109 protein-coding genes, 2 tRNA genes and 1 riboswitch (1 of these 112 cut by a window edge) are annotated in these 111667 nt (G+C 67.8%); of the genes, 49 read left to right on the forward strand and 62 right to left on the reverse strand.

Annotation, left to right across the window (positions count from 1 at the left end):
* The 3 genes from H536_RS0118235 to H536_RS0118245 form a co-directional block, all read right to left on the reverse strand.
* A tRNA-Ser gene (locus tag H536_RS0118235) sits at nt 1-90 on the reverse strand.
* 428 nt (nt 91-518) lie between these two features.
* Entirely contained in the window at nt 519-1598 is a 1080-nt protein-coding gene (locus H536_RS23400) for a polysaccharide deacetylase family protein (RefSeq protein WP_024351817.1), read from the reverse strand.
* On the reverse strand, nt 1595-2818 hold the full coding sequence (locus H536_RS0118245) for a glycosyltransferase family 4 protein (protein WP_024351818.1): 1224 nt from the start codon (nt 2816-2818) through the stop codon (nt 1595-1597). The genes H536_RS23400 and H536_RS0118245 overlap by 4 nt, the downstream gene beginning before the upstream one ends.
* A gap of 311 nt (nt 2819-3129) precedes the next feature.
* Between H536_RS0118245 and H536_RS0118250 the strand changes: the two genes are divergently transcribed.
* The 3 genes from H536_RS0118250 to H536_RS0118260 are packed head-to-tail and all read left to right on the forward strand — an operon-like array spanning nt 3130 to nt 7225.
* Nucleotides 3130-5073: an ABC transporter substrate-binding protein gene (locus H536_RS0118250; protein ID WP_024351819.1), complete on the forward strand. Its 1944-nt coding sequence runs from the start codon at nt 3130-3132 to the stop codon at nt 5071-5073.
* On the forward strand, nt 5070-6068 hold the full coding sequence (locus tag H536_RS0118255; protein WP_024351820.1) for an ABC transporter permease: 999 nt from the start codon (nt 5070-5072) through the stop codon (nt 6066-6068). The genes H536_RS0118250 and H536_RS0118255 overlap by 4 nt, the downstream gene beginning before the upstream one ends.
* Nucleotides 6065-7225 carry an ABC transporter permease gene (locus tag H536_RS0118260; RefSeq protein ID WP_024351821.1) on the forward strand — a complete coding sequence of 387 codons (1161 nt, stop codon included), beginning with the start codon at nt 6065-6067 and terminating at the stop codon, nt 7223-7225. The genes H536_RS0118255 and H536_RS0118260 overlap by 4 nt, the downstream gene beginning before the upstream one ends.
* Before the next feature lie 33 nt (nt 7226-7258).
* Here the strand turns inward: H536_RS0118260 and H536_RS0118265 are convergent, their stop codons facing one another.
* The 8 genes from H536_RS0118265 to H536_RS0118300 form a co-directional block, all read right to left on the reverse strand.
* Nucleotides 7259-8497: an adenylate/guanylate cyclase domain-containing protein gene (locus H536_RS0118265; protein WP_024351822.1), complete on the reverse strand. Its 1239-nt coding sequence runs from the start codon at nt 8495-8497 to the stop codon at nt 7259-7261.
* Nucleotides 8475-9353 (reverse strand): MBL fold metallo-hydrolase, encoded by an 879-nt coding sequence (locus tag H536_RS0118270; protein ID WP_024351823.1) that lies wholly within the window; start codon nt 9351-9353, stop codon nt 8475-8477. The genes H536_RS0118265 and H536_RS0118270 overlap by 23 nt, the downstream gene beginning before the upstream one ends.
* The gene (locus tag H536_RS0118275) at nt 9350-9805 is read right to left on the reverse strand and encodes a cyclic nucleotide-binding domain-containing protein (protein WP_029703611.1); all 456 of its coding nucleotides are present in this window, start codon (nt 9803-9805) and stop codon (nt 9350-9352) included. The genes H536_RS0118270 and H536_RS0118275 overlap by 4 nt, the downstream gene beginning before the upstream one ends.
* 34 nt (nt 9806-9839) lie before the next feature.
* Nucleotides 9840-12581, reverse strand: a complete 2742-nt coding sequence (locus H536_RS0118280; RefSeq protein ID WP_024351825.1) for an ABC transporter ATP-binding protein — start codon at nt 12579-12581, stop codon at nt 9840-9842.
* A 1-nt stretch (nt 12582) separates the two neighbouring features.
* Entirely contained in the window at nt 12583-14553 is a 1971-nt protein-coding gene (locus H536_RS0118285; RefSeq protein WP_244495490.1) for an ABC transporter ATP-binding protein, read from the reverse strand.
* A gap of 117 nt (nt 14554-14670) precedes the next feature.
* On the reverse strand, nt 14671-15813 hold the full coding sequence (locus H536_RS25380) for a glycosyltransferase family protein (RefSeq protein WP_029703615.1): 1143 nt from the start codon (nt 15811-15813) through the stop codon (nt 14671-14673).
* Complete coding sequence (locus H536_RS0118295) at nt 15813-16973, reverse strand: glycosyltransferase family 4 protein (RefSeq protein ID WP_024351828.1); 1161 nt, start codon at nt 16971-16973, stop codon at nt 15813-15815. The genes H536_RS25380 and H536_RS0118295 overlap by 1 nt, the downstream gene beginning before the upstream one ends.
* On the reverse strand, nt 16970-18235 hold the full coding sequence (locus tag H536_RS0118300) for a glycosyltransferase family protein (protein WP_024351829.1): 1266 nt from the start codon (nt 18233-18235) through the stop codon (nt 16970-16972). Before H536_RS0118300 ends, H536_RS0118295 begins: the two co-directional genes overlap by 4 nt.
* A gap of 179 nt (nt 18236-18414) precedes the next feature.
* On the opposite strand from H536_RS0118300, the gene H536_RS0118305 reads away from it, so the two are divergent.
* Nucleotides 18415-19770 carry an adenylate/guanylate cyclase domain-containing protein gene (locus H536_RS0118305; RefSeq protein ID WP_024351830.1) on the forward strand — a complete coding sequence of 452 codons (1356 nt, stop codon included), beginning with the start codon at nt 18415-18417 and terminating at the stop codon, nt 19768-19770.
* Between the two features lie 4 nt (nt 19771-19774).
* On the opposite strand, the gene H536_RS0118310 is transcribed toward H536_RS0118305, so the two are convergent.
* The 11 genes from H536_RS0118310 to H536_RS0118360 all read right to left on the reverse strand — a co-directional run bounded on the left by H536_RS0118310 (nt 19775) and on the right by H536_RS0118360 (nt 31280).
* On the reverse strand, nt 19775-20620 hold the full coding sequence (locus tag H536_RS0118310; protein ID WP_024351831.1) for a GNAT family N-acetyltransferase: 846 nt from the start codon (nt 20618-20620) through the stop codon (nt 19775-19777).
* Nucleotides 20617-21399, reverse strand: coding sequence for a polysaccharide deacetylase family protein (locus H536_RS0118315; RefSeq protein ID WP_024351832.1), 783 nt, complete (start codon nt 21397-21399; stop codon nt 20617-20619). The genes H536_RS0118310 and H536_RS0118315 overlap by 4 nt, the downstream gene beginning before the upstream one ends.
* A gap of 75 nt (nt 21400-21474) precedes the next feature.
* On the reverse strand, nt 21475-21651 hold the full coding sequence (locus H536_RS24500) for a hypothetical protein (RefSeq protein ID WP_155898546.1): 177 nt from the start codon (nt 21649-21651) through the stop codon (nt 21475-21477).
* A gap of 107 nt (nt 21652-21758) precedes the next feature.
* Nucleotides 21759-23567 (reverse strand): phosphomethylpyrimidine synthase ThiC, encoded by a 1809-nt coding sequence (gene thiC, locus H536_RS0118325; protein WP_024351833.1) that lies wholly within the window; start codon nt 23565-23567, stop codon nt 21759-21761.
* 121 nt (nt 23568-23688) lie between these two features.
* Nucleotides 23689-23816, reverse strand: a riboswitch (TPP riboswitch).
* Nucleotides 23817-24127: 311 nt separating this feature from the next.
* On the reverse strand, nt 24128-24517 hold the full coding sequence (locus H536_RS0118330) for a septal ring lytic transglycosylase RlpA family protein (protein WP_024351834.1): 390 nt from the start codon (nt 24515-24517) through the stop codon (nt 24128-24130).
* A 221-nt stretch (nt 24518-24738) separates the two neighbouring features.
* A complete protein-coding gene (locus H536_RS0118335; protein WP_024351835.1) occupies nt 24739-26196 on the reverse strand; it encodes an alkaline phosphatase D family protein in 1458 nt (485 codons plus the stop codon).
* 177 nt (nt 26197-26373) lie between these two features.
* Nucleotides 26374-27219, reverse strand: coding sequence for a cell wall hydrolase (locus tag H536_RS23405; protein WP_024351836.1), 846 nt, complete (start codon nt 27217-27219; stop codon nt 26374-26376).
* Nucleotides 27220-27331: 112 nt separating this feature from the next.
* A complete protein-coding gene (locus tag H536_RS0118345) occupies nt 27332-28111 on the reverse strand; it encodes a succinate dehydrogenase iron-sulfur subunit (protein WP_009207956.1) in 780 nt (259 codons plus the stop codon).
* A 162-nt stretch (nt 28112-28273) separates the two neighbouring features.
* On the reverse strand, nt 28274-29554 hold the full coding sequence (locus H536_RS0118350; RefSeq protein WP_024351837.1) for a TRAP transporter large permease: 1281 nt from the start codon (nt 29552-29554) through the stop codon (nt 28274-28276).
* Nucleotides 29555-29648: 94 nt separating this feature from the next.
* Nucleotides 29649-30230 (reverse strand): TRAP transporter small permease, encoded by a 582-nt coding sequence (locus tag H536_RS0118355; RefSeq protein WP_024351838.1) that lies wholly within the window; start codon nt 30228-30230, stop codon nt 29649-29651.
* Nucleotides 30231-30302: 72 nt separating this feature from the next.
* The gene (locus H536_RS0118360) at nt 30303-31280 is read right to left on the reverse strand and encodes a sialic acid TRAP transporter substrate-binding protein SiaP (protein WP_024351839.1); all 978 of its coding nucleotides are present in this window, start codon (nt 31278-31280) and stop codon (nt 30303-30305) included.
* Nucleotides 31281-31464: 184 nt separating this feature from the next.
* Here H536_RS0118360 and H536_RS0118365 point away from each other — a divergent pair, with 184 nt between their 5' ends.
* Nucleotides 31465-32979 carry a UxaA family hydrolase gene (locus H536_RS0118365; RefSeq protein ID WP_024351840.1) on the forward strand — a complete coding sequence of 505 codons (1515 nt, stop codon included), beginning with the start codon at nt 31465-31467 and terminating at the stop codon, nt 32977-32979.
* A 93-nt stretch (nt 32980-33072) separates the two neighbouring features.
* Here the strand turns inward: H536_RS0118365 and H536_RS0118370 are convergent, their stop codons facing one another.
* From H536_RS0118370 to H536_RS0118385, 4 genes are all read right to left on the reverse strand, one after another.
* Nucleotides 33073-34704 carry a serine hydrolase gene (locus tag H536_RS0118370; RefSeq protein WP_024351841.1) on the reverse strand — a complete coding sequence of 544 codons (1632 nt, stop codon included), beginning with the start codon at nt 34702-34704 and terminating at the stop codon, nt 33073-33075.
* A 105-nt stretch (nt 34705-34809) separates the two neighbouring features.
* Complete coding sequence (locus tag H536_RS0118375; RefSeq protein WP_009207950.1) at nt 34810-35715, reverse strand: sugar kinase; 906 nt, start codon at nt 35713-35715, stop codon at nt 34810-34812.
* Nucleotides 35712-36926 carry a mannonate dehydratase gene (uxuA, locus tag H536_RS0118380; RefSeq protein WP_024351842.1) on the reverse strand — a complete coding sequence of 405 codons (1215 nt, stop codon included), beginning with the start codon at nt 36924-36926 and terminating at the stop codon, nt 35712-35714. The genes H536_RS0118375 and uxuA overlap by 4 nt, the downstream gene beginning before the upstream one ends.
* A gap of 70 nt (nt 36927-36996) precedes the next feature.
* Complete coding sequence (locus H536_RS0118385; protein ID WP_029703623.1) at nt 36997-37701, reverse strand: GntR family transcriptional regulator; 705 nt, start codon at nt 37699-37701, stop codon at nt 36997-36999.
* A 79-nt stretch (nt 37702-37780) separates the two neighbouring features.
* Here H536_RS0118385 and uxaC point away from each other — a divergent pair, with 79 nt between their 5' ends.
* From uxaC to kduD, 8 genes are all read left to right on the forward strand, one after another.
* Entirely contained in the window at nt 37781-39187 is a 1407-nt protein-coding gene (gene uxaC, locus H536_RS0118390; protein ID WP_024351844.1) for a glucuronate isomerase, read from the forward strand.
* A gap of 38 nt (nt 39188-39225) precedes the next feature.
* On the forward strand, nt 39226-40215 hold the full coding sequence (locus tag H536_RS0118395; protein WP_024351845.1) for a TRAP transporter substrate-binding protein: 990 nt from the start codon (nt 39226-39228) through the stop codon (nt 40213-40215).
* A gap of 135 nt (nt 40216-40350) precedes the next feature.
* Complete coding sequence (locus H536_RS0118400) at nt 40351-40866, forward strand: TRAP transporter small permease (RefSeq protein ID WP_024351846.1); 516 nt, start codon at nt 40351-40353, stop codon at nt 40864-40866.
* An 8-nt stretch (nt 40867-40874) separates the two neighbouring features.
* Nucleotides 40875-42155, forward strand: coding sequence for a TRAP transporter large permease (locus H536_RS0118405; RefSeq protein ID WP_024351847.1), 1281 nt, complete (start codon nt 40875-40877; stop codon nt 42153-42155).
* A 2-nt stretch (nt 42156-42157) separates the two neighbouring features.
* Nucleotides 42158-43639 carry a mannitol dehydrogenase family protein gene (locus H536_RS0118410; protein ID WP_169513642.1) on the forward strand — a complete coding sequence of 494 codons (1482 nt, stop codon included), beginning with the start codon at nt 42158-42160 and terminating at the stop codon, nt 43637-43639.
* A 35-nt stretch (nt 43640-43674) separates the two neighbouring features.
* The gene (locus tag H536_RS0118415) at nt 43675-43998 is read left to right on the forward strand and encodes a cupin domain-containing protein (protein ID WP_024351849.1); all 324 of its coding nucleotides are present in this window, start codon (nt 43675-43677) and stop codon (nt 43996-43998) included.
* Nucleotides 43999-44083: 85 nt separating this feature from the next.
* Nucleotides 44084-44908, forward strand: coding sequence for a 5-dehydro-4-deoxy-D-glucuronate isomerase (gene kduI, locus H536_RS0118420; RefSeq protein WP_024351850.1), 825 nt, complete (start codon nt 44084-44086; stop codon nt 44906-44908).
* Nucleotides 44905-45663 carry a 2-dehydro-3-deoxy-D-gluconate 5-dehydrogenase KduD gene (kduD, locus tag H536_RS0118425; RefSeq protein ID WP_024351851.1) on the forward strand — a complete coding sequence of 253 codons (759 nt, stop codon included), beginning with the start codon at nt 44905-44907 and terminating at the stop codon, nt 45661-45663. The genes kduI and kduD overlap by 4 nt, the downstream gene beginning before the upstream one ends.
* Nucleotides 45664-45741: 78 nt before the next feature.
* Here the strand turns inward: kduD and H536_RS0118430 are convergent, their stop codons facing one another.
* On the reverse strand, nt 45742-46416 hold the full coding sequence (locus H536_RS0118430; RefSeq protein WP_024351852.1) for a hypothetical protein: 675 nt from the start codon (nt 46414-46416) through the stop codon (nt 45742-45744).
* A 128-nt stretch (nt 46417-46544) separates the two neighbouring features.
* Nucleotides 46545-47300: a sulfite exporter TauE/SafE family protein gene (locus H536_RS0118435; protein ID WP_024351853.1), complete on the reverse strand. Its 756-nt coding sequence runs from the start codon at nt 47298-47300 to the stop codon at nt 46545-46547.
* Between the two features lie 316 nt (nt 47301-47616).
* On the opposite strand from H536_RS0118435, the gene rplS reads away from it, so the two are divergent.
* Nucleotides 47617-48078: a 50S ribosomal protein L19 gene (rplS, locus tag H536_RS0118440; protein WP_024351854.1), complete on the forward strand. Its 462-nt coding sequence runs from the start codon at nt 47617-47619 to the stop codon at nt 48076-48078.
* A 94-nt stretch (nt 48079-48172) separates the two neighbouring features.
* Here the strand turns inward: rplS and H536_RS0118445 are convergent, their stop codons facing one another.
* The gene (locus tag H536_RS0118445; RefSeq protein ID WP_024351855.1) at nt 48173-48418 is read right to left on the reverse strand and encodes a DUF2061 domain-containing protein; all 246 of its coding nucleotides are present in this window, start codon (nt 48416-48418) and stop codon (nt 48173-48175) included.
* A gap of 210 nt (nt 48419-48628) precedes the next feature.
* On the opposite strand from H536_RS0118445, the gene H536_RS22790 reads away from it, so the two are divergent.
* Nucleotides 48629-49180, forward strand: coding sequence for a hypothetical protein (locus H536_RS22790; RefSeq protein ID WP_202814824.1), 552 nt, complete (start codon nt 48629-48631; stop codon nt 49178-49180).
* Between the two features lie 105 nt (nt 49181-49285).
* On the forward strand, nt 49286-49477 hold the full coding sequence (locus H536_RS25035) for a hypothetical protein (RefSeq protein ID WP_202814825.1): 192 nt from the start codon (nt 49286-49288) through the stop codon (nt 49475-49477).
* Between the two features lie 6 nt (nt 49478-49483).
* Here the strand turns inward: H536_RS25035 and H536_RS0118455 are convergent, their stop codons facing one another.
* Nucleotides 49484-50020, reverse strand: coding sequence for a DUF421 domain-containing protein (locus H536_RS0118455; RefSeq protein ID WP_024351856.1), 537 nt, complete (start codon nt 50018-50020; stop codon nt 49484-49486).
* Between the two features lie 403 nt (nt 50021-50423).
* Between H536_RS0118455 and leuC the strand changes: the two genes are divergently transcribed.
* The 5 genes from leuC to sdhA all read left to right on the forward strand — a co-directional run bounded on the left by leuC (nt 50424) and on the right by sdhA (nt 55327).
* A complete protein-coding gene (gene leuC, locus H536_RS0118465) occupies nt 50424-51839 on the forward strand; it encodes a 3-isopropylmalate dehydratase large subunit (protein WP_024351857.1) in 1416 nt (471 codons plus the stop codon).
* A 151-nt stretch (nt 51840-51990) separates the two neighbouring features.
* Nucleotides 51991-52470: a GNAT family N-acetyltransferase gene (locus H536_RS0118470; RefSeq protein ID WP_024351858.1), complete on the forward strand. Its 480-nt coding sequence runs from the start codon at nt 51991-51993 to the stop codon at nt 52468-52470.
* 216 nt (nt 52471-52686) lie between these two features.
* On the forward strand, nt 52687-53079 hold the full coding sequence (sdhC, locus tag H536_RS0118475) for a succinate dehydrogenase, cytochrome b556 subunit (RefSeq protein WP_024351859.1): 393 nt from the start codon (nt 52687-52689) through the stop codon (nt 53077-53079).
* 11 nt (nt 53080-53090) lie between these two features.
* Entirely contained in the window at nt 53091-53471 is a 381-nt protein-coding gene (gene sdhD, locus H536_RS0118480) for a succinate dehydrogenase, hydrophobic membrane anchor protein (protein ID WP_024351860.1), read from the forward strand.
* 2 nt (nt 53472-53473) lie between these two features.
* A complete protein-coding gene (sdhA, locus tag H536_RS0118485; RefSeq protein WP_024351861.1) occupies nt 53474-55327 on the forward strand; it encodes a succinate dehydrogenase flavoprotein subunit in 1854 nt (617 codons plus the stop codon).
* 40 nt (nt 55328-55367) lie between these two features.
* Here the strand turns inward: sdhA and trmD are convergent, their stop codons facing one another.
* From trmD to ffh, 6 genes are all read right to left on the reverse strand, one after another.
* Entirely contained in the window at nt 55368-56060 is a 693-nt protein-coding gene (gene trmD / locus H536_RS0118490) for a tRNA (guanosine(37)-N1)-methyltransferase TrmD (protein ID WP_024351862.1), read from the reverse strand.
* 7 nt (nt 56061-56067) lie between these two features.
* Nucleotides 56068-56370: a putative quinol monooxygenase gene (locus H536_RS0118495; protein WP_024351863.1), complete on the reverse strand. Its 303-nt coding sequence runs from the start codon at nt 56368-56370 to the stop codon at nt 56068-56070.
* 108 nt (nt 56371-56478) lie between these two features.
* On the reverse strand, nt 56479-57063 hold the full coding sequence (rimM, locus tag H536_RS0118500; RefSeq protein WP_024351864.1) for a ribosome maturation factor RimM: 585 nt from the start codon (nt 57061-57063) through the stop codon (nt 56479-56481).
* Between the two features lie 156 nt (nt 57064-57219).
* The gene (locus H536_RS0118505; protein ID WP_024351865.1) at nt 57220-58731 is read right to left on the reverse strand and encodes a sensor domain-containing diguanylate cyclase; all 1512 of its coding nucleotides are present in this window, start codon (nt 58729-58731) and stop codon (nt 57220-57222) included.
* 121 nt (nt 58732-58852) lie between these two features.
* Nucleotides 58853-59275 carry a 30S ribosomal protein S16 gene (gene rpsP / locus H536_RS0118510; protein WP_009207926.1) on the reverse strand — a complete coding sequence of 141 codons (423 nt, stop codon included), beginning with the start codon at nt 59273-59275 and terminating at the stop codon, nt 58853-58855.
* An 86-nt stretch (nt 59276-59361) separates the two neighbouring features.
* A complete protein-coding gene (gene ffh, locus H536_RS0118515; protein ID WP_009207925.1) occupies nt 59362-60915 on the reverse strand; it encodes a signal recognition particle protein in 1554 nt (517 codons plus the stop codon).
* Between the two features lie 528 nt (nt 60916-61443).
* On the opposite strand from ffh, the gene H536_RS0118520 reads away from it, so the two are divergent.
* The 8 genes from H536_RS0118520 to H536_RS22800 all read left to right on the forward strand — a co-directional run bounded on the left by H536_RS0118520 (nt 61444) and on the right by H536_RS22800 (nt 68693).
* A complete protein-coding gene (locus H536_RS0118520) occupies nt 61444-61713 on the forward strand; it encodes a hypothetical protein (protein ID WP_024351866.1) in 270 nt (89 codons plus the stop codon).
* Nucleotides 61714-61898: 185 nt separating this feature from the next.
* Entirely contained in the window at nt 61899-63053 is a 1155-nt protein-coding gene (locus H536_RS0118525; protein ID WP_024351867.1) for an NADH:flavin oxidoreductase/NADH oxidase, read from the forward strand.
* A gap of 46 nt (nt 63054-63099) precedes the next feature.
* Nucleotides 63100-64014 (forward strand): diaminopimelate epimerase, encoded by a 915-nt coding sequence (dapF, locus tag H536_RS0118530; RefSeq protein WP_051141652.1) that lies wholly within the window; start codon nt 63100-63102, stop codon nt 64012-64014.
* Nucleotides 64014-65336 (forward strand): tRNA (N(6)-L-threonylcarbamoyladenosine(37)-C(2))-methylthiotransferase MtaB, encoded by a 1323-nt coding sequence (mtaB, locus tag H536_RS0118535; RefSeq protein ID WP_024351869.1) that lies wholly within the window; start codon nt 64014-64016, stop codon nt 65334-65336. Before dapF ends, mtaB begins: the two co-directional genes overlap by 1 nt.
* A gap of 3 nt (nt 65337-65339) precedes the next feature.
* Entirely contained in the window at nt 65340-65630 is a 291-nt protein-coding gene (locus H536_RS0118540) for a hypothetical protein (protein ID WP_024351870.1), read from the forward strand.
* A gap of 152 nt (nt 65631-65782) precedes the next feature.
* The gene (gene ftsY / locus H536_RS22795; RefSeq protein ID WP_421461443.1) at nt 65783-67099 is read left to right on the forward strand and encodes a signal recognition particle-docking protein FtsY; all 1317 of its coding nucleotides are present in this window, start codon (nt 65783-65785) and stop codon (nt 67097-67099) included.
* Nucleotides 67100-67183: 84 nt separating this feature from the next.
* A complete protein-coding gene (locus H536_RS0118550; RefSeq protein ID WP_024351872.1) occupies nt 67184-67846 on the forward strand; it encodes a septation protein A in 663 nt (220 codons plus the stop codon).
* 43 nt (nt 67847-67889) lie between these two features.
* The gene (locus H536_RS22800; RefSeq protein ID WP_024351873.1) at nt 67890-68693 is read left to right on the forward strand and encodes a tellurite resistance TerB family protein; all 804 of its coding nucleotides are present in this window, start codon (nt 67890-67892) and stop codon (nt 68691-68693) included.
* Between the two features lie 41 nt (nt 68694-68734).
* Here the strand turns inward: H536_RS22800 and H536_RS0118560 are convergent, their stop codons facing one another.
* From H536_RS0118560 to ccmA, 6 genes are all read right to left on the reverse strand, one after another.
* On the reverse strand, nt 68735-69298 hold the full coding sequence (locus tag H536_RS0118560; protein WP_024351874.1) for an NUDIX hydrolase: 564 nt from the start codon (nt 69296-69298) through the stop codon (nt 68735-68737).
* An 83-nt stretch (nt 69299-69381) separates the two neighbouring features.
* Complete coding sequence (locus H536_RS0118565; protein ID WP_024351875.1) at nt 69382-70041, reverse strand: DsbE family thiol:disulfide interchange protein; 660 nt, start codon at nt 70039-70041, stop codon at nt 69382-69384.
* Nucleotides 70038-70229 carry a heme exporter protein CcmD gene (gene ccmD / locus H536_RS0118570; protein WP_024351876.1) on the reverse strand — a complete coding sequence of 64 codons (192 nt, stop codon included), beginning with the start codon at nt 70227-70229 and terminating at the stop codon, nt 70038-70040. Before ccmD ends, H536_RS0118565 begins: the two co-directional genes overlap by 4 nt.
* Nucleotides 70230-70239: 10 nt before the next feature.
* Nucleotides 70240-70998, reverse strand: coding sequence for a heme ABC transporter permease (locus H536_RS0118575; protein ID WP_024351877.1), 759 nt, complete (start codon nt 70996-70998; stop codon nt 70240-70242).
* Nucleotides 70999-71086: 88 nt separating this feature from the next.
* Nucleotides 71087-71746 (reverse strand): heme exporter protein CcmB, encoded by a 660-nt coding sequence (ccmB, locus tag H536_RS0118580; protein WP_024351878.1) that lies wholly within the window; start codon nt 71744-71746, stop codon nt 71087-71089.
* Nucleotides 71743-72486 carry a heme ABC exporter ATP-binding protein CcmA gene (gene ccmA, locus H536_RS0118585; RefSeq protein ID WP_244495478.1) on the reverse strand — a complete coding sequence of 248 codons (744 nt, stop codon included), beginning with the start codon at nt 72484-72486 and terminating at the stop codon, nt 71743-71745. The genes ccmB and ccmA overlap by 4 nt, the downstream gene beginning before the upstream one ends.
* 346 nt (nt 72487-72832) lie before the next feature.
* Between ccmA and acnA the strand changes: the two genes are divergently transcribed.
* The 3 genes from acnA to H536_RS0118600 all read left to right on the forward strand — a co-directional run bounded on the left by acnA (nt 72833) and on the right by H536_RS0118600 (nt 77121).
* A complete protein-coding gene (gene acnA / locus H536_RS0118590; protein ID WP_024351880.1) occupies nt 72833-75592 on the forward strand; it encodes an aconitate hydratase AcnA in 2760 nt (919 codons plus the stop codon).
* 239 nt (nt 75593-75831) lie between these two features.
* Complete coding sequence (locus H536_RS0118595) at nt 75832-76599, forward strand: DUF1223 domain-containing protein (protein ID WP_051141653.1); 768 nt, start codon at nt 75832-75834, stop codon at nt 76597-76599.
* A 57-nt stretch (nt 76600-76656) separates the two neighbouring features.
* Nucleotides 76657-77121 carry a DUF2794 domain-containing protein gene (locus tag H536_RS0118600; protein WP_029703640.1) on the forward strand — a complete coding sequence of 155 codons (465 nt, stop codon included), beginning with the start codon at nt 76657-76659 and terminating at the stop codon, nt 77119-77121.
* A 10-nt stretch (nt 77122-77131) separates the two neighbouring features.
* Here the strand turns inward: H536_RS0118600 and H536_RS0118605 are convergent, their stop codons facing one another.
* The 4 genes from H536_RS0118605 to H536_RS0118620 all read right to left on the reverse strand — a co-directional run bounded on the left by H536_RS0118605 (nt 77132) and on the right by H536_RS0118620 (nt 82205).
* Nucleotides 77132-77680 (reverse strand): GNAT family N-acetyltransferase, encoded by a 549-nt coding sequence (locus H536_RS0118605; RefSeq protein WP_024351883.1) that lies wholly within the window; start codon nt 77678-77680, stop codon nt 77132-77134.
* Between the two features lie 199 nt (nt 77681-77879).
* Nucleotides 77880-78638 (reverse strand): Bax inhibitor-1/YccA family protein, encoded by a 759-nt coding sequence (locus tag H536_RS0118610; protein ID WP_024351884.1) that lies wholly within the window; start codon nt 78636-78638, stop codon nt 77880-77882.
* A gap of 247 nt (nt 78639-78885) precedes the next feature.
* Entirely contained in the window at nt 78886-81483 is a 2598-nt protein-coding gene (locus H536_RS0118615; RefSeq protein WP_024351885.1) for an ABC transporter permease, read from the reverse strand.
* Nucleotides 81480-82205, reverse strand: a complete 726-nt coding sequence (locus H536_RS0118620; protein WP_024351886.1) for an ABC transporter ATP-binding protein — start codon at nt 82203-82205, stop codon at nt 81480-81482. Before H536_RS0118620 ends, H536_RS0118615 begins: the two co-directional genes overlap by 4 nt.
* Nucleotides 82206-82269: 64 nt before the next feature.
* On the opposite strand from H536_RS0118620, the gene H536_RS0118625 reads away from it, so the two are divergent.
* Nucleotides 82270-82950, forward strand: coding sequence for an arylesterase (locus H536_RS0118625; protein WP_244495479.1), 681 nt, complete (start codon nt 82270-82272; stop codon nt 82948-82950).
* Here the strand turns inward: H536_RS0118625 and H536_RS22805 are convergent.
* A complete protein-coding gene (locus H536_RS22805) occupies nt 82925-83614 on the reverse strand; it encodes a GNAT family N-acetyltransferase (RefSeq protein ID WP_024351888.1) in 690 nt (229 codons plus the stop codon). The genes H536_RS0118625 and H536_RS22805 overlap by 26 nt on opposite strands.
* Nucleotides 83615-83792: 178 nt before the next feature.
* Here H536_RS22805 and thpR point away from each other — a divergent pair, with 178 nt between their 5' ends.
* From thpR to H536_RS0118665, 7 genes are all read left to right on the forward strand, one after another.
* Nucleotides 83793-84386: an RNA 2',3'-cyclic phosphodiesterase gene (thpR, locus tag H536_RS0118635; RefSeq protein ID WP_024351889.1), complete on the forward strand. Its 594-nt coding sequence runs from the start codon at nt 83793-83795 to the stop codon at nt 84384-84386.
* A gap of 83 nt (nt 84387-84469) precedes the next feature.
* Nucleotides 84470-84850: a YkvA family protein gene (locus H536_RS0118640; RefSeq protein WP_029703649.1), complete on the forward strand. Its 381-nt coding sequence runs from the start codon at nt 84470-84472 to the stop codon at nt 84848-84850.
* Between the two features lie 360 nt (nt 84851-85210).
* Nucleotides 85211-85717, forward strand: coding sequence for an invasion associated locus B family protein (locus H536_RS0118645; protein WP_024351891.1), 507 nt, complete (start codon nt 85211-85213; stop codon nt 85715-85717).
* A 187-nt stretch (nt 85718-85904) separates the two neighbouring features.
* Nucleotides 85905-87146, forward strand: a complete 1242-nt coding sequence (gene rlmN, locus H536_RS0118650; protein WP_024351892.1) for a dual-specificity RNA methyltransferase RlmN — start codon at nt 85905-85907, stop codon at nt 87144-87146.
* 95 nt (nt 87147-87241) lie between these two features.
* Nucleotides 87242-87697, forward strand: coding sequence for a hypothetical protein (locus H536_RS0118655; protein WP_024351893.1), 456 nt, complete (start codon nt 87242-87244; stop codon nt 87695-87697).
* A 5-nt stretch (nt 87698-87702) separates the two neighbouring features.
* Complete coding sequence (locus H536_RS0118660; protein ID WP_024351894.1) at nt 87703-87924, forward strand: BrnA antitoxin family protein; 222 nt, start codon at nt 87703-87705, stop codon at nt 87922-87924.
* An 81-nt stretch (nt 87925-88005) separates the two neighbouring features.
* A complete protein-coding gene (locus H536_RS0118665) occupies nt 88006-88665 on the forward strand; it encodes a glutathione S-transferase family protein (protein ID WP_024351895.1) in 660 nt (219 codons plus the stop codon).
* Nucleotides 88666-88678: 13 nt separating this feature from the next.
* Here the strand turns inward: H536_RS0118665 and H536_RS0118670 are convergent, their stop codons facing one another.
* Nucleotides 88679-89323, reverse strand: coding sequence for a LysE family translocator (locus H536_RS0118670; RefSeq protein WP_024351896.1), 645 nt, complete (start codon nt 89321-89323; stop codon nt 88679-88681).
* A 188-nt stretch (nt 89324-89511) separates the two neighbouring features.
* Between H536_RS0118670 and H536_RS0118675 the strand changes: the two genes are divergently transcribed.
* Nucleotides 89512-90732 carry an argininosuccinate synthase gene (locus tag H536_RS0118675; RefSeq protein WP_024351897.1) on the forward strand — a complete coding sequence of 407 codons (1221 nt, stop codon included), beginning with the start codon at nt 89512-89514 and terminating at the stop codon, nt 90730-90732.
* Between the two features lie 95 nt (nt 90733-90827).
* On the opposite strand, the gene H536_RS0118680 is transcribed toward H536_RS0118675, so the two are convergent.
* Nucleotides 90828-92621, reverse strand: a complete 1794-nt coding sequence (locus H536_RS0118680; RefSeq protein WP_024351898.1) for an L-lactate permease — start codon at nt 92619-92621, stop codon at nt 90828-90830.
* A gap of 167 nt (nt 92622-92788) precedes the next feature.
* Here H536_RS0118680 and H536_RS0118685 point away from each other — a divergent pair, with 167 nt between their 5' ends.
* Nucleotides 92789-93799: an LLM class flavin-dependent oxidoreductase gene (locus H536_RS0118685; protein WP_024351899.1), complete on the forward strand. Its 1011-nt coding sequence runs from the start codon at nt 92789-92791 to the stop codon at nt 93797-93799.
* 100 nt (nt 93800-93899) lie between these two features.
* Entirely contained in the window at nt 93900-94598 is a 699-nt protein-coding gene (locus H536_RS0118690) for an HAD family hydrolase (RefSeq protein ID WP_029703651.1), read from the forward strand.
* Nucleotides 94599-94616: 18 nt separating this feature from the next.
* On the opposite strand, the gene H536_RS0118695 is transcribed toward H536_RS0118690, so the two are convergent.
* Both H536_RS0118695 and H536_RS0118700 read right to left on the reverse strand, forming a co-directional pair.
* Nucleotides 94617-95840, reverse strand: a complete 1224-nt coding sequence (locus H536_RS0118695) for an MFS transporter (RefSeq protein WP_029703653.1) — start codon at nt 95838-95840, stop codon at nt 94617-94619.
* Nucleotides 95841-95979: 139 nt separating this feature from the next.
* Nucleotides 95980-96055: transfer RNA gene (locus tag H536_RS0118700), tRNA-Ala, on the reverse strand.
* 176 nt (nt 96056-96231) lie between these two features.
* On the opposite strand from H536_RS0118700, the gene H536_RS0118705 reads away from it, so the two are divergent.
* Nucleotides 96232-96534, forward strand: a complete 303-nt coding sequence (locus H536_RS0118705; protein ID WP_009207892.1) for a YggT family protein — start codon at nt 96232-96234, stop codon at nt 96532-96534.
* A 21-nt stretch (nt 96535-96555) separates the two neighbouring features.
* Entirely contained in the window at nt 96556-96873 is a 318-nt protein-coding gene (locus H536_RS0118710; RefSeq protein ID WP_024351902.1) for a DUF167 family protein, read from the forward strand.
* Between the two features lie 114 nt (nt 96874-96987).
* Here the strand turns inward: H536_RS0118710 and H536_RS24505 are convergent, their stop codons facing one another.
* From H536_RS24505 to H536_RS24510, 5 genes are all read right to left on the reverse strand, one after another.
* Nucleotides 96988-97137, reverse strand: coding sequence for a DUF1127 domain-containing protein (locus H536_RS24505; RefSeq protein WP_155898549.1), 150 nt, complete (start codon nt 97135-97137; stop codon nt 96988-96990).
* Nucleotides 97138-97380: 243 nt separating this feature from the next.
* Nucleotides 97381-97917, reverse strand: a complete 537-nt coding sequence (gene ppa / locus H536_RS0118720; RefSeq protein ID WP_024351903.1) for an inorganic diphosphatase — start codon at nt 97915-97917, stop codon at nt 97381-97383.
* Nucleotides 97918-98129: 212 nt separating this feature from the next.
* The gene (locus H536_RS0118725) at nt 98130-98636 is read right to left on the reverse strand and encodes a GNAT family N-acetyltransferase (protein WP_024351904.1); all 507 of its coding nucleotides are present in this window, start codon (nt 98634-98636) and stop codon (nt 98130-98132) included.
* A 154-nt stretch (nt 98637-98790) separates the two neighbouring features.
* A complete protein-coding gene (locus tag H536_RS0118730; RefSeq protein WP_024351905.1) occupies nt 98791-99171 on the reverse strand; it encodes a PH domain-containing protein in 381 nt (126 codons plus the stop codon).
* 4 nt (nt 99172-99175) lie between these two features.
* The gene (locus H536_RS24510; RefSeq protein ID WP_155898550.1) at nt 99176-99397 is read right to left on the reverse strand and encodes a hypothetical protein; all 222 of its coding nucleotides are present in this window, start codon (nt 99395-99397) and stop codon (nt 99176-99178) included.
* On the opposite strand from H536_RS24510, the gene H536_RS0118735 reads away from it, so the two are divergent.
* The gene (locus H536_RS0118735; protein WP_024351906.1) at nt 99377-100588 is read left to right on the forward strand and encodes an aminotransferase class V-fold PLP-dependent enzyme; all 1212 of its coding nucleotides are present in this window, start codon (nt 99377-99379) and stop codon (nt 100586-100588) included. The two genes, H536_RS24510 and H536_RS0118735, sit on opposite strands and share 21 nt — an antisense overlap.
* Nucleotides 100589-100683: 95 nt before the next feature.
* Here H536_RS0118735 and typA read toward each other — a convergent pair whose 3' ends face one another.
* Nucleotides 100684-102510, reverse strand: coding sequence for a translational GTPase TypA (typA, locus tag H536_RS0118740; protein ID WP_024351907.1), 1827 nt, complete (start codon nt 102508-102510; stop codon nt 100684-100686).
* Nucleotides 102511-102821: 311 nt separating this feature from the next.
* Here typA and H536_RS0118745 point away from each other — a divergent pair, with 311 nt between their 5' ends.
* A complete protein-coding gene (locus H536_RS0118745) occupies nt 102822-103031 on the forward strand; it encodes a hypothetical protein (protein ID WP_024351908.1) in 210 nt (69 codons plus the stop codon).
* 92 nt (nt 103032-103123) lie between these two features.
* On the opposite strand, the gene H536_RS0118750 is transcribed toward H536_RS0118745, so the two are convergent.
* On the reverse strand, nt 103124-104707 hold the full coding sequence (locus H536_RS0118750; protein WP_024351909.1) for an alkaline phosphatase D family protein: 1584 nt from the start codon (nt 104705-104707) through the stop codon (nt 103124-103126).
* A 145-nt stretch (nt 104708-104852) separates the two neighbouring features.
* A complete protein-coding gene (locus H536_RS0118755) occupies nt 104853-106910 on the reverse strand; it encodes a M3 family metallopeptidase (RefSeq protein ID WP_024351910.1) in 2058 nt (685 codons plus the stop codon).
* A gap of 291 nt (nt 106911-107201) precedes the next feature.
* On the opposite strand from H536_RS0118755, the gene H536_RS22810 reads away from it, so the two are divergent.
* Nucleotides 107202-107621 carry a MarR family winged helix-turn-helix transcriptional regulator gene (locus H536_RS22810; RefSeq protein WP_230788167.1) on the forward strand — a complete coding sequence of 140 codons (420 nt, stop codon included), beginning with the start codon at nt 107202-107204 and terminating at the stop codon, nt 107619-107621.
* Between the two features lie 153 nt (nt 107622-107774).
* Nucleotides 107775-109007, forward strand: coding sequence for a multidrug effflux MFS transporter (locus H536_RS0118765; RefSeq protein ID WP_024351912.1), 1233 nt, complete (start codon nt 107775-107777; stop codon nt 109005-109007).
* A gap of 42 nt (nt 109008-109049) precedes the next feature.
* Here the strand turns inward: H536_RS0118765 and H536_RS0118770 are convergent, their stop codons facing one another.
* The 3 genes from H536_RS0118770 to H536_RS0118780 form a co-directional block, all read right to left on the reverse strand.
* The gene (locus H536_RS0118770; RefSeq protein ID WP_024351913.1) at nt 109050-109637 is read right to left on the reverse strand and encodes a protein-S-isoprenylcysteine O-methyltransferase; all 588 of its coding nucleotides are present in this window, start codon (nt 109635-109637) and stop codon (nt 109050-109052) included.
* Nucleotides 109634-110833 carry a lipase family protein gene (locus H536_RS0118775; protein ID WP_024351914.1) on the reverse strand — a complete coding sequence of 400 codons (1200 nt, stop codon included), beginning with the start codon at nt 110831-110833 and terminating at the stop codon, nt 109634-109636. Before H536_RS0118775 ends, H536_RS0118770 begins: the two co-directional genes overlap by 4 nt.
* Nucleotides 110834-111017: 184 nt before the next feature.
* Nucleotides 111018-111667, reverse strand: the 3' portion of a protein-coding gene (locus tag H536_RS0118780; RefSeq protein WP_155898552.1) for a glutamine amidotransferase. Its footprint extends 139 nt past the window's final position; 650 of the gene's 789 nt are visible here — the last part of the coding sequence; its start codon lies off the right edge, out of view — the gene reads right to left on this strand; it ends in the stop codon at nt 111018-111020.

Here is a 111667-nt window from a genome sequence, read left to right on the forward strand (position 1 = left end):
TGGCGGAGAGGGGGGGATTCGAACCCCCGATACGCTTGCACGTATGCCGCATTTCGAGTGCGGTGCATTCGACCACTCTGCCACCTCTCCGGCCGTTGCCCCGTCGGTCGGGACCATCCTGTTCGAAGGTGTCGCGCCGGGTGGGGACGACGGGCGTCCGGACGGTGCGGCTTCAAATCAACCGAGGCATTGGTCGGCGCCTTGCGAGCGCGCCGGTCTCTTATCAAAGCCGGGGCCGCGTGCACAAGGGCCCCGCGACACGATTTTCGCCGCGGGGCCGCATTCGGGGCGCGTGAAGAGCCTCGCGGTCCTTCGCTGCGACTGCGCGCGACGGAATGCCGTCGTTCCTCGTGCTGCTGCGAGATGGCCGGTCGCGCTCGCCGGCTCGCGCCCTGCCAGGTCTCCAAGGACGCCGCGCATTCCCGCTTCCAGGGGACATCCTGCGGCATCCGCTGCCGGACGACACGTCGGCCACTCCGGAACGGCGCCACGGGTGAGCCGCGCTCGGCCCTCAGCCGTCAGGTGCGGGGTCTTGTCACCGGTTGCAGGGCGAACAGGTCGGGCAGCTTTGGCCAGACGACGCCCGGGCGTGGCGCGAGCAGCGTGAGCAGCGCCGTGAGACGCTCCCACGCGGCCGCGTCATGCTGCAGGTGATGGGTCAGGAGGCCGATCGGCTGCGTCTCTGAGGGCGGCCACCCAACGGGCCCAGGACCACCGGCAAGCGTACCGATCGCCGCCGCGGCAGGCGTGTCCCGGCGTTTTGGGGCAGAGGGACTAGCGGCAGATGTTCCACCCGCCATGGGGTCAGCACCGCCGGCAGGTGTGTGCGCCGGCGTCTCCGCTGGCATGCCCCGGCGCATCCGCGCCGCGGACGCGATATTTGCCGATGTTTCACCCGTCACGGGGTCAGCGCCACTGGCAGGCGTGCGGGCCGGCGCCTCCATTGGCGTGTCCGGGCACATCGGCGCGGCGGACGGATTACTGGCCGATGCTCCCCCCTCGCCCATCAACCGTGCGGCGATCTGCGCGGCCAGCAGCCTGTCGAGGGTTGCGGCGTCCTGCGCCCGGCCCGCACGCCAGTCCATCAGGTCGAGATGGGTGTGGACGCGATGCCGGGATGCCGGCTTGGCGAAAACGGAGAGGCCCGGCAGGCCGGCGTCGCCCAGCCGGGCGGCCATGCCGGGGCCGATGCGGTTCCAGGGCGGCACGAAGACCGGCAGGAACCGCTCGTCGGCGAGCGCGGCAAGCCGGTCGCGGCCCCGCCGGATCTCCTCCAGCATGGCCGCCGCCGGGCGATGATCGCCGAATTCGGCGCGCTTCTCGCCGGCCGGCGCGTGGTTGGCATGGCCCCAGCCGTGCAGGAACAGACAAATGTCGTCGTCCGGCGTCATGCCATCCAGAAGATCCGGCCGGGCCCCGTCGGGGATCACCGCCAGCGCCAGCGGCACGCCGATCTCTTCGCGCTGCGCCAGAAGGCGCGCAAGCTCCGGCGTCGCGCCCCGGGCGTCGTCGTCGCGCCACCAGAAGGCGAGCTCGACACCGGCAGCGGCGGCGGCGTCCAGCTGCCGGCGCGTCAGTGGGAAGTCGGCAGGGCTCACGCGGCGTTCCGGGCGGGCGTCGCTTTCAGGAGCGCAGCCACCCGGTCGATGCCGGGCTTCGGCGAGAAGCGTTCGCGCACCCGGCGCTCGCCGGCCGCCGCCAGCCGTGCCGCCAGATCCGGATCGTCCATCAGCCGCGCCATCGCCTCGGCCAGCGCCCGGGGGTCGCGCGGCTCAACGAGCAGGCCGGTGCGTTCGTCCTCGACCAGTTCCGGGATCGCCGAGACCTTCGTTGAGACCACCGGCAGGCGATGCGCCTGCGCCTCCATCAGGACGTTCGGCAGGCCGTCGCGGTCGCCGCTGCGGGCAATGCGCGAGGGCAGGACGAACAGGTCCGAACGCGCCAGCAGTCCGAAGACATGCTCGCGCTCGCGGCTGCCATGCCAGGTGATGCGGTCGCCGATCCCGGCCTTGTCGGCCTGTTGCTGCAGCCTGGCGGTCATCGCGCCGCCGCCGACATGATCGAAAGTCCAGTCGCGATCCTTCAGCCGGGCAAGCGCGCGGATCAGATCGCCGAACCCCTTCTTCTCCACCGTGCGGCCGACCGACACGATGCGGAACGGGCGCTCGCCGCGCGCGGCCCGCTCCGGCGGCGCGATGCCGGACAGGTCGAGGCCGTGATAGACCAGCTCGACCCGCCCGGGTTCGGGGGCCAGCGACTGCAGATAGTCGAGATTGACCTGCGTGCAGGTCACGCCGAAGGCGGCCGAGCCCAGCTTCTCGGTCAGCTCCCAGGCCTGCGAGGTCCAGATGTCCTTGGCGTGGGCGGAGAACGACCAGCCAATCCCGCGGATCGTCGCGGCATAGCGCGTCACCGAGGCCGGCGTGTGCAGATAATGGGTGTGCAGCCAGCCGATGTCGTCGGGCAGTTCATGGGCGAGGACGCAGGCCTGGCCGAAGCGCCGGTGGCGGTTGGCGGTGGGGTCGCGCGTCAGATCGGCCTCGAACATCGCTCGCGCCGCCTGATAGCCCGGCTGGCGCTCGGCAAAGGCGCGGCCGGCCCGCACCCGCGCCGGATCGTCCTTCAGATATTCCGGCAGATAGAGGATCTCGGCATTGATCCGCCGGTGCACCGGATGCACCCGCTTCTCGGCCGGCTGGCGCAGCGACACGATCAGCTGCGCGACGCCGCGATCCTCGAGCCCGGCGATCTCCTGGGCGATGAAGGTCTCCGACAGCCGCGGATACCCCTTGACGATCGTGGCGATGCGTCCTGCCATGGTGGTCGGTCCTTGCGACAGCGTCCGGCACTGGCCGAGGATGACCGGCAGGTGCCCGTTCCCCGCCGGAAGGCGGGCCGGATGCCGGCCATCTAGTCACATGGCCGGCGGCTCGCAACCCGCGACAGGCCGGGCCAGGTCGCGGCATCCCCGCGATGCCGTGGGGGCGCGGTGAGATGCCCACGCTTTCCCGCCGCCAGCGGTTTGACAAGCCGGCGGGCGCAAAGCTTACTGACGCGGCAGACAAGGGCCCGTCCATGCATCGATCCACACGGCAGCAGCGAGCATTTCGGCAGGGAGCGCTCGCCGGCATGGCCCTCCTCTGGACGGCGATCCTCTGGGCGCCGGCTTCGGCCGGACAGGCCGTCGCGGACACATCCCACGCGCCCTTCGGCGAGCCCGCCGCGCTGCAGGCGGCGGTGAGTGCCGGGGACCTGCCCCCGGTGTCTCAGCGCCTGCCCGAGCGCCCGCTGGTCATGCCCGTCGATGCCGTCTGCTCGGCCGACCGGCTCGGCGGCACGCTGCGGATGATCGGCGGCAGCGCCAAGGACACGCGCACCCTGTCGGTCTTCGGCTATGCCCGCCTCGTCGGCTATGACGAGGACTACGCCTTCGTGCCCGACATCGCCGAGCGCTTCGAGGTCGAGGACGGGCGCATCTTCACCTTCCATCTGCGGCCCGGCATGAAATGGTCCGACGGTGCGCCGTTCACCGCCGAGGATTTCCGCTATTTCTGGGAGGACATGGCGCAGAACCCGCAGATCGCGCGGTTCGGCATTCCCGGCGAGTTGCTGGTGGAGGGCAAGCCGCCCCGCGTCACCTTCCCCGGGCCCTACGAAATTCGCTACGAATGGGCCAAGCCGAACCCGAACTTCCTGGCGACCCAGGCCGCCGCCCTGCCCTTCGAGCTCTACCGCCCGGCCCATTACCTGAAGCAGTTCCACGAGACCTATGCCGACCCGGAAACACTCGCGGCGCGGGTCGAGGCGGAAGGCCAGCGCAACTGGGCGGCGCTGCATTTCAAGATGGACCGCGGCCACCGCAACGACAATCCGGACCTGCCGACGCTGCAGCCGTGGAAGCTCGCCACCGAGCCGCCCTCCGAACGGCTGATGTTCACCCGCAACCCCTATTTCCACCGTGTCGACGCGCAGGGGCGCCAGCTGCCCTATATCGACACCGTCGCCCTGACGATCGCCAATGCCGACCTGATCCCGGCCAAGGTGGCCAATGGCGAGGCCGATCTCCAGGCCGCCTATCTCAGCTTTCCCAATTATCCGTTCCTGAAGCGGGCCGAAGCGCGCGGCGGCTTCGAGGTCCGCCGCTGGGAATCCGGCCGCGGTTCCCACGTCACGCTCTATCCCAATCTGAACGTCAAGGACCCGGCCTGGCGCCGGCTGGTCCAGGACGCCAATTTCCGGCGGGCGCTGTCCCTGGCGATCAACCGCGACGACATCAACAAGGCGATCTTCTACGGCCTTGCGGTGCCCGGCGGAAACACCGTCCTGCCCCGCTCGACCCTGTTCGACCCGGAGCTGCCGACGATGTGGGCCGGCTACGACCCGGATGCGGCCAATGCGCTACTCGACGAGCTCGGACTGGAGCGCGAGAGCCGCAATGGCCTGCGCCTGTTGCCCGACGGGCGCCAGATGCGCATCGTCGTCGAGACCGCCGGTGAAAGCCGCGAGCAGAGCGACGTCCTGCAACTGATCCACGACGACTGGCGCCGGCTCGGCATCGATCTCCTGATCCGCGAATCCCAGCGCGAGGTCTTCCGCAACCGCATCAAGGCGGGCTCGACGCTGATGTCGGTCTGGACCGGTCTCGACAATGGCGTGCCGACCCCTGCCACCGACCCGGCCGAGCTCGCCCCCTCGACGGCCGAGCAGCTGCAATGGCCGTCCTTCGGCATGCAGACCGAGACCGGCGGCGAAGGCGGCGAGGCGATCGGCGGCAGCGAGGCGCTGGCGCCGCTGCGCGAACTCGCCGAGCTGCGCAAGCGCTGGATGCGAACCGACGACGACGCCGAGCGCGCCGACATCTGGGGCCGGATGCTGCGGATTTCCGCCGATCAGGTCTATACGATCGGCATCGTTGCCGGCGTCGACCAGATCGTCGCCGTGGCGGACACGCTCAACAACGTGCCCGAGCGCGGCGTCTACAATTACGAGCCCGGCGCCTATTTCGGCATCTACCATCCGGACGGGTTCTGGTTCGATTGCGGCGCGTCCGCCCTGGCAGGAAAACACGGATGATCCGCTATCTCGCCGGCCGCCTCGTCACCATGGCCTGGACGCTGCTGGCGATCAGCGTGCTGGTCTTCGTCATCATCCAGCTGCCGCCCGGCGACTACCTGACCAGCTATATCGCCGAGATCCGCGCCCAGGGCGAGAACGTCACCGTCGACAAGATCGCCTTCCTGCGCGAGCAATACGGCTTGGACAAGCCCTTGTGGGAGCAGTATCTCGTCTGGGTGACCGGGCTGATGCAGGGCGATCTCGGCTATTCCTTCGAGTACAACCAGCCCGTCGCCGACATCGTCGGCGAGCGCATGCCGCTGACGCTGCTGCTCAACGTGGCGACGGTCATCTTCGTCTATCTGGTCGCCTTCCCGATCGGCATCTATTCCGCCACCCACCAATACAGCTGGGGCGACCATGGCTTGAGCTTCCTCGGCTTTCTCGGCCTCGCCACGCCGAACTTTCTGCTGGCGCTGATCCTGCTCTATCTCGCCAATGTCTGGTTCGGCACCTCGATCGGCGGGCTGATGGACCCCCGCTTCATCGACGCGCCCTGGTCGCTGGAGAAGGCCGGCTCGGTGCTGTCGCATCTGTGGGTGCCGGTGCTGGTCATCGGCACGGCCGGCACCGCGGGCATGATCCGCCGCCTGCGCGCCAATCTCCTCGACGAATTGAACCGGCAATATGTCGTCACCGCCCGCGCGAAGGGGCTGCCGGAACACCGGGTGCTGCTGAAATACCCGCTGCGGATGGCGCTCAATCCGTTCATCGCCGACCTCGGCAGCCTGCTGCCGCAGATCGTCTCCGGTTCGGTGATCATCTCGGCGGTCATGTCGCTGCCCACCACCGGGCCGATGCTCCTGTCCTCGCTGCGCAGCCAGGACATGTTCCTCGCCGGCTCCTTCCTGATGTTCCTGGCCCTTTTGACGGTGGTCGGCATGTTCGTCTCCGACGTGCTGCTGGCCATTCTCGATCCGCGTATCCGGCTCGGAAAGACCACCATCCGATGAGCGAGACGCCGCATTTCGTCTCGCGCGAACCCTTCGATTCCGAAGCCACGGTCGCGGCCGGCTCGACCGTGTCGCTCGCCTATATGGAGGCCTCCCAGTCGCGGCTGATCTGGTGGCGTTTCCTGCGCCACCGCGTTGCGGTGGTGTCGCTGGCGTTCCTCGTCGTCAGCTATCTCTCGATCCTCGTGGTCGAGTTCCTGGCGCCCTACGACATGCAGAGCCGGCACACCGACTTCATCTTCGCCCCGCCCCAGGCCGTGCATCTGTTCCACGAGGGCAGCTTCGTCGGACCCTTCGTCTATCCGCTCGACTTCCACCTCGACCTCGACACCCTGCAGCGCGAATACACGCCCGACACCAGCCGGCCGCTGCCCCTGCGCTTCTTCTGCCAGGGCGACCCCTACGAATTCTGGGGGCTGGTCTCCGGCGACCGGCACCTGGTCTGCCCGCCGGAGGGCGGCAGCCTGTTCCTCTTGGGCACCGACCGGCTCGGCCGCGACATGCTCTCGCGCATTCTCAGCGGCGCCCGCATCTCGCTCACCGTCGGCCTCGTCGGGGTGACCCTCAGCTTCATCCTCGGCATCACAATCGGCGGCCTCGCCGGCTATTTCGGCGGCTGGATCGATTCCGTCGTGCAGCGGGTCACCGAGATCCTGCGCTCGCTGCCCGAACTGCCGCTATGGCTGGCCCTGTCCGCCGCCCTGCCGGTCACCTGGAGCCCGCTGCTGATCTATTTCGGCATCACGCTGATCCTCGCCCTGCTCGACTGGCCGGGCCTTGCCCGCGCCGTGCGCTCCAAGCTCTTCGCCCTGCGCGAGGAGGATTTCGTCGTCGCGGCCGAAATGCTCGGCGCCCGTCCGCGCCGGATCATCTTCCGCCATCTGCTGCCGAACTTCATGAGCCATCTCATCGCCTCGGCCTCGCTGTCGATCCCGACGATGATCCTGGCGGAGACGGCTTTGTCGTTCCTCGGGCTCGGCCTCAGGCCGCCGATCACCAGTTGGGGCGTCCTGTTGTCGGAAGCCCAGAACATCGAGGCGGTGGCGCTCTATCCGTGGCTGCTCCTGCCGATGGTGCCGGTCATCCTGACGGTGCTGGCCTTCAGCTTCGTCGGCGACGGGCTGCGCGACGCCGTCGATCCGCACCACCACCACTGACCGCTAGCGCACCCGACGCGGCTCCGGCAGCGCTCAGGAGACGGTGCGCACCGGCGCGTCGGCGGCTGCGGCAGCGTTCCGGCGCGGCGTGAACAGCTCCATCCGGCGCTCCACGCCGTTCAGCGCATGGGCCCCGACCGAGACCCAGTCGTCAGGCGACAGGGCCGCGACCTCGGCGCTGGCGAGCACGTTGGTCTCGACCGTCTTGGTCAGCTTCTCGATGCGCTCGACCTCGGTCACCGTCGAGCCGATCACCGTGAAGGCCAGCCGTTCGGGCACGCCGATATTGCCGAAGACGACGCTGCCGACATTCAGGCCGACGCCGAACTCGATGAGATCGAGGCCGCGCTCGCGGCGCACCGCGTTGGTCGCGTCGCGCAGCACAAAGGATTCGGCCACTGCCTGCTGCACCTCGGTCGTGATGCCCGGCCCGTCGATCGGCCCGTCGCCGAGCGGAAAGATCACCAGCACCGCATCGCCGATGAAGGCCAGCACCTCGCCGCCCGCCTCAAGGGCCGGCCGGGTCGCGCATTCGAAATAGTCGTTGAGGAGCTTCAGGAAGGCATCGCTGTCGAGCGTACCGGTCAGCCGTGTGGAATCGCGCAAATCCGAATACCAGACCAGCGCCTTCGTCCTAGCGCCGTCGCCGAGCCGGATATTGCCGTCGAGAACGCTGCGACCGGCCTTTCGTCCCAGATAGGTCTCGACGATGTTGGTCATGATCTGGGACTGGATGATCGTCTTGCAGACCAGCGCGAAGGTGAGCTGGATTTCCTGCAGGATGTCGAGATCCTCGTCGGTGAAGCCGCTCGCCCGGTCGCTCGCCCAGATCACGATGATGCCCCGCGCCTGCAGCTCGCTGTAGGCGCCCGGTTGCGAGAATTCGGTCTTCAGGGCGATGTAGTCGGTGTAGCCAGCCGCCGCCAGCTCCTCCAGAATGGCGAAATCCAGGAGCTTGCCGGGGCCCGACAGGCGACGCCGCAGCACCGGAATGTCGGCCTCCACCATGTAGCGCAGCGGACTGCGCTGCCACGCGTCGGTATTGGCGTCCTGGTGGTGGAAATGCTCGATCCCGACATCCTCGTCGCGATGCCATTTGACCATTTCGGCGCGAAACAGCGGATGCAGGGTCGGCCAGTTCAGCCGCGCCCGCGCGATGGGCACGCCGATGCCGGTCAGCCGCAGACAGAGATCGCGAAAGATCGTCTGGATGTCGCTCTTGCCCAGCGACTGCTTCAGCAGCCAGTCGTCAACCTGCTTGGCCAGTCCCATCGTCGTGACTTTCCGTTACCGTTCCGTCCTCTCCGATCGCCAGCGTCAGGCCGGTCGCCCCGATGCGCGCGCCGGTGAAACGCGCCTGCGCCTCCTCCGCCAGCTTTGCCAGCGAAGCATCGGTCCGCAGGACGTCGTGGTGGAAGATGACCAGCCTGTCGATCCCGCCGGCCTGGCACAGGCGCACCCCCTCCTGCCAGGTGGAGTGGCCGAAGCCGCGGTACTTCGCCATGTCCTCGTCGCTATAGGTGGAATCGTAGATCATCACCTCGGCCCCGGCGACGAAGGCGGCGACCGCCTCGTCGCGCGTGCCCGGCTCGTGCTCGGTATCGGTGATGTAGCAGATCGAGCGGCCCTCGAAGTCGACCCGGTAGCCGACCGCTCCGTTCGGATGGTTGAGGCGGACCGTGCGCACGATGATGCCGTCGCCGAGGTCGAGGATCGCGGGCGGGCGGAAGTCGCGATAGTCGATATGGGCGGCGAACTGCTTCGGCGTCACCGGGAAATAGGGCGGCCGCATGAACCGCTCGACCATGTCCCGGCAGGTCGTGTCGTCGAGGAAATGGCCGGCATGGATGCGCACCGCCGCGTGGTCCTTGTAGAGCGGGATCACGAAGGGCAGGCCGATGATGTGGTCGAAATGGCAATGGGTGAGCAGGATGTCGATCTCGCCGACCTGCTCCTCGTAGAGCTTGCGCCCGCAGCCCACGATGCCCGTGCCCGCGTCGAAGACCAGCACCCGGTCGCCGCAGCGCACCTCGACGCAGCTGGTGTCGCTGCCGTAGCGGGTATTGGCCGCCGCCGGGGCCGGTATGCTGCCGCGTGCGCCCCAGACGGTGAGCTCGAACCGGCTCAATCTGCGGCGTCCGGAGCGATGGCGGCCCGGTTGCGCGCCGCCACCAGTTCCTGGTTCATGTGGGTCAGGCGCTCGGCCAGTCCGCGCATCACCTCGGCGGCGATCTCCGGGAACTGCCGCAGCAATTGCAGGAAGCACTCCTTGCGCACCCGCAAGGCCGAGACGTCGCTCTTCGCCGTGACGGTCGCGGTGCGCGGCGTGTCGCACAGGATGGCGATCTCGCCGACCACGTCGCCGGGGCCGAGGGTCGCGACCACGAAGTCGCCGTCTTCCGTCTCGATCGAGACATCGGCCTCGCCGGCCACGAGCACATAGGCGGAATCGCCACGCTCGCCCTGCCGGCACATGACCTGCCCCTGGCGATAGGCGATCGAGTCCGAGGTGAAGGCGATGAGCTTCAGCCGGCTGGGCTCCATGCCGGCAAAGATCGGGACCGAACGAAGCAGGTCCATTTCAGATTTGAGCAGTGTCACGTCGTCCTCTCGGTCATCCGGCCACTTCGGCGTCGTCGCGCGCCGCATCGGACTCGTGCGGACGCGTTTCGGCCCCCGTCGAGTTCGTGATCATGCGCCCGTCCTTGAATTCCAGTCTCCGGTCGAAGAGCTCCGCATGTTCGGCGTGGCTCAGGACCCAGAAGATCGTCTGCCGTTCGATGCCGAGTGCCGCACGCGATGCGAGGACACGCACAATAGTCTCCCGCTGGCTCTCCCCGTCAAGTGACGACAGCGGCCGGTTGAGAACCAGGAGATCGGCGCGCTTGAGCAGTGCCCGGGCAAGCGCCAGCTTCTGCTGCTGGCCCGACGACAGCCGCTTGGCGCCGCTGCCCACGTCGAAATCCAATCCGATCTCGAACACCGTCTGCGACAGGCCGGTCTCGCGCAGGGTCTCCACCAGCACCTCGTTGATGCGGGCCGAGGCTTCGGCGTAGCGGTCGACGACGCGGCCGAAGAGGATGTTGTCCTGGAAGCTGGCGGCCGGGTTGATCGCCCCCGGCACGTGCATCGACACAGCCTGCGCAAGCTCGGGGTCCATGCGCTCCAGGAGCCGCGCACGGGCCGACAGGACCGCGGCCTTGATGTCGTCGTCGAGCAGTCCGAGCCGATGCCGGGGCTCGATATAGCCGAAGGCCAGCTCCTGGAAGGCGCGCCGGTCGCGTCGGCGTTCGCTGGTGCTGCCGTCGGTCGCGGCGCGCCGCAGCGCCGCCTTGTAGCCGTCGACCTCTTCCGGCGTCATCAGGTCGACATTGTCCATCAGCGGACTGTCCGGCGCCAGGTCGCCGAAGATCTCGATCACCGTCTCGGCGATCTGCCGGCCCATCTCGTGCAGGAGGTCGTCGAGCCTCGCCTCCTCCAGGACGGCGACCATCTGCGGCCGGGCGGCCAGCGGCATCTCCTCGGCGGCTTCCGGCAGGGCGATGCCGAAGACAATGTTCTCCAGGACCGTCGCATAGTCGGAATAGCGGGCCGGATCGAAGGATTCGAAATAGACTTCGTCGCCGCCTTCCGCGAGCCGTTCGCGGAAGCGCCCGCGGGCCTTCAGGACATGCGCGCAGGTCTCCTCGGGCAGGTCCGCCGGCACGCGGTTGCGCAGCCCGAGCCGGGCGATGTCGATGCGGAAATCGGCGACGTCCAGCACCTGCGCGAGGCGGCCGTGCAGTTCGTGCGGTCCGGTGATGCCGGCCGCCGCGTAGTCGATCCAGTCGCCGTCGACGTCGAGGTCGCTGTTGCCCGACGCCCGGGCTGCGAGCTGGCGCGCCTCGCTGGCGGCGCGGTCTCCGCCCGCCGGCACCAGCGGCGCATGGCGCAGCCCGTAGACCAGCGCGTCGCGGATCGACATCTGGGGGAAATACAGCCCCGAGGTGGCATAGGCGATGCGGCGCCCGACAAAGGCGTCGGGCAACCCGTCCAGCGCATGGCCGTCGATGCTGATGCGCCCCGACGCGGCCTCGGACAGACGCACCAGGGCCTCGGCCAGATATTCGGCCCCGCCGCCGATCGGCCCCGACGCGGCGATCGCTTCGCCCGGCCCCAGCCGCAGGCTGGTCGGCTCGAGAAGGTCGTTGCCGGAATCGTCGGCAATGCGCAGGCCCGAAATGGCGATCTCCCGCTCGATCCGCGGCGGCGTCTCGTAGGACAGCTTCTGGACGTCGGGAGAGATCAGGTTGCCCATCACGAACTGCTCGCGGATCTGGGCGTATTTCGACTGCACGTCGACCCGGAACTGGTCCCAGGCGATGAGCTCCTTCAGCGGCCCCGGCAGCTCCTTGTAGGCGGCGATCACCGCAACGAGCTGGCCGATGTCGAGCCGCCCGGCGATCACCAGATAGCCGCCGGCCAGATAGAAGATGAAGGGAGTGATCTGCGCCAGCAGGTTGTTGATGAAATTGACGAAGAACTTCCAGCGGAAGAAGTCGTAGCGGATCGACAGGATGCGGCCGAGCCGGCTGCCGAGCTCGGCGCGCTCCCAGTTGGAGGTGTCGTTGGTGCGGATCGAGGGGATGCTCTCGACGATCTCGCCGATCCGGCCCGACAGGAGCCGGGCGGTGATCTGCCGGGCCCGGGCGAGCCTGACCAGCCGCCGGCGCATCTGCGGGATCAGGATGAGCTGCAGGAGCACGACGCCGCCGGCCACCGCGCCGAGCCAGACATTCTGCAGGAAGATGAAGAAGAGACCGGTGCCGGCCTGGCTGAGCAGCAGGGCCGGGTCGGCGAAGGCACTGCCGCCGAAGCCGCCCACCGGCTCGGTCTCGTCCTTGATCATCGAGGAGATCTCGGGACCGCGCACCTGCTTGAAGCGGGCGGTCGGGAACCGCAGCACCAGGTCGACGAGCTGGAACCGCAGCCGCCGCAGCAGCTGTTCGCCGAGCCGGCCCTTGTAGTTCGACAGATAGAATTTGAAGAGCCCGTTGACGATCACGAAGAACAGGAAGGTCAGGCTCAGCCACAGGAGCACGCCGAGCCGGTCGAGTTCGACGCCATCGAACAGCGCCAGTTCGCCGCCGCCCAGGAAGCCCGGCAGCGGCAGCGAGACCGCGAACAGCGTCTCGGTCTGTCCCGGCGCCCAGTCGCCCTGGATCGGCCCGTTGACGATCCGTTTCGGCAGGTCGAGCGTCAGATACAGGAATGGCAGCGAGACCAGGAGGACGGCGAACAGCCAGATCTGCTGGGGCCGCGAATGGCGCCAGACATAGCGGAAGATGCTCTCGTCGAGTTCGTCCGCTGCCGCCATGTCAGCGCCGCTCCGTCGCCGGCGATGGCGCGGGCCGTCCGGCGAGGAAGTCGAGATTGGCGGCCCGCACGAAATGCCCCGGCCGGGCCTCCAGCAGCGGCCGGGCGACGCCGGGCTCGGCCGTGAACGGCGCCGGCCAGTTGCGCTGGCCGATCTCGCCCACCGGCGGCAGATGGGCGAAATCCAGCGGCCGCTGCGGATCGGCGTGCGGCACCGCCTGCATCAGCATCTGCGTATAGGGATGCAGGGCGTCCTCGAAGAACGCCGCGCGCGGCGCCAGTTCGACGATCTCGCCGTCGCACATCACCGCGATGCGGTCGGCGACATAATTCACCACCGCCAGATTGTGCGAGATGAACAGATAGGTCAGGCCGCACAGGCGCTGCAGATCCTTGAGCAGATTGAGGATCTGCGCCTGCACCGACACGTCGAGCGCCGCCACCGGCTCGTCGCAGATCAGGAATTCCGGCTCCAGCGCCAGGGCGCGGGCAATGCCGATCCGCTGGCGCTGGCCACCGGAAAAGCTGTGCGGATAGCGGCCGGCATGCTGCGGCTCCAGCCCGACCGCCGCCAGCAGCCGCTCGATGCGCACGCGGCGCTCCGCCCGGTCGCAGACCGCGTGGATCTCGAACGGTTCGGCGAGGATCGCCCCGACCGTCATGCGCGGATCGAGGGACGAGAACGGGTCCTGGAAGACATATTGCAGCCGGTTGCGGACGGCAAAGAGCTGGCTGCGGTCGGCCGTGACCAGGTCGAGAGGCCCGTCGGGCGTGTCGAACAGCATGGCGCCCCTGTCGACCTGCACCGCCTGCATGATCGCGCGGGCGAGCGTCGTCTTGCCGGAGCCGGATTCGCCGACAAGCCCGAGGCACTCGCCGCGGCGGATGGTCAGCGAGACGTCCTTCAGCGCATGGATGCTGGGCGCCGGCGCGCTGGAAAACAGCCGCCGGTCGCCGCGCCGGGAAAAGCTCTTGGCGACCCCCTTCAGTTCCAGCAACGGCGCGCCGACAGCGCCCGATGGCTCGCGCCGCATCAGCGCGCCGGCATCGACCTTGATCTCGCGGATCGGCTTCAGCCGGGGCGATTCCGCCTGGTCGAGATCGGGCACCGCCTTCATCAGCGAGATCAGATAAGGGTGCTGCGGATCGGCGAAGATCGTCCCGGACGACCCGGACTCCACCACCTTGCCGTGGTGCATCACCACGACGTCCTCGGCCAGGTTGGCGACGACGCCGAGATCGTGGGTGATCAGCAGGACGGCCATGCCGAGTTCGCCCTGCATCTCGCGCAGCAGCTTGATGATCTGCGCCTGCAGCGTCACGTCGAGCGCCGTCGTCGGCTCGTCGGCGATCAGCAGCGCCGGCTTGCAGATCAGCGCCATGGCGATCATCGCCCGCTGGCGCAGCCCGCCCGACAGCTCGAACGGATAGGATTTCAGCGCCCGCTCGGGCTCGGGAAACCTGACCAGCCGCAAGGTCTCGATGGTCCGCTCGCGCGCCTCGGCGCCGGAGGCGCGGCCGTGCACCTCCAGCACCTCGCCGATCTGGTCGCCGAGCGTATGCAGCGGCGAGAAGGAGGTCATCGGCTCCTGAAAGACGATCGAGATCGACTGCCCGCGCACCGCCCGGAAGCGCGGGCTGCGCGGCGACAGGGCGGCGAGGTCGACCGGGCCCTGCAACGGATCGTCGAAATGGATGCTGCCGCCGGTGATCACCGCGCTCTTCGGCAGCAGGCCGAGAATGGCCTGGGACGTCACGGTCTTGCCGGAGCCCGATTCCCCGACCAGCGCCACGGTGCGGCCTGCGCCGACGCTGAGCGACAGGCCGCTGACGGCCTTCACCGTCCCGGCCATCGACTGGAACTCGACGGACAGGTTCTCGATCGCAAGCAATGGCCGCGCGGCGACCGATGCGGGCCGGTCCGGCGTGTCTATCGGCCGGTCCAGCACCGAGGCACCGCTTCCCCCTGGCATCCGCTCATTCCACCTCTTCGGCTCCGCGGCATGGTCCTTCGCGCACGGGCGTTGCGATTGCAGCACGGAACCGCGCGGCAAGTCATGCAGATTTTGCGATCCATTGCCCGCCGCGGCTCACTCGCCCGCACCGCCTGCCATGGCGGCGATCGTCGCCGCGGCGTTGGCTGCGCCCTCCAGATCGATCGCGGGACGCGCCCCCGCCTCGCGCTGCCAGGCCTCGGCCACCGCCGCCGCCATGGTCTCGGCCGACAGGCGCGAGGTCGGCACCACCGACAGGAGCCCCATCTTCCCCATGCGCTCGGAGCGGAACCATTGCTCGGTCTCCTCGCCCTCGTCATAGGGCACGACAACGGCCCGCGCTTCGGCGCGCAGGAGGTTCATCACCGTGTTGTAGCCGGCCTGCGAGATCGACAGGGCGCAGCCGTCGAGCCGCTCCTGGAAGTTCGTCTCGAAGCGCTTCACGATGGTCGTCTCGTCGGCCAGCGCTGCCAGCGCCTGGAACTCGTCCTCGGCCATGCGCGGTCCGGTCAGGAAGCGCCAGACCCGGTCGGCCAGCGGCGTATGCGGCCGCGCCGCCATGACCGTGCGCATCAAAGCGCCGGCGGCCGCGCCGCCCCCGGCCGACACGATCACCTCGCCGTTGCCCGGCGCTGCGCCGCGCTCGGCCGGCTCGGTGACATAGCCGGTATAGCGAATGAGATCGTCGATCTCGCCGGCATGGGGATAGGTCTCGGCGAAGGTGAAGAGCGACGGATCGGAATGGACGAGCACGGCGTCCAGATGCTCGCGCGCCAGCGCGGCGCCCCTGGCGGCCCGCTCGGCATGCTTGGTCTCCACCAGGATGTCGCGCACCGAGGTCACGCATTTGACCCGCGGCTTGTCGCGCGACGCCCGTTCGAGGAGCGGCACCAGCTCGAAATTGAAGCGCCAGCGTCCGAAGGGGAACATCTCCAGGAGCACGACGTCCGGCTGGACCTTCTCATAGAGCGCCAGCAGCGCGTCGCGCCGAGCCGCACGCCATGCGTCGGTGATCGGCTCGCCCTCGGCATCGTAGAGCGTCTTGAAATTGGCGCCGTCGATATGGGTCGGCGGCAATTGCACCACCTCGGCGTTGGCGAAGGGCATTTCCGCGACCGGCATGCCGCCGAGCGCCACCGTCACCTCCATGCCGCGCCGGGCCATGGCATTGGTGAGGAGTTCGCCGCGCCGCAGATGGCCGACGCCCAGCAGATGCTGGACATGAAAGAGAACGCGCATCAGGCCGTCTCCGCCTTTCCTGTTGGTGTGGGCCGTCCGAGCGTGTCGGACAGCGCGGCGTCGAGTGCCGCGGAGGCTGCTTCCAGCGAATGATGCCGCTCCGCCCGCCTGGATGCCGCTGTGCCCATGCGGGTCCGCAGCCCCGGATCGAGCAGCCGGCGCACCGCGGCGGCGAAGGCCTCCGCATCGCCCTCCGGCGTGAGCAGTCCCGTGATTCCATCCTCGACGATGCCGGAGACACCGCCGCTGTTGCCCGCCACCGCCGGAAGCCCCGCCGCCTGCGCCTCGAGCAGTGCCATGCTCCAGGATTCCTTGATCGCCGGCCAGACGGCGAGATCGGCCGCGGCGAAAAGGTCGGGCATCTCCTCTGGCGCCGCGGCACCATGGAACGCCACCCGGCAGGACAGGCCGGCGAAGGCAGCGCGCACCTGCGGCTCGGCCGGGCCGGCTCCGACGATGAGGACGTCGAAGGCCGCGCCGTCGAGCCTACCCAGAGCCTCCGCCAGCAGGCGATAGGAGGCGAGCTTCTGGTCCTCGCGCATCATCGCCGCGGCGATCAGCCAGGGCTGGTCCGGCGCCAGGCCGTGGCGTGCGGCCAGCGCCGCCCGTATGTCGGTGCGCCGCCCGGCCGCCGCCCGCCAGGGCTGCGTATCGACGAAGGGCAGCAGCGCCCGATAGGCGGTCTCGTCCCCGAGCCAGGGCATGACGCCTGCCTTGTCCGCCGGGTTGAGCCCGATGACGAGGTCGGCGCGGGACAGGGCCGCAAGGCTGGCCTCGAACCCTTGCGCCCAGCGCCCGCCGCGCTGCTTGCCGGCGACCGAGGCTTCGGCGACGACATAGGGAACGCCGAGCGCCGTGGCGACGCGCAGTCCCAGCCAGTCCGGCGCCTTGTGGTAGAGATGGTAGGTGAACCAGAGGTCGATCCGGGGCTTCGCCACCCTGCCCTGCCGCAACAGCCGCTCGGCCAGCCGTCCGCCGACCGTCTGCAGCCGCGCCTGACGCGCCGGGTCGCCGCGGTCATGGCTGCGAAAGTGCGACGGCACCACCACCCCGTGGCCGGCCAGCCGCAGGGCGTCGATCAGGCCACGCGCCACGGTGCGGTCGCCGGATGGCCGCGGATCATCGGGAGATTTCATCGGCGCGTAGAACGCGATGTTCATGCAGTGCCGGTCTTGGGCAGGGTCCGGGCAGGCGCCCACTCGTCGTCGCCGGCGGCGCCGCGGCTGGCGCTGCCCGAATGGCGCCCGGCGGCGATGTAGCCGTCGGCCAGTTCGCAGATCGTCTTCAGGCCGTCGAGAATGCCGTCCACCGCCACCGAGCGCGGTCGCGCCTGGCCCGGCAGCGCGCGGATGGCATCGGCCATGGCGGCGGGATTGTCGATCTCGTCATCCAGCAGCATGGCGATCAGGCCGAGCTCCTGGGCCTGCGAGGCACGGATATACTGCTCCAGCCGGGGCTGGCGGCGCGGCACGACCACGGCCGGCTTGTCGAAGGACAGGATCTCGCAGAACGTGTTGTAGCCGCCCATCGCGACCATGCCGGCCGCCCGCTCGATCAACGGCTCGATACTGGCGGCGAAGGTGATCAGGTCGACGCTGTCGAGCCGGGCCGCGCGCCGCTGGAAATCCGTCTGGTAGCCGGTCTCCATGAAGGGGCCGAGAACGATCTTGGCCCGTACGCCGATCGACGGATCGGTCTCGTAGGCCCGCAGCACCCAGTCCACCAGCTGGGCGCCGTCGCCGCCGCCGCCGGTGGTGACCAGCACATAGGGTCGCTCGCCGATCCGGATGCGATCCGGCAGCGCGCCCGAGGGCTCGTCCGCGCGCTGCAGATAGCCGGTGAAGGTCGCCTTGCGCCGCACCGCGTCCGAGACGCCGATATCGGCCAGCGGATCGCAGATTTCCGGCAGCCCGTAGATCCAGATGTCGTCGTAATAATTCTCGACCGCGCCGAAGGCCTCCTTGCGGGTCCATTCCTCGATCAGCCGCGACGGCTCGTCCATGATGTCGCGCAGCCCCAGCACCAGCCGGGCGCCGGTGGTCTTGAGGTGATGCAGCGTCGCCTCGACCTCGCCGCGCATGCCGAGCGGCTCCTTGTCGACGATGAAGATGTCGGGATCGAAGATTTCGGCGGTCGAGCGGATGATCGCGCTGCGGATCTTGGTCAGATCCTCCAGCGACAGGCCCGGATTGGACGGGGCATAGGTGTCGGCGCCGAGCTTGACGACGCCCGGCACGCGAATGAAATCCACCTGGGGCGGAAAACTGAACGAGCCGACGACAGGCGAGCCTGCTACGATGAGGATCGAGATGTCGGGCCGGTGCGCCACCAGGGCCTGCGCGATCACGCGGCAGCGGCGCAGATGGCCGAGACCGTAGGTGTCGTGACTGTAGATGAGAACGCGCGGAGGCCGGGCTTTCATCAGATACTCCTGCCGCTCCGACCCTGCTCGACCGGGACACACTGGCCATTTTCCGGCCCTGACGCAAGCGCGCGTGTCCCCGGGGAAACCGCGCCCGTCTACCGCCGCGACGGATCGACCGCAATGACCACAGCCGGGGACGGAGCGTTCATGAGGGCCAGTTACCGGGCGAATCCGACGTGAGCAACCGAAACAAGCTGCTGGCGCCCTTCGCCCGGCGCGAATCCAGCCGCGCCATTCCCGAGCGCGTGCGCGAGGTCGTGGATCGCTTCGAAATCCGCAGCGAACGGTTGATCGGCTGGGTCCAGCTCGGCATCGGCCTGTTCATCACCGTGCTCTATCTGGTCTCGCCGCGTCCGGTCGACAGCGAGATGCAGCACCCGGTGCCGATCAGCCTCGCGGTCTATCTCTGCTTCACCGCCCTCCGCCTGTTCCTGTCCTACCGGATCCGCCTGCCGGCCTGGTTTCTCGGCCTGTCGGTCCTCGTCGACATCGCGCTGCTCTACGGTCTCGTCTGGTATTTTCACGTCCAGTACGGCCAGGGCGCCAGCTTTTCCCTGAAGGCGCCGACGGTGATGTATGTCTTCGTCTTCATCGCCATTCGCGCCTTCCGCTTCGATCCCGCCTGGGTGCTGACCACCGGCGCCGTAGCGGCGCTCGGCTGGGTCGGCCTGACGCTCTATGCCATCGACGCCGAGGGCACCGACGCCATCACCCGTAGCTTCGTTGCCTATATCCATGGCGACGGCATTCTGGTCGGCGCCGAGATCGACAAGATCGTCGCGATCCTCGTCCTCACCACCGTCCTGGCGCTTGCCCTCGTGCGGGCCAAGCGGCTCCTGGCGGCGGCGACGCTGGAGCATATCGAGCGCGAGGAAATCCGCCGCTTCCTGCCGGCCGATGTGGAGCGCGCCATCGTCACGTCGCCGGAATCGGTGGTGGCCGGCGACGCCGAGGAGCGCGAGGCGGCCATCGTCATCCTCGACATTCGCGGCTTCACCGGCTTCATGGCCCGGCACGACGCGCGGCAGGTGGTCGAGGTGCTGGTCGGCCTGCATGCCCGCATCGTGCCGGTGATCGAGCGCCATGGCGGCATCGTCGACAAATATCTGGGCGACGGCCTGCTGGCGACCTTCGGCGCGACGAGGCCGTCGCGGACAGCCGCGGCCGAGGCCCTCGCGGCCCTCTGCGAAATCCTCGCTCTGTCCCGGGAGTGGGCGGCGGAGATGGAGACACGCTTCGGCCCGATCGGCCTGCGCGTCAACGGTGCGGCGACCGCCGGAACCGTGGTCTTCACCGCGCTCGGCGACGAGCACCGGCTCGAATACACTGTGATCGGCGATCCGGTGAACCTCGCCGCCAAGCTGGAAAAGCACAACAAGGTCGAGCAGACCCTTGCCCTGACCACCCAGGCCAGCCTCGACATGGCGCAGGCGCAGGGGTTTCGCCCGCCCGCTGCCTCCAGCCTGACCCGCCTCGACCGCCGGCAGGTGCAGGGTGTGGACGCCCCGCTCGACCTCGTCGCCTTCGCCTGAGCGCTCAGGGCAGCTTCTGGTCGAGGAGGATCACCTCCGAATGCAGATGGTCGACGTCGCGGGGCGCGACATCCGCCGGGCGGTACCAGCGCGGCAGCCTGATCGTTTCCACCGTGCCTTGATCGTCGCCCGGCGTCATGAAGCGCGTGTCGATGGCGAGAACGCCGCGCTCGCCGGTCACGATGACATCGGCAATACCCTGCGCATGCGCCGACAGGAACGCCGGATCGCTGGCATGCAGGATCTCGTGATAGGCGATTGCCTCACCCTTCAGCTTGCGCTGCCAGACCAGCCAGCTGTCGCCGACGAAGGCATGGTGCAGGTCGAAGCCGGCATGGGCGTCGAGGACAACCCGCTGCGCCGGATCGAGCCGCTCGCGGATCGCCGCCGCATCCCGCAGCACCGGCAGGCGCCCCGGCGCCCCGCTCGGCCGGAACAGGCTGCGGCTGTCGTCGAGCACCGAAAAGCCCAGTGCCCGGATCTTGCGGCCGGTGGCCCGGCGGGCGGTCATGGTCTGGTAGGTGACGCCGGGCTGCGCCGTGCCCGAGCGCAGCAGATCGTCGCCGGTCCCGTCGCCGCGATAATCGGCGAGGAGATACCAGGAGGACAGATCGCAGAAGCGCCGCAACTGGCCGCCGATCACGCGGTCGCTGTAGATCGTGCCCATGAAGCCGACGACATGCTCGCCATCCTCCACCAGCCAGCCGCGCTCGACACCCTCCGGTCGCCAGGGATAGTCGAGCAGCCGGGCCCAGCGCTCGCGGGGGATCCTGGCGTTCATGTGGGTGTGCAGGAGTTCGACCACCGCAGCGATGTCGCCGGCTCGCGCCGGTCGCACGATCGCGCTCATCGGACGAGTTCGTCCGTCATGGCGCCGGCGAACAGTGCCCCCGCGTCGCGCCATCGGACCGCCGGATGGGCGGCGAAAAGGGCCAGCAATTCGTCGAGAAAGGCCCAGGTCTCGGCGTCGTGGTCGAGATGGTGGGTAAGGATGCCGAAGGGCTCGGCCGGATCGCTGTGCCCGAGCCGCCGGTCGGCAAGGCGCTCGGCGGCCAGCCGGACCAGCTTGTCGTGCCCGGCGAAACGGGCACCGCCCTTCCAGGTGAGAAGATCGAGATGGGCGTTCACATGGCGGCAATCCGCCTGCGGCGAGGCGGTCTGGCGCGGCCCGAATACCGAGATGCCGGCATAGCCCATGGCCGGCAATGCCTCGGCCACCGCCGGCTCGATGCGGTTCCAGGGCGGCACCATCACCGGCACGAGCCGGTCGCCGAATGCCGCCGCCAAGCGGCTGCGCCCCTCGTCGAACTCACCCAGCACCTCCGCCAAAGGCCGGTCGCCGCCGCATTCCACGGCGCGTCCGCCGGGCGCGGCGTGGTTCCTGTGGGCGTGGCCATGCTGGAGGACGGTCAGGAGCGGATCGCCCCGATGGGCGACCAGGCTGTCCGTCAGCCCCGCGGGAATGACCGCCAGCGCCAGCGGTGCGGCATGGCGGTGCGCGGCGGCGACCAGCGCCTCGAGCGCCGGCGTCGCGGCAATCGCATCGTCGTCCCGCCACCACATGTCGATCCGCCGGCCGGCATCGTGCCAAACGTCGAGTTCGCTCAGAAGGTCGTCAGCGTTCCGCATGGCGCGGCTTTAGCGGCGATCGGGCGTCCGGGCAATTGCTGCGCGGCGCGACCGATCGGCCAGAGCAAGAGACGGTCAGTCTCTTTCTTCGTCTTCCTCGGCGTCCTGTTCGTCGTCCGGAACATCGGTGCCGATCAGCCGCTCGTCGGGCTCTTTGCCGGCAAAGGAATTGTCGGTGCGCTGCAGCGCATTGTCGAGGACGCCGCCATCGGCGGGCTTTTGGTCGTGTCTGGGGGCCTTCGGATCGGCCATCGTGCGTTCTCCTGATGCAGTCGAACGCCTAACCACCAGCGTGCCCGCCCCGTTCCACTGGGGACACGGGAGGCGGCAGCACACCGCCGCCTCCGCTTCGCTGCGCCCTACTCGGCCGGCACGTCGCCGGCAGGCATGTAGAGATCGCCGCCCTCGCGATATTTCTGCGCCATCTTCTCCATGCCCTCCTTCTGCGCCTCGGCGCGGATGTCGTGGGAGATCTTCATGGAGCAGAATTTCGGGCCGCACATGGAGCAGAAATGCGCCACCTTGTGCGCCTCCTTGGGCAGCGTCTGGTCGTGGAAGGAGCGCGCCGTCTCCGGGTCGAGGGAGAGGTTGAACTGGTCCTCCCAGCGAAACTCGAAGCGCGCCCGGCTCAGCGCGTCGTCGCGCAGCTGCGCAGCCGGGTGGCCCTTGGCGAGATCTGCGGCATGGGCCGCGATCTTGTAGGTGACGACGCCGACCTTCACGTCGTCGCGGTCCGGCAGGCCCAGATGCTCTTTCGGCGTGACGTAGCAGAGCATCGCCGTGCCGAACCAGCCGATCATCGCCGCGCCGATGCCCGAGGTGATGTGGTCGTAGCCCGGCGCGATATCGGTGACCAAGGGTCCGAGCGTGTAGAACGGCGCTTCGCCGCAGACCCGCATCTGGCGATCGACATTCTCCTTCACCTTGTGCATCGGCACATGGCCCGGCCCCTCGATCATCACCTGGCAGCCCTTGGCCCAGGCGATCTTCGTGAGCTTGCCCAGCGTGTCGAGCTCGGCGAACTGTGCCGCGTCGTTGGCATCGGCGATCGAGCCGGGGCGCAGGCCGTCCCCCATGGAGAAGGACACGTCATAGGCCCGGCAGATATCGGCGATCTCCTCGAAATGCTCGTAGAGAAAGCTCTCTCGGTGGTGATGCAGGCACCACTTCGCCATGATCGAGCCGCCGCGCGACACGATGCCCGTCGTGCGGTCCACCGTCAGCGGAATATGGGACAGCCGCACCCCGGCATGGATGGTAAAATAGTCGACGCCCTGCTCGGCCTGCTCGATCAGCGTGTCGCGGAAGACCTCCCAGGTGAGGTCCTCGGCGATGCCGTTCACCTTTTCCAGCGCCTGGTAGATCGGCACCGTGCCGATCGGCACCGGCGCGTTGCGGATGATCCAGTCGCGGATGTTGTGGATGTTGCGGCCGGTGGACAGGTCCATCACCGTGTCGGCGCCCCAGCGGATCGCCCAGACCATCTTCTCCACCTCCTCGGCCATCGAGGAGGTGACGGCGGAATTGCCGATATTGGCGTTGATCTTGACCAGGAAGTTGCGGCCGATCGCCATCGGCTCGACTTCCGGATGGTTGATGTTGGCCGGGATGATGGCGCGGCCGGAGGCGACCTCGTCGCGCACCCATTCCGGGGTAATGAAATCCGGGATCGCCGCCGAATACGGCTCGCCGTCGCGCTCCAGGGCCCGCTTTGCCTCGGCCCGGCCGAGATTCTCGCGGATCGCGACGAACTCCATCTCGGCGGTGACGATGCCGGCGCGGGCATATTCGTACTGGGTCACGGCGCGCCCGCCCGTCGCCCGGCGCGGTGCGTTGCGAACCGGAAATTCCGGCGTCAGCTTCTCGGCCGGCAGATTGCCGTTGTCCTCGGGCTGCACCGCGCGGCCCTCGTAGAATTCGGTGTCGCCGCGGGCCGCGATCCAGCTCTCGCGGATGCGCGGCAGTCCCTTGGCAATGTCGGTCTCGACCTGGCTGTCGGTATAGGGGCCGGACGGATCGTAGACGATGACGTCGGGCTCGCCCGCGGTCGGATGCACGGTGATTGCGCGCATCGGCACGCGGATGTCGGGAAAGGCCGTTCCGGCCAGGTAGATCTTGCGGGATGCCGGCAGCGGGCCGGCGGTGACGGTGGGTGTCACGGCATTCATCTTGGTTCTCCAGTCGCGCTCGCGTCGGAGATCCAGTTCTGCTTTCGGTGATCGAAAACTCTCGTCGGCCTGTCGGATCGCCCCTGTCGTTGAGGGCATGGCCCGCATTGCGGGCCGGAGAGGTCGGCGGCTTTCCCATCCCTACGCCAGTATGAACTGGATCAGGTTCGTAGGGTCGCCGCGCGCTTCGCCGATGATCGGCGGCCGTCGGCCTCTCAGTTCCTTGCCGGAACTCCCCTTGGACGAGCGGACGGTAGCAGTCCCCGTGGGGGTGTCAACAGCGGTTGCAGCGGTCGTTACCGAAGATCGGCACGTCACAGGAAGAGGCAGGGAACGGGAAGACAGGAAGCAGGACCGGCAGCGGCCGATCGGGACATCGCGGCGGCGACGCAGGCGATGCGCCGCGGGCCGGGACGACCGGGAGGCGGTCAGGGGCAAAGCCCGAGCCAGACCCGCGATGCGTGTCGCGGGCGGTCCGCGGCGCAAGCGGCGCCGTCGGACGAGATGGTGTCACATGCGGGCGGCCAGCGCCCCGTCATGCGGTCGGCAAAGCCGAGACCCTAGAGGATGTCGAGGCTGACCTTGGCGGTGCCCGAATGGATCATGCCGATCTTCGAGGCCGCGGCGCGCGACAGGTCGATGATCCGGCCGCCATGATACGGGCCGCGGTCGTTGATGCGCACGACGACGGACTTGCCGTTGCGACGGTTGGTGACGCGCACCTTGGTGCCGAAGGGCAGCGTCTTGTGAGCCGCCGTCATGGAGTTCATGTTGAAGCTTTCGCCGTTCGCCGTGCGGCGACCATGAAAGCGCTTTCCGTAATAAGAGGCGGAACCCGAGGCCGCGGACTTCGTTTCGGCTACGACCGGAGTGATTGCGACGGAGTACGAACCGACCATCGTTCCGGCGAAAAGCGCAGCCGCGAGAGCGGCCTTCGGCAGAAACTTCATTCTTGGCATGTCCTTGAGATGCGACGTTTGCGACGCCGCCTCCTTCGTCAATTCCTGTGACGAGAAAAAGGACGGACTCTGGCAGCAATAGGGTCTTTCTACGACAGCGGAACTTTTCGGGCCCTGGCGTATCGTCCTGAGCCCAAACGAAGAATTTCCGTCCGAGCCCTGTACTGAATGCGACAGCCATGTCGCATTCGCGCCGGTGACGCCTTAACCGGTCAGACCGCCAGCTTCGGGGTCCGGCCGCTGTCTTCGAGTTCCCATTCGGCCTGCCAGTCCATGCCGTCCTGCGACAGGACGAGGTAGTTGCGCTCGCTCGTATAGGTCGCGCGGCGCGACGGCAGCGGCCGCAAGCGGATCTTCCGGCCGCGCAGTGGGCTCTCGCCGACACGGGCGAGAAGGCCGAGCGCAAACGGATAGGCCGGCCCGGGCGCGGGGTGGGAAATGCCGGACGCGACGAGCTGGTGCATCACACTCCCGTTCAGAAGCCGCATCTCGCCGCGCGTCGCCAGATGGATTTCGCCGGAGACGACCACGAGCCCGCCGACGGCCCGCTCGGCGCGATCGGCCAGGCATTGCAGGCAGCGGATCCATTCGCGCCGATGCGCCCGGCTCTGCCACTGGTCGCGCAGATCGTCGGACAGCTTGGCGACCCGCGGTACGATGCCGGCGACGAGCTCGGCCCAGCTCAGCCGCGGCCCGAGCACCGGCACGCTGGACATCAGCACGATCCGGTCCGGCTCCGGCGTCGTCTCCAAGGCCGTTTCGAAGCTCTTCCATCCGACCGGCCCCATCACCCGGTCGGGGCGGCGTTCACTGCGCAGGTCCGGCGCGAGGATCGTCAGGCCCGGATAGCGCACCGCGACGCCCAGGCTGCGCGCCTGCCGGTCCAGCGCGATCGCCGGCAGGTCGGCCTCATCCGCCGCCAGCTGGAAGATCAGGAACATCTCGCGCGCCGCCTCGAACAGGCCGCGCCCGACGGGACTGTCCAGGAGCGCCGCCGGATGGCTGCCCCAGCCGTCGATGATGTCGTGGTCGTCCCACATCGACACGGACGGCACATGGGCCGACATCGCCCCCATGGCGGGCCGGGCGAAGCTGATCAGATAGCGCTCGAAATAGAAGCGCCGGATCGCCGCGCGGGCCTCCTCGGTCAGCGGTACGGTCCCGCGCTCGTCGGGCTTCAGGCTGGTCCAGCGCTGTACATCCGGATGACAGGCGAGGACGTCGTCGGCATAGAGCTGGTCGCCGCCCTGCAGCATCAGGGAGAACGGAGCGCGGTCGTGCTCGGCGGTGAGCCGGGTCCACATGGCGTCGCGCTCGGCGATGTCGCGCGTAAGATCCCCGTTCTCCTGGCCGTTGCAGGAGACATAGGCGATGCGCGCCGCGCCGCCGTCGGGGCTGACGACGGCATAGTCCGTCTCGTCGATGCGGTAGGAACTGGTGGTGCCGGCCGGCAGCGAGAAATCGTAGCGCCAGACCGTGCGGCCGAACCTCGTGGCCAGCGCAATCGGCTGCATCGCCTCGCCCGCGGCAAACAGGTCGGGCGCCGCGGCCGCCTCGTCCAGGACGAGGATCGCAGCGAGATGGTCGCGCCGGCCATCGCCGCCGCGTGCATAGAGGATCGGGCCGATCCGGTCCGGAAGCGGATTGGCGGCGGAAACGGTCTCGGTCATCGGCTCCTGCCGGCTTGGCTGTGACCGATGCCCGTCCCGGCTTCGGTCTCGCCCCGCCATATAGGAAGCCATGGCTGCCATGCCGACCGCAATGCCGCCATCACGCGGGCCGGACGATCGGACGCCGGCAGAACCAACGGGGATTGCGGCTTTCGCGGAGCCCCGCGCCGGCCGAACTCAGTCGGCGGTGGTGGTCTGGACGCCAGGCAAGGCCTGCATGCGGGCGTCGAGCGTGGCCGTATCGGCGACATCCGGGGTCGGCGCGGCGGCCTCCGCCGCACGAACGCGTCCGCCCTTGCCGCTGTCGGCGCGGGCCGGCTGTTCGGTCAGGCCCTGCCAGAGCGTCAGGAAGGGATTGGCCTCGTCACCGGTAGTCTTGCGCGGCGCCATGGCGGTGGCCGTCGCCAGCCCGGCCGGGGCCGACGTGTCCCGTTCGGGGCTCGGCGCAACGGCGGCGGTGCGAACCTCGTCGATGGCCGCGGCGGCGCCATTCTTGCGGACCTCCGCCTGGGACGCCATGCGGAAGCCGGCACTGCGCTGGTCGCGCGAGATCTTCTGGTAGAAGGCGTTGCCGCCGGCAATGACCTTGTAGTGCATGTTGCCGTAGCCGAAGCTCAGGCCCGCCGTGTGGAAGAACTTGGCATCGCCGACGGCGGCGTGGCGCTTGCCCGACAGGACCTCATGGGCGGTCTGCATCGCCAGTTCCTTGCCGGCCCCCATGTCGCGGGTCATCACGCCGGGCGCGAACTGCTTGGGCTGGGCGACCACGTCGCAGACGGAATCGGGATAGCTCGGCGAGCCGACGCGGTTCATCACCACGGTGCCGACGGCGAGCATGCCCTCGCGGCTGGAGCGATTGGATTCGAAGAACATCGCCCGGGCGAGGCATTCCTGGCTCGGACCGTAGCTGAGGGGTGACACCACCTCCTCGATCTCCGGTGCGCCGACACAGCCGGACAGGACGGCAGCGGACAGAAGGGTGGCAAGGGCCGGCAGACGGCCGCGGATCGACAACGTGCTCATGGCGCTGTCGTGGTCACGAAATGTGTCGGCAAACGGGGCGGCGTGTGCGGGAATCACACCGGCAGGCGATTCCGCCAGCCGGTGTTGCCGAATCGCCGCGCCTGCCGCCGGGTCAGACCCGGCGTTCGATCATCATCTTGCGGATCTCGGCGATCGCCTTGGCCGGGTTCAGTCCCTTCGGGCAGGACTGGGTGCAGTTCATGATGGTGTGGCAGCGATAGAGCTTGAACGGATCTTCCAGATCGTCGAGCCGCTCGCCGGTCGCCTCGTCGCGGGAATCGATCAGCCAGCGATAGGCCTGCAACAGGACGGCCGGGCCGAGATAGCGGTCGCCATTCCACCAGTAGGACGGGCACGAGGTCTGGCAGCAGAAGCACAGGATGCACTCGTAGAGGCCGTCGAGCTTCTCGCGGTCCTCATGGCTCTGGCGCCATTCGCGCTCGGGCTCGGGCGTATCGGTCTTCAGCCACGGCTCGATCGAGCGCAGCTGGGTGTAGGGCACCGTCAGATCGGGGATCAGGTCCTTGATCACCGGCATGTGCGGCAGCGGATAGACCTTCACGGCGCCGCGGATCTCGTCCATGCCCTTGGTGCAGGCCAGCGTGTTGGAGCCGTCGATGTTCATGGCGCAGGAGCCGCAAATGCCCTCGCGGCAGGAGCGGCGCAGCGACAGGGTCGAGTCGACCTTGTTCTTGATCCACAACAGCGCATCGAGAACCATCGGGCCGCAATCGTCGGTGTCGACGTAATAGGTGTCGGTCCGCGGGTTTTCCTCGTCGTCCGGCGACCAGCGATAGATCTTGAACTCGCGCACATTCGTCGCGCCCGCCGGCTTGTCCCACACCTTGCCGGGATTGATGGTGGAGTTCTTCGGGAGGGCAAGTTCGACCATGAGGATGTATCCGGTGCCTTTCTGGAATCGTTCGCAACATAAAGCGTGCGCTGCAAAACACCAGAGACGAAACCGCGCGGAAAGGCTTCAAATCGTTTGAAGTCCGGCCGTTTTCCGGTGTCTGCGACGTTGTCTCGCGGCCGTTGCCGGGTGACGCCTGCCTCAGCGATAGATCAGCGTCGGCAGCCACATGGTCAGGGCCGGGATGAAGGTGATCAGGAACAGCACCACGAAGAGCGGCACCAGGAAGGGCGCCGTCGCCGACATGCAGCGCTCGAACGGAATGCCCGATACCCGCGACAGGACGTAGAGCACCATGCCGATCGGCGGGGTCAACAGGCCGATCATCAGGTTGAGCACCATGATCACCCCAAAATGCACCGGATCGACGCCCATCTGCATGGCGATCGGCAGCAGCACCGGCGTCAGGATGGTGATCGCCGCCACGGTCTCCATGAAGCAGCCGACGATCAGCAGGATCAGGTTGATCAAAAGCAGGACGACCCACGGATTGTCGGAGATCGTCAGGATCAGCGCGGCGAACTGCTCCGGCGCCCGGTTGGAGGTCAGGATCCAGGCGAAGATCGACGCCGCGGCGACGATGAACAGGACGACGGCGGTGGTCTCGATCGTGTCGAAGGAGACCCGCAGGAACCGCTTCAGCGTCAGCGTGCGATAGACCACGAGGCCGAGGATCAGCGCCCAGGCACAGGCCGCGATCGCCGCTTCCGTCGGCGTGAAGGCGCCGGTCAGGATGCCGCCGACGATGATCACCGGCGTCATCAGCGACAGGAAGGCGCGCTTGAAGGTGAAGCCGAGGATCGACAGCTTGAACGGCTGGTCGACCGGATAATTGCGGCGGCGGGCATAGATCGCGATCATCGCCATCAGCGAGACGGCCATCAGCAGGCCCGGAATGAAGCCCGCGGCGAAGAGTTGGCCGATCGAGGCGCCGGCGACGACGCCGTAGATCACCATCGGCAGGGACGGCGGAATGATCGGCCCGATGGTCGAGGACGCCGCCGTGATGCCGACCGCGAAGCCCGGCTCGTAATTGGCGTCGCGCATCGCCTTGATCTCGATGGCGCCGAGGCCGCCGGCATCGGCCACCGCCGCGCCCGACATGCCGGCGAAGATCACCGAGGCGCCGACATTCACATGGCCGAGACCGCCGCGCATCCAGCCGAAGATCGCCTTGGCGAAGTCGAAGATCCGCTCGGTGATGCCGGCGGCGTTCATCAGGTTGCCGGCGAGGATGAAGAAGGGGATCGCCAGCAGCGGGAAGGAATCGACGCCGTTGATCATGCGATGGATGACCACGACGTCGGGCACCCGGCCCTCGACCAGGATGAAGATCGCCGAGGAGCCCGCCAGAGCGATGGCGACCGGCACGCCGAGGATGATCATCCCCAGAAGCAGCACGAACAGCATCGTCAGCAGCATGGAAACCCCGAACAACAGGTAAGGCCGCGACCGGCCGGGCGCACCGGCCCGGCGTCGCATGCGAAGGAATGGGAGGCAGCGGCGCGCCTGGGCATCAAAGGCCGGTGCCCGTCAGCGCGAAGCGTTCCGGGTCGATCAGCCGGCTGGTGCCGCTGCGCCAATGGCGGATCAGGGCGATGAGCGCGTAGACGGTCATCAGCGCGAAGCAGACCGAAACGCCCCAGTAGACGGAGGATTTCGGCACGTCGATCGAGACCATCTTCTGATGCGTGCGGCCGGCGAGCTGGACGCAGAACCAGCCCATGGCGCCGTAAAAGACCAGCGTGATGACATCGACGGTGATCTGCGCCACGAAGCGTCCCCGCCGCGGCAGATAGCGGTAGAACAGCTCGACCGCGATGTGGCTTTCCTTGCGGGCCGCCATGATCGCGCCGATGAAGGTGACCGCGATCAGCAGGAAGCGCGCGATCTCCTCGGTCCAGCCGAGGGAATTGTTGAGCACGTAGCGCGTGAAGAACTGCAGGAAGACCACGAAGGCCAAAAGCCAGAAGACGCCGAAGACCACGCCGTCGCTCCAGCGCAGATCGGACAGATCGACGGGCTGGTCGGCGAAGGGGTTCGGCTCCAGCGGCTGTACGCCCGCTTCCGGGCCGGGTTCGATTTCAGGTGACGCCATGACCGCATCCGGAACGAGGAGACAGGCCGGGCGCGCTGAGCGCGCCCGGCGAGACTTCCGAAGAGAAGGAGACTATTCGATCGCCTGGAGGCGGTCGTAGGTCTCCTGGTCCCAGGTGGCGTCGGGACCGTTATGCAGCTTCATCGTCGCCTCGCGGAACGGCGTGATGTCGACCTCGTGAACGTTGACGCCCTGCTCGCGGAACCACTCGGCGAGCTTGGCCTCGTTCTCGCGCACCTGCGTGGTGGCGCAGTCGGCGGTTTCCTTCAGAACATCGGAGAGCGCCGTCCGGTCGGCCTCCTCCATCTGGTCCCAGGTCGGGCCGCCGACGATGGTCAGGAGCGCATCGTTGATATGGGCGGTCAGCGAGATGTCCGTCTGCACCTCGTAGAACTTCTTGGCCTGGATGGTCGGCAGCGGGTTCTCCTGGCCGTCCACCGTGCCCTGCTGCAGCGCCAGATAGACCTCGGCGAAGGCGATCGGCGTCGGATTGGCGTTCACCGCCTTCGGGAACATCATGTAGAGCGGGGCATTCGGCACCCGGATCTTCATGCCCTCCATGTCGGCCGGCGTGTTGATCGGCTTGTTCGCCGTCACGTGCCGCTGGCCGTAATAGGTGGTGGCGACGACGTGGTTGCCGGTCGCCTCGTTGTAGCCGGCCGCCAGTTCCTTGAAGAGATCGGAGTTGCGGAACGCGTCCCAGTGGTCGTAGCCACGGAACATGAAGGGCGCGCCGCCGATGGCGATCGGGCCGTAGGCGCGGCCGGCGAAAAGCTGGCCCGTATAGATCACGTCGACGGTGCCGAGGCCGAGGCCTTCGTTGATGTCGACTTCCTTGCCGAGCGAGGACGCCGGGAACACCTCGAAGGAATAGCGATCCTCCGTCGCCGCCTTCAGCTTGTCCGACGCCTCCACCGCGCAGGTATGATACGGCTCGCTGGACTCGTAGACATGGGCGAATTTCAGCGCCGTCTGGGCGAAGGCCGGCTGCGCGGTGAGCGCAATGGCAGTCGCGGCCGAAAGGGCCAGTACATGCTGTGTGTATTTCATCTTGTTCCTCCCCAATGTATACACTGTTTTCAGGCGATCATATTGATTGCATCCCACAGCGCAATGGCCCCATCGTCGTTCTTGACGATCGCTGCCGCAAGGGCGGCGACGCAAAATGAGGCGGGCAGCGGCGCGGCGAGGTATCCGGTCGATGCGATCGGTCGAGACAGAGGATAGTTCAGACATGTCGACGAATACGGTGCGCCTCGACCCTTCGGACAACGTGGTCACGGCGCTGAAGGCGCTGGAAACCGGCGCCGCGGTCGAGGAGACGACGACGCTCGGACTGGTCCCGCGCGGCCACAAGATCGCCACCCGGGCCATTCCCGCCGGAACGCCGGTGATCAAATATGCGCAGATCATCGGCTACGCCGCCGAGGACATCGCGCCCGGCAGCCACGTCCACACCCAGAATGTCGAGTTCCGCGGCACGGCCCACAATTACGATTTCTCCACCGACCTGCGGCCGGTCGCCATGGTCCCCGAGGACCAGCGCGACACCTTCATGGGCTATCGCCGCAAGGACGGCCGCGTCGGCACCCGCAACACCATCGCGGTGATCACCTCCGTCAACTGCTCGGCGACGGCGGCCCGCAAGATCGCCGAGGCCTTCGGGCCGGAGGAGCTGGCGGCCTATCCCAATGTCGACGGCGTCACCGCCTTCGTCCACGGCACCGGCTGCGGCATGGGCGGCGATGGCGAGGGCTTCGAGGCGCTGCAGCGGATCATGTGGGGCTATGCCCGCCATCCCAACGTCGCAGGGGTGCTGATGGTCGGCCTCGGCTGCGAGGTGAACCAGATCGACTGGCTGCTGGAAGCCTTCGGGATCGAGAAGGGCCCGATGTTCCACGCCATGAACATCCAGGACGTGGCGGGCCTGCGCCGCACGGTCGAGATCGGCGTCGAGCGGGTTCGCGCCATGCTGCCGATCGCCAACGAGGCGCGCCGCGAGCCCTGCCCCGCTTCCGAGCTGATGGTCGCGCTCCAGTGCGGCGGCTCCGACGCCTGGTCGGGCATCACCGCCAATCCGGCGCTCGGCTATGCCTGCGACCTGCTGGTCGCCCAGGGCGGCACCGGCGTCCTCGCCGAAACGCCGGAGATCTACGGCGCCGAACATCTTCTGACCCGCCGCGCCAAGGACGAGAAGACCGGCCGCAAGCTGGTCAAGCTGATCGAGTGGTGGGAGGATTATACCGCGCGCAACAAGGGCTCGATGGACAACAACCCGTCGCCCGGCAACAAGAAGGGCGGTCTGACCACCATCCTGGAGAAGTCGCTGGGCGCCGCGGCCAAGGGCGGCACGACGCCGCTCAACGGGGTCTTTCGTTACGGGGAACCGGTCAATACGCGCGGCTTCGTCTTCATGGATTCGCCCGGCTACGATCCGGCCTCGGTGACCGGCCAGATCGCCTCGGGCTGCAACCTCGTCGCCTTCACCACCGGTCGCGGTTCGGCCGCCGGCTTCAAGCCGTCGCCGTCCATCAAGATCGCCACCAACACCGAGATGTATCGCAAATTGTCCGAGGACATGGACGTCGATTGCGGCCGGATCGTCTCCGAGGGGCTGTCGATCGAGGCCGCCGGCCGCGAGATCTACGAATTGCTGCTGCGCGTCGCGTCGGGCGAAATGTCGAAATCCGAGGCACAGGGTCTCGGCGACTACGAATTCGTGCCCTGGCAGATCGGCGCGACCATGTAGGCAGGACCGTTTGCGGGCGGCCGCTACGGCGGCGCCGCCCGTGCGCGATCCTCGGTGAGCGGCGCAGATCATGTGCGCCGCGCATCCACCGGCTCAGTCCCGGACGAAAATCCCCAGACCCGCCCGGTCGTAATAGTCCAGCGTGACGTCCGCGACCCGGCCATCGTTGTCCGTGCGGAACCGCGCGAGCGATGGCCCGATGGCGTTCTCGCCGATCGTCTCGAAGGTGAAGACGTCGCCGTCATATGCGGTGAGGGCAAAGCGCGTCGGCGCTGGCGCCGGACCGAGGATCATCGACAGGGCGCCATCCTCCGCCTCGACGCGGAGCGGGCCGTAATAGCTGTTTTCGTAGCGGCCGGCATAGGTCTCGAGATCGCGCGGTGCCGCGGCATCGGCAGGTGCCGGCGGCACCTCCGCCGCCTCGAGCTCGGCGTCCCGCTGCGCCGCGAAGATGCCGCCGATGAAGCCCAGCCAGTCGACGGTCTGCTCGCCGTTCTGGACGATATCCATGAAGCTCGCGCAGATCGCCTCCGGCACGCCGATCGGCTCGCCATTGGTGAGGACGACGATGCCGAGTTCCTCGCCGGGAAGCAGCGAGATCGCCGTCGCGGTGCCGAGGTTGAAGGCGCCGGAATGGCCGAGCGTCACCCGGCCCTGATCGTCGATGCCGACGTTCCAGCCCAGCCCGTAGAAGCCGGCGCGGATCGCCGGATCCGCCGGCAGGCGATTGGGCATATGCGGCTGATGGGTCGTCGCCAGGGCGCTTTCATCGATCAGGGTCGTGCCCTCGAAACGACCCTGGCCGAGTTGCAGGCGCAGGAAGCGGGCCATATCCGAGACCGAGGCGCTGGCACCGCCGGCCGGTGCCTCTGCGTCCGCTACGCGTTCGTAGCGCGCCTCCCAGCGTCCCTCGTCCGGCGCGCCGGCCCGCACATGGATCTTCGCCCGGTTGTCATGGCCAGCATAGTCCGCGTTGCGATAGCTCGTGCGGGTCATGCCGAGCGGCCGGAACAGCCGCTCCGTGGCAAGGTCCTCGAAGGGTTGGCCGGCGGCCTTGGCGGCGGCGACCGCACCGGCGGTATAGCCGAGATTGGAGTAGTGATAGGTCGAGCGGAACGGGTCCAGGGGCTGCTGGTCGATCCGCGACAGGATCGTCTCCCGGTCGAAGCCCAGATCCTCGAGAAGGTCGCCCGCCCCCGTCGCCAGCCCCGAACGATGCGACATCAGATCGGTGAAGGTCGCATGGTCGCTGACATAGGGATCGGACAGGGCGAAGGACGGATCGTAGCCGCGCACCGGCTGGTCCCATTCCAACAGGCCGTCGCCAACGAGCCCCGCGACGAGGGTCGAGGCGATGGGCTTCGACAACGAGGCGAGCAGGAAGACCGTGTCGGTATTCACCGGCTCCGGCTCGCCGACTTCGCGCAGGCCGAAGCCCTTGGCGAAGAGCACTTCGTCCCGGTAGACGACGGCGACCGCGACGCCCGGCACGCCGGTCGTCTCCATCACGCCCTCGACGACCCCGTCGAGGCGATCGACAGCCCGGTCCACCTGCTGCCGGTCCAGAAGCGGCGGCACCGGCATGACGGGCGCCGGCAGAAGATTGGCGGGCGAAGGCGACGCGCCATCCTGCGCTATCGCGGGTGTTCCCGGGGCGGTGAGGACGAGGCTGAGGGCGAATGCCGGCAGGGCCAGGTTTCTGAACGAACGCACAGGGCGGATCATCGCAAGGCTCCCTTCACCCGCATCGGACGACCGAACGGGTGAAGCAACCTTACGATGCGGCAGATGCGACAGGAACCCCGCAATCCCGGCAGGGTTTCGGCCGCGTTAACGGATCAGGGCGCCGTAATGGCGAACGACTTCGCCGGCCAGCTCGTGCCCACGTTCGGCCGCCTGCCGCGGTTCGGCGCCGTCGAGGCGCGCGGCGAGATAGCCGGCATTGAAGCTGTCGCCCGCCCCCGTCGTGTCGATGACGTCGGCGACCTTGCGCGCAGCCACGGTTTCGAAGCCGCCCTCCGTCGCGACCAGCGCCGGGTCGGAGCCGTCCTTGACCACCACTTCGCCGGTGCCACAGGCCAGATACCGTCTGGCGGTCGCCTCGGGCGACGCGTCACCGAAGGCCGCGACCTCGTCGGGAAAGCTCGGCAGGCAGAGGCTGGCGACGGCGGCGCCCGCCTCCATCGCCGCCCGCATCACATCCGGCTCGGGCCACAGGCGCGGCCGGATGTTCGGATCGAAGGCGACCAGCTTGCCGGCGGCGCGGGCCGCGCCGAGCATGTCGAGCAGGCGCTGGCGATCGTCCGGCGACAGGATCGCCAGGGTGATGCCGGAGAAATAGAAGGCGTCGCCGCTCGCAGCGGCCGCGTCCAGCTGCGCCGGGTCGGCCGCCAGCAGCTTGGCCGCGGCGCTGTCGCGCCAGTAGGAGAAGCTGCGTTCGGCGCCGTCCAGATGGATCATGTAGAGGCCGGGCATCCGCTCGGGGATGCGGCGGACGAGATCGGTCGCAAGCCCCGCCTCGGTGAAAAAGGCCAGCATCTCGTCCGATGTCGTGTCGGTGCCCAGCGCCGTGTGATAGGCGACGTCCCAGCCCTCGCCGAGCCCGCGCCGCAGGTACCAGGCGGTGTTGAAGGTGTCGCCGGCAAAGCCCTTGCGATAGAGCCCCTCGCCGGCCGAGGACAGCTCCACCATGCATTCGCCGATGGAGACGATGCGCCTGCGGGTCGCCGCGCTCATGCCGGCACCCGATGGGCGGCCGCATCGCCGTCGAGGGTCGCGACCGCGGCCATGACGCCGCGCAGTTCCGCCAGGCCGCGCATGCGGCCGATGACCGGATAGCCCGGATGCGTGCCGCGACCGATGTCGGACAGAAGCTCGTGGCCGTGATCGGGTCGCATCGGGATTTCCGCGTCGGCCCGGCCCTCGGCCCGGCGACGGCGCTCCTCGGCCATCAGAACCCGCACCAGCGCCACCATGTCGGTGTCGCCGGCCAGATGATCGGCCTCCTCGAAGGAGCCGTCGGCGTCCTTGGCGACGTTTCTGAGATGGGCGAAATGGATCTTGTCGGCAAAGCGTGCGGCGATCGCCGGCACGTCGTTGGCCGGATTGGCGCCGAGCGAGCCCGAGCAGAGCGTCAGGCCGTTGGCCGGCGACGGCACGGCATCGAGCACGAAGGCGATGTCCTCGGCATTCGAGACCACCCGCGGCAGGCCGAAGAGCGGTCGCGGCGGATCGTCGGGATGGACGCAAAGCCGCATGCCGGCCTCTTCGGCCACCGGCACCACCGCTTCGAGGAAACGCCGGTAATTGGCCCGCACGTCGTCGCGGGTGATGCCGGCATAGCGACCGAGGATCTCGCGCAGGCCGGCAACGTCGTAGCGCGCATAGGCGCCCGGCAGGCCGGCATTGATGGCAGTCAGCAGCCGCTCGCGATCGGCCGGCGTGGAGGCCTCGAACCAGGCTTTCGCCCGCGCCAGCGTCTGCGGCGCGACGCCGTCGGCCGCGCCCTCGCGCTCCAGCATGAAGACGTCGAAGGCGACATATTCGTGCATGTTGAAGCGCAGGCTGGTGCCGCCGCCCACCACCGGCGCGGCCAGTTCGGTCCGCGTCCAGTCGAGGAGCGGCATGAAATTGTAGCAGACGGTACGGATGCCGCAGGCGGCGAGATTGCGCAGCGACTGGCGATAGGTCTCGAACAGCGGCTCCAGATCGCCGTCACCCAGCTTGATGCGCTCGTGCACCGGCAGGCTTTCCACGACCTGCCATTCCAGGCCGAGCGCCGGGTCTTCGGCGATCAGCGCCTTTCGCGCGGTGATCGCCTCGACCGTCCAGACCTCGCCATAGGGGATCTCGTGCAGGGCATTGACGATGCCCCGGGCGCCGGTCTGGCGGATTTCCGATAGCTGGATGCGATCCTGCGGCCCGAACCAGCGCCACGTTTCCTGCATGTTGCGTCCCCACCCCGGTCGCGTGTCGGGCGCCCTGCGACGCCCCTGTCCTGGCTGACGGCGCGCCGGCTCAGCCCGCGTCGCTGTCGTCGAAATACTGGTCGAACTCGACCCTCAGGCGGACCAGATGGTCGTTGATCCGGCCGAGATGCGTGCGCATCGCAAGGTCGGCCGCCTCGCCATCCCGGGCCTTGATGGCCTCGAAGATCGCCACGTGGTCCTCGTAGACCGCCGGCTGGCCGAAGGCCAGTGACAGGAAGCGCAACCGGTCCATCTGCGCCTTCTGCTCGTCGATGAGCTGCCAGGCAAAGCCGCATCCGGCGCCCTGCGCGATCAGGCGATGAAATTCGTCGTCTTCCAGGTGGAAGGTGTGGCGATCGTCCTTCAGCTGCGCCGCCCGCTGCAGTTCCAGATTGGCCTCCAGCCGGCCGACCAGTTCGCCGACGTCGCGCTGGCAGGCCTCGCGCACCACCGCGACCTCCAGCGCCTCGCGAATGAAGCGGGCGTTGCGGACCTCCTGAACCGAGATCTTCACCACTTCGGTCCGCCGCTGCGGCTGCACGCGCAGATAGCCGGTCCGGGCGAGCCGGCCGAAGGCCTCGCGCACGGGCTGGCGCGACACGCCGAGATGCCTAGCGACCTCGGCCTCCGAAATGCCGACGCCGGGGAGAAGGCGAAGCTCCAGGATGGCCGTGCGCAATTGCGTGTAGACGCTGTCGGCCATCGTGCCCCGGGGCTGGGTCGTGGCGTCCGGGGAAAGGGCTTCGAGAGACATGGCGGACCTTTGTTGACGACATTCGGATACTAGGATACCAGTTTGTTCGCAAGCAATGAAATTCGTGGGTGAGGAACGGATGGCGCTACTGGACGAGGATCGGCTGTTCCCGGCGACGCCGAGGGTGCGCGACATCGCCCGCGCGCTCTACCAGACGGTCGCCGACCTGCCGATCATCAGCCCGCACGGCCATACCGATCCGCGCTGGTACGCCGAGAACCAGCCCTTCCCGGACCCCGCCCAGCTCTTCGTCACGCCCGATCACTACATCTTCCGGATGCTGGTCTCGCAGGGCATCAGCCTTGAGGAGCTCGGCGTGCCCGACGCCAACGGCGTCGCGACCGAGACCGACGGCCGGGCCATCTGGCACCGCTTCGCCAGCCATTATCACCTGTTCCGCGGCACCCCGACGCGGCTGTGGCTCGACCATTCCTTCCAGACCCTGTTCGACATCGAGCGGCGCCTGTCGGCCGAGACCGCCGACTTCTACTACGACCGCATCTCCGAGCGTCTCGCCCAGGATTCCTACCGGCCACGGGCGTTGTTCGAGCGCTTCAACATCGAGGCGATCGCCACCACCGAGAGCGCGCTGGACGACCTCGCCCATCACCGCACGATCCGCGACAGCGGCTGGGGCGGACGGGTGATCACCACCTACCGGCCGGATGCGGTCATCGATCCCGACTTCCCGGGATTTGCCGCCAATCTCGCGCGTCTCGGCGAGATCACCGGCTGCGACGTCGCCAGCTATGCCGGCTATCTCGACGCCCATCGTGCCCGCCGCGCCTATTTCCGCGACTTCGGCGCGACCGCGACCGATCACGGCCATCCGACGGCGCGCACCGCCGATCTGCCCCGCGCCGAGGCCGAGGCGCTGTTTGCCCGCGTCACCGACGGATCGGCCTCCGCCGCCGACCGCGAGACCTTCCGCGCCCAGATGCTGACCGAGATGGCGAGGCTGTCGGTCGAGGACGGCATGGTCATGCAGATCCATGCCGGCTCCTTCCGCAGCCATTCGGACCGGATCGCCGCCGGCTTCGGCCGCGACAAGGGTTTCGACATCCCGCAGCCGACCAATTACGTCACCGCGCTCAAGCCGCTGCTCGATGCGGTCGGGCTGGAGCCCGGCCTGACGATCATCCTCTTCACGCTCGACGAGACCGTCTATTCGCGCGAGCTGGCGCCGCTGGCCGGTGTCTATCCGTGCCTGAAGCTCGGCCCGCCCTGGTGGTTCTTCGATGCGCCGGAAGGGATGAAGCGGTTCCGCGAGCAGGTCACAGAGACCGCCGGCTTCTACAACACCGTCGGCTTCAACGACGACACCCGCGCCTTCTGCTCGATCCCCGCCCGGCACGACGTCGCGCGGCGGGTGGACTGCGCCTATCTGGCCGATCTCGTGGTCACCGGACGCCTCGTGGAGGACGAAGCGTTCGAGGTTGCCCACGATCTTGCCTATCGCCTGGCCAAGGAGGCCTACAGGCTTTGACCGGCGGCTGACGCCGCCATTTCTGGGAGGAAGCAGGCATGAGCATATTCAGGAAAGTCACCGCGACGATCGCGCTGGCGACGATGCTGGCGGGGGCAGCCACGGTCGCCTCGGCGCAGGAGATCCTGCTGCGTTCGTCGGACACCCATCCCGACGGCTATCCGACCGTCGAGGCGGTCAAGTACATGGGCGAGCTCATCAAGGAGCGCACCGACGGCCGCATCGGCATCGAGGTCTATCACTCGGCCCAGCTCGGCGAGGAGAAGGACACGATCGAGCAGACCCAGTTCGGCGTCATCGACCTGAACCGCGTCTCCATGGGACCCTTCAACAACATCGTCGAGGAGACCCAGGTCGTCTCGCTGCCCTACATCTTCCGGTCCATCGACCACATGCACAAGGTGATGGACGGCCCGATCGGCGAAGAGATCCTGGCGGCCTTCGAGCCCCATGATTTGATCGGCCTCGCCTATTACGACGGCGGCGCCCGCTCCTTCTACAACAGCGAGAAGCCCATCAAGTCGATGGAGGACCTGAAGGGCCTGAAGTTCCGGGTCATGCAGTCCGACATCTTCGTCGACATGGTCAACGCGCTCGGCGGCAACGCCACCCCGATGCCCTATGGCGAGGTCTATTCCTCGATCCAGACCGGCGTCATCGAGGGCGCCGAGAACAACTGGCCGAGCTTCGAATCCTCCAAGCATTTCGAGGTCGCCAAGCACTACACGCTCGACGAGCACCTGATCGTGCCGGAAGTCCTCGTCATGTCCAAGAAGAGCTGGGAGAAGCTCTCGCCGGAGGACCAGGAGATCGTCCGCGCCGCCGCCAAGGAGAGCGTCACCAAGATGCGCGAGCTGTGGCAGGCCCGCGAGGCGGAATCGGAGAAGATGGTCCGCGAGGCCGGCGTCGAGGTCGTCAAGGACATCGACAAGCAGCCCTTCATCGACGCGATGAAGCCGGTCTACGAGAAATACGTGACCAACGACAAGCTGAAGGACCTCGTCGCCCGCATCCAGGCGTCCGAGTAGCAGCCTTCGCGGGACCGGCGGCGCAAGGCCGCCGCCGGTCCCGATCCTGTCTTCGCTGCGTCCCGCCGAAACGGCAGCGGGCGAGCGTCCCGCCGGCTCGCCCCGGCCGTTCCCGTCGCAGGTTGACCCCGCTCCATGCGTCACTTTCTCCTGACGATCGAACCGTTCGTGCGCCGGCTGGCGCGGACCGCGCTCTGGGGCGCGGGCATCGGTCTCGTCACCATGACCCTGATCATCTTCTGGCAGGTCTTCGCCCGCTACGTGCTGAACGACAGCCCGAGCTGGACCGAATCCACCTCCGTGCAGCTCATGGGCTGGTTCATCTTCCTGGGCGCCAGCGTCGGCATCCACGAGGGCTACCATCTCGGCTTCGACGTCCTCGTCTATGTCGTGCCGGACAACGGCAAGAAGGCCCTGCGCACCATCTCGGACCTCGCCGTCCTCGGCTTCTCGCTGGCGATGATGGTCTACGGCACCGAGCTGATGGCCGGCACCTGGAACACCACCATCCCGACCCTCGGCCTTCCCGGCGGCACCACCTTCATGCCGCTGATCGTCGGGGCCGTCCTGTCCATCCTCTTCACGGCCAACCGCATCCTGCGCCGCTTCAGCGGGCTCGAGAATGCCAACGCCTTCGCGATTTCGGACTGAGCCCGACCATGGATCTATTCATCCTCTTCGGAAGCTTTGTCTTCCTCCTCCTGATCGGCACGCCGATCGCCTTCTGCCTCGGCATCGCGTCGCTGGCGACGGTGATCTACATGGGCATCCCGCCGCTGATCGTCTTCCAGCGGCTCAATTCCGGCCTCAGCGTCTACGCGCTGCTCGCCATTCCCTTCTTCATCTATGCCGGCGACCTGATGGTGCGCGGCGGCATCGCCTCGCGGCTGGTGGCCTTCGCCGGCTCGTTGGTCGGCCATGCCCGCGGCGGCCTCGGCCAGGTCAATGTCGCCGCCTCCACCCTGTTCGGCGGCGTCTCCGGCTCGGCCGTCGCCGACGCCTCGGCGATCGGCGGCCTGATGGTCCCGCAGATGGAAAAGCGTGGCTACAGCGCCGACTACGCGGTCAACATCACCGTCGTCTCGTCGATCATCGCGCTCTTGATGCCGCCGTCCCACAACATGATCATCTATTCGATCTCGGCCGGCGGCTCGATCTCCATCGCCGACCTGTTCACCGCCGGCATCGTCCCCGGCGTCCTCCTGGCCGGCGTCCTGATGTTCGTTGCCTGGCGCGTCGCCATCAGGCAGGGCTATCCGACCGAGACCTTCCAGGGCTTTCGCACCGTCGGCGTCCTGTTCCTCACCGCCATTCCGGGCCTCCTGCTCATCGCCATCATCTTCGGCGGCGTGCGCTCGGGCATCTTCACCGCCACCGAGAGCTCCTGCGTCGCCGTGGTCTACGCGGTGCTCGCCACCATCGTGTGCTACCGCACGCTGAGCTTCGCCTCCTTCGTCGAGGCGACGCTGGGCGCCGTGCGCACCACCGCCATGGTGCTGCTGATCATCGGCGCCGCCGCCGCCTTCGGCTGGCTGCTCGCCTATCTGCGCGTGCCGGCCGAGCTCGTCGCCTTCATGAAGAGCGTCTCCGACAACCCGATCGTCATCCTGTTGATGGTCAACATCATGCTGCTCGGCCTCGGCACCTTCATGGACATGTCGCCGCTGATCATCATCACGACGCCGATCTTCCTGCCGGTCGTGACCGCCTATGGGGTCGACCCGGTGCAGTTCGGTGTGATCATGGTGCTCAATCTCGGCATCGGCCTGTGCACCCCGCCGGTCGGCGCCGTGCTCTTCGTCGGCTGCGCCATCGGCCGGATCTCGGTCTGGCAGGCGATGCGCACCATCTGGCCCTTCTACGGCGCCGCGCTCCTCGTGCTCGGCTTCGTGACCTACGTCCCGGCGGTGTCGCTCTGGCTGCCGTCGCTGTTCAAGTGAGCATGATGCAAAGACTGTCGCTTTCGACCCTCCCGTCCCTGCCCCAGGCCGTCCGCCGGCCGGCCTACGATCCGAGCCGGACCACCACCGGCATCGTCCATCTGGGGGTCGGCGCGTTCCACCGCGCCCATCAGGCCGTCTATCTCGACGACATCCTCGCCACCGATCCGCAATGGGCCATCGCCGGCGCGTCGCTGCGCCGGGCCGACATGCGCGATGCCTTGGCGCCCCAGGACAATCTCTTCACCGTCGCCTTCCGCTCCGGCGAGGGCGCGCAGCTGCGGGTCATCGGGTCGCTGAAGGCGATCCATGTCGCGCCGCAGGACCCCGAAGCCCTTTTGGCGCAGATGTGCGATCCGGCGGTGCGCATCGTGTCGCTGACCATCACCGAGAAGGGCTATTGCCACGATCCGGCGACCGGCGACCTCAATGCCGCCCATCCCGACATCGTTGCGGATCTCGAAAACCCGCGCGCGCCGACCACGGCGCCGGGGCTGATCGCCGAAGCGCTGCGACGCCGGCGCGAGGCGAACATCGTGCCCTTCACGGTGATGCCCTGCGACAATCTTCCGTCCAACGGCGAGACCACCCATCGCATCGTTTCGCAATATGCCACCCTGATCGGCGGTGACCTCGCGCGTTTCGTCGAGAACGACGTCGCCTTCGCCGGCACCATGGTCGACCGCATCGTGCCGGCCACCAGCGATGGCGACATCGCCGAGATCACCGCGGCGCTGGGCGTCGAGGATGCCTGGCCGGTGGTCAGCGAACCCTTCGGCCAGTGGGTCATCGAGGACCGCTTCCCGACCGGCCGGCCCGACTTCGCCGCCGTCGGCGCCGAGATGGTGTCCGATGTCGAGGGCCACGAGCGCATGAAGCTGCGCATGCTCAACGGCGCCCATTCGACCCTGGCCTATCTCGGCTATCTCGGCGGCTACCAGACCGTGGCGCAGGCGATCGCCGACCCGGCCTATGAGGCGCTGGTGCGCGGCCTGATGACCGAGGAGGTGATGCCGACGCTGCAGATGCCCGGCACCGATCTCGGCGGCTACCGCGAGGCGCTGCTGGCGCGCTTCCACAATCCGGCCCTGCAGCACCGCACCTGGCAGATCGCCATGGACGGCTCGCAGAAGCTGCCCCAGCGCCTGCTCGGCACGGTCCGCGACCGCATTGCCGCCGGGGCGCCCTTCGAGCGCCTGGCGCTCGGCGTCGCGGCCTGGATGCGCTACGTCACCGGCACCGACGAGGCCGGCGCGCCGATCGACGTCAGGGACCCGCTGGCCGACCGGCTGCGGACCATCGGCGAGGAGGCCGGCCGCGATCCGGAGCGGCTGGCCGCGGCCTATCTCGGCATCGGCGACGTCTTCGGCGCCGATCTGCGCGACCATCCCGAATTCCGGCGCGCCGTGACCGCGGCCCTCGCCGCATTGCTCACCGACGGCGCCGCGGCCACCGTGGCACGTACCGCCCATTCGCCCCGCTAGGCGCCTGCGCTTGAGGCACCGCAAGGAGACAGACCATGAGCACGATCGTTGAGACACCGGGCGACTGGACCCAGGTCGACGCCAGTACGCGGCGCCGGATCCTGACCCATTCGCCGGAGATGATGGTCGTCGAGGTGGAGTTCCAGCCGGGCGGCTGCGGCCCCGCCCATTCCCATCCGCATCTCCAGGCGACCTATGTCCGGCAGGGCGTCTTCGACTTCACCATCGCCGGCAGGACCCGGCGCGTGACCGCGGGCGACAGCCTCGTGGTCCCGTCCAACGCCGTGCATTCCTGCTTTTCGGCGACTGGCGGCACGCTGATCGACATCTTCACCCCGGCTCGCGAAGACTTCCTCTAAGCCGGCTAAGACACCACCGTTTCTGTCCCGTGCCGGGCTCGCGTCCGGGGCGACGGCGGAGCCATGTCCAGAACGGAGACATCCCATGACGATCGAGACACGACAGGCGATCGACCCGCGTCACGCCCGCACCTTCGACACCGCGCAGCTGCGCGCCGAATTCCTGATCGAGCAGCCCTTCGTGCCGGGCGAGATCAATTTGGTCTACAGCCATTACGACCGGATGATCGTCGGCGGCGCCGTGCCGTCCGCCGGCGACCTCGTGCTCGACAGTGCCAAGGAGACCGGCACGCCCGGCTTTCTCGACCGCCGCGAGGCGGTGATTGTCAATATCGGCGAGACCGGCACGGTGGGCACCGGCAGCGGCAGCCATGAACTCAACCATCGCGACATGCTCTATGTCGGCCTTGGCGACGGCCCGCTGACCTTCTCCGGCGCGGCGGCGCGCTTCTACATTCTCAGCGCCCCCGCCCATCGCCATTTCGACACCAAGCTGGTGACGATCGATGCCGCCAAGCGCGTCGATCTCGGCGCCGCCGCCACCTCCAACGACCGCTCGATCTTCCAGTTCGTCCATCCCGACGTCATGGAGAGCTGCCAGCTCGTCGCCGGCATGACCACGCTGCACGGCGGCTCGGTCTGGAACACCATGCCGGCCCATGTCCACGACCGCCGCTCCGAGGCCTATCTGTATTTCGACCTGCCCGAGGATGCCCGCGTCTTCCACATGATGGGCGAGCCGTCCGAGACCCGGCACCTGGTGGTGAAGAACGAGCAGGCCGTCCTGTCGCCGCCCTGGTCGATCCACAGCGGCGCGGGCACGGCGTCCTACACCTTCATCTGGGCGATGGCCGGCGACAATGTCGACTACAAGGACGTGGACATGGTGGAGATGGGAGACCTGCGATGAGTTCGGGCTTCGACCTGACCGGCAAGCGCGCCTTCGTCACCGGCGCCAATACCGGCATCGGCCAGGGCATCGCCGTGGCGCTGGCGGGGGCCGGCGCGACGGTCGCCTGCGCCGGGCGCTCGCCCATGACCGAGACGCTGGAGATGATCACGGCCGCTGGCGGCAGCGGCAGCGAACATCTCGCCGACCTGTCCGACAAGACGGCCGCCGTGGAGCTCTACGAGGCCGCGGCGCGCCAGGACGGCCCCTTCGACATCCTCGTCAACAATGCCGGCATCATCCGGCGGGCCGACGCTGTCGATTTCAGCGAGGCCGACTGGGACGATGTCCTCGACCTCAATCTGAAGACCGCCTTCTTCCTCTCCCAGGCCTTCGGCAAGGCGGCCATGGCCGACGACCGCCACGCGGCGATCGTCAACATCGCCTCCGTCCTGTCCTTCCAGGGCGGCATCCGGGTGGCGAGCTACACCGCCTCCAAGCATGGCATCTGCGGCCTGACCAGGCTGCTCGCCTGCGAATGGGCCGCGCGCAACGTCAACGTCAACGCCATCGCCCCGGGCTACATCGTCAGCAACAACACCGAGGCGCTGCGCGAGGACCCGGACCGCTCCGCCGCGATCCTCGGGCGAATTCCGGCAGGGCGCTGGGGCGAAGCCTCCGACATCGGCGGCGCGGCGGTGTTCCTTGCCTCCGACGCCGCACGCTACGTGCACGGCGCCGTGCTGCCGGTGGATGGCGGCTGGCTGGCGCGCTGACGCACCGCGCCTGCCTGAAACGACAAAGGGCGGCGCCGACATGGCACCGCCCTTCTCCGATCCGTCTGACGACGTAAGTTACTTCGCTGGCTTGGCCGCGTCGTCCCCGGTGCCGGGCGTGGCCTCGGCCGGAGCCGTCGCGGGAGCATTGTTATCCTGGCCCGCCGCACCGGTCTCGGCGGCGCAGCTCTCCGACGTCGCCTGCAGGAAGGCGAAGATTTCCTTCTGGTCGGGCTCGCCGACGCGGCCGTCGCCCAGCATGCGCTCGGCCACCGGCGGCGCCACGACGCTGGCGATCAGATAGTCGCGCTGCGGCGCCGACAGATCCTCCATCGCGGCCTCGCCGAGGCAGGTGCAGGCGGCCGGGCTCATCTGCTTCATCTGGACGCCGCAGAGACCGGCGATCATCTCGACCTGGTTGTCGTCCGACACCCGCGGCAGCTCGAACTTCTCGCCGACCTCGTTGCTCGGCGCGACGGGAGCGCGCTTCGCCTCCTCGTCGGTGACGGCAGAGCCACCCGGCGCGCCGGACGCGGTTGCGTCGCTGGCCTCGCCGCCCGAGGCGGCCGGGGCTTCGGGGGTTTCGGTCGCCGCCGGCTCGGTCGGCGTCGGCGCGCCGGCCGTCGATTCCACCGCCGGCTTCGCGTCGCTGCCCTCGGCCGGCGTCCCGTCCTGGGACTGGGCAAGGGCCGGCGCCGCCGTCAGTGCAAGGAAGGTGATGCCGGCAAGGGCGACGCGTGTCGTTCTGATCATGTAGTCCTCCGAATTTGGTCGTACCGGCCGTTCTGACGGGCCGTTCAGCGGTGTCCCGTGGGACAAGCTAGGGCCTTTGACCCCGCCTGTCAGGATGGCGAATCGCCCCCTCCCCGGAGCGATCCGTTTCAGCCGATCCAGAAATAATAGCCGGCGAGAATCAGGCCGATGGCGATGACGAACAGCCGCACCGCGATCTGCGGCACCCGCTTGGCCGCCCAGACGCCCGCATAACCGCCCAAAGCCACGCCCGGTATCATGGCCAGCGCGCCGGGCCAGTCGACGACGCCGCCGGAGACGAAGACGATGATCGCTGTGATGGCGATGACGTTGGCGAGAAGGTTCTTGATGGCGTTCAGCCGGTGATAGTCGCCGCCTTCGGTGAGGCCCAGCGTCGCCAGCATCATGATGCCCATGCCGGCGCCGAAGAAGCCGCCATAGATCGAGGTGAAGAACTGGACGATCGGGCTGGCGAGATTGCGCCCCTCGGCCGCCGCGTCCTGGTGCTTCGGCTTCGGCTTCAGCCAGGGACCGGCCGCAAACAGCGCCGTCGCGCCGAGCAGCAGCCAGGGCACCACGGCCGAGAACTGCTCGTTGTTGAGGTAGAGCAGGAACAGCGCGCCGCCGAGCGACCCGATGGCCGAGACCACCGCCAGGACGAGGACGCCGCGCCACATCTTGGCGAAGTCCTTGCGATAGGCCAGCGTCGAGGTGATGTAGCCCGGCAGCTGGGCGATCGACGACGTCGCATTGGCGACGATCGACGGCACGCCGATCAGGGTCAGCGCCCCGAAGGAGATGAAGGTGCCGCCACCGGCGACCGCATTGATGGCACCGGACACGAAGCCTGCGAGAAACAGGAGGGCAATGACGAGGACGGACATGCGAGAAGACCTTGGAGCGCCGGCCGCATGCCGGCATGGCGAGCGGTGGCCTGAAGCGGGAACGACGCGCGCGCGGCCGCACGGCATCGTCACAAGGGCTTCGCACGATCCCCGCGGAGCGACAAGGCAGAGGCGTCTTGTGCCGCTTTGCGCACGGATCGGGACGGATTCCGACCGGTTCTTCGCTCGCAGCTAGTGACAAGCCGGCCAAAGCGTTGTATGGGCACCACCGATTTCCTCAGAATAACTTGACCGTCCCGGCGGCCATGTCGGCTGAGACAAACTCATCCGGCATGAAACGAATTGAGGCTATGCCATGAACATCATCTCTGAACTCGAGGCCGCCGAGGCCGAACGGATCAACGCGATCCGCACCATTCCCGAATTTTCCGCCGGCGACACGCTGCGGGTGAACGTCAAGGTGACCGAAGGCACGCGCACCCGTGTGCAGGCCTATGAAGGCGTCTGCATCGCGCGCTCGGGCGCCGGCATCCAGGAGAACTTCACCGTTCGCAAGATCTCCTATGGCGAGGGCGTCGAGCGCGTCTTCCCTGTGTATTCGCCGATGCTCGATTCGGTCGAGGTCGTGCGCCGCGGCAAGGTGCGTCGCGCCAAGCTCTATTACCTGCGCGATCGTCGCGGCAAGTCGGCCCGTATCGTCGAGGCCACCAACGTCCGTGCGCGCAAGCTGAACGACGAGGCCCGTCAGGTCGCCGTCGCCGAGCGCGACCGCGCCAAGGCCGAGAAGCAGGCTGCCAAGGACGCAGCCGCCGAGTAATCGGCAGCAGACAGTTTCGTCAGAATTTCAAAGCGGCCTCCGGGCCGCTTTTTTTGTGCGTGGATTCGAAGGCAGGCAGGGGCACCGGGGCGGGTCAGGCGCGGCCGTGGCCGAGCCCGTCGTCACGGTCGTCGCCGGCCGGGTCCCAGCCCCATTGGACCCGCGCCCACAGGCGCTCATGCAGGAGATAGACGCAGAAGCCGACGCCGCCGGAGGTGACGGCCAGGATGCCGCCCGATGTCAGCGATCCGGTGAAGAGATAGCCAAGGGCCGACATGGTCACCAGACCGAGCCCTTGCCAGGAGGCGGCTTTGGTCAGGCTGCGCATGCGGGTTTCCATGGCTGAAATCTCTCCTGTGCGGGCGGGGGCTGCGCGACGGGCAGCGTCGCCGGTTGTCATGGGCGGGACACGAACGGCTTCGAGCGTGGCTCCACCATCCCTGCGGCCCCCTTTCCATAGCCGGCTCACACGGTCCGGGGTATTCCGTGAATTCTCATGGCTGAAGTCACGTTCGCAGATTTTATCCGCAAGACGTGATAAACTTCACGGATGATGGACAAGCGCCACCGCTCCCGGCTGTTTCGCGAACGTCTCGCCAGCGCAATGACCGCGACCGGCATGACCAAGAGCGCCCTCGCCCGGGCGAGCGGCGCCGACAGGTCCACCGTGTCGCTGCTGCTGTCATCCGACGACGGCCGGCTGCCCAATGCCCAGTTCGCCGCCGAAGCGGCCTCGGCTCTTGGCGTCTCGTCCGACTGGCTGCTCGGCCTGACCGATCGCCCTGAGCGAGCGGCCGAGATGCTGCAGGCCTCGATGCGGATCGAGGAAGCCGCGCGGGCGCCCTCCGACGAACTGATCTTCCGCTGGCACGAGGAAGCCCGCGGCTACAAGATCCGCCATGTGCCGGCGACCCTGCCCGACATGCTGAAGTCGGAAGAGGTGCTGCGGTTCGAATATGGCGACTTCCTCGGCCGCACCTCCGACCAGGCGATCGCCGACATGCGCGACCGGCTGGACTATCTGCGGGCTCCCGACACCGACTACGAAATAGCCATGCCGATCGACGCGCTGGAGGGATTTGCCGCGGGCGAAGGCTATTGACGCGGCCTGCCGGCGGCCGAGCGCCGCGCCCAGCTCGACCGTCTGCGGCAGCTGACCGAGGAGCTCTACCCCTCGCTCCGGCTCTATCTCTTCGATCGGAAGAAGGTGTTCTCGGCACCCGTCACCGTGTTCGGGCCGCTGCAGGCGATCATCTATGTCGGGCAGTTCTACCTCGCCTTCCGCGAGCGGCGGCAGGTGCTGGAACTGACCCGCCACATTGACGGCCTGATCCGCGAATCGGAGTTCGAGGCCCGGCACACCCCGGCTTTCATCCGCAAGCTGGCCGTCCCGGACTGACGCGGGTCAGCCGTTGGCGGTCAGCTCCGAGGCGTCGGTGCGATCGTTGACCGTGCGCAACGTGTCCGCTGGCTCCGAACCCTTGCCCAGCACGCTGAACGACCCGTCGGTCTCCAGCACCACCGCCTCCACATTGGTCATGGCGGCATGGCCGCTCGAGCGCATCGCGGCGATCACCTCGTCCTTGGTCACCCGCTCGTGGCGCAGGGCCGGCGCCAGAAACCGGCCGCGAAAGAACAGCAGCGTCGGCTCGGCCTTGATCATGTTGCGAAACCGCGCCGAATAGAGCGACGCGCTGGCCACGCCGTATTGCAGCGCGCACAGGAGCAGGAACGCCACCAGCCCTTCTGTCAGGGTCACGTCCTTGCTCAGGAGCACCGTGGCCAAGGTTGAACCCAGTGCCACCGTCACCACCAGGTCGAAGGCGTTCATCTTCGACAGGGTGCGCTTGCCGGTGATCCGCAACAGGAAGACGAGGCCGGCATAGGCCAGCGCCCCGACGATCACGATGCGGAAAAGGTCGTACCAACTGTCGAAGAACATGATCGCTCGGCTTTGTCCGGGTTCGGTTCTGGCACCGGGGATCGCGAAGCGCCCCGACATGCCGCTTGCAAGAGCCAATCGCCGAAGCGCGCGACGGTTCCCGCCGCCATCGCAGGAAAGCGCAGGCGTGGGCACTGCGCCCCGATTGTCACCTGCCGTCGCAATCGCTATTTTGTGCCCATGCATCGGATCCGGGACATGAAGGCGCGTCGACGCCTGCCGACCAGCGAGGGCTTCGCCAAGCTCTCCGACCACGCGCGGCTGCCGGGACGTTTCTTCTATCGCCTGTTCGCCGCCGACGGCCTCTAGGCGCCAGGATGCGAGGGCCGCGAGCCCCCCGCCCATCGTTTCATCCATGCACAGACCGGCCGGAGCGTAACGCCCGCCGGAGAAGGACCAACCCATGAGCCAGGCCAAACCGCGCACCCTCTACGACAAGATCTGGGACGAGCATCTCGTCGCCCAGCAGGAGGACGGCTCCTGCCTCCTCTATATCGACCGCCATCTCGTTCACGAGGTCACCAGCCCGCAGGCCTTCGAGGGCCTGCGCCTGACCGACCGCAAGGTCCGCCAGCCCGAGCGCACCCTCGCCGTCGTCGACCACAACGTGCCGACGACCGCCGACCGGGTGAACGGCATCAAGAACGAGGAAAGCCGCATTCAGGTCGAGGCGCTGGCCAGGAACGCCGCCGATTTCGGCATCGAATATTACGACGCCGCCGATCGCCGCCAGGGCATCGTCCACATCATCGGCCCCGAGCAGGGCTTCACCCTGCCCGGCATGACCATCGTGTGCGGTGACAGCCACACCTCGACCCATGGCGCCTTCGGCGCGCTCGCCCACGGCATCGGCACCTCCGAGGTCGAGCACGTGCTCGCCACCCAGACGCTGATCCAGTCCAAGGCGAAGAACATGCTCGTCCAGGTCGATGGTGCGCTGCCCGACGGCGTGACGTCGAAGGACATCATTCTCGCGATTATCGGCCAGATCGGCACCGCCGGCGGCACCGGCCACGTCATCGAATATGCCGGCGAGGCGATCCGCGGCCTGTCGATGGAAGGTCGCATGACGATCTGCAACATGTCGGTCGAGGCCGGCGCCCGGGCCGGCCTGATCGCGCCCGACGAGACCACCTATCGCTACATCGAGGGCCGTCCGCGCGCGCCCAAGGGCGAAGCCTTCCAGATGGCCGTCGACTACTGGCGCAGCCTCGCCTCCGACGAGGGCGCCCATTACGACAAGATCGTGCATCTGGACGCGGCGAACCTGCCGCCGATCGTCTCCTGGGGCTCCTCGCCCGAGGACGTCGTCTCGATCGATGGCGTCGTGCCGGATCCGGCCGCCATCGAGAACGAGAACAAGCGCAAGTCCAAGGAGCGCGCGCTGGAATATATGGGCCTGACGCCGGGCACGAAGATGACCGACATCAAGGTCGACAAGATCTTCATCGGTTCCTGCACCAACGGCCGCATCGAGGATCTGCGGGAAGCCGCCAAGGTCGTCGAGGGCCGTCGCATCGCCGAGGGCGTGTCGGGCATGATCGTGCCGGGCTCGGGCCTGGTGAAGGCGCAGGCCGAGGAAGAGGGCCTCGACGTCATCTTCAAGGATGCCGGCTTCGAATGGCGCGAGGCGGGCTGCTCCATGTGCCTCGGCATGAACGAGGACCGGCTCGAGGCCGGCGAGCGCTGCGCCTCGACCTCGAACCGCAATTTCGAGGGCCGGCAGGGCTACAAGGGCCGCACCCACCTGGTCTCGCCGTCCATGGCGGCGGCCGCAGGCATCGCCGGTCACTTCGTCGACATCCGCGACTGGCGCTAGGAACGAGCCGCGTCGCCGCCAAGCGGCGACGCATCGCCTTTGACCACAGGCCTGCAAGGGGCGGTACCGGCAACGGGGCCGCCCCTTTCGCGTGCATCCTGCCCCGCGTCACAGGCTTGACGCCCGCCGCGTTCCGGTCGACACAGACCGGATGGAAATTCCGGCCCCCGATATCGACATTGAGCGCCTGCGGCTGGGCGATGCGCGCGATCTGGCGCCGCTGATCTCGGCCTATAACCAGTCGCTGTTTCGCGGCCCGCCGGGCGCGCCCGACACTTACTATGCCGAGCAATTGCTGCAGGACCGCACCGCCGAGGTGCTGGGCGCGCGGCTGAATGGCCGGCTCGTCGCCTTCGTGATCTTCTACGACCTGCCGGATGTGTGGACCGGCATGCGTTCCGGCCTTGCCGATCATATCTATGTCGACCACCAGCATCGCCGGAAGGGCATCGCCAAGGCGATGATCGATCTTCTCGCCGAAGAGGCCGACGGTCGCGGCTGGTCGAAGCTGGTGCTGCACGCCCCGCGCACGCCGGGCACCGGACGCGGTCTCTACGAAAAGGTCGCCGATCCGGCCGACTGGGCGAGCTACGTCATCCGCTTCCGCGACCGCGATCCGTCCGAGCGCTGATTCGCCGCGCGCATCGGCTCTAGCGGCGACCCGCCCGTCGCGCGCCTTCTTGCCGCGCCTAATCGATTAAGCCGAACCGCCCCCAGCGATCCCGCGCCCAAAGGGTTGCTTTCGCAATTGCGATAAGCCTTTTAGAAGCGTTCCGATCGCTGTAGGGGAAGGGCAACCCGGCCCCCGCGCACAGCGCCTGGCCAATGCGAGGACAAGAAGGCACCCATGTCCGACCTCAAGACTGCGCGGCCGCTGTCGCCGCATCTTTCGATCTACCGATTCCGCCCGACCATGGCGATGTCGATCCTGCACCGCATCACCGGTTCGGCGCTCTATGTCGGCACGCTGCTCTTCGTCTGGTGGCTGGTCGCCGCCGCGAGCGGCCCGGAGGCCTTCTCCTACGCCTCGGCCTTCTTCGGCTCGATCATCGGCCGCATCATCCTGTTCGGCTACACCTGGGCGCTGCTCCACCACATGTTCGGCGGCATCCGCCATCTGATCTGGGACACCGGCATCGGGCTCAGCAAGGAGACGTCGACGAAGCTGGCCCAGGCCACCCTCGTCGCCTCGCTTGCGCTGACGCTGATCCTGTGGGTCGGCATCGTGGTCTTCGGCTGAGGGATATTTCCATGACTGAGATGAGAACCTCGCTTCGCCGCGTCCGCGGCCTCGGCTCCGCCCATGAGGGCACCGGCCATTTCTGGCAGCAGCGCCTGTCGGCGATCTCCAATCTGGTGCTGATCACCGGCTTCGTGATCCTGCTGATCGTCCTGCACGACCAGCCCTATGCCGAGGTCCGCGCGGCCCTCGCGCATCCGCTGGTGGGACTGCTGGTCGCACTGACCGTGATCTCCTTCACCTACCATATGCGTCTCGGCATGCAGGTGATCATCGAGGACTACATTCACGGCACGACCAAGCTGCCGCTGCTGATCCTCAACAATTTCTTCGCCATCGCCATCGCCGTCGCGAGCCTGTTCGCGATCGCCCGGATGAGCTTCGGAGTCTGACCATGGCCACGAACGGCACGAACGCAAACGGCCAGCCGCACCGCACGGCGCCGTCCCAGAACGGCAAGGCCTACGAATTCACCGACCACACCTTCGACGTGGTCGTGGTGGGCGCCGGCGGCGCCGGCCTGCGCGCCACCCTCGGCGCGGCCCAGGCCGGCTTGAAGACCGCCTGCATCACCAAGGTCTTCCCGACCCGCTCGCATACGGTCGCGGCCCAGGGCGGCGTCGCCGCCTCGCTCGGCAACATGGGCAAGGACGACTGGCGCTGGCACATGTACGACACCGTCAAGGGGTCGGACTGGCTGGGCGACCAGGACGCCATCGAATATCTGGTCCGCAACGCGCCGGCCGCCGTCTACGAGCTCGAGCATTTCGGCGTGCCCTTCTCGCGCACCGAGGATGGCCGCATCTACCAGCGTCCCTTCGGCGGCATGACCACCGAATTCGGCCAGGGCCCGGCCGCGCAGCGCACCTGCGCCGCCGCCGACCGCACCGGCCACGCCATCCTGCACACGCTCTACGGCCAGTCGCTGCGGTACTCCTCGGAGTTCTTCATCGAGTATTTCGCCATCGATCTGATCATGGACGAAGAGGGTGTGTGCCGCGGCGTCGTGGCGCTCTGCCTCGATGACGGCACCATCCACCGCTTCCGCGCCAAGAAGACGATCCTGGCCACCGGCGGCTACGGCCGCGCCTATTTCTCCGCCACCTCGGCCCATACCTGCACCGGCGACGGCGGCGGCATGGTGCTGCGCGCCGGCCTGCCTTTGCAGGACATGGAATTCGTGCAGTTCCACCCGACCGGCATCTACGGCGCCGGCTGCCTGATCACCGAGGGCTCGCGCGGCGAAGGCGGCTATCTGACCAATTCCGAGGGCGAGCGCTTCATGGAGCGCTATGCTCCCTCGGCCAAGGATCTGGCCTCGCGCGACGTCGTCTCGCGCTCGATGACCATGGAGATCCGCGAGGGTCGCGGCGTCGGCAAGAACAAGGACCACATCCACCTGCACCTCGATCATCTCGATCCGGCGGTGCTGGCCGAGCGGCTTCCGGGCATTTCGGAATCGGCGCGGATCTTTGCCGGCGTCGACGTCACCAAGGAGCCGATCCCGGTGCTGCCGACCGTCCATTACAACATGGGCGGCATCCCGACGAACTTCCACGGCGAAGTCCTGACCAAGAAGGACGGCAATGCCGATACGGTCGTGCCGGGCCTGATGGCCGTCGGTGAGGCCGGCTGCGTGTCGGTCCACGGCGCCAACCGCCTCGGCTCCAACTCGCTGATCGACCTAGTCGTCTTCGGCCGGGCCGCAGGCCTTCGCTGCGCCGAGACGGTCAGCGCGTCGGAAGAGCAGCCCGACCTGCCGGCCGGCGCCGGCGACAACGCGCTCGCCCGCCTCGACCGCTTCCGCTACGCCAATGGCGCGACGCCGACGGCGGAACTGCGGGCCGACATGCAGAACACCATGCAGTCCAACTGCGCCGTGTTCCGCACCGGCGAAATCCTCGACGAAGGCCACACCAAGATCCACGAGGTCTGGAAGGCGTCGGACGACATTCGCGTCACCGATCGCTCGCTGATCTGGAACACCGACCTGATCGAGACGCTGGAATACGACAATCTGATCGCCCAGGCGGTGGTGACGATGGATTCGGCGCGCAACCGCACCGAGTCGCGCGGTGCCCATGCCCGCGAGGATTTCCCCGATCGCGACGACGCCAACTGGATGAAGCACACCCTGTCCTTCTGCGACACGGTCGCCAAGACCGTCACGCTCGAGGATCGGCCGGTGCACACCTACACGCTGTCGAACCAGATCGACTACATCGAGCCGAAGAAGCGGGTCTACTAGGACCCGTCGGCGGGCTTCGGCCCGCCGGCTTTCGCCTCGACTAGCGGGACTTGCCCGGCAGGAGGTCGGGCCGCCGTTCGCGGGTCAACCGCTCGGCCTCGGCGTGGCGCCAGCGCGCCACGGCGCCATGATCGCCCGAGGTCAGCACCGGCGGGATCGTCCGGCCCTCCCATTCGGCCGGCCGGGTATAGTGCGGATGCTCCAGGAGCCCGCCCTCGAAGCTCTCCGCATCGCCCGACACCGCATTGCCCATGACGCCGGGCAGAAGCCGCACCACCGCGTCGAGCAGCACCAGCGCGCCGACCTCGCCGCCCGACAGGATGTAGTCCCCGATCGAGATTTCCTCGAGGCCGCGTCCCGCGATCACCCGCTCGTCGACGCCCTCGAAGCGGCCGCAGACGATCACCGCCCCCTCGCCCGCCGCCAGCTCGCGGACCCGTTCCTGGGTCAGCGGCCGGCCGCGCGGGCTCATCAGGATGCGCGGCCGGGTGTCGGCCTCCGGCGCGGCGTGGTCGAGCGCGGCCGCCACCACGTCGCTGCGCATGACCATGCCCGCGCCCCCGCCCGACGGCGTGTCGTCCACCATGCGATGACGGCCGATGCCGAAGTCGCGGATCTGCACCGTCTCCAGCGAAAAGTCCCCGCGCTCCAGCGCGCGGCCCGCCAGTGATACGCCGAGCGGGCCGGGAAACATCTCCGGATAGAGCGTCAGGATGGAGGCGCGGAAGCTCATGGCCGGATCAGCCGAGCGGCTGGACGGCGCCGGCTTCGATGATCTTCAGGTCGCGGTGCAGCACCTCGACCGAAGCCAGCGCGGCGCGCCAGGCGGCCACATGATCGGACTTGGCGTGCCGCTCCAGGTCCTCGCGGGTCTCCCATTCCTCGTAGACGCGCAGAAGGCCGGGCTCGACCATGTCCTCGGCGAAAGAATAGACGATGCAGCCCTGCTCCTCGCGGGTCGCGGCGATGACGGCGCGGGCCGCCTCGCGCACCCGGTCGAGATCGGCCGGGTCGAGACGCTGGATGCCGGAAACGATGATCATGTGTGTCCTCCCTCGAAAAAGCGGCAGCCGGCCCCCTCGCCGGCGTGCCTACCGGCAGGTGGTTACGCAATCGGACCGTGCGAGTAAACTGCGCGCCGGGCGGCCGTCCTAGCGCTCCATGCGATCGGCGCCGCCTTCGGCCTCGCCGCCGTCCTCCGGCTCGTCGTCGGGCGTCGCCAGTCCGGCGGGGCCCGGCTCCACCACCATCAGCCGCCGCTCCGCGTCGATCACCGGGATCGCCGCCTCGGAGAAGGGGATCATCAGGGTCTGCCCCTTGGTCGGGCGGATCTCGACGATGTCGCCGGCGTTGAAATCGTGGAACGCGATGACCGTGCCGACGGCCTCGCCCGCGACGGTCTCGACCGTGTAGCCGACGAGATCCTCCAGATAGAACTCGTCGTCGTCCTCCGGCTCGGGCAGCACCGAACGATCGACGAAGAGCTCGCGCCCGTTCAGCCGTTCGGCGTGGTTGCGGTCGGCGACCTCCTTGAAGCGGACCATGACGACGTTCTTGGCGACCCGCGCCGACAGCACCGTGTAGCGATTGCCGGAAGCGTCGACGAGCGGCCCGTAGGCGCCGAGATCGGTCGGGTCGGCGGTGAAGGAGCGCACGCGGCACTCGCCCTTGATGCCCTGGGCCCCGCCGACGACGCCGAGAAGGACCGGGTTCTCGAGCTTGCCGGTCTCAGACATGGGCGATCTCGCCATGGGACGGATCGCGCTGTGCGCTCGGGACCGCTTGCTGCATCGGGAACGACTCATTCATTCGGGGTGGGACGCGGCGGCGACAATAGCCCGCCCCGCCCGCCTTGGCGACAGCGGGTGTACGCCAGACGCGTGACCCCCGCCTCAGTTCACCAGCGACTGCCCTTCGCGGCGGCGATCGCGCTTCTCGTCGGCATAGTGCTTGCGCTTGGCCTCGTACATGCGGGCGTCGGCGCGCTTGACCGTCGCTTCCAGCCGCTCGCCGGCCTCGGCCGTCGCCACGCCCAGCGAGAAGGACAGCTCCGCGCCGGTGTAGAACTGGTTGTTGACCTCGACCAGCTCGACGATGTTCTGGGCCATCTGCAGGCCGTCCTCCTCGCTGCTGGCCGGCATCATCACCACGAATTCGTCGCCGCCGATGCGGGCCACATGGCAGGGCTCGCGCACCGCCTCGTTCAGCACCTCGCCGGCCCGGCGCAGCAGCGCGTCGCCGGCCGCGTGGCCCATCACGTCGTTGACCGTCTTCAGGCCGTTGAGGTCGGCGACGATGATCGTCACCGGCGTCGGGCCCTTGCGCTCCAGCCGGTTCAGTTCGTCGACGAAGAACGACCGGTTGTAGAGCTTGGTCAGGATGTCGTGCTTGCCGAGATATTCCAGATAGGCCTCGGCCTTCTTGCGGGCGGTGATGTCGGTCAAGGCGACCTGCACCAGCGACCAGTCGCTTTCGCGCCCGGGAAACACCGAGAACTGCATGTGGACATGGAGCTGGTCGCCGCTGAGGCTGTAATTGACCACCTCGCGCTGCTGGAACAGCTTGCCCTCCCACAGATCGACGAGCTGCTCGCGGAAATGCTGCTCCATGGCGTCGCGGAACACCTCGCCCAGCCGGCTCAACAGATCGTCGCGGCTCTCCGCGCCGAACAGCTGCAGCGTGTGCTCGTTCACATCGATGACGCGGATCTCGGACAGGCACCGGCTGACGAAGTCGGGATGGACATCGACGAAGGTCCGGAAATCGGTGATGCCGCGCTCCCGGACATCGTCGATCAGCGCCTTCACCTCGGAGAAATCCTCGACCCACAGCGAGACGGGCGAATATTCGAACAGGCCGCGGGCAAAGCTCTCGCTGACCGCCAGTTCCCGGCGCTGGTCCTCGCGCTCGGTGACGTCCTCGGTGGAAATCAGCAGCCGTTCCCAGTCGCTCTCGTGGCCGGGCAGGAGCCGCGCCTTGAGCTGCACGTCGAGGCGCTTGCCGGTCAGCGTGTAGTTGACCGCATAGCTCTCGAACTCGGTCTGCCCCTCCCAGAGCTGGATCAGCTCTTCCTTGTGGCTGTCGAGCATGTCGCCCGAAAAGACCTTGTCGAGATTGTCGCAGATGTTCTGGAAATTGTCCGCCTCGAACAGGTCGAGGGTGCACTGGTTCACGGCGATCAGCCGGATCCTCTGTGCCGCGGCGGCGACGCGCGACGGATCGGCGTCAAGATGCTCGCGAATCGAGATGATTCCCGCGGCGCGCCATTCCTCGAACAGCGCCTTCACCCCGCTGTAATCCTCGATCCACAGCGGCACGGGGGCCAAATCGAAGATCGCAGTCTCGGCCCAGCCATCGGGGCCGTTTCCGAGGCCGTCGGCCGGGTCCAGTCTTGCATCGGGCATGTGAAGCAGTATCCCTCCTGAGGACGACCGCTCCCGGAACATTCCGATGCCGCCCTGCTCAAACGGCGCCCAGAGGCGCCGTTTGCACAAGGATGATGCTACGCCAAGCTTACTTGACGCTTTACTCGGCGGAAGCGGCTTCCTCAGCCGGAGCCTCTTCGGCCGGCGCGTTCTTGGCGGCTTCGGCCTCGGCTGCGGCGGCCGCGGCGTCTTCCTCACGCTGCTTGCGCTCGGCCTCGCGCTCCTGGGCCTTCTTGCCCGGCAGGCCCTTGGTCGGGTTGGCGCGGGACGGACGGCTCATGATGCCGGCCTGGTCGAGGAAGCGCAGGACGCGGTCGGTCGGCTGTGCGCCCTCGGCGAGCCAATGCTTGATCCGCTCCTCGTTCAGCGTGACGCGCTGGGCGTCCTTCGGCAGCATCGGGTTCCACGAGCCGAGCTGCTCGACGAAGCGACCGTCGCGCGGCGAGCGGGCGTCGGCAACGACGACGTGGTAGTAGGGCCGCTTCTTGGAGCCGGCACGGGCGAGGCGCATCTTCAGGGGCATGGGTCTTGTCCTTTGGTTCGAGATCGGCGGCGCGCCGATCGGTTCGATAGTGCGTGTTCAGGTCGTTCGGTCGGGCCGGATGGCCGTCACTTCTTCTTTGCCGGCAGTCCCGGCAGCCCCGGGAAACCGCCGCCGGGCATGCCGCCCGGTCCGCCGATGCCGGGGGGAAGTCCCTTGGGAAGGCCGGGCATGCCGCCGCTCTGCGCGGCCTTGGCCATGGCTTCCAGTTCCTTGGGGTCCATCTTCGACAGGTCGGGCATGCCGCCGGGCATTCCGCCCATGCCGCCGAGGCCCATCTTGCCGGCCAGGCCGCCCATCATCTTGCCCATCATGCCACCCTTGCCCTTGCCCATGGACTTCATCATGTCGGCCATCTGGCGGTGCATCTTGAGCAGCTTGTTGATCTCGGCGGACGAGGTGCCCGAGCCGGCGGCAATGCGCTTCTTGCGGCTGTGCTTGAGGATGTCGGGATTGCCCCGTTCCTTGGCGGTCATCGAGGAGATGATGGCGAGCTGCCGCTTCAGCATCTTGTCGTCGAGGCCGGCGGCGGACATCTGGTCCTTCATCTTCCCCATGCCGGGCATCAGGCCCATCATGCCGCCCATGCCGCCCATCTTCTGCATCTGACCGATCTGATCGGCGAGGTCGTTCAGGTCGAACTTCCCCGACTGCATCTTCTTGGCCATCGCCGCGGCCTTTTCCGCGTCGATGTTCTCGGCGGCCTTCTCGACGAGGCTGACGATGTCGCCCATGCCGAGAATGCGGTCGGCGATGCGCGAGGGATGGAAATCCTCCAGCGCATCCATCTTCTCGCCGGTACCGATCAGCTTGATCGGCTTGCCGGTGACGGCGCGCATGGACAGCGCCGCACCGCCGCGGCCGTCGCCGTCGACGCGGGTCAGGACGATGCCGGTGATGCCGACGCGCTCGTCGAAGGAGCGGGCAAGGTTCACCGCGTCCTGGCCGGTCAGCGAATCAGCGACCAGCAGGATCTCGTGGGGCTCGGTGGTCCGCTTGATGTCGGCCATCTCGACCATCAGCGGCTCGTCGATATGGGTCCGGCCGGCGGTATCGAGAATGACGAGGTCGTAGCCGCCGAGCTTGGCCGCCTGCTTGGCGCGGGCGGCGATCTCCACCGGGCCCTGGCCGGCGATGATCGGCAGGGTGGCGACGCCGGTCTGCTCGCCGAGGACGCGCAGCTGCTCCTGGGCCGCCGGGCGCCGCGTATCGAGCGAGGCCATCAGCACCTTCTTGCGCTGACGCTCGGTGAGACGCTTGGCGAGCTTGCCGGTGGTCGTCGTCTTGCCCGAGCCCTGCAGGCCGACCATCATCAGGACGACCGGCGCCGGCGCGTTGAGGTCGATGGCGACCTGCTCGCTGCCGAGCGTGGCGATCAGCTCGTCATGGACGATCTTGACGACCATCTGGCCGGGCCTGATCGACTTCAGGATTTCCGCGCCGACGGCCTTGGCGCGCACGCGATCGGTGAAGTCCCGGACCACTTCCAGCGCGACGTCGGCCTCCAGCAGCGCCCGACGGACCTCGCGCAGCGCAGCCGCCACATCCTTGTCGGACAGGGCGCCGCGGCCGGTGAGGCCGTTCAGGATGGACCCGAGGCGGTCCTGGAGTGAATCGAACATGCGTGCTTCCTTCCCGGCCTTCCGAACAGAGCCGGAAGGTGGTTCGCTTCGATCCGAACTGCAAACCCGCCTGTGCTCAAGCCACTGCCGGATGGGCAATGCTCAAAGCAGGATCGCATCCGCGGGCGAAACTCGCTGGCGGATGTTGACCTCCGTGCGGCTCTTGCGAGAGGGGCACGGTCGGCGGGTCGCGGACAGATGTCGCGGATTTGCGTCTGCAGAAACACCGACCGGCCGCCAATGTCAAGTTTCGCGGCCCCTGCGGAACGTCGGGACGATCGAAGCCGGCCCTGCGGCGGACACTCTGGCGGCGCCGGTCATGGGGTCATCGCCGGCCGGAGGCGACGACGCCGTCACCCGTTCGCCTGTCGATAGCCGGGCACGGAACGAATACCCCCCTGCGGCATTCTGTGGCGGAACGACGCATGGCGATCCTCGCCGTTGCCGATCCTCCTGCGAGGCTTCGGCCGGGACCGACGCGTAGCCCGGCAGCCCTTGGCTGCCTTTTGTTGGAAGTGGAGTCCCCCTGTGAGCGACCTTCGTGAACCAGAACGCGAGCGCACCGTCATCGTCAACAACGACCGCGGTGGAAACGGCGGCGGCGGCGGCGGTGGTAGCTGGCTAATCGCCGGCATCCTGATCGTCGTGGTCGTGATCGGCGCCTTCTTCATCTTCGGCGATGGCCTGCTCGGCGGCGGCGCCGGCGGTGGTGCCGACACCAATGTCTCGATCGACACGCCGGACGTGAATGTCGAGGCCCCGGATGTCGGCGGCGACGCACCGGCACCGGCCAACTGATCCAGTTCCACCGGCGGCCGGGCGATCGGCCGCCGGTTTTCGTTCAGGGCCGGTCGACCGGCGCGCCACCGCCCTGTTCCCGTGATCGCCGCGCCCCGAAGACGCAGCGTCCTCGCCGCAGGGCTTGAACATCGCGGCGTACCGGCGCATTCGGAGAGCCTCACGCTTCACGGAAGGCCGCCTGAATGGACACGCAGACCCCGGATTCGGACATCTCGCAGACGCTCAGCCCGCTGTTCACCCCGCTCGAACTCGGCGCATTGCGGCTGGAAAACCGCATCATCATCGCGCCCATGTGCCAGTATTCCGCCGATGACGGATCGGCCACCGACTGGCACATGATGCATCTCGGCCAGCTCGCCATGTCCGGCGCCGGCCTGCTGATCCTCGAAGCCACGGCCGTCTCGCCCGAAGCCCGCATCACCCACAAGGATCTCGGGCTCTATTCCGATTACAACGAGGCGGCGCTCGCCCGCGTCCTCGATGCGATCGCCGTCCATTCCCAGATGCCCGTCGCCATCCAGCTCGGCCATGCCGGCCGCAAGGCGTCGAGCGCCGAACCCTGGGCCGGCGGCCAGCAGATCGCCCCGACCGATCCGACCGGCTGGCAGTGCGTCGCGCCCTCCGCCCTTCCCCATTCACCCGGCGAAGTGGCGCCGACCGCCCTCGACGCTGAAGGCCTGCAGAAGATCAAGGACGATTTCGTCGCCACCGCCCTTCGGGCCGTGCGTCTCGGCATCGTCGGCATCGAGCTGCATTCGGCGCATGGCTATCTCCTGCACCAGTTCCTGTCGCCGATCTCGAACCGGCGCGACGACGAATATGGCGGCAGCGTCGAGAACCGCATGCGCTTCCCGCTGGAGGTCTTCGACGCGGTCAGGGCGGCCGTTCCCGCCGACATTCCGGTCTGGGTCCGCCTGTCGGCCAGCGACTGGGTCGAGGGCGGCTGGGACATCGAGGGCTCGATCGCCTATTCGAAGGCGCTGGAGGCACGCGGCGCCGCAGCGATCCACGTGTCATCCGGCGGCGTCTCGCCCGACCAGAAAATCCCGCTCGGACCCGGCTACCAGGTGCATTTCGCCGAGGCCGTGAAGGCCGCGGTGTCGATCCCGGTGATCGGCGTCGGCCTGATCACCGAGGCGCGCCAGGCCGAGGCCATCATCGCCGAGAACAAGGCCGATGCCATCGCCATCGCCCGCGCCATTCTCTACGAGCCACACTGGCCGTGGCATGCGGCGGCCGAGCTCGGCGCCTCGGTGCGCGCGCCCAAGCAGTACTGGCGTTCCCAGCCGCGCGAGTTCAAGGCGCTGTTCAAGGACGCCGCCTTCGGCCAGCGCTGAGCGCGCGATCCTTTCAATCGCGCCGCGCATCGGCCATATAACCGGCATGACCGACAGCGCCGCACGAGATACGGATTTGAGCGTGGCCTTCGCCCGGATGAACGGGCTGGGCAACGAGATCGTCGTCGCCGATCTTCGCGGATCGGCGGCGCGGATTTCGGCCGCGGCCGCACGCGCCCTCGCCGAGGATCCGGCCACCCGCTTCGACCAGATCATGGCGATCCACGACCCGCGGCTCGACGGCACCGACGCCTATGTGCGGATCATCAATCGCGACGGCTCGGAGGCCGAGGCCTGCGGCAACGGCACGCGCTGCGTGGTGCAGGCGCTCGCCGCCGAGACCGGCCGCCACGACTTCACCTTCGAGACCCGCGCCGGCATCCTGACCGCCTTTGAGCGCGACGACGGGCTGATCGCCGTCGATATGGGCCGGCCGCGCTTCGGCTGGTCCGAGATTCCCCTGTCGGAAGAGTTCAGCGACACAAGGGCGATCGAGTTGCAGATCGGGCCCATCGACGCGCCGATCCTGCATTCGCCCTCGGTCGCCTCCATGGGCAATCCGCACGCCATCTTCTGGGTCGATCGGGACGTGTGGAGCTACGAGCTCGACCGCTTCGGGCCGGTGCTGGAGAACCATCCGCTGTTTCCCGAGCGCGCCAATATCTCGATCGCGCAGGTCACGGGGCCGGACGCGCTTACCCTGCGGACCTGGGAACGCGGCGTCGGCCTGACCCGCGCCTGCGGCTCGGCCGCCTGCGCCGCCGCCGTCTCGGCGACCCGCACCCGGCGCACCGGCCGCATCGTCACGGTGACCGTGCCCGGCGGCGACCTCCTGATCGACTGGCGCGACGACGACCATGTCATCATGACCGGGCCGGCCGAATGGAACTGGTCGGGCCGTCTCGATCCCGCGACCGGCGCCTATATGCGCGACGAGATGGCGACGCACGAGCCGGCCTGATGGGTGTCGAGATCGTCTCCTTCGGCTGCCGGCTCAACACCTACGAGGCCGAGATCATGAAGCGCGAGGCCGTGGCGGCGGGCCTCGACGCCGATCCGCGCGGCGCCATCGTCTTCAACACCTGCGCCGTGACGTCGGAAGCCGTGCGCCAGGCCCGCAAGCAGATCCGCCGGGCAAGGCGCGAGAACCCGGAGGCGCGGATCGTCGTCACCGGCTGCGCCGCCCAGACCGAGCCCGACCGCTTCGCCGAGATGGGCGAGGTCGACGCCGTCCTCGGCAATGACGCGAAGCTGACCGCCAGCGCCTATCGCGCCCTCCCCGATTTCGGCGTCGCCGCCGAGGAGAAGGTCCGCGTCAACGACATCATGAGCGTCACCGAGACCGCCGGCCACATGGTCGACGCGATCGAGGGCCGTGCCCGCGCCATCGTCCAGGTGCAGAATGGCTGCGACCATCGCTGCACCTTCTGCATCATCCCCTTCGGGCGCGGCAATTCCCGCTCGGTGCCGATGGGCGCCACGGTCGACCAGGTGAAGCGCCTTGTCGCCGCCGGCTACAACGAAGTGGTGCTGTCGGGCGTCGACATGACCTCCTGGGGGGCGGACCTGCCCGGCGCGCCGAAGCTCGGCCAGCTTGTCCAGGCAATCCTCAGGCATGTGACGGACCTTGCCCGCCTGCGGCTGTCCTCGATCGATTCCGTCGAGGCCGACCCGGCGCTGATCGAGGCGATCGGCTCCGAGACCCGGCTGATGCCGCATCTGCACCTCTCGCTGCAGGCCGGCGACGACATGATCCTGAAGCGCATGAAGCGCCGCCATTCGCGCGACGACGCCATCCGCTTCTGCACCGACATCCGGGCCGCGCGGCCCGACATCGTCTATGGCGCCGACATCATCGCCGGCTTTCCCACAGAGACCGACGCCATGTTCGAGAACTCCATGAAGCTCGTGGAGGATTGCGGCCTGACCCATCTTCACGTGTTTCCGTTCTCACCGCGCGAGGGCACGCCGGCGGCCCGCATGCCGCAATTGCCGCGTGACATCGTCAAGGACCGGGCGATGGCCCTGCGCGCCCGCGGCGAAACCGCCCATCGCGCGCATCTGGCGAACCTCGTCGGCACGCGGCAATCGGTGCTGGTGGAACGCAACCAGCGCGGCCGCTGTGCCGATTTTACCCTTTGCGAGATCGAGGAGGGCCTCCCCGGCTCCATCCTCGACGCTATCATTGTGGGCGAACGCGGTGGCAGACTGGTCGCCCGCCCCGATATCCTTCGTTCCGGCCCGCCCGGAACATCCTCCGACCATCTGAGAGAACTGACGTAAGCCATGGCTGAGCAAAAAGGCTTCTTCCGCCGCATCTTCTCCTTCGGGTCGGACAGCGAAACCGATCGCACGCCCGAGCATGGTGATACGCCGCGGCCGTCCGATACCGAATTCGGCGCGCCCGACTCGCCCGATCCCGACGTCCGCCCGAAGGCGGCGGCCAGTTCGGTCGCCGATTCGGAGGCCGGTGCCGACGTCAACGACGGCGGCGGCATCACCCCGCTGGCCGAAATGGCCGAGCATTCCAACGCGGACCAGGCTCAAAAAAAAACGCTGAACTCGGGCCAGAACTAGAGCCGGACACCGAGACGGCGGACTTTTCCTGGCTCGAGGAACCGACGCCGGCCGAGCCCGCCGACGAGAGCGAGTTCGCCTTCCTGGGCGCCGACCCCGCCGAGCGGCTGGGCGAACATGCCGAGCCGGAGGTTGCGGCGCCCGTCGAGCCGCTGGCGGGCGAAACCCGCGAGACCTCCGAGATCGCCGATGCGGTGGCGCCCGGCATCCCGCCGGCCTCCGACGCCGATCATCTCGACGGGCACAATGACGACGCGCTGTCGTCCGGCGACGAGGATGCCGACTTCTCCTGGCTGGACGCGGATCTGCCGCCGGAGGACGAGGAAGACGGCGAGGCGCCGGTCGCCGAGCGGGTCGATCCGTCTTTCGACACAGCCGATACGCCCGAGCCCGACATCGCGCCGCCGCCGGCCTCCGCGCCCGAAGGCGACCGGGCGCCCCTGCCCGTCCCGGCAGCCACGCCGCGCCCCGCACCCGATGCCGCCGCGGGCTTCCGCCTGCGCGAACAGGCCCCGGCCGCTCCCGAACCGGTGCCCGCGCCCCGCGTGCCCTGGCTGCAGCGCCTGCGCGAGGGGCTGGCGCGTTCCTCCACCCAGCTCACCGGATCGATCGGCGCGATCTTCACCAAGCGGCGGCTGGACGAGGACACGCTGCAGGATTTCGAGGACGTGCTGATCCAGGCCGATCTCGGCGTCGAGACCGCCCTGAAGATCACCGACCGCCTGTCGGAAGGCCGCTTCGGCCGCGAGATCAGCGGCCAGGAGGTGCGCACCATCCTTGCCGAGGAAATCGAGAAGGCGCTGGACCCCGTGGCTCTGCCGCTGGAGCTCGACCTGGCCAAGAAGCCGCATGTCATCCTGGTGGTCGGGGTCAACGGCACCGGCAAGACCACGACCATCGGCAAGCTGGCCGCCAAGCTGACCCGCGGCGGGCTCAAGGTGACTCTCTGCGCCGGCGACACCTTCCGCGCCGCCGCCGTCGAACAGCTGAAGATCTGGGGCGAGCGCACCCAGTCCGAGGTCGTCGCCAAGGCGATCGGCGCCGATGCGGCAGGCCTTGCCTATGAAGCCTACGACCGGGCCGTCGAGAACGATTCCGACGTCCTGATCATCGACACTGCCGGTCGCCTGCAGAACAAGACCGAGCTGATGGCCGAGCTGGAGAAGATCGTCCGCGTGCTGCAGAAGCGCGAGCCGGACGCGCCGCATACGGTGCTTCTCACCCTCGACGCCACCACCGGCCAGAACGCCATGAACCAGGTCGAGATCTTCCGCAACGTGGCCGGGGTCAACGGCCTCGTCATGACCAAGCTCGATGGCTCGGCGCGCGGCGGCATCCTCGTCGCCATCGCCGCCAAGTTCCGCCTGCCGGTCTATTTCGTCGGCGTCGGCGAAGGCATCGACGATCTCGAACCCTTCAAGGCGAAGGACTTCGCCGCCGCGATCGCCGGCACCACCACGTCGGCCTGACCGGCGAAAATTCGCCGCGACGGGCGGTCACGCCTCGCATTCGTCGCGATCAGTTCCGATATGGACCGGGAATAGGGAGTCCGCATGTCGCACCACATTCTCGAGGAAGAGCCGAACAGCCCGGCGCGCAAGGAGATGAACCCGCTCCTGAAATTCGCGCTGGAGCTGGGCCCGCTGATGGTCTTCTTCTTCGCCAATTCGCGCGGCGAGCAGCTCGCGGCGACATTTCCGATCCTGAAGGAGTTCGGCGGGCCGCTGTTCATCGCCACCGGCCTGTTCATGGCGGCCATGGCGATCTCGCTGGCGGTCTCTTGGGCGATCACCAGATCGCTGCCGATCATGCCGCTGGTCACCGGCGCGGTGGTGCTGGTGTTCGGCTCGCTGACCCTGTGGCTGCAGGACGAGACCTTCATCAAGATGAAGCCGACCATCGTCAACGGCCTGTTCGCCGCGGTGCTGCTCGGCGGGCTGCTCTTCGGCAAGTCGCTGCTCGGCTACGTCTTCGACCAGGCCTTCAAGCTGGACGCCGAGGGCTGGCGCAAGATGACCCTGCGCTGGGGCCTGTTCTTCATCTTCCTGGCGGTCGTCAACGAAGTCGTCTGGCGCAATTTCTCGACGGATTTCTGGGTCGCCTTCAAGGTCTGGGCGACGATGCCGATCACGATCGTCTTCATGCTGACCCAGATCCCGCTCATCAAGCAGCATTCGACCGAACGACTGGCCGGCGCGGAAGACACCGGCCGCTAGGCCGTCCCGTACCGACATCTTCACAACCAAGAGGCCGACCGACATGGACATGCAGAAGCTTCTCGGAGAATTCCTCGGCGCCGGAAACCAGGGCGGCCGCCATCCCGGCGACCAGCGATCCGGCCAGGGCCAGGGCGGCTCGATCGTCGACCAGCTCGGCGGCATGCTGCAGGGGCGCGGCGGGTCCGGCTCGGGGCTCGGCGGCATGCTCCAGGGCGGCGCCGGCTCGGCCATCGGCGGTGCGCTGCTCGGCGGCCTCGCCTCCAGCCTGTTCCGCGGCAAGGGCGTGCGCAAGCTCGGCGGCACGGCGCTGAAACTCGGCGGCGCGGCCGTCGTCGCGGGCCTCGCCTACAAGGCCTATCAGAACTACCAGGCCAGCCAGGGCACTGCGCTGCCCAACGCCCAGCCGACGCCGCGCCTGCCCGACGAAGCCCGCGCGCCGGCCGAGATCCCCGCCCCCGAAGGCACCGGCTTCCTGCCGGCCGGCGACGAGGAGGCCCATGCGCGGCTGATGCTGTCGGCGATGATCGCCGCGGCCAAGGCCGACGGCTATATCGACGCCGAGGAGCAGCAGGCGATCTTCGGGCGGATCGACGAGATCGATCTCGACGCCGAGGAAAAGGGCTTCGTTATGGACGAGATGCGCCAGCCGATGAGCATCGATGCGCTGGCCGCAAGCGCGACCACGCCGGAACTGGCGATGGAGATCTACACCGCCTCGGTGCTGGCGATCGATCCCGACCATCCCGCCGAGCGGGCCTATCTCGACCTTCTCGGCGCACGGCTCAACCTGCCGGCCGAACTGACCGCCGAAATCCGCCGCACCGCCGGCGAAGTGCAGGACTGAGGGGCCCGAAGGTGGCCGTCCTCGGCTGAACTCCGGCTCGATCAGAACTCGCCGACCGGCAGCGCCCGCCCATCGGGCATCGTGTTGCCGGTCGCCTTGTCGGGATTGGTGAAGGGCACCGGCAGCGCGCCCTCCTGCGCCGCGCGGTCATGGTTCAGCGCCCAGTGGACCGAGGGAAACGCCAGCTCGTCCCAGGGAATGTCGTCCCAGGCGAAGAGGTCCACCGCCTGGCTTTCGATGCCCGGCGCAATCGTCGGTTCGGCAAGGCTTGCCCGGTAGATCAGCTGCACCTGGCTGATCCGCGGCACCGAATAGACCGCCAGTAGCCGCTCGATGGCCAGCTGAGCCGTCGCCTCTTCGCGCGCCTCGCGCCGCGCCCCGTCCTCGGGTGTCTCGTTCAGCTCCAGATAGCCGGCCGGAATGGTCCAGAAGCCCTGTCGCGGTGCGATCGCGCGACGGCACAGCAGGATCCGGCCGTCATGGCGGACCACCGAGCCGACCACGATCTTCGGGTTCTCATAGGCGACGAAGCCGCAAGTGTCGCAGATCTTGCGGGCGACGTCGTCGCCCTCGGGCGTACGCAGGGAAAAGGATGTCTCGGTCATGCGCCCCATATGGTTCGGCGCGGCTGCCCGGGAATATGCACGCGGATCGGCACGCCGCGACCGAACGTCCGGCGCCGACCCGGTCAGCTCGTCGGCGCAGTGCCCTTCGAAGGTCCGGCGAGGACGCGCTCCACCGCCGGCAGGAGGCCGGTCTTCACCGCCTCGGGCGTGAACGGTCCCGTCTGCTTGAAGACGATCTCGCCATCCGGCGCGACGAGGAAGCTCTCCGGCACGCCATAGACGCCCCAGTCGATCGTCGCCGAGCCCTTCTGGTCCACGCCGATCGCGGCATAGGGATTGCCCAGCGACTCCAAGAACTTGCGGGCGTTCTCCGGCTTGTCCTTGTAGTTGATGGCGACCAGCTTGAAGCGATCGTCCTGGGCCAGATCCATCAGCAGCGGATGCTCGTCCCGGCACGGCCCGCACCAGGACGCGAAGACATTGACCAGCACCGGCCGGCCATCGCCGAAGCCGGTGAGGTCGAGCGCCGGCATCGGCCCGCCGTCGGGACCGGAAACGCCGTCCAGCGCCGGCAGCACGGTCTGCGGCGCCGTCTTGCCGATCAGCACCGAGGGGATCTGCTGCGGATCGTGGCCGGAGACGAGCTGGTAGAGAAAGATCGCCGCAAGACCGCCGAACAGCACCAGCGGCAGCGCCACCAGCCAGTTGCGGCGGGGTCTGGGGGCCTTCGTCACGGTCTCGGCCGCCGGCGCCGTCGGCAGCGTCGTCGGATCGTCCGTCATCGCGTGGCCTCCGCGCCGCTGACGGGCGCGGCCGCGGCCGAGCGGCGACGAATGCCGCGCGCCTCGAGGTCCTTCAGCGCCCGCTTCTGGGCGCGGGCATCGAGAAACACCCAGGCCGCGATCCCGACCAGCGCCAGCACGGAGATGGCGTAGGCCGAGCCGATGAAGCCGATATAGTCGTTCTGCATGATGGTATCCTCAGGCCTCTGCGCGGCGGGCCGCCAGCCGCGACAGCGCCGCCACGCGCCGGCGCAGCACTTCCGTGCGCATCGCCGTCAGATGCAGGGCGAAGAACAGAAGCGTGAAGCCGGCCGCCGAGACCAGCAGCGGGATCAGGAAGACCGGCGGCATGGCCGGCCCGTCGACCCTGATGACGCTGGCGCTCTGGTGCAGCGTGTTCCACCAGTCGACGGAGAACTTGATGATCGGGATGTTGACGAAGCCGACGAGCACGAGGATCGCCGCAGCCTTCGCGCTGCGGCCCGGCTCGTCCAGCGCCCGGGTCAGCGCGATCAGCCCGAGATACATCAGGAACAGGATGAACACCGAGGTCAGCCGGGCATCCCAGACCCACCAGGTGCCCCACATCGGGCGGCCCCAGATCGAGCCGGTGATCAGCGCCAGCGCCGTGAACACCGCGCCGATGGGCGCCGCGGCCTTGACCGCGACGTCGGCCAGCGGATGCCGCCAGACCAGCGTGCCGAGCGCCGACACGCTCATCACCGTCCAGATCATCATCGACAGCCAGGCGAAGGGCACGTGGATGAACATGATCTGCACCGTCGCGCCCTGCTGGTAGTCCGGCGGAGCGCGAAAGCCGAGGGTCAGGCCGACCGCCAGCGCGATGAGCGCCAGGGCATAGAGCCATGGCTGCAGCCTGCCCGACAGCTCCAGGAAGCGGGTCGGATTGGCCAGGATCGTGAAGCGCGACGGCTTGGCGGCGGACATGTCGGTCATGGGTCCAGTCTAGAAGGTCTCCAGCCAGCCGGCAAACATACGATTTCGTCAGGATTGCGCCGGCGACCCGCCTGCCGAAGGCGCGGTCTCAATCGGCCCCCGCCCGCAGCGCCGCGCCGGCGGCGATCGGGCCAAGGGCGCCGAAGAGCAGCGTCAGCGCGCTCAGGATCAGGAAGGGCGGCAGGAAGGGGTCCGGCTCGTTGACCGCCCCGTAGGTCGCCGAGACGCCGAAGATCAGCACCGGGATCGCCAGCGGCAGGACCAGCACCGAAACCAGGAGCCCGCCGCGCGGCAGCGCCACGGCGACCGAGGCACCGACGGCGCCGATGCAGATGATCGCCGGCGTACCGACCAGCAGCGTCAGCATGACAGCGCCGATCGCCGGCGGCTCCAGCGCCAGGAACAGGCCGAGCACCGGCGCGGCGAGCACCAGCGGGAGGCCCGAGGCGACCCAGAGGGCGGCGCATTTCGCCAGCACCACCAGCGCCATCGGCGTCGGGCCGGTCAGGAGCAGGTCCAGCGTGCCGTCCTCGCGGTCGGCCTGGAACAGCCGGTCGAGGGTGAGCAGCGCCGACAGGAGCGCGCCGATCCACAGGATGGCCGGTCCGATCCGCGACAGGAGATTGAGGTCGGGGCCGACGCCGAAGGGGATCGTCGCGACGACGGCGAGGAAGAAGATCACCGCGGTCATGGCGCCGCCGCCGCCCGACAGGGCCAGCCGCAGGTCGCGGCGGAAGAGTGCGATCACAGCCAGCCCTCCGCGGCGGCAAGCTCCGCCGCATCGATGGAAGGCGCCGCGTGGTCGACGTCGCGCGCGGCATGGGCGGACGGCGCCAGGTCCAGCGTCAGCGTGCGGGACAGCCCGAGCGGCTGGTGGGTGGCGGCGATCACCAGCCCGCCCGCCGCCACATGCGCCTCGACGATCTCGGCGAATTTCAGCTGCGAGCCGGCATCCAGCGCCGAGGTCGGCTCGTCGAGGATCCAGACCGGCCGCGGCACGAGCAGCAACCGGGCGAGGCTCGCCCGCCGCTGCTGGCCGGCCGACAGATAGCCCTGCGGCAGATGCGACAAATCGGGCAGCCCCAGCGCGTCGAGGCAGTCGGCGATCGACCGGCCGCAATCCCTGCCGCCGCCGAGATAGCGCCGCCAGAAGGCGAGGTTCTCGCCGACGCTGATATTCGGCTTCATCGCGTTGCGGTGGCCGACATAGTGGGCGATCTCCGCCAGTGTGCGGGCCGCCTCGCCGTCCGGTGCCGTCGCGCCCGTCACGTCGATACGACCGGCGACCGGCGGCAGCAGGCCGGCCAGCGTGCGCAGGAGCGTCGACTTGCCGGCGCCGTTCGCCCCCGTGACGACCAGCGCCTCGCCTGCCGCAATGCGGAAATCCAGCGGCCCGGCTGCGGCCGCTCCGCCACGCCCGACGACCAGCCCCACGGCGGTCGCGATCGGCCCGCTCACGCCCGGCCCGCGGCGGAAATTGCGTGACATTGCACCGGCCTGCAAAGGCAGGGCGCGACGCGCGGCGGCTGGTGGGCGCCGGTCCGGCACGGCCAAGTCCTTGTCATGTCCGCCTTTTTCTGCACTGCAATGGATTTTCCGCCCCAAGGCCATCTGGCCCTTTATAGCCGTTACAAACTTGCCTATAACGACCGCAACCACACCAGCGACCGGCGTGGCAACAATTCAGCGCCGATCTCAGGGTCCCCGTCCGGCACCGGCGGGCACCGGGGCGGACAAGCGGAAATGGTCGCACCCGCATCTTCGAGCGCTTTTCCGCAGCGCTCAAGGCCGTTCGCCCTTCGGACTTATACTGGTCGAGAAGGAACGAAGCCAATTGTCCCACGCACCCGACAGTTTCAATAGCCGCAGGACGCTCTCCGTGGGCGGCAAGGACTATGTCTATTACGACCTGAAGGAAGCCGAGAAGAACGGCCTTCAGGGCGTAGCCCGCCTGCCCTTCTCGCTGAAGGTCCTGCTCGAGAACCTGCTGCGCAACGAGGACGACCGCACGGTCAAGGCGGACGACATCCGCGCCCTCGCCCGCTGGATCGAGGACAAGGGTTCGGCCGGCCACGAGATCGCCTACCGCCCGGCCCGCGTGCTGATGCAGGACTTCACCGGCGTTCCCGCCGTGGTCGACCTCGCCGCCATGCGCGACGCGACCCGGAATCTCGGCGCAGACCCCAAGAAGGTGAACCCGCTGGTTCCGGTCGATCTGGTCATCGACCATTCGGTGATGGTCGACTTTTTCGGCCAGAAGGATTCCTTCACCAAGAACGTCGACGCCGAATACGGCCGCAACGGCGAGCGCTACACCTTCCTGCGCTGGGGCTCCGAGGCCTTCGAGAACTTCCGCGTCGTGCCTCCCGGCACCGGCATCTGCCACCAGGTCAATCTCGAATATCTCGCCCAGACCGTCTGGACCCGTCACGAGAACGGCGAGACCGTCGCCTATCCCGACACGCTGGTCGGCACCGATTCCCACACCACCATGGTCAACGGCCTGTCGGTTCTGGGCTGGGGCGTCGGCGGCATCGAGGCGGAAGCGGCCATGCTCGGCCAGCCGATCTCCATGCTGATCCCGGAAGTCATCGGCTTCCGCATGGACGGCAAGCTGCCGGAAGGCACCACCGCCACCGACCTCGTCCTGACCGTCACCGAGATGCTGCGTCGCCGCGGTGTCGTCGGCAAGTTCGTCGAGTTCTTCGGCCCCGGCCTGTCGAACCTGACCCTCGAGGACCAGGCGACCATCGCCAACATGGCCCCCGAATACGGCGCCACCTGCGGCTTCTTCCCGATCGACAAGGACACGATCGCCTATCTGGAGGCGACCGGTCGCGACAAGGACCGCATCGCGCTGGTCGAGGCCTACGCCAAGGCGCAGGGCATGTACCGCGAGGACGGCACGCCGGACCCGGTCTTCACCGACACGCTGGAACTCGACCTGTCGACGGTCGTCCCGTCGCTGGCCGGCCCGAAGCGTCCGCAGGACCGCGTCGCGCTGACCGAGGCGGCGACCAAGTTCGTCGACGCCCTGGCCGAGATCAAGGGCGGTCGCAAGAAGAGCGAGACCCCGCAGTCGAACGCCGATTCGCGCTACATGGACGAAGGCGCGGTGCCGCCGAACACGACCCCCGGCGACGTGCGCCATCCGGTCGAGGGCGCCGAGCACGGCCTGGCCGACGGCGACGTGGTGATCGCCGCGATCACCTCCTGCACCAACACCTCCAACCCGAACGTGCTGGTTGCCGCCGGTCTCGTCGCCCGCAAGGCGCATGAGAAGGGCCTCAAGGTGAAGCCCTGGGTGAAGACCTCGCTGGCCCCCGGCTCGCAGGTGGTCACCGAATATCTCGACAAGGCCGATCTGCAGAAGGATCTGGACGCGCTGGGCTTCAACCTCGTCGGCTATGGCTGCACGACCTGCATCGGCAATTCCGGGCCGCTGCCGGAGCCGATCTCCGAGGCGATCACCCAGAACGACCTCGTCGCCTGCTCGGTGCTGTCGGGCAACCGCAACTTCGAGGGCCGGGTCAATCCGGACGTGCGGGCGAACTATCTCGCCTCGCCGCCGCTGGTCGTCGCCTATGCGCTGGCCGGCTCGATGTTCGTCGACATCACCAAGGAGCCGCTCGGCCAGGATCAGGACGGCAACGACGTCTATCTGAAGGACATCTGGCCGACGACGCAGGAAATCGCCGAGATCGTCCGCAAGACGGTCACCCGCGACATGTTCGAGAACCGCTATGCCGACGTCTTCAAGGGCGACGAGCACTGGCAGAAGATCGAGGTGTCCGGCGGCCTGACCTACGACTGGGACGACCGCTCCACCTACGTGCAGAACCCGCCCTATTTCGAGGGCATGAAGCAGGAGCCGGAGGCCGTGCAGGACGTCAAGGGTGCGCGCATCCTCGGCCTGTTCAAGGATTCCATCACGACCGACCACATCTCCCCTGCCGGTTCGATCAAGAAGGACGGCCCGGCCGGCGACTACCTCGTCAGCCATCAGGTCCGCCCGGTGGACTTCAACTCCTACGGCGCGCGCCGCGGCAACCACGAAGTCATGATGCGCGGCACCTTCGCCAACATCCGCATCAAGAACGAGATGGTGCCGGGCGTCGAAGGCGGGGTGACCTGCCACCAGCCGTCCGGCGCGCAGATGCCGATCTACGACGCGGCGATGAAGTACAAGGACGAGGGCGTGCCGCTCGTCATCTTCGCCGGCAAGGAATACGGCACCGGTTCGTCGCGTGACTGGGCGGCCAAGGGCACCGTGCTCCTCGGCGTGCGTGCGGTCATCGCCGAGAGCTTCGAGCGCATCCACCGCTCCAACCTCGTCGGCATGGGCGTTGTGCCCTTCGTCTTCGCGGAGGAAGGCACCTCCTGGCAGTCGCTCGGCATCAAGGGCGACGAGAAGGTGACCATCGACGGCCTGACCGAACTGAAGCCGCGCCAGATCCTGGAAGCCCGGATCGAGGCGTCCGACGGTTCGGTGCAGACGGTGAAGATCCAGGCCCGCATCGATACGCTGGACGAGCTGGAATATTACCGCAACGGCGGCATCCTGCAGTACGTCCTGCGCCGCCTCGCCGCCTGATGGGCGATCCCGGCAGGTCCCTGCGGCCCGCCTGACAATCGAAGCCGCCGGTTCCACAACCGGCGGCTTTGCCATGTCGGCGACCCGGCACTCTCCGTCACCGGCAAGTGACTAGCGGGTGTTCGTCCCGACCTCTAGGTTCGCATCATGAACACAGCCCACGACAGATCCCTGCGGCCCTGCGCCGTCACGCCGAGCATGGACCTGCCGCTCGTGCGCAGCGTCTCGCCATGAGGCCGATGTTCGCGGGTCTGTGCGCGCTCCTCGCCGCGTCGCTGCCGGTCGCACAGGCCGCCGGCGCCGGGCAGATCGAGATCCGGCCCGTCCAACAGGTCGTCGAGCTCTTCACCAGCCAGGGCTGCTCGTCCTGCCCGCCCGCCGACCGGATTCTCAGCCGGCTCGCCGTCGAACCCGGCATCCTCGCCCTCGCCTATCACGTCGATTACTGGGACTATATCGGCTGGCGCGACACCCATGGCTCCAGCGAGAACACCGAGCGCCAGCGCGCCTATGCCGCGGCCTTCGGCACCACCACCATCTACACACCGCAGGTCGTCGTGAACGGCGTTGCCGACGCCATCGGCTCGCATGAGGGCAAGGTCCGCGCCTTGATGGACGATCATCCGCTGAAGGCGGCCGGCAAGGGCGCGAGCGTCACCATGCGCGTCGACGACGACCGGCTGCATATCACCGCCGACGTCGCCGGCGCCAAGGCCGGCGGCCGTCAGCCGGTGCTGATGCTCGTGACCTATGACGACGAGACCCGGACGGCGATCGACCGCGGCGAGAACCGCGGCACCACCATCGTCAACAGCCATGCGGTACAGGACTGGCGCATCCTCGGCATGTGGTCCGGCGAACCTTTGCAGGTCGATTTGCCGCTGGAGATGCTGACGCGCCCCGAAGGCGAGAGCCGGGGCTGGGCGGCGCTGCTGCAGTCGGTGACCGACGAGGGCAAGCCCGGCCCGATCCTGGCGGCGGCACAGGTCGAGTTCCACCAGCGCTGAGCGGCAATGCCCGCATCGACCGGCCGAAAGGGTCTCGCGGCGATCGGTTGAATCGCTTTGGCGCGACCCCATTTCCGTGTCACCATATGGTCACGAGCCAGAGCGCGCCCCGCCGAGCGGCGCATGATCGCACGAGGGGCTGACTTGGATTTTTCCGGATCGAACGGCGACAGCGCGTCCAATCTCCTGCCGTTTCCCGGCTCCCGCCCGTCGGACATGCCGATCGTGTCCTTCGACCGGCACGAACTCTCCCAGATCCTACGCATTTACGGCCGCATGGTCGCCGCCGGCGAATGGCGCGACTACGCCATCGACATGCTGAAGGACCGGGCGGTCTTCTCGGTCTTCCGGCGGACCAGCGAAATGCCGATGTACCGGGTCGAGAAGAACCCCAAGCTCGCCCGCAAGCAGGGCGCCTATCAGGTGGTCGCCGCCGGTGGTCTGATCCTCAAGCGCGGCCACGATCTGGCGACCGTGCTGGGCGTCTTTGACAAGAATCTGAAGCGCACCGAGATCGGCTGATCCGCCAAGCTCAGCTTGGGTGGCGCGTCTCGTCGGGCAGGCTGTCGCCGCCGTCGCCGAGCGGCAGCTGCATCAGCACCGTGTCGATCCAGCGGCCGAACTTGAAGCCGGAATTCTCGAACACGCCGATCATCCGGAAGCCCGCCCGCTCGTGCAGGCGGATCGAGGGCGTGTGGTCGGAGCCGCCGATGACGGCGATCATCTGGCGAAAGCCGCGCTCCGCCGACAGTTCCACCAGCCGCGTCAGGAGATCGGTGCCGATCCGCCGGCCTTTCGCTTCGGGCGCCAGATAGACCGAATCCTCCACCGCGAAGCGATAGGCCGGGCGGGTGCGGAAGGCGTTGGCATAAGCGTAGCCGAGCACCGTCCCGTCCGCGTCCTCGGCGACGATATAGGGAAAGCCCTGCCCGGTGATCGCGGTGAAGCGCGCTTCCATCTCGGCTTGGTCCGGCGGCACCAGCTCGAAGGATGCCGTGCCATGGAGGACCGCATCCTCGTAGATCGCGGTCAGGGCGGGCACGTCCGCGAGGACGGCGAGACGGATCGTGTGGGCACTCATGGACGCGGCGGCTCTTCCCTTGTTTTCTCCTGCTTCTGATGCACCGCCGCGCGCAGCGGATCAATGCCGCCCGGCAGGGCCGGCCGCGGAAATTCACCGGCTTGCGCACCAAACACGACGGTCGCGCCGGAATGCCGCGCTCACGAAAAAGGGCGGCCCGCAGGCCGCCCTCGTCAACTCACATCCCTGGTCGGGCAGACTATTCGCGGTTGCCGAACAGCTGCAGCAGGAACAGGAACATGTTCAGGAAGTCGAGATAGAGGCGCAGGGCGCCCATCACGGCCTTGCGGCCCATGACGGTCGAGCCGTCACCCTCATAGTACATTTCCTTGATCTGCTGCGTGTCGTAGGCGGTCAGACCCGCGAAGACGAGCACGCCGATTACCGAGATGGCGAACTGCAGCGCCGGCGAGGCGAGGAAGATGTTCACGACCATCGCGATCACGATGCCGATCACGCCCATGAACAGGAATGAGCCCCAGCCCGAGATGTCCCGCTTGGTGGTGTAGCCCCAGAGCGACAGCGCGCCGAAGGAGGCTGCGGTGATGAAGAACACCTGGGTGATGGATTCGCCGGTATAGACCGCGAAGATCGAGGCCAGCGAGACGCCGACCATCGCCGAATAGATCCAGAAGGTCGTCTGGGCGGCTGCGACGCTCATCTTGTGGACCCGGAACGACAGGAAGAAGACCATGCCGAGCGGGGCCAGCATCACCACCCATTTGAGCGGCGTGTTGAAGAGCGTGTTGCCGAGCTGCGTGAGGCCGACGACATCACCGGCGTCGTTCGTCACGAAGGACAGCATGTACAGGGCGTAGGCCGCGACGCCGGTCAGCGCCACACCGCCTGCCATCAGGTTGTAGACCTTGAGCATGTAGGAGCGGAGGCCCTGGTCGATGTCCGCTCTGGTACCGGCGGCTGGCACAGTGCGAGCGCCGGCGTTCCGATATTCCGCCATGGAAGAATTCCTTTCTGCGTGTCCCGTCCGGTGTCCATATCCGGCACGAAATGGCCGGCACATGGAGGCGCCGCTGGCGGGACGCCCAGCGATCCTGAGGATAATATGCGGATGGGCCGCGCGGCACACAAGAGTACCCTGCCGCGCGGTGACGAAATCGCGCGGATTCAGGATTAATTCTGCGTTATCCGCGGCCTGAACCAGCTTCGTCAGGGGCTGACGGGCGGCTCAACTCCGCGAGCGCCCGTCAGAGATTGCGCAGGACCGGCGCGGCCTTCTGCCCGAGAACGCGCCAGGTGCCGGCGAGACCGATCCCCACCGTCAGCACCAGCGAGACGCCGAGCGTCGTCAGCGCCACTGTCCAGTCGAAGACGAAGGGCAGCTGCATGATCTGGTCGACCACGAACCACGCCGCCGCCGCGCCCGCGCCGATGGCGAAGATGCCAGTGGCCAGCCCCAGAAGCAGATATTCCGTGGTGAAGGCGCGAATCAACACCATGCGCGTTGCACCCAGCGTCTTCAGCACCACCGCATCATGGACCCGGCCGCGGTTGCCGGCGGCCAGCGCTCCGGCCAGCACCAGCACCGAGGCGACCAGCGCCACCGCCGCGGCGACGCGGATCGCCAGGGCGAGCTGGGCGATCAGGCCGTTGATGGCGTCGAGCGCATCCTTGACCCGGACGCTGGTCACGGCCGGATAGGCATTGGTGACGCGGTTGAGGATCGCCTCTTCGGTCACGGCCGCGTCCTGCGGCACCGACAGGGTGGCAAGCCAGGCATGCGGCGCCCCGGCAAAGGTGTTGGGCGAGTAGACCATGATGAAGTTGATGGCCAGCGTCTCCCACTCGACCGCCCGGAAGCTGGCGATGCGTGCGGTGATGTCGCGGCCGAGCACGTTCACGGTCAGCGTGTCGCCGATCGACAGGCCGAGCTCGCGCCCCTCCTCCGCGGCGAAGGAGACCAGCGGCTCGCCATCGTAATCCTCGGGCCACCATTCGCCCTCGGTGAGCGAGGAGTTTTCCGGCACGGTGGGCGAATAGGTCAGGCCCCGGTCGCCGCGCAGCACCCAGCCGCCTTCTTCCGGCGGCTCCATGGTGGCGACGTCCTGCCCGTCGAGGGCGGTGATCCGGCCCCTCAGCATCGGCACGGCGTTCAGTTCAGCGCCCGGCGCGAGCTCGCCGACGGTCTGGCGGAAGCCGTCGATCTCGCTGCTCTGGATGTCGACGAAGAAGAAGTTCGGCGCGCGCGAGGCGAGCCCCGTGCCGATCTCGCGGCGCAGATCGTAGTCGATGGTCGCCAGGGTCACGAGCAGGGTCAGGCCGAGGCCGAGGGACAGGACGACCGAGCCGGTCAGCGCGCCGGGGCGGTGAATGTTGCCGATCGCCAGCCGCAGCGGCGTCGAGCGCACCCGCGGCGCGCGGGACGCCAGCCATTCGATACCGATGGCGACGGCCCGCAGGATGACGAAGGCCGCCGCCGTGCCGCCCAGGAAGATCAGCGCGACGCGCCGGTCGCCGGCCATGGCGAGCGCCAGGAGCGCGATCACCAGCGCCAGGCCCAGTGCCGAGCCGAGATAGGCCCAGCGCATGCGATAGCCGCCGGTGGCGCCCGCCTCGCGGAACAGGGCGGTCGCCGCGATGTCGCGGGTGCGCCCGAGCGGCAAGAGCGCGAAGGCCAGCGCCGTCAGAGCGCCGAAGACCGCTGCGGTCAGCAGCGCGACCGGATAGATCGACGCGCTGGCGGCGACCGGGATCACGCTTTCCAGGAACCGCGCCGTCACGAAGGGCGCGATCGCCGCCAGGACGAGACCGAGCGCGATGCCGACCGTCGCAAGCAGCATGATCTGGATCAGATAGACCATGACGACGAAGCTGCCGCCGGCGCCCAGGCTCTTGAAGGTGGCGATCACCGCCCGCTTGGAATCCAGATAGGCATTCACCGCATTGGCGACGCCGACGCCGCCGACGATCAGCGCGGTCAGCCCGACCAGGGTGAGGAACTGCGAGAACCGCTCGATATTGCGCTGGAGCGACGGCGCCGCCTCGGCGGCCGTGCGGATCTGGAAGCCAGACTGCGGAAACCGTTCGTTGGCGGCCTTCGACAGGGCCTCGGCATCGCGGTTGTTGCCGGTCAGGCGGACCTTGTAGTCGTATTCGACGAGGCTGCCTGGCTGGATCAGGCCGGTCGCGTCGAGCGCCGCACGGGCGATCATCAGGCGCGGCGCGAAATTGAAGCCGTCCGACAGCACGTCCGGCTCGCGGTCGATCACGCCGCGCAGCTCGATGTCGGAATCGCCGAGACGGATGGTCTGGCCGGGCTCCAGCCCGAGCCGGTCGTAGAGTTCGGAGGCCGCCAGGGCGCCGAAACGGCCGTCGCGTTCGGCCAGGAGGTCGCCGAGCGGCGCCGCCGGCGTGGTCTCCAGCGTGCCGAAGAGCGGATAGGCGCCGTCGATGGCCTTCACCTCGGCCAGCGACTGGTCGGTGCCGTCCGGAAGCCGCACCATGGAGCGCAGCGACGCGGCTTCGGCAACGTCGCCGAGCTCGTTGAAATAGGCCATTTCCTCGGCGTTGGCTTCGCGCTGGACCAGGGCGAAGCGCAGATCGCCGCCGAGGATAGCCCGCCCTTCCTGGGCGATGCCGCTGGTCATCATGGTCGCGACGGAATTGACCGCGCCGATGGCCGCTACGCCCAGCGTGATGCAGGCGAGGAAGATGTAGAAGCCCGACAGGCCGCCGCGCATCTCGCGCAGGGCAAAGCGCAGCGCCAGCCGGAAATGGCTGCGCCCGCCGACGATGTCGGGCCGCGCCGGGGCGGCGACGGCTTCGGTGGTGTCGGCGACGCTCATCCGGCGGCGCTCGCCAGCTGTGCCTCGGTCAGGGCTTCGAGAGCATCGCGATCGTCGTAGATGACGCCGGACCGCACGGCGATCTCGCGGCCGCAGCGATGGGCGAGCGCCGGATCGTGGGTGACCAGCACCAGCGTCATCTGGCGGCGCTGCTGTTCGGCAAAGAGCAGGTCGGCGATCTGCCGGCCGGTCTCCTGGTCGAGATTGCCCGTCGGCTCGTCGGCGATGAGGATCGCCGGCTCCGGCGCCAGCGCCCGCGCCATGGCGACGCGCTGCTGCTCGCCGCCCGACAATTCGCCCGGATAATGCGACACGCGGTCGGCGAGGCCGACCTGTCCGAGCTCGTGGGTGGCGCGCTCGAAGGCCTTTGGATGCCCGGCCAGCTCCAGCGGCACCGCGACATTCTCGAGCGCTGTCATGTTGGGGATCAGGTGGAAGGACTGGAAGACGATGCCGACATTCTGGCCGCGGAAGGCAGCGAGACGGTCTTCGCTGAGACCCTCCAGCGAGCGTCCGGCGATCTCCACCTTGCCGCTGTCGGCCCGTTCCAGACCGGCCAGCACCATCAGCAGTGTCGACTTGCCCGAGCCGGACGGCCCGACGATGCCGACGGACTCGCCGCGATCAACGGACAGATCGACGCCCTTGAGGACGTGGACCGCGCTTCGGCCGGACCCGAGCGTCAGATGAACGTTTCGTAACCGGATCGCTGGTTCTGCCAAGCCTGCCAGCTCCTATATGCGGGGGCGACCGCCCCGGCTGGGGCCTGCGCTATATGGGTGTGCGATGCAACGCTTCCAACCGATCCTGATGGTCATGACGATCTTGTCATGGCTGATGCTGCCGGCCGCAGCACTGGCGCAACAGGCGGCGACGCCCCCCGACGCAGGCGAAACGCTGCAGATCGTCGCATTCGGCGACAGTCTGAGCGCCGGTTACGGCGTCGGCCCGGGCGAATCCTTCCCCGAGCAGTTGCAGGCCGCCCTGCGCGATGCCGGCCACGACGTCAGCGTCGCCAATGCGGGCGTCTCCGGCGACACCACCAGCGGCGGCCTGGCGCGGCTCGAATGGTCGGTGCCGCAGGAGGCCGATCTCGTCATCGTCGAACTCGGCGCCAACGACGCGCTGCGCGGCATCTCGCCGGAGATCACCGAACGCAATCTCGACCAGATCCTCGCCAAGCTCCAGGCCCGCGACCAGACCGCGCTTCTCGCCGGCATGATGGCGCCGCCCAACATGGGCCCTGACTACGCGGCCGAGTTCGACGGCATCTACCAGCGTCTCGCCGACAGATACGACGTCGCCCTCTATCCGTTCTTCCTCGATGGCGTCGCCGCCGAGCCGGCGCTCAACCAGGACGACGGCATGCATCCCAATCCCGAGGGCGTCGCCGTCATCGTCGAGCGCATCCTGCCGGCGGTGACCAAGGCGCTCGATGCGATCAGTGCGGAGCGGGAAACGGGTTGAAGCTCGCCGCCAGCCGGCGCAGCGGCGCGGCGAAGCTGCGCAGGCGTTTGCGCCGCCACTCGATCATGGCGAAGGCGAAGGCTTCGGTCTCGTCGGTCCATTCCCGCGCCAGGCTCTGCACGTCGGCATAGGGCCGGAGGATCTCCGCGGTGACGTCGCCGGCGTCGAAACTGAGGTCGGCGCCGTGCTTGGCGGCGATCGCCTGCATGCGGCGGTTTTCGCGCAGGCAGGTCAGGAACAGTCGCCGCACGCCGCGATTGCGCGCGCTGGCGACGAGCCGGCCAAACAGGCGGTCGCCATGGCCGTGGCCCTGATAGGGCTTCTCGATGGAGAACGCGCCCTCGGCCTCGTCATGCGACCCGGTCAGGAAGCGCAGTTCCGCGGCGCCGCGCAGTTCTCCGTCGATGAACAGGCCCTTGACCAGGGCCTCCTCGCCGAGCGCCAGCGACACGTAGCGTTCCAGAAAGAAATCATTGACCGCATTGCCGAAGCGCAGGCGCCGGATCTCGGGGTCGAGGCGCTTGAGGTGGGCCAGGAGAAGCGGCTCCTCGCCCGGATGCAGGCGCCGGACATGCACCGGTCCGGAGGCGGCACCGGACTGGGCGGCGGTCGGGACGGCAACGCTGGGCGCTGACGGGCGTGCAGGGAACGGGACGTTGGACATGCTCTTCAGCCTTGTTTCGTCCTCCCGCGGCGATCTCCCGAGCCGCAATCCGAATATAATTGTGCATTGCGAAACGAACAACGCGGCGAAGGTCCCTGCAGGGCTGCCCTGTGCTTGCCACATGGCTCGCGAGGTGAGACGCTTTTCGCGATGGCAACACCGCACGGAGGTCTTTCCGATGCCGCGACTGTTCACCGCCCTCGAGATTCCCCACGACATCGCCCTGTCGCTGTCCTTCCTCCGCGGTGGCTTGCCGTCGGCCCGGTGGATCGATGCCGAAAACTACCATCTGACCCTGCGTTTCATCGGCGACGTGGAATCGCGCCTGGCCGACGAGATCGTCGCCCAGCTCGACCGGATCGACTGTTCGGGCTTCACCCTGTCGCTGAAGGGCGTCGCCGCCTTCGGATCGAAGAAGCCGCATTCGCTCTATGCGGGGGTCGAGGCGCCGGCAGAGCTGGCCGAGCTGCAGGCCGAGATCGACCGGATCTGCCGCCGGGTGGGCCTGCCCGCCGACCCGCGCAAATTCGTGCCGCACGTGACCATCGCCCGGCTCCGCCAGCCCAAGGTCGAGGAGGTCGCCCGCTATCTCGCCGGCCGCGGCAATTTCTCGACCTTGCCCTTCCGGGCCTCCCGCTTCGGCCTGTTCTCGGCGAAGGACTCGGTCGGTGGCGGCCCCTACCTTCTGGAAGAGGCGTTTCCGCTGGCGCCGGATGGGGCGGCGCATCACGATATCGCCGCCGACCAGATGCAGCAGTACCGCGTCGGCTGAGGCAACGGGACGCCCGGCGAACCGCCGGGGCTTGAGACGCCGCCCGATGCGATCCATCTACCGTCCGCGAGACGGAGGATGCGATGGCAATCGAGAACGGCAAGATCGGCGAAATCCTGCGCCCGGGCAGCGAGGCCGAGCAGGCGCGGCAGGAATCGGACGTGCGCCGCTCCTTCTTCGACACGGTCCGCCGGGGCCTGCGCCACATCCCCTTCATGGAGGACGTGGTGGCCTCCTATTATTGCGCCCTCGACCCGCAGACGCCGGCTGCCAGCCGCGGCGTCCTCCTCGCCGCACTCGCCTATTTCGTGCTGCCCTTCGACATCGTCCCGGACTTCATCCTCGGTCTCGGCTTCACCGACGACATCGCGGTTCTCTGGGCCGCGTTCCGCACGGTCCGCGACAATATCCGGCCCGAACATTATGCGAAGGCGCGCACGGCCCTGGGCGAACTGGACGACTGAGATCGCGGGCGCCGTGGCCGGCCGGCCTGCCGGCCGAAATCGCGCCAACCCCATGTCTCGCAACGATTTTCGATGCTTTTTCCGCGAATTGCGGCATGCGCGCCAAACTGTCGCCCGATTCTTTCCGTCATTCACATTCCGTGAGGTCGGCGGATATGCCGGGGGCTGTCCCGCGTGGTGACGACGCCGGGGTCCTTCTTGGCCCACAGGCCGGACATCGACGATCTTCGGCCGCACCTTGGGGTTTCGTTAACCAAGGATAAAGGCCCGGCCGCTAGACTGCGACAGTAATCTTTCGTCCGGCGTCGCGCCGGTCGCCACAGCCATACCACGCACGCACAGCGAAATGAGCGGGGAACCATGAACCTCAAGAACGTCCTGACGGCCGCTGCGGCCATTCTGATCTTCTCGAGCGCCGCCGGGGCGGCCCAGACCCCGACGCGCATGAACCAGTTCAACGCCTGGGGCACCTATTCCTATTCGGGCTCCGACGGGAAGATCTGCTACGTCCTGTCGACGCCGACCAAGATGACGCCTGCCAATGTCGATCATGGCGACATCTTCTTCCTCGTCTCGCAGAAGCCGGGTCAGGGCGTCTCCTACGAGCCGCAGGTCGTCATGGGCTATGCGCTGAAGGAAGGCTCCAAGGTCATCGTCGACGTGGACGGCAAGGATTACTCCATGTTCGTCAAGGGCGAGTCCGCCTGGATGGAGAACGCCGCCGAGGAGCCGCAGCTCGTCGCCAATCTGCGCGCCGGCCGGGTGATGACCGTCGAGGCGACCTCCCAGCGCGGCACCGAGACCAGCTACACCTATTCGCTCTCGGGCGTGACGGCGGCGCTGAACTCGATCAACGACTGCAAGTAGGTCCCACCGGCTTCGGCCGGGGTCTGCCATCGCTGAAAACGCCGGGCCCGGAAGCTCGGCGTTTGGCGTTTCAGGCAGCGGAAAGACGGCCTGACCTTGCGAAACCGACCGGAAACCGTCATGTGACGGGGTGAATTTCCGAATTTCAGTCAGTCTCGCCGGCACGTCGCCTGCGAAAGGACACGCTATGGCCGTCTCGCTCGATCTCGCCCACGCCGCCAATCGCCCGCGTCCCGCGCCGCCGGTCATGCCGATGGCCGGTGACGAGAAGCCGTCGCTGGTCGGCCTCGACCGCGCCGCCCTCGGCGAGGCGCTGTCCGCCGTCGGCGTGCCGGACAAGCAGATCCGCATGCGCGTCGCGCAGCTCTGGCACTGGCTCTATGTGCGCGGCGTCGCCGATTTCTCGCAGATGGCGAATGTCGCCGGCACGCTGCGTCAGGCGCTGGACGAGGCCTATACGATCGCCCGGCCGGAAGTCGTCGACGAGCAGATCTCGGTCGATGGTACCCGCAAATGGCTGTTCCGCTTTCCGCCGCGAGGCGCCGGGCGGCCGGTCGAGATCGAGACCGTCTACATTCCCGAGGAAGGCCGCGGCACATTGTGCATCTCCAGCCAGGTCGGCTGCACACTGACCTGCACCTTCTGCCACACCGGCACCCAGCGCCTGGTGCGCAACCTCCTGCCCGACGAGATCGTCGGCCAGATCCTGGCGGCGCGCGAGCGGCTCGGCGACCTGCCGGACGCGGCGACCCCCGCCGGCGCGATCGTACCCAACGGTGGCCGGCTGGTAACCAATGTCGTGCTGATGGGCATGGGCGAGCCGCTCTACAATTACGACAATGTCCGCCAGGCGATGGCTGTCGCCTCCGACGGCGAGGGCCTGTCCCTGTCCAAGCGGCGCATCACCCTGTCCACCTCCGGCGTCGTGCCGTCGATCGTCAAGGCGGGCGAGGAGATGGGCGTCAGCCTGGCGATCTCGCTGCATGCCGTGCGCGACGAATTGCGCGACGAGCTGGTGCCGATCAACAAGAAGTACCCGCTGAAGGACCTGCTCGACGCCTGCCGCGCCTATCCGGGCCTGTCGAATGCCCGCCGCATCACCTTCGAATATGTGATGCTCAAGGACGTCAACGATTCCATGGCCGACGCCAAGGAACTGGTGCGCATCCTTCGCGGCATCCCGGCCAAGATCAATCTGATCCCGTTCAACCCGTGGCCGGGCTCGGCCTATGAGTGCTCCGACTGGGACCAGATCGAGCGCTTCGCCGACTATGTGAACCAGGCCGGCTATGCCTCGCCGATCCGCACCCCCCGCGGCCGCGACATCTTCGCCGCCTGCGGCCAGCTCAAGTCGGAATCCGAGCGCATGAAGAAGAGCGCCCGCGACCGGCTCGAATCCCTGCGCGCCAGCGAACTCGCCGCGGACTGATCGCGTCTCCGCGCCGTGGCCCGTCCTGCGACCCGCCCCATATTCAGCCTGCGGGGCGCTCGCCTCGGCCGTTCGGGAAGGATAAGAGCCGCCGCATGAGCACCGTCCTGCGTTTTCTCTTCGTGATCCCGATCGGCTTCGTCGCCGCCGTCATGACCGCCGCCTTCGCCATGCTCTGGCCGTTTCTCGACGCGCCGCGGGGCATCACCGGCGCCGATCCCGTCTTCCTGTTCCATACCGGCATTGCCTTCTTTGCCCAGGCGGCGCAGATCGGCTCGGTCGTGCTGGTGCCCTGGGCCCTGTTCATGGTCGCCACCGAGCTCTTCGCCCTGTCGTCGATCGTTCTCCACATCGCCGCCGGCATCATTGGCGGTGTCGCGATCATCGTCACCGCCTATGGCGGCAGTGCCCCGCATATGAGCGTCCAGACGGCGATCGTCGTCGCCTCCCTGTGCTTTGCCCTGGCCTACTGGATCGTCGCCGGACGAACCGCCGGCCGGTGGCGCCGCCGCAAGACCGAACCGAGCGCCGACGGCGCCAGCGAAGGATAGACAGAATGGCCCGCCGCCCGACCGATCCCCGCGCCGCCGCAGAAGCCGTCTTCAAGCCCGCCGCGCCGTCCACCGAACGGCTGAAGGAAACCTCCACCGGCGTTCCCACGGCAAAGGAAATGGTCTCGCTGCGGATCGACCGCGACGTGCTGGAGCATTTCCAGGAGGAGGGCCCGGGCTGGCAGGACCGGATCAATGCCGCCCTGCGCAAGGCTGCCGGCCTCTGAAGAGGCCGTCCCGCACGTCGTTGCGGGACATGGCGGACCGGCAGACCTTGCCCTGACGCTGCACTGCGGCAGATTGGCGCCATGATCACGATCCATCACCTGAACAATTCACGCTCCCAGCGTGTCCTGTGGCTCCTCGAGGAACTCGAGGTCACCTACGAGGTGAAGCGCTACGAGCGCGCCAAAGACATGCGCGCGCCGGCCGAGCTGAAGGCCGTCCATCCCCTCGGCAAGTCGCCGGTGCTGACCGATGGCGAGCGGACCGTCGCCGAGACCGGCGCCATCGTCGAATACATCCTCGCCGGCCATGGCAACGGCCGGCTGATGCCGCCTGAGGGCAGCGCGGATTACTGGAACGCCCGGCACTTCCTGCACTATGCCGAAGGCTCGGCGATGCCGCCGCTGTTCCTGATGCTGGTGCTGCAGATGATCCCGGCCCGCGCGCCCTTCTTCGCCAAGCCGATCCTGAAGACCTCGATGAAGAAGGTCGACGACATGCTGGTGCGCCCGCAAATGGCGCTGCATCTCGACCATTGGGAAGCCTCGCTCGGCGACACCGGCTGGTTCGCCGGACCGGAAATGACCGTCGCCGACATCATGATGAGCTTTCCCGTCGAGGCGGCGGCCCAGCGTTTCGGCTACGAGGACCGGCCGAAGCTGCGCGACTTCCTGCTGCGCATCCACGAGCGCCCGGCCTATCGCCGCGGCCTGAAGCGCGGCGGCCCCTACGCCTACGCCTGAGGCGCGACCGGGCTCAGCGCCCCTGGGTCAGAAGAATCTTCACCGCGAAGGCCGAGAACACGCTGGCGAACAGCCAGTCGATGCCGCGCATGATCTTCGGCCGGCGCTTCAGCGCCGCCGCGAACCTGTCGGCGGCCAAGATCATCGCCGCGCTCATCGGCACCGCCAGGACGATGAAGAACACGCCGAGGAAGAACAGCTTCCCGGCGACGTCGCTGTCCTGCGCCGAGACGAATTGCGGCAGGAAGGTCACGAAGAACAGGATGATCTTCGGATTGAGGAGATTGATCCCGATCCCGGTCAGCCAGTTGGAGAACAGGCTGTGCGGGCGCCGCGCCGCGGTGCCGTCGAGGCGGAAGGTGGAACTGCCGCGCACCGCCTGGATGGCGAGGAAGACGAGATAGCCGGCACCGACGATCTTCAGCGCCAGGAACGCCTCCGGCGAGGCGGCGATCAGCGCCGAGATGCCGAAGGCGGCAAGGCTGGTGTGGACGAGGATGCCCGTCGCCGCCCCGAGCATGGCGGCAAAGCCGGCCGCCCGCCCTTCCGACAGGGTGCGGCCGAGAAACAGCGTCATGTCCGGCCCGGGCGTGATCGTCAGGACGAACGCCGCGGCGACGAAGGCAAGCAGCGTCGCAAGATCGGGAAGAAAGCTCATCGCGCCCTCATCAGCATGCATCGACCGGCGCCATCTGCAGCAGCAACCGGACGGCGCCGAACCTAGGCCCGCTACGGGCCGAACGCCACCCGATTTCCGCCCGCACCGGTCCTGCCCGTGCGACGCCCGGTTTCCCTCGCGGCCCGCTTTGCGCTAGAGCCCATGCAAACGGCAAGACGGAAGAACCCATGGCACAGCATCGCGACATCAAGAAGGTCGTCCTCGCCTATTCGGGCGGCCTCGACACCTCGATCATCCTGAAATGGCTGCAGACCGAATACGGCGCGGAGGTCGTCACCTTCACCGCCGATCTCGGCCAGGGCGAGGAGCTGGAACCGGCCCGCAAGAAGGCCGAGATGATGGGGATCAAGGAGATCTACATCGAGGACGTGCGCGAGGAATTCTGCCGCGACTTCGTCTTCCCGATGTTCCGCGCCAACGCGGTCTACGAAGGCACCTACCTTCTGGGCACGTCGATCGCCCGGCCGCTGATCTCCAAGCGGCTGGTGGAGATCGCCCGCGAGACCGGCGCCGACGCCATCGCCCATGGCGCCACCGGCAAGGGCAACGACCAGGTGCGCTTCGAGCTGTCGGCCTATGCGCTGGCCCCCGACATCAAGGTCATCGCGCCGTGGCGCGACTGGGAGTTCAAGTCGCGCACCGATCTCCTCGATTTCGCCGAGAAGAACCAGATCACCGTCACCAAGGACAAGCGCGGCGAGGCGCCCTTCTCGGTCGACGCCAACCTGCTGCACTCCTCCTCCGAGGGCAAGGTGCTGGAAGATCCGGCGGAATCGGCGCCGCCCTACGTCTTCATGCGCACCGTCAGCCCCGAGGACGCGCCGGACCAGGCGACGATCATCACCGTCGGCTTCAAGAACGGCGATCCGGTCTCCATCGACGGCAAGGCGATGAAGCCGCACGAGCTTCTGGCGGCGCTGAACGATCTGGGCCGCGACAATGGCATCGGCCGCCTCGACCTCGTCGAGAACCGCTTCGTCGGCATGAAGTCGCGCGGCATCTACGAGACGCCGGGCGGCACCATCCTGCTCGCCGCCCACCGCGCCATGGAATCCATCACCCTCGACCGCGGTGCCATGCACCTGAAGGACGAGCTGATGCCGCGCTATGCCGAGCTGATCTACAACGGCTTCTGGTTCTCGCCCGAGCGCGAGATGCTGCAGGCCGCGATCGACCACAGCCAGCGCCATGTCGAGGGCACGGTGCGGCTGAAGCTCTACAAGGGCAATGTCATCGTCGAGGGCCGCGAGAGCGAGAAGTCGCTCTATTCCGACGCGCTGGTCACCTTCGAGGACGATCACGGCGCCTACGACCAGAAGGACGCCGCCGGCTTCATCAAGCTGAACGCCCTGCGCCTGCGCACGCTCGCCAAGCGCGACGGCCGCTAGGCTCTTTGGCCGGCGCCCCGCGCCGGCAGCGGACGCGAATGACAAAGGCCCGGCGGATCGCTCCGCCGGGCCTTTCGTTTGCCGGAACCGTGCGCCTATCGGGCGGGCGCCGGCTCCTGCGCGGCGACCGGGCGCCGGCTGCGGTTGAAGGCCATGGCGGTCAGGACGATCGCCAGCCAGACGACCGCCAGGATCAGCCAGATGCCGCCATAGATCAGCCCCATGCCGATCAGGCCGGCCTGCACGACGTAATAGGCCATGGGGATCAGCGTCATGCGGATCACCTCGCCCTCGCGGTCGGTCAGGCCCACCACCGCCGATGCCGCGACGACATTGTGGACGCAGATCATGTTGCCGGCGGCCCCGCCCACGGCCTGCAGCGTGACCACGATCATCGCCCCGGCCGCGCCGAGGCCGATCTGTTCGGCGGCCGAGAACTGGAACAGCGAGAACATCATGTTCGACACGGTGTTCGAGCCGGCGATGAAGGCGCCGAGCGCCCCGATCAGCGGCGCGAAGAGCGGCCAGGCGCTGCCGACCACGCTGGAGACGCCCTCGGCCAGCACCAGCGGCATCGATTCCAGCGGGCCGCGACCGGTGTTCAGGAACACCTGCACCATCGGCACCGCCAGGAGCAGCGCCGGCGCCGCGGCGACCATGGTGCGGGCCGAGCCGGCCCAGGCCCTTGCATAGGCCTTGCCGCTCATGCCGAAGATGAACACCGCCAGCAGCGAGGCGATGATCAGCACCGCGCCCGGCGAATAGAGCAACTGCGCCGTGGCGTTGATGCCCGAGCCGAAGAGATCGTTGAAGGCGAGCGTCGCGCTTGGCGAAGTCAGGGCCGCCTTGAGCGGCGCGATGACACGGGTCAGCACCAGGAGCACCGCGATGATCAGATAGGGCGACCAGGCCCGCATGAGCGAGATCTGCCGGCCGCTGGCATGGCCCGCCGCCACCTCTTCCGCCTCGGCGGCCTTCAGCGTGCCGAACCAGTGGTCGTTCCAGCCCTGCCGCGCCGGGAACTCGAACCGGTCCTTCGGCAACAGGAAGCCGCGGCGCGCCGCCGGCACGACGATCAGGAGGCCGATCAGGCCGCCGACCAGCGACGGAAACTCCGGCCCGAGCAGCCACGCCACCAGATAATAGGGGACGGTGAAGGCGATGCCGGCGAAGAGTGCGAACTTCCAGACCCGGAAGCCCTCGATAAAGGAGCGGTTGGCGCCGAAGAAGCGGGTCAGCATACCGACCATGATCAGGGGGATGACGAAGCCGACCAGAGCGTGGACCATCGCGACATTGGCGGCGATGGCATAGACATAGTCGATGAGCGGCAGCGGCGAGATGGTCTGCAAGACGCCGTCATTGCCCGACAGGCCGGTGTTGATGCCGACGAGCATTGGCGTGCCGACCGCGCCGAATGAGACCGGCGTCGACTGGATGATCAGCGTCACCAGCACGGCGGCCATGGCCGGGAAGCCGATCGCCACCAACAGAGGTGCTGCGACCGCCGCCGGGGTGCCGAAGCCGGAGGCGCCCTCGATCATCGAGCCGAACAGCCAGGCAATGATGATCGCCTGGATGCGGCGGTCGGGTGACAGATCGGTGAAGCCGCGGCGGATGGCGCGGATGGCGCCGCTTTCATGCACGGTCTGCAGGACGAGAATGGCGCCGAAGATGATGAAGAGCAGCGTCAGCGCGGTGACGAGACCGTTGACCGTGGCGCCGGCGACCGTGCCGAGATCCTGCCCCCAGACGGTGAGCGCGATGATCGCCGTGGCCGCATAGGCCACCAGCATGGCAAGCTTGGCCGATCGCCGCATGACGACGAGCAAGACGAACACGATCGCGACCGGCAGCAATGCCAGGCCGAAGAGAACTCCCTGCCCCATTCCCGTTTCCTCCGAAGGGTGAGTGACTTGGCTGCTAATTTCCCTCGGCTGGACAGAAAGCAAGAGGGATTGTTCGTCGTCCTGACGATTGACTGTTCAGACCGGCTTTTCCCGGCCTCTTCCGATCCCCAGATAGACGAAAGTCTGATCCCGAAAGGTGCCAAGCGATGATCCCCTATTCCGTCCTCGACCTGTCGCCGATCCCCGAGGGTGGGACCGCCGCCGACGCCCTGCACAATTCCGGTGATCTGGCGCGCCACGCCGAGGCGCTCGGCTACACGCGCTACTGGATGGCCGAGCATCACAACATGACCGGCATCGCCAGCGCCGCGACGGCCGTGGCGCTCGGCTATGTGGCCGGCCAGACGCAGACCATCCGTGTCGGCGCCGGCGGCGTCATGCTGCCCAACCATGCCCCGCTGGTGATCGCAGAACAGTTCGGCACGCTGGCGACGCTCTATCCGGGCCGCGTCGATCTCGGCCTCGGCCGCGCGCCGGGCACCGACCAGATGACCGCGCGGGCGCTGCGCCGCAGCCTCGACAACTCCGACAACTTCCCCCAGGACGTGATGGAGCTGATGGTCTATTTCGAGGAGGCCGAGCCGAACCAGCGCATTCGCGCGGTGCCCGGCGAAGGCACCCGCGTGCCGGTGTGGATCCTCGGCTCCAGCCTCTACGGCGCCCAGCTCGCCGCCCATCTCGGCCTGCCCTATGCCTTCGCCTCGCATTTCGCGCCGGGTGCGCTCGCCCAGGCCGTCGAGGTCTATCGCGACAGCTACAGGCCGTCGGAGCGCTGGCCCGAGCCGCATTTCATGCTGGCGATCAACGTCTTCGCCGCCGACAGCGACGAGGAAGGCCGGGTGCTGAAATCATCGATGCAGCAGGCCTTCGTGAACCTGCGCACCGGCATGCCCGGCCCGCTGCCGCGGCCGGTCGAGGATTTCGAGGCCCGCGTCGACCCGATGGCGAAATCCATGGTCGACCAGGCGCTGTCGGTCTCGGCCACGGGCTCGCCGGCCAGTGTCGCCGCCAGCCTGTCGGCGCTGATCGACACCTACCGCCCGGACGAGGTGATCCTGACCGGCCAGATCCACGATCACGCGGCCCGCAAGCGGTCCTTCGAGATCGCCGCCGGTGTGATGCAGGAGATCGGCGCGCGCCGCGACGCCGCCGAATAGGCAGTCACGGGCTTCGGACGGGCGGTTCGCCGCCGGGGCGCTTTGCAGCGCCGGCGGCGAACCGCTAGAGATTGCGCGTCACGGATGCGGAGTGCGCCCGATGCCCGCCCTCACCACGATCGGCTTCGATGCCGACGACACGCTCTGGCACAATGAGCGGTTCTTCCAGCTGACCGAGGCCCGGTTCCGCGAGATGCTGGCTGATCATGCCGACGCGGACCTGGTCTCCAGCCGGCTCCTGGAGGCCGAGCGCCGCAATCTCGGCCACTACGGTTTCGGCATCAAGGGCTTCGTCCTGTCGATGATCGAGACCGCGCTGGACGTCACGGGCGACACTGCCTCGCCGGCCATCGTCCGGCAGATCCTCGATGCCGGCCGCGAAATGCTGGAGCACCCGGTCGAAGCCCTGCCCGAAGCGCAGGAGACCCTTGCCGCGCTTGCCGGCAGCTACCGGCTGGTGCTGATCACCAAGGGCGACCTGTTCGACCAGGAGCGCAAACTCGCGGCTTCCGGGCTGGGCGACCATTTCGACGCGGTGGAGATCGTCAGCGACAAGACGGCGGCGACCTATGAGCGGCTGTTCGCCCGCCATGGCGACGGGCCGGCCCGCGCCATGATGGTCGGCAATTCGCTGAAGTCGGATGTGCTGCCGGCGCTGGCGGCGGGCAGCTTCGGCGTCCATATCCCGCATGAGCTGACCTGGGCGCTGGAACATGCCGAGCAGCCGAAGAACGCGCCGCGCTTCCGGCAGGTGGACAGACTCGGCGACGTGCGCACCATCCTCGCCGAGATCGGCTGAGCGCAGGCCGGCCCCGCCTCAGTCGCGGCCGGCCAGGTGCTGGGCCTTGCGCAGATCCGGGAACATCCACGACCACAGCCCGGCGACGCCGACCGTCGCCAGGCCCCCGAGCACCACCGCCGGCACGGCGCCGATCCAGAAGGCCATCACCCCGGCGCGGAACTCGCCGAGCTCGTTGGAGGCGCCGATGAAGACCATGTTGACGGCGTTGACCCGGCCGCGAACCTCGTCCGGCGTCCAGAGCTGCATGATCGTCTCGCGGATATAGACGCTGATCATGTCCGACGCGCCCATGAAGATCAGCGCGACGATGGCGAGCCACGGCACGGCGGCCATGCCGAACAATGCGGTAAAGGCGCCGAACAGGCCGACGAAGACGAACATCTTGACGCCGGCATGGGTCTTGATCGGGTGGGCCGCGAGCCACACCGCCATCGACACCGCGCCGATGCCGGGCGCTGCGCGCAGGAGCCCGAGCCCCCAGGGGCCGACATGCAGGACGTCCCGTGCATAGACGGGCATCAGCGCCACGGCGCCGCCGAGCAGCACGGCGAAGAGGTCGAGCGAGATCGCGCCGAGCACCACCTTCTCCGACCAGATGAAGCGAAAGCCCGCGACGATGGTCTCGAAGCTCGCCGGCTCGCTGGAGCGCTTCTGGCTGGGTGCCGTGATCGACAGGACGAGCACCGCAGCCGCGACGAACAGCGTCAGGCCGGTGCCGTAGGCGGCGACGGGCGACACGCCGTAGAGCAGCCCGCCGGCAACCGGGCCGACAATCGCCGCGATCTGCCAGGAGGAAGAGTTCCAGGCAATCGCGTTGGCGAGCTCCCGCTTGGTGACCAGATTGACCACCAGCGATTGCGAGGCCGGGCCGAAGAAAGCGCGGGCGATGCCGAAGCCGACAAGGATCGCGAAAACCGGATAGGGCGTGGCGAGGCCGTGCCAGGTTAGGAGCAGCAGCCCGAGGGCGCCGAGCGCCTCGACGAGGATCGCCACCGCCATGATCATCCGCCGCGAATAGCGGTCGGCGGCAGCCCCGGTGACCAGCACCAGGACGAGCGCCGGCAGGAACTGGCAGAGGCCGACGATCCCCAGATCCAGCGGATTGCGGGTCAGGTCGTAGATCTGCCAGCCGACCGAGACGACGACGATCTGGATGGCGAAGGTGGAGAAGAAGCGCGACAGCCAGTAGCGCAGGAACCGCGGATTGCGGAAGGCGGCGAAGCGATCCTCGACCGGAATGGCGCTCGCGTCCGGATCGCCCGGCGCGGCGGAAGCGGTCTCACTGTCCTGTGTCACCCACGCACCTGCAACGATCCGGCCCGCACCAACCGGGCAAGGCGGACCATGACTGCGCGATGTCCTGGAAGGAAATGATGGCTGGTGGAGCTGAGCGGGATCGAACCGCTGACCTCGTCATTGCGAACGACGCGCTCTCCCAACTGAGCTACAGCCCCGTCCACCATTTCGACCGGCATTTAGTGCCGCGGCGCCGGCCCTGTCAACGCCCCTTGCATGGCGGCCGCGGCGTGACCGAACCGGGCCGGTCGCACATGCGGCGAAGCGGGCGCGGCTTGCGTATCGGCAAGGCGATGGCTACATCCGAAACCGTTATCGCAAAGGGCCCGATTTGATGCTTGCAGTCACCTACGTCCTCTATCAGGCACTCAATCTGTACTGGTGGATCGTGATCGCGTCGGCCGTGTTGTCGTGGCTCTATGCCTTCAACATCGTCAATCCCGGCAATCCCTTCGTCGACTCCGTCGGCCGCTTCCTGTGGCAGATGACCGAGCCGGTCTATCGGCGCATCCGCCGGGTCCTGCCGGATCTCGGCGGCATCGACCTGTCGCCGCTGGTCGTCCTGTTCGCCATCATGTTCCTGCAGTATCTGATCGCGGTCTACATCAATCCGGCGATCTACAGCGCCGGCATCTGAGCGATTGCTCCGCCCGGTCCGGTGACCGACGCGCGCTTCTGGCGGCCTGACGGCGAGGATGCCGTTCTCGTCGATCTCCGCCTGACGCCGAAATCAGCCGCTGACCGGATCGAGGGCAGCGTGACGGATGCGGCGGGACGCGCCTTCCTGAAGGCGCGGGTGCGGGCCGTGCCCGAGGACGGCAAGGCCAATGCCGCGCTTCTCAAGCTCCTTGCCAAGACGATCGGCGTTCCGAAATCGGCGGTGACGCTGGTCGCCGGCCACACGTCGCGGGTGAAGACCCTGCGCCTCACCGGCGACGCCGGGCGCCTCGCGACGGCGCTCAACGCCCTGAACTGACCTCCAGACACCAAAACGCCGCCCGAACTCAGTCGAAGGCGGCGTGGCATGCATTCATGTGGGGCAGAGCGGATCGATGCCCGATCGCGGCGTCCTGCGCCGCGGCCTCAAGGCTCAGAGACGGCCGAAGCGGACGGCCTGAGTGATCTGCGACCGGCCGACGCCGATGTCGGCGAGCTCGCGGTCGTCCATCATTTCCAGCTGGCGGATCTGGTTACGATGGTTGCGGTAGGTGTTGAGGCGGGTTGTTAGACGGCGAAACATGGGATCCTGATTCCAGGGTTTGGGGTTTTCGATAGCCATCAAGTAAGAGATCGCACTGCACAAAAGTAGTGCGTTTTGCTGCACGTCTCGTGTGCATTCTGCGCATGACGCAGTCATCAGTCCGTCAATATCTTCCGTGTTACGCTGCCGCCGCCCCCTCCTCGTCCGGACGGCCGAATGCAGAACGGGCGCGGCGGTTGCCCGCCACGCCCGTATCTGAATGCTGTCTGTGGACCGGTCCGGTCAGCCCTTGGCGTTCTCGGCCCGCTCGACCGCCGCGGTGATCAGCGACCGCGCCTTGACGCTGTCGCCCCAGTCGCCGATCTTGACCCACTTGCCGGGCTCCAGATCCTTGTAGTGCTCGAAGAAGTGGGCGATCTGCAGCAGCGTGATTTCCGGCAGGTCGCCATATTCGCGAACGTTCTCGAAACGCCGCGTGATGTGCGGCGACGGCACGGCGATGATCTTCTCGTCCTCGCCGCTGTTGTCTTCCATGACCAGCACGCCGATCGGGCGGCAATTGATCACGCAGCCGGGAAACAGCGGCCGGGTGTTGCAGATCAGGACGTCGATCGGATCGCCGTCGTCGGACAGGGTGTGCGGCACGAAGCCGTAATTCCCCGGATAGGTCATCGGCGTGTAGAGGAAGCGGTCGACGACCAGGCAGCCGGCGTCCTTGTCCATCTCGTACTTGATCGGATGGCCGCCCAGCGGCACCTCGATGATGACGTTGATGTCTTCCGGCGGGTTCTTGCCGCGGGCGATCGCGTCGATGCGCATGATGTGTCCTTCCAGATGTGGCCTGTCGATCCGAACGGGCGACCCGCCTCGCATGTCCTTGAAGGACGCGAGAGCGATCCATGGCAGGGATGATCGCGTTGGTGGCCCGGTTTCCCCGAAGACGCTCTAGCCGCTCCGGCGAACCCGCGCAACACGCGGCTGCGCAGGCTGTCCGCCCCTTCGGCCAGGCACGCGCCGGCCGGCTGCGGACGTCAGTTCCAGAGGAAGGCGATCTTGGCGACCTTGCGCGTGTCGAAGCATTCGCTGCCTTCGGCGATGTCGCGTCCGCCGAGGCGCCCGTAGAACTCGATCGCCCGGTCGTTCTCGGCCAGCGCCCAGACCACCAGCCCCTTCAGGCCGCGCTCGCGCAACAGCGCGGCGGCGGCTTCGAACAGGCGCTTGCCGAAGCCGAGCCCCTGATATTCGGGCCGCAGATACAGCTCGTAGATTTCGCCGTCGGCGCGCAACGCCTCGGTACGGTTGCGGCCCAGCGTGGCGTAGCCGATCGGCGCGCCGGAGAACTCGGCCACCAGGATCGCCGCCCCGCTGCGGATCGCCGTGTCCCACCAGTCGTCGTTGCGCCGGCCGATCATCTTTTCGAGGCTGCCATGCGGGATCAGCCCGCCATAGGCGCCGCGCCACGACGTGGCATGCACCGCGGACAGGGCGGCGGCATCGTGCGGTTCGGCCAGACGGATTTCGGCGGCAAGCGTCTTCATGGAAGCTTAACCATAACCCACATCGAACGATCCGTCTTGGTTCGCCGGCACCGTCCGGCGATTCGCGGCGACTGTAGTCGTCCGGGAGTCCGAGCGGGGACACAGCAAGCGGCTATCCCCCGGTTTTTGCTGGAAGGTCGGATCGAAGGCGCGTCTATCGGGGCGCCAGCACGCCCTGCGCCAGCGCCCGCTGGATGCCGGCGATATCGGCACGCCGCGACAATGGCCGTGTGATCGGCGACTGGCCGGACACCCAGAGCGTCATTTCCGAATCCGTATCGAAGCTGCCTGCGGTCTCGATGGCGAACATGGTGATCGACCGATAGGGCACCGACTGGATGTGCCGCTTGCGGCCGGTCATGCCCTGCTTGTCGACCATGATCAGGCGCAGATCGGTGAACACCAGGAGATCCCGCACGATCTGGAAGGCGAGTTCGACACCCTCTCCGGGCAACAGGATCGGCGCCAGATCGGCCTCAATCGCCGTCGCGTCCGCATCGCTGGAAAGGCCCATCAGGCCGGAAATCAGTCCCATCGCATCACATCCCCGTTTCGTCTTCGCCGCCATGTCGGGCGCCGCCCGGCACTGTCCACTCGCGACGGCCACCGACGATGGCCGTCAGTTTTTCTAAGGCCCGGATCAGAATTTGAAACTCCGCCTTACCGGCTCGGCGGATTAAGGTCTGCCCCAACTGGCCTCGCGGCACCCGTTCGCGCGGCTGCGCGTCTGGGAGGATCGCATGAAGCACGGTATCCGGCATCTCTACATTCCCGGCCCCACCAATGTCCCGGAGCGCGTCCGGCGGGCCATGAACGTGCCGATGGAAGACCAGCGGGCGCCTGATTTTCCGGCCTTGTCTCTGCCCCTCTTCCAAGATCTGAAGCGTGTCTTCAAGATGCGCGAGGGACGCGTCTTCATGTATCCCTCCTCCGGCACCGGGGCCTGGGAAGCGGCCATCCAGAACACCCTGGCGCGCGGCGACAAGGTGCTGATGTCGCGCTTCGGCCAGTTCTCGCATCTGTGGGTCGACATGGCCCAAAGGCTCGGGCTCGATGTCGAGGCCATCGACGTGGAATGGGGCACCGGCGTGCCGCTCGATGCCTATGAACGCGCGATTGCGGCGGACCGGGCCCATACGATCCGCGCCGTCTTCGTCACCCACAACGAGACCGCGACCGGCGTGACCTCGGATGTCGCCGGCGTCCGGCGGTTGCTCGATGCCCACCAGCACCCGGCATTGATCTTCGTGGACGGCGTCTCGTCCATCGCCTCGATCGACTTCCGGCAGGACGAATGGGGCGTCGATCTCGCCGTCGCGGGGTCGCAGAAGGGCTTCATGCTGCCGGCCGGCCTGTCCTTCCTGGCCGTCTCCGAAAAGGCGCTGGCGGCGGCTCGCGACAACCGGCCGAAGATGGAGCGCACCTATTTCGCCTTCGCCGACATGATCACCCAGAACGCCAACGGCTTCTTTCCCTATACCCCGCCGACGCAATTCTTCCACGGGCTGCGGGTGGCGCTGGACATGCTCTTCGAGGAGGGGTTGGAAAACGTCTTCGCCCGTCATCACCGGCTGGCCGAGGGGGTGCGGCGGGGCGTCGCCGCCTGGGGCCTGAAGCTGCAGGCCGTGGCGCCGCAATGGCATTCCGACACCGTGTCGGCGATCCGCGTTCCCGAGGGCGTCGATGCGAATGCGGTGATCCGCACCGCCTATGAGCGTTACGACACCTCGCTCGGCGGCGGGCTGGCCCAGCTCTCCGGCAAGGTGTTCCGCATCGGCCATCTCGGCGATCTCAACCCGGCGATGTGCCTGACGGCGCTGAGCGTTGCGGAAATGGCGCTGGCCGATGCCGGCGCGAAGATCGAGCCGGGTTCGGGCGTCGCGGCCGCGCAAGGCTGGTACCGGGATGCCGCGGTCGAGGGGAGCGCCCTCATGCAACACGCCGCGGAATAGCCGCGGCCCGCCACCCGCCCCGCAAACGAAAAGGGCCGCGCATCCCGGATGGAATGCGCGGCCCTTGATGTGTCCGGCGAATGCCGTGCGGCGGATCAGGCCGCCTTGCGGCTCTTGTCGAAGCGCTTGCGCTCGTTGGAGTCGAGATAGATCTTGCGCAGACGGATCGTCTTCGGCGTCACCTCGACGAGCTCGTCGTCCTGGATCCACGACAGCGCCCGGTCGAGCGTCATGCGGATCGGCGGCGTCAGCTTGATCGCCTCGTCCTTGCCCGACGCGCGCATGTTGGTCAGCTTCTTGCCCTTCAGAACGTTCACTTCCAGATCGTTCTCGCGGGTGTGGATGCCGATGATCATGCCGGCATAGACCTTGACGCCGGCGTCGATGACCATCGGGCCGCGGTCTTCCAGGTTGAACATGGCGAAGGCCACGCTCTCGCCGGTGTCGTTGGAGATCAGGACGCCGGTGTTGCGTCCCGGCAGCTCACCCTTGAACGGGGCGTAGCTGTGGAACAGCCGGTTCATGATCGCGGTGCCGCGCGTGTCGGTCAGGAGCTCCGACTGGTAGCCGATGAGGCCGCGGGTCGGGGCATGGAAGACGAGGCGCTGACGATCGCCGCCCGACGGACGCAGCTCGATCATCTCGGCCTTGCGCTCGGACATCTTCTGCACGACGACGCCGGAATGCTCCTCGTCGACGTCGATGACGACCTCTTCGATCGGCTCGAGCGTCTGGCCGTTCTCGTCTTCCTTCATGACGACGCGAGGACGCGAGATGCCGATCTCGAAGCCTTCGCGGCGCATGGTCTCGATCAGCACGGCCAGCTGCAGCTCGCCGCGGCCGGAGACGTAGAAGGAATCCTTGTCGGCGGCTTCCTCGATCTTCAGCGCGACGTTGCCCTCGGCTTCCTTCAACAGGCGGTCGCGGATGACGCGGCTGGTCACCTTGTCGCCCTCGGTACCGGCGAGCGGCGAATCGTTGACGATGAAGGACATCGTCACCGTCGGCGGATCGATCGGCTGGGCGTGCAGCGGCTCGTTGACCTGCGGGTCGCAGAAGGTGTCGGCCACGGTGCCCTTGGACAGGCCCGCAATGGCGACGATGTCACCGGCTTCGGCGAATTCCAGCGGCACGCGCTCGAGGCCGCGGAAGGCGAGGATCTTGGAGATGCGGCCGCTTTCCAGCAGCTTGCCGTCGCCATGCAGCACCTTGACCGCCTGGTTCGGCTTGATCGAGCCGGACTGGATGCGGCCGGTGATCAGGCGTCCGAGGAACGGGTTGGCTTCGAGGATGGTGCCGATCATCTTGAACGGCTCGTCCTTGCCGGCCGTGTCCGGCTCCGGAACATGCTTCAGGATCAGGTCGAACAGCGGGGTCAGGCCCTGGTCCTGCGGGCCTTCCGGCTCCTCGGCCATCCAGCCGCCACGGCCCGAACCGTAGAGGATCGGGAAGTCGAGCTGCTCTTCGGTCGCGTCGAGCGAGACGAACAGGTCGAAGATCTCGTTGAGGACTTCCTGATGGCGCTCGTCGGCGCGGTCGATCTTGTTGATCGCCACGATCGGCTTCAGGCCGACCTTCAGCGCCTTGCCGAGCACGAACTTGGTCTGCGGCATCGGGCCTTCCGACGCGTCGACCAGGATCACGGCGCCGTCCACCATGTTCAGGATACGCTCCACCTCGCCGCCGAAATCGGCATGGCCCGGGGTGTCGACGATGTTGATGCGGGTATCCTTCCACTCGACCGAAGTCGCCTTGGCCAGGATGGTGATGCCCCGCTCCTTCTCCAGGTCGTTGGAGTCCATCGCGCGGTCTTCGGTGCGCTGGTTCTCGCGGAACGATCCCGACTGCGCCAGGAGCTTGTCGACGAGTGTGGTTTTGCCATGATCGACATGCGCGATGATCGCGATGTTGCGGAGCTTCATAAGTGTCACCGGAAACGAGTTAAGGCCGCGGCGGGACCATCAATGGTCCACCCGGCGCGAATTCCACGCTCCCATACAGCAATTTGTGCGGGTGCGAAAGGTGGAGGCGTGTTTATGCGGCGCGACCCGCCCGTCCTCTTCACGGAAGACGGGGCGAACGCGACCGAACGAGCAACCCACATAGTCATTCTGCGCCCCGGACACAACAACCCGGCGCGATACATGCCACAACCGGACTTGACACAACGGAACAAAGGACGAACCATTTGCCCGCTGGAGTTCGATTCGCAGTCCTGCGGAAGGATGACACCATGACGACTGACAGCGGAAAAACCTTTCGGAATGCCGGGTCCGGTCAATACGTGACCAAGCGCTACGCCGAGACGCACCCCCACACGACGATCAGCGAGACCAGGGGCGGCGGCTCGACCCACGGCGCGCATCGCAGCGCGATCACCGGCCGCTTCGTCGGGCCGGCCGCGGCGGGCCGCTGGCCGGACCGGACCATCAAGGACAGCTGATCCGTCACGGCATCCGCGCCCGCCGACCAGGAACCGGGCGACCGGCTGAAGCACGTGGCTCAGCCGGCCGGCCTGTCTGTCCCGCCGCTGCGTCACCCGCGCCGGACGGGGTCGAGCGTCGTCGTCCAGAGCTCCGTGTCGTCGGCATCCATCAGCCGGACCGTCATCTGCTCGCTGTCGCCGTCGATCTCGACGAGGCCGAAGAACTGCAGGCCCATGGACGGCGGCAGGTTGGCGCCCTGCTCCTCGGTCGGCGCCTTCACGAACCGCACCTCCGGCCCGAAGGTCTTGTCGAGATCGTTGGGGCCGAAGGTACCGGCATGGATCGGGCCCGACACGAACTCCCAGAAGGGGTCGAAATCCTGGAAGGCGGCGCGATCCGGGCTGTAGTGATGGGCCGCCGTGTAGTGGACATCGGCGGTGAGCCAGACCGTGTTGGCAATGCCGGCCGACTTGATGAAGCGCAGGAGGTCGGCGAATTCCATCTCGCGGCCCTTCGGCGCGCCGCCATCATTGTTGGACACCGCCTCGACGAGCTTCCTGTCGCCGACATTGTCCCAGACGACGAGGCCGATCGGCATGTCGGAGGCGATCACCTTCCAGGTGGCGTCTGACTTGGCCAGCTCCCGCTTCAGCCAGGCGATCTGCTCGGCGCCCATCATCTGCGTCGCCTCGGACGCCTCGGTTTCCAGCCCCTCGGTGTTGCCGCCGCGATAGGAGCGCAGGTCGAGGAAGAACACGTCGAGCAGCGGGCCATAGGCGATCTTGCGATAGACCCGGCCGGGCTCCTCGGCGACGTAGCCGATGGGCGTCATCTCATGGAAGGCGCGCGCGCTGCGAGCGGCCAGGAGGGCGATGTCCTTGACCGCATAGCGGTCGTCGGCAGTCAGGTCCTTGGCCGAGGACCAGTTGTTGATGACCTCGTGGTCGTCCCACTGGAAGAAGGTCGGGACGCGCGCATTCATCGCCTGGACGTTCTTGTCCATGAGATTGTACTTCCACTGGCCGCGATACTCGTCCAGCGTCTCGGCGACCTTTTCCTTCTCCGGGATGAGAAGGTTCTTCCAGACGCTGCCGTCGGCAAGTTCCACGCTCTCCTTCAGCGGGCCGTCGGCGTAGATCGTGTCGCCCGAATGCAGGAAGAAGTCCGGCTCGTGCTTTGCCATGGTGGCGTAGGCCTTCATGCCGCCGCGGCTCTCGTCGATGCCCCAGCCCTGCCCGACCGTGTCGCCGGACCAGGCAAAGCGGATCGAGCGGCGCGACGCCGGCGCCGTGCGGAAGCGCCCGACGATGGGCTCGGAGACGCCGTTGACGTCGCCGAGATCGGTGGCGACGGCACACCAGAAGATCTCCTGGTCCGATGGCAGCCCGGCGATCAGCCGCTTGGCGGTGAAGTCGGATTCCGGCAGCGTCGTCAGGCTGTGCAGCTTCTTCGCATCGGCAAAACTCTCGGTCGTCGCCCATTCGAAATCGATGCGCGACGGCCGGTCGGCCCGCGTCCACACCATGCCGGAGGTGGCGTCCACGTCGCCGGTCTGGACGCCGTGGGTGAAGGCCGGGCGGCTGGCCGCACGGCTGATCGCCGGCATGGCAAGGCCGGAACCGGCGACGAGCGCCGCCGCCCCCGACGAGGCGAGGAAGCGGCGGCGGGACAGGGGAAAGCGTTTCGCAGACATCGGGGAACCTCCAGCAGAAAGAGGCCCGCACCATCGCCAGCTTGCGTGGCAGGGCGATTGCAGCCCTGCGAAACTTTCGAGTCGTTCCAAACTGCGGCGGCGCCAGCGAAATTCCGGCCCGCCGCAGCAAGGAACGGCCCTGGCCTCAGCCGGTCACGAAGCCGCGCTTGCGCAACAGCGCCCCGGAGGTCGGCATGCGGCCCCGGAAGGCGGTGTAGAGGTCCGCTGCGTCCTGCGAATTGCCGGCCGAATAGACATGCTCCAGGAGCCGCCCGGCCGTCTCGGGATCGAACGGATCGCCGGCCTCCTCGAACGCCTCGAAGGCGTCGGCGTCGAGCACCTCCGACCACATGTAGGAATAATAGCCGGCCGAATAGCCGTCGCCCGAGAAGATATGGGCGAAGTGCGGCGAGCGGTGACGCATGACGATCTCGCGCGGCATGCCCAGCTCTTCCAGCATGGCCCGCTCGGCGGCCAGCGGCTGGTCCGGCACCTCGCGCAATTCGTGGAGGCCGAGATCGATCAGCGCCGAGGCGGTGTATTCGACGGTGTCGAAGCCCGCGTCGAAGCTTTTCGCGGCCAGCATCTTGTCGAGCAACGGCTTCGGCAGCGGCTCGCCGGTCCGCACATGCCGCGCATGCTCCGCAAGCACGGAAGGAACGGTGAGCCAGTGCTCGTAGAGCTGCGAGGGCAGCTCGACGAAATCGCGGGCCACCGACGTGCCGGACAGCGACGGCCAGGTCACGTCGGACAGGAGCCCGTGCAGGGCATGGCCGAATTCGTGAAACAGCGTGCGGGCGTCGTCGAGCGACAGCAGCGCCGGCTGGCCGGCGCTCGGCTTGGCGAAATTGCAGACATTGTAGATGATCGGCAGCTGCCCGCCATCGAGCTTGTGCTGGCTGCGCAACGCGCTCATCCAGGCGCCGGACCGCTTCGACTGGCGGGCGAAATAATCACCGAGGAAGAGCCCGCGCGGCCGGCCGTCGCGGTCGGCGACCGCCCAGACCCGCACATCCGGGTGCCAGGCCTTCGCCTCGGGCAAGGGCGTGAAGGAGAGGCCGAACAACCGGCCGGCCACGTCGAAGGCGGCCGTGATCATCCGGTCGAGCTCGAAATACGGCTTCAGCTCGCTCTCGTCGATGGCGAACTCCCGCTGCCGCCGCTGCTCGGCGTAATAGCGCCAGTCCCAGGGCTCCAGCGGATGATTGTCGCCGCGCTCGCCGGCCAGCTGGCGCAGCGCCGCCGCATCGTCGGCCGCGCGTGTCTTGGCATGCTCCCAGACCTCTTCGAGCAGCGTGCGCACGGCCACCGGCGTCTTGGCCATCGTGTCGTCCAGCTTGTAGGCGGCGAAGCTGTCGAAGCCGAGCAGCCGCGCCTTCTCGGCCCGCAGCCGGAGAATGTCGGCCATGATCTGCCGGTTGTCCGACGCGCCCTCATTCTCGCCGCGGCTCGTCCAGGCGCGGAAGGCTTTTTCGCGCAGGTCGCGCCGTGTCGAGTAGGAGAGGAACGGCACGACCACCGAGCGCGACAGGGTGACGGCGTAGTTCTCGAGCCCGCGATCGGCGGCAACCCCGGCCATGGTCGAGATCAGATCGTCCGGAAGACCGGCCAGATCGTCTTTTTCGAGGCTCATCACCCAATTGTGTTCGTCGGCCAGAATGTTCTGGGAGAAGCGGGTGCCGAGCGAGGAGAGTTCGGCGTCGATCTCGGCCAGCCGCTCGCGATCGGCCCCTTCGAGCCGCGCGCCGCTGCGCACGAAGCCCGCATGGATCCGGTCGAGAAGCCGCCGGTCTTCCGGCGTCAAAGTCGCCGCTGCATCGCGATCGGCATGGACCGCATCGATACGGGCGAAAAGCGCAGCATTGAGAGTGATTTGCGACGAATGACGCGAGAGAAGCGGCGAAACGTCGCGCTCGACCCCCTGCAATGCCGGGTTCGTATGGGCACCGGCAAGGGTGAAGAAGATCCGCGCCACCTCCTCCAGCTTCCGGCCGGCGCGCTCCAGGGCAGCGATCGTATTGTCGAAATCGGCAGGCGCCGTGTTCTCGGCGATCGCCGTGATTTCAGACAGATGCTCGCTCATGGCGGCGCGAAACGCGTCCGGAAAATCTTCGGGACGGAATTGATCGAAGTCAGGTACTTCGCTGGCTAATGCGTCAGGATGGTTATCGTCGAGCGGGACTGCGTGGTGCAAATCGTTCATCTGTCTGCCTTTATCCGCCTCTGCCATGCGCGTGTTCCACGTGTAGATGATGCGGACAGGGTTCAGATGAAAGACCATCGTGCTATTCTGGTCGTGCCGACAGGGTGAAATCCTTCACCCCGGCATTGAGCGAGTAATGTCATTCAGAGCCGGGACGGCTCACCGGAAAACGTGAAACAAGGGCCGCAACCAATGTCGCAACTTCTACCGGGCAACGCCCTTGGCTTTGTTATCGTGGACCTCGGGCGGCTGTATCGGCAGGCTTTCGAGAAAGCGGTCATCGACGCGGGAATGGAACTGACCCCGGGCGAGATCAGGGCGCTCGCCTATGTCGGCCGCTACAGCGGCTCGCGTCAGGCGGTTCTGGCCGAGCGGATGGGCGTCGAACCGATGACCCTGTCGGCCTATCTCGACCGGCTCGAGGCGCGCGGCCTGATCAGCCGCTCGGTCGACCCCAACGACCGCCGCGCCAAGGTCATCGCGCCGACCAGCTCCGCCGAGCGGGTGTTCGAGGAAGCCCGGCCCGTCGCCCTCGCGGTCTATGAGCGCACCGTCAGCGGCCTGTCCGAGGACGAGCGCAAGACCGTCGACGTCATCATGCGCAAGATGCGGGCGAACCTGACCAACGTGCCGCTGAGCGACGGCGACGACCGCGACGCGCCGGAGCCCCTCGCCGATGTCGCGGAGATGCGGGTACAGGGCGCAGCCTAAGGCTCCCTTACGTCTGGCAAGGGCGACGCGTCGACCCTAGATGGCGGTGATCGGGACGGAACGGCGTGCATCGCGCGGCGTTGCCGTCCCTTTCCGGACAGCCACTCACCACGGACCGCCGCCTTGACCGCACAAACTGCCCGCGCGCCCATCATGTCGGAGCGCCGGACGAGCCTCATCGGCGGTTGCCTCGTGGCGATCGGCCCGATCTCCATGGCGCTCTACACGCCGGCCATGCCGACGCTGGTCGCCGAGTTCGACACCACCGAATCGATGATCAAGCTGTCGCTGGCGGTCTATTTCGCCGGCTTCGCGCTGACCCAGCTCGTCTGCGGGCCGATGTCCGACGCCTTCGGACGGCGCGTCACCACGCTCGGCTTCATGGTGCTGTACCTGGCCGGCGCAATCCTCGCCATGGCCGCGGCGAATGTCGAGATGCTGATCGCCGCCCGCATCCTGCAGGGTGTCGGCGCCTCGGTGGGCGTCGCCACCGCCCGCGCCATCGTCCGCGACCAGTTCGAGGGCGAGACCTCCTCGCGGATCATGAACACCATCGGCATCATCCTGGCGCTCGGTCCCGCCGTCTCCCCGACCATCGGCGGCCTGACGCTGGAGCTCGCCGGCTGGTACGCGATCTTCGTGGTGATGATGTTCTTCGGCCTGATCGTCATCGGCGTCACCCTCGGCGCCATGCGCGAGACCGTCGTGCCCGATCCCAGCCGCATCCAGCCGAAGGCGATCCTGCATTCCTACCGGCGGCTGATCAGCAACCGCCACTTCATGGCGACGAGCCTCACGGTCGCCGGCTCGGTCGGCGCGCTCTACACCCTCGCAACGGTCCTGCCCTTCGTCCTGATCGAGCGCGCCGGGCTGACGCCGACCGAATACGGCATCGGCATGCTCGGCCAGTCCGGCATGTTCTTCTCCGGCTCGCTGGCCATGCGCTACCTGATGACCCGCACCAGCGCCTATCGCCTCGTCCCGGTCGGCCTCGGCTTCATCGGAGCCGGCGCTCTGTCGATCGCCCTGTCGATCGCGGTTCTGCCGGTGTCCTATCTGTCGATCATGGTGCCGGTCGGCCTCTACGCCTTCGGCATCGCCTTCGTCATGCCGGCCATGACCACGGCGTCGCTGGCGCCATTCCCGCACATGGCGGGCGCCGCCTCGGCGATGATGGGCTTCATCCAGATGGGAGCCGGCCTCGTCGGCGGCGCGATCTGCGCGGCGATCGGCGAGCCGGTGCTGGCCACGCAGATCGTCATCCCGGCCCTCGGGGTGATCGCCATCGGCTCCTATGCGGTCTATCGGACGCGTCCGCATCTGGCCGAGCCGGAGCCCGCGCCCGAAGTGCCGGCGCCGGAACTCAGCTACGACGGCCGCGGCTGACCCTGCGGTTCGTCCCGTGCTCCGCAGGGCATCAGGGCCGGGTCAGAAGATGCCGGGAATGATCCGTGCCGTGCGCGCCCGGTAGGCGCGATATTCGTCGCCGAAGGCCTCTTCCATCATCCGTTCCTCCGGCGCGACCCGGGCCGCGAAGAGGATGCCGAAGCCGATCAGCCCCGCCGGCCCGGCGATCCAGTTGGGAACCAGCAGCGCCTGCGCCAGCGCCATGGTCCAGAAGGCCGAATACATGGGGTGCCGCACCCGCCGGTAGATGCCCGAGGTCACCAGCCTGTGCTTCTCGCGGATGTCGAGCGAGACCGACCACATCTTGCCGAGCGCTTTGTGGGTCTTGCGGAAGAGGACGAGCGCGCCGGCCATGGCGCCGAGCCCCAGAGCGATCTGCCACCAGGCCGGATCATAGGTGGCGGATTCCGGCCAGCCGGTGGCGACGAACACGCCCGGCAGGATGCCGAGCCCCGTCAGCGAGATCGCCATGCGCAGCGTTTCCGCCGGACCGCGGCGGCTGCGCTCGACACGGGCGCGCTTGGCCCGCCGCTCGAACGGGTAGCGGATCACGTACCAGCCCGCGACCATCAGCGCCCAGGCGACCGATCCGACGAGGGCCGGCGTCACGGCCGCGCTCCTTCGCCCGTCGCCGGTGGAGACAACGGCGGCAGGTCGACGGTTTCGAGGCGGCCGTAATCGACCAGCGGGCGGGGTCCGAGCAGAAGCATGTGGAAGGAATAGGCGCTGCGCCGCTCGACCGCGAGGACGAATTGCCGGTGCAGGCGAAAGAAATCGCGCTTGATGCGCCGGTAGGTGGCCGTCGTCACCAGCCGCTTGAAGCGGATCCGCACCACCGTGGGCGCCTCGCCCTCCCTGATGCCCAGCGAGCGGGCCGGGTCGGATCTGTAGAAATTAATCGGGTCGGACAGGCCCTGCACGTCGATCCAGGGCACCGCATGGGTCACCACGATCTCCCGCACCGCCCGGCGCTGGGCACCGGCCGCCGGGTGCAGCGCGGTCTTCATCAGGCTGGAGCCGACGGTCAGCACCTGCAGCGGGCGGTCGCGGCGGAGCCCCGCCGCAAGCGCCCGGTCCAGCGCCAGGACGGCCAGGCTGGCGCCCAGACTGTGTGCGGCAACCACGATCTCGTCCGCCTCCGTCCCGGCCACGGCGTGGCGCATGGCCTCGGCATGGGCGTCGATCCGGCGCGTGATGGCCGGATTGCGGTCGCGGCAGAAATCGCGGGCCATCGCCCAGTCGTCCATCGCGGTCAGCACGTGCAGGCGGCGGTTGGCGTAGAGCAAGAGCGCCCAGGCCGTCGCGAGACCGGCCAGAACGGCCACGAGCAGGCCCGCAGGACCCGGCAGCGGGGCAAGCGCCGCCACGAGGCCACCGATGATCCAGCCGCCGAACAGCGTTCCGGCCAGGACGGCGAGCGGAAACAGGTAGAAGAACAGATAGCGCCAGCTCACCCGGGCATAGCGGAACACCGTCCCGGTGACGAGAAAGTCGCCGAGACCGGCCAGCCCGCTGAAGAGCCGCCGAAGCGACGAGCGCCCGGCATAGGCCAGGATGAGGTCGCTCCAGTCGCAGAAGACGAGATCGGTGTGGGTGCGCCAACCGTGGCCGGTGAGTTCGGCCCGCAGCACGCCGCGATGGGTCGCGGCTTCCGTCTCGGCGCGGCGATCTGTCGGCTCAATGGCGAGCCGGGTGTCCCAGAGCGCAGCCGTCCGGGCCGCAGCGCGCGCGAAGCGGTCCATATGCGCGGTGATCGGCATCGGTTCGAAGCCCGGAAACACGAACACCAGCCGCTTCTCGATCATGCCATCTCCAGCGTCCGCACGCATGGCGGACCGAATGTCCGGCCTGGCGTGCAGCCTTCCACGCGATGCCCGCGCCCTTCAGCCGATCGCTACGCTACGTCGCAGCATTTGCAAAGATGCAAGCAGGACAGCCGTGCGTCCGCGCCGAACGACCGACCGCCGGTCCCCGTGCGCCGCGACGGGATCAGCCCTTCGGATGCGCCCCGAAGATGCGGGCGAGGAATTCCTCCAGCCAGCGCCGGACCGGCGCGTCGTAGATCGCTCGCCCGTCGAAATGCTGGCGGCGTCCCTGGGCGCCGGGCAGCGTCAGCCGCGCATGGCCGCGGGTCGTCCAGCGATGCATCATCGCCAGTGTCAGCTCGGCATGGAACTGCACGCCATAGGCATTCGGACCGTAGCTGAACGCCTGGTTCGGATACCAGTCACCCTCGGCCAGAAGCGTCGCGCCCGACGGCAGGTCGAAGCCTTCACGGTGCCACTGATAGACCATCTCCGGCCAGTGCGGCAGCAGCGCCCGACCCTGCGGCGTCGCCTTCAGCGGATAGAAGCCGACCTCGGCCAGCCCGTCGCGATGGCTGCCGACGCCGGCGCCGAGATGCTTGGCGAGCATCTGCGCGCCGAGGCAGATGCCGAGAAACGGACGCTCTTCGGCCAGCGGCACCTTCATCCATTCGATCTCGCGCACGAGGTGGGCGTCGGTATCGTTGGCGCTGGGCGGGCCGCCGAAGACCACTGCCCCGCGATGATCGTCCAGCGTCTCCGGCAGGGCATCGCCCATCACCGGCCGGCGGATGTCCATGCGCACGCCATGGGCGTCGAAGACCTGGCCGACGC

The organism is Aurantimonas coralicida DSM 14790, assembly GCF_000421645.1.
In the GTDB taxonomy this organism is placed as follows: Bacteria; Pseudomonadota; Alphaproteobacteria; order Rhizobiales; family Rhizobiaceae; genus Aurantimonas; species Aurantimonas coralicida.

What these genes read in the sequence shown, in the direction of transcription:
- H536_RS0118245 (WP_024351818.1), bottom strand. Translation starts at nt 2,818, where the DNA reads ATGGCAGGACGCATCGCCACGATCGTCAAGGGGTATCCGCGGCTGTCG.
- H536_RS0118250 (WP_024351819.1), top strand. Translation starts at nt 3,130, where the DNA reads ATGGCCCTCCTCTGGACGGCGATCCTCTGGGCGCCGGCTTCGGCCGGA.
- H536_RS0118255 (WP_024351820.1), top strand. Translation starts at nt 5,070, where the DNA reads ATGATCCGCTATCTCGCCGGCCGCCTCGTCACCATGGCCTGGACGCTG.
- H536_RS0118260 (WP_024351821.1), top strand. Translation starts at nt 6,065, where the DNA reads ATGAGCGAGACGCCGCATTTCGTCTCGCGCGAACCCTTCGATTCCGAA.
- H536_RS0118265 (WP_024351822.1), bottom strand. Translation starts at nt 8,497, where the DNA reads ATGGGACTGGCCAAGCAGGTTGACGACTGGCTGCTGAAGCAGTCGCTG.
- H536_RS0118275 (WP_029703611.1), bottom strand. Translation starts at nt 9,805, where the DNA reads ATGGACCTGCTTCGTTCGGTCCCGATCTTTGCCGGCATGGAGCCCAGC.
- H536_RS0118280 (WP_024351825.1), bottom strand. Translation starts at nt 12,581, where the DNA reads ATGGCGGCAGCGGACGAACTCGACGAGAGCATCTTCCGCTATGTCTGG.
- H536_RS0118285 (WP_244495490.1), bottom strand. Translation starts at nt 14,553, where the DNA reads ATGCCAGGGGGAAGCGGTGCCTCGGTGCTGGACCGGCCGATAGACACG.
- H536_RS25380 (WP_029703615.1), bottom strand. Translation starts at nt 15,813, where the DNA reads ATGCGCGTTCTCTTTCATGTCCAGCATCTGCTGGGCGTCGGCCATCTG.
- H536_RS0118295 (WP_024351828.1), bottom strand. Translation starts at nt 16,973, where the DNA reads ATGAACATCGCGTTCTACGCGCCGATGAAATCTCCCGATGATCCGCGG.
- H536_RS0118300 (WP_024351829.1), bottom strand. Translation starts at nt 18,235, where the DNA reads ATGAAAGCCCGGCCTCCGCGCGTTCTCATCTACAGTCACGACACCTAC.
- H536_RS0118310 (WP_024351831.1), bottom strand. Translation starts at nt 20,620, where the DNA reads ATGAGCGCGATCGTGCGACCGGCGCGAGCCGGCGACATCGCTGCGGTG.
- H536_RS0118315 (WP_024351832.1), bottom strand. Translation starts at nt 21,399, where the DNA reads ATGCGGAACGCTGACGACCTTCTGAGCGAACTCGACGTTTGGCACGAT.
- H536_RS24500 (WP_155898546.1), bottom strand. Translation starts at nt 21,651, where the DNA reads ATGGCCGATCCGAAGGCCCCCAGACACGACCAAAAGCCCGCCGATGGC.
- thiC (WP_024351833.1), bottom strand. Translation starts at nt 23,567, where the DNA reads ATGAATGCCGTGACACCCACCGTCACCGCCGGCCCGCTGCCGGCATCC.
- H536_RS0118330 (WP_024351834.1), bottom strand. Translation starts at nt 24,517, where the DNA reads ATGAAGTTTCTGCCGAAGGCCGCTCTCGCGGCTGCGCTTTTCGCCGGA.
- H536_RS0118335 (WP_024351835.1), bottom strand. Translation starts at nt 26,196, where the DNA reads ATGACCGAGACCGTTTCCGCCGCCAATCCGCTTCCGGACCGGATCGGC.
- H536_RS23405 (WP_024351836.1), bottom strand. Translation starts at nt 27,219, where the DNA reads ATGAGCACGTTGTCGATCCGCGGCCGTCTGCCGGCCCTTGCCACCCTT.
- H536_RS0118345 (WP_009207956.1), bottom strand. Translation starts at nt 28,111, where the DNA reads ATGGTCGAACTTGCCCTCCCGAAGAACTCCACCATCAATCCCGGCAAG.
- H536_RS0118350 (WP_024351837.1), bottom strand. Translation starts at nt 29,554, where the DNA reads ATGCTGCTGACGATGCTGTTCGTGCTGCTTCTGGGGATGATCATCCTC.
- H536_RS0118355 (WP_024351838.1), bottom strand. Translation starts at nt 30,230, where the DNA reads ATGGCGTCACCTGAAATCGAACCCGGCCCGGAAGCGGGCGTACAGCCG.
- H536_RS0118360 (WP_024351839.1), bottom strand. Translation starts at nt 31,280, where the DNA reads ATGAAATACACACAGCATGTACTGGCCCTTTCGGCCGCGACTGCCATT.
- H536_RS0118365 (WP_024351840.1), top strand. Translation starts at nt 31,465, where the DNA reads ATGTCGACGAATACGGTGCGCCTCGACCCTTCGGACAACGTGGTCACG.
- H536_RS0118370 (WP_024351841.1), bottom strand. Translation starts at nt 34,704, where the DNA reads ATGATCCGCCCTGTGCGTTCGTTCAGAAACCTGGCCCTGCCGGCATTC.
- H536_RS0118375 (WP_009207950.1), bottom strand. Translation starts at nt 35,715, where the DNA reads ATGAGCGCGGCGACCCGCAGGCGCATCGTCTCCATCGGCGAATGCATG.
- uxuA (WP_024351842.1), bottom strand. Translation starts at nt 36,926, where the DNA reads ATGCAGGAAACGTGGCGCTGGTTCGGGCCGCAGGATCGCATCCAGCTA.
- H536_RS0118385 (WP_029703623.1), bottom strand. Translation starts at nt 37,701, where the DNA reads ATGTCTCTCGAAGCCCTTTCCCCGGACGCCACGACCCAGCCCCGGGGC.
- uxaC (WP_024351844.1), top strand. Translation starts at nt 37,781, where the DNA reads ATGGCGCTACTGGACGAGGATCGGCTGTTCCCGGCGACGCCGAGGGTG.
- H536_RS0118395 (WP_024351845.1), top strand. Translation starts at nt 39,226, where the DNA reads ATGAGCATATTCAGGAAAGTCACCGCGACGATCGCGCTGGCGACGATG.
- H536_RS0118400 (WP_024351846.1), top strand. Translation starts at nt 40,351, where the DNA reads ATGCGTCACTTTCTCCTGACGATCGAACCGTTCGTGCGCCGGCTGGCG.
- H536_RS0118405 (WP_024351847.1), top strand. Translation starts at nt 40,875, where the DNA reads ATGGATCTATTCATCCTCTTCGGAAGCTTTGTCTTCCTCCTCCTGATC.
- H536_RS0118410 (WP_169513642.1), top strand. Translation starts at nt 42,158, where the DNA reads ATGATGCAAAGACTGTCGCTTTCGACCCTCCCGTCCCTGCCCCAGGCC.
- H536_RS0118415 (WP_024351849.1), top strand. Translation starts at nt 43,675, where the DNA reads ATGAGCACGATCGTTGAGACACCGGGCGACTGGACCCAGGTCGACGCC.
- kduI (WP_024351850.1), top strand. Translation starts at nt 44,084, where the DNA reads ATGACGATCGAGACACGACAGGCGATCGACCCGCGTCACGCCCGCACC.
- kduD (WP_024351851.1), top strand. Translation starts at nt 44,905, where the DNA reads ATGAGTTCGGGCTTCGACCTGACCGGCAAGCGCGCCTTCGTCACCGGC.
- H536_RS0118430 (WP_024351852.1), bottom strand. Translation starts at nt 46,416, where the DNA reads ATGATCAGAACGACACGCGTCGCCCTTGCCGGCATCACCTTCCTTGCA.
- H536_RS0118435 (WP_024351853.1), bottom strand. Translation starts at nt 47,300, where the DNA reads ATGTCCGTCCTCGTCATTGCCCTCCTGTTTCTCGCAGGCTTCGTGTCC.
- rplS (WP_024351854.1), top strand. Translation starts at nt 47,617, where the DNA reads ATGAACATCATCTCTGAACTCGAGGCCGCCGAGGCCGAACGGATCAAC.
- H536_RS0118445 (WP_024351855.1), bottom strand. Translation starts at nt 48,418, where the DNA reads ATGGAAACCCGCATGCGCAGCCTGACCAAAGCCGCCTCCTGGCAAGGG.
- H536_RS22790 (WP_202814824.1), top strand. Translation starts at nt 48,629, where the DNA reads ATGATGGACAAGCGCCACCGCTCCCGGCTGTTTCGCGAACGTCTCGCC.
- H536_RS0118455 (WP_024351856.1), bottom strand. Translation starts at nt 50,020, where the DNA reads ATGTTCTTCGACAGTTGGTACGACCTTTTCCGCATCGTGATCGTCGGG.
- leuC (WP_024351857.1), top strand. Translation starts at nt 50,424, where the DNA reads ATGAGCCAGGCCAAACCGCGCACCCTCTACGACAAGATCTGGGACGAG.
- H536_RS0118470 (WP_024351858.1), top strand. Translation starts at nt 51,991, where the DNA reads ATGGAAATTCCGGCCCCCGATATCGACATTGAGCGCCTGCGGCTGGGC.
- sdhC (WP_024351859.1), top strand. Translation starts at nt 52,687, where the DNA reads ATGTCCGACCTCAAGACTGCGCGGCCGCTGTCGCCGCATCTTTCGATC.
- sdhD (WP_024351860.1), top strand. Translation starts at nt 53,091, where the DNA reads ATGACTGAGATGAGAACCTCGCTTCGCCGCGTCCGCGGCCTCGGCTCC.
- sdhA (WP_024351861.1), top strand. Translation starts at nt 53,474, where the DNA reads ATGGCCACGAACGGCACGAACGCAAACGGCCAGCCGCACCGCACGGCG.
- trmD (WP_024351862.1), bottom strand. Translation starts at nt 56,060, where the DNA reads ATGAGCTTCCGCGCCTCCATCCTGACGCTCTATCCGGAGATGTTTCCC.
- H536_RS0118495 (WP_024351863.1), bottom strand. Translation starts at nt 56,370, where the DNA reads ATGATCATCGTTTCCGGCATCCAGCGTCTCGACCCGGCCGATCTCGAC.
- rimM (WP_024351864.1), bottom strand. Translation starts at nt 57,063, where the DNA reads ATGTCTGAGACCGGCAAGCTCGAGAACCCGGTCCTTCTCGGCGTCGTC.
- H536_RS0118505 (WP_024351865.1), bottom strand. Translation starts at nt 58,731, where the DNA reads ATGCCCGATGCAAGACTGGACCCGGCCGACGGCCTCGGAAACGGCCCC.
- rpsP (WP_009207926.1), bottom strand. Translation starts at nt 59,275, where the DNA reads ATGCCCCTGAAGATGCGCCTCGCCCGTGCCGGCTCCAAGAAGCGGCCC.
- ffh (WP_009207925.1), bottom strand. Translation starts at nt 60,915, where the DNA reads ATGTTCGATTCACTCCAGGACCGCCTCGGGTCCATCCTGAACGGCCTC.
- H536_RS0118525 (WP_024351867.1), top strand. Translation starts at nt 61,899, where the DNA reads ATGGACACGCAGACCCCGGATTCGGACATCTCGCAGACGCTCAGCCCG.
- dapF (WP_051141652.1), top strand. Translation starts at nt 63,100, where the DNA reads ATGACCGACAGCGCCGCACGAGATACGGATTTGAGCGTGGCCTTCGCC.
- mtaB (WP_024351869.1), top strand. Translation starts at nt 64,014, where the DNA reads ATGGGTGTCGAGATCGTCTCCTTCGGCTGCCGGCTCAACACCTACGAG.
- H536_RS0118540 (WP_024351870.1), top strand. Translation starts at nt 65,340, where the DNA reads ATGGCTGAGCAAAAAGGCTTCTTCCGCCGCATCTTCTCCTTCGGGTCG.
- H536_RS0118550 (WP_024351872.1), top strand. Translation starts at nt 67,184, where the DNA reads ATGTCGCACCACATTCTCGAGGAAGAGCCGAACAGCCCGGCGCGCAAG.
- H536_RS22800 (WP_024351873.1), top strand. Translation starts at nt 67,890, where the DNA reads ATGGACATGCAGAAGCTTCTCGGAGAATTCCTCGGCGCCGGAAACCAG.
- H536_RS0118560 (WP_024351874.1), bottom strand. Translation starts at nt 69,298, where the DNA reads ATGACCGAGACATCCTTTTCCCTGCGTACGCCCGAGGGCGACGACGTC.
- H536_RS0118565 (WP_024351875.1), bottom strand. Translation starts at nt 70,041, where the DNA reads ATGACGGACGATCCGACGACGCTGCCGACGGCGCCGGCGGCCGAGACC.
- ccmD (WP_024351876.1), bottom strand. Translation starts at nt 70,229, where the DNA reads ATGCAGAACGACTATATCGGCTTCATCGGCTCGGCCTACGCCATCTCC.
- H536_RS0118575 (WP_024351877.1), bottom strand. Translation starts at nt 70,998, where the DNA reads ATGACCGACATGTCCGCCGCCAAGCCGTCGCGCTTCACGATCCTGGCC.
- ccmA (WP_244495478.1), bottom strand. Translation starts at nt 72,486, where the DNA reads ATGTCACGCAATTTCCGCCGCGGGCCGGGCGTGAGCGGGCCGATCGCG.
- H536_RS0118595 (WP_051141653.1), top strand. Translation starts at nt 75,832, where the DNA reads ATGTTCGCGGGTCTGTGCGCGCTCCTCGCCGCGTCGCTGCCGGTCGCA.
- H536_RS0118605 (WP_024351883.1), bottom strand. Translation starts at nt 77,680, where the DNA reads ATGAGTGCCCACACGATCCGTCTCGCCGTCCTCGCGGACGTGCCCGCC.
- H536_RS0118610 (WP_024351884.1), bottom strand. Translation starts at nt 78,638, where the DNA reads ATGGCGGAATATCGGAACGCCGGCGCTCGCACTGTGCCAGCCGCCGGT.
- H536_RS0118615 (WP_024351885.1), bottom strand. Translation starts at nt 81,483, where the DNA reads ATGAGCGTCGCCGACACCACCGAAGCCGTCGCCGCCCCGGCGCGGCCC.
- H536_RS0118625 (WP_244495479.1), top strand. Translation starts at nt 82,270, where the DNA reads ATGCAACGCTTCCAACCGATCCTGATGGTCATGACGATCTTGTCATGG.
- H536_RS22805 (WP_024351888.1), bottom strand. Translation starts at nt 83,614, where the DNA reads ATGTCCAACGTCCCGTTCCCTGCACGCCCGTCAGCGCCCAGCGTTGCC.
- thpR (WP_024351889.1), top strand. Translation starts at nt 83,793, where the DNA reads ATGCCGCGACTGTTCACCGCCCTCGAGATTCCCCACGACATCGCCCTG.
- H536_RS0118640 (WP_029703649.1), top strand. Translation starts at nt 84,470, where the DNA reads ATGGCAATCGAGAACGGCAAGATCGGCGAAATCCTGCGCCCGGGCAGC.
- H536_RS0118645 (WP_024351891.1), top strand. Translation starts at nt 85,211, where the DNA reads ATGAACCTCAAGAACGTCCTGACGGCCGCTGCGGCCATTCTGATCTTC.
- rlmN (WP_024351892.1), top strand. Translation starts at nt 85,905, where the DNA reads ATGGCCGTCTCGCTCGATCTCGCCCACGCCGCCAATCGCCCGCGTCCC.
- H536_RS0118655 (WP_024351893.1), top strand. Translation starts at nt 87,242, where the DNA reads ATGAGCACCGTCCTGCGTTTTCTCTTCGTGATCCCGATCGGCTTCGTC.
- H536_RS0118660 (WP_024351894.1), top strand. Translation starts at nt 87,703, where the DNA reads ATGGCCCGCCGCCCGACCGATCCCCGCGCCGCCGCAGAAGCCGTCTTC.
- H536_RS0118665 (WP_024351895.1), top strand. Translation starts at nt 88,006, where the DNA reads ATGATCACGATCCATCACCTGAACAATTCACGCTCCCAGCGTGTCCTG.
- H536_RS0118670 (WP_024351896.1), bottom strand. Translation starts at nt 89,323, where the DNA reads ATGAGCTTTCTTCCCGATCTTGCGACGCTGCTTGCCTTCGTCGCCGCG.
- H536_RS0118675 (WP_024351897.1), top strand. Translation starts at nt 89,512, where the DNA reads ATGGCACAGCATCGCGACATCAAGAAGGTCGTCCTCGCCTATTCGGGC.
- H536_RS0118680 (WP_024351898.1), bottom strand. Translation starts at nt 92,621, where the DNA reads ATGGGGCAGGGAGTTCTCTTCGGCCTGGCATTGCTGCCGGTCGCGATC.
- H536_RS0118685 (WP_024351899.1), top strand. Translation starts at nt 92,789, where the DNA reads ATGATCCCCTATTCCGTCCTCGACCTGTCGCCGATCCCCGAGGGTGGG.
- H536_RS0118690 (WP_029703651.1), top strand. Translation starts at nt 93,900, where the DNA reads ATGCCCGCCCTCACCACGATCGGCTTCGATGCCGACGACACGCTCTGG.
- H536_RS0118705 (WP_009207892.1), top strand. Translation starts at nt 96,232, where the DNA reads ATGCTTGCAGTCACCTACGTCCTCTATCAGGCACTCAATCTGTACTGG.
- H536_RS24505 (WP_155898549.1), bottom strand. Translation starts at nt 97,137, where the DNA reads ATGTTTCGCCGTCTAACAACCCGCCTCAACACCTACCGCAACCATCGT.
- ppa (WP_024351903.1), bottom strand. Translation starts at nt 97,917, where the DNA reads ATGCGCATCGACGCGATCGCCCGCGGCAAGAACCCGCCGGAAGACATC.
- H536_RS0118725 (WP_024351904.1), bottom strand. Translation starts at nt 98,636, where the DNA reads ATGAAGACGCTTGCCGCCGAAATCCGTCTGGCCGAACCGCACGATGCC.
- H536_RS0118730 (WP_024351905.1), bottom strand. Translation starts at nt 99,171, where the DNA reads ATGGGACTGATTTCCGGCCTGATGGGCCTTTCCAGCGATGCGGACGCG.
- H536_RS0118735 (WP_024351906.1), top strand. Translation starts at nt 99,377, where the DNA reads ATGAAGCACGGTATCCGGCATCTCTACATTCCCGGCCCCACCAATGTC.
- H536_RS24510 (WP_155898550.1), bottom strand. Translation starts at nt 99,397, where the DNA reads ATGCCGGATACCGTGCTTCATGCGATCCTCCCAGACGCGCAGCCGCGC.
- typA (WP_024351907.1), bottom strand. Translation starts at nt 102,510, where the DNA reads ATGAAGCTCCGCAACATCGCGATCATCGCGCATGTCGATCATGGCAAA.
- H536_RS0118745 (WP_024351908.1), top strand. Translation starts at nt 102,822, where the DNA reads ATGACGACTGACAGCGGAAAAACCTTTCGGAATGCCGGGTCCGGTCAA.
- H536_RS0118750 (WP_024351909.1), bottom strand. Translation starts at nt 104,707, where the DNA reads ATGTCTGCGAAACGCTTTCCCCTGTCCCGCCGCCGCTTCCTCGCCTCG.
- H536_RS0118755 (WP_024351910.1), bottom strand. Translation starts at nt 106,910, where the DNA reads ATGAACGATTTGCACCACGCAGTCCCGCTCGACGATAACCATCCTGAC.
- H536_RS22810 (WP_230788167.1), top strand. Translation starts at nt 107,202, where the DNA reads ATGGAACTGACCCCGGGCGAGATCAGGGCGCTCGCCTATGTCGGCCGC.
- H536_RS0118765 (WP_024351912.1), top strand. Translation starts at nt 107,775, where the DNA reads ATGTCGGAGCGCCGGACGAGCCTCATCGGCGGTTGCCTCGTGGCGATC.
- H536_RS0118775 (WP_024351914.1), bottom strand. Translation starts at nt 110,833, where the DNA reads ATGATCGAGAAGCGGCTGGTGTTCGTGTTTCCGGGCTTCGAACCGATG.